The organism is Rothia uropygioeca, assembly GCF_004136585.1.
Taxonomy (GTDB): Bacteria; Actinomycetota; Actinomycetes; order Actinomycetales; family Micrococcaceae; genus Rothia.
Map to the genome: position 1 here is coordinate 692,057 of NZ_NOIR01000002.1, position 115,343 is coordinate 807,399.

Annotated in this window: 102 protein-coding genes, 1 tRNA gene and 2 pseudogenes (2 of these 105 running past the window's edge); 40 read left to right on the forward strand and 65 right to left on the reverse strand. The window is 60.5% G+C overall.

Features of this window, described 5'->3' with window-relative positions:
* A protein-coding gene (locus EWR20_RS07390) for an ATP-dependent helicase (RefSeq protein ID WP_129359967.1) crosses the window boundary here: on the reverse strand, positions 1-604 show its beginning. Its footprint begins 2,717 nt before the window's first position; the window shows 604 of its 3,321 coding nt (coding positions 1-604); the start codon lies at positions 602-604; the stop codon falls past the left edge of the window.
* A 226-nt stretch (positions 605-830) separates the two neighbouring features.
* Between EWR20_RS07390 and EWR20_RS07395 the strand changes: the two genes are divergently transcribed.
* Positions 831-1,553 carry a 3'-5' exonuclease gene (locus EWR20_RS07395; protein ID WP_129359968.1) on the forward strand — a complete coding sequence of 241 codons (723 nt, stop codon included), beginning with the start codon at positions 831-833 and terminating at the stop codon, positions 1,551-1,553.
* On the opposite strand, the gene hemL is transcribed toward EWR20_RS07395, so the two are convergent.
* The 8 genes from hemL to hemE all read right to left on the reverse strand — a co-directional run bounded on the left by hemL (position 1,550) and on the right by hemE (position 10,657).
* Entirely contained in the window at positions 1,550-2,887 is a 1,338-nt protein-coding gene (gene hemL / locus EWR20_RS07400; protein ID WP_238147634.1) for a glutamate-1-semialdehyde 2,1-aminomutase, read from the reverse strand. The genes EWR20_RS07395 and hemL overlap by 4 nt on opposite strands.
* Positions 2,888-2,931: 44 nt before the next feature.
* Positions 2,932-3,888, reverse strand: coding sequence for a porphobilinogen synthase (hemB, locus tag EWR20_RS07405; protein WP_129360177.1), 957 nt, complete (start codon positions 3,886-3,888; stop codon positions 2,932-2,934).
* Between the two features lie 92 nt (positions 3,889-3,980).
* Positions 3,981-4,859: a uroporphyrinogen-III synthase gene (locus tag EWR20_RS07410; RefSeq protein WP_165000985.1), complete on the reverse strand. Its 879-nt coding sequence runs from the start codon at positions 4,857-4,859 to the stop codon at positions 3,981-3,983.
* Between the two features lie 2 nt (positions 4,860-4,861).
* Complete coding sequence (hemC, locus tag EWR20_RS07415; protein WP_129359971.1) at positions 4,862-5,836, reverse strand: hydroxymethylbilane synthase; 975 nt, start codon at positions 5,834-5,836, stop codon at positions 4,862-4,864.
* Entirely contained in the window at positions 5,833-7,152 is a 1,320-nt protein-coding gene (locus EWR20_RS07420; protein WP_129359972.1) for a ferrochelatase, read from the reverse strand. Before EWR20_RS07420 ends, hemC begins: the two co-directional genes overlap by 4 nt.
* On the reverse strand, positions 7,149-7,874 hold the full coding sequence (gene hemQ, locus EWR20_RS07425) for a hydrogen peroxide-dependent heme synthase (protein WP_129359973.1): 726 nt from the start codon (positions 7,872-7,874) through the stop codon (positions 7,149-7,151). The genes EWR20_RS07420 and hemQ overlap by 4 nt, the downstream gene beginning before the upstream one ends.
* Before the next feature lie 123 nt (positions 7,875-7,997).
* Positions 7,998-9,545, reverse strand: coding sequence for a protoporphyrinogen oxidase (gene hemG / locus EWR20_RS07430; RefSeq protein ID WP_129359974.1), 1,548 nt, complete (start codon positions 9,543-9,545; stop codon positions 7,998-8,000).
* Positions 9,546-9,550: 5 nt separating this feature from the next.
* Positions 9,551-10,657 (reverse strand): uroporphyrinogen decarboxylase, encoded by a 1,107-nt coding sequence (gene hemE, locus EWR20_RS07435; RefSeq protein WP_129359975.1) that lies wholly within the window; start codon positions 10,655-10,657, stop codon positions 9,551-9,553.
* Positions 10,658-10,784: 127 nt separating this feature from the next.
* Here hemE and EWR20_RS07440 point away from each other — a divergent pair, with 127 nt between their 5' ends.
* From EWR20_RS07440 to EWR20_RS07460, 5 genes are all read left to right on the forward strand, one after another.
* The gene (locus EWR20_RS07440; protein WP_129359976.1) at positions 10,785-12,098 is read left to right on the forward strand and encodes a glutamyl-tRNA reductase; all 1,314 of its coding nucleotides are present in this window, start codon (positions 10,785-10,787) and stop codon (positions 12,096-12,098) included.
* 232 nt (positions 12,099-12,330) lie between these two features.
* Positions 12,331-12,888, forward strand: a complete 558-nt coding sequence (locus EWR20_RS07445; protein WP_165000986.1) for a TetR/AcrR family transcriptional regulator — start codon at positions 12,331-12,333, stop codon at positions 12,886-12,888.
* A 105-nt stretch (positions 12,889-12,993) separates the two neighbouring features.
* Complete coding sequence (locus EWR20_RS07450; protein ID WP_129359978.1) at positions 12,994-13,227, forward strand: DUF3107 domain-containing protein; 234 nt, start codon at positions 12,994-12,996, stop codon at positions 13,225-13,227.
* Between the two features lie 322 nt (positions 13,228-13,549).
* Positions 13,550-15,196, forward strand: a complete 1,647-nt coding sequence (locus EWR20_RS07455; RefSeq protein ID WP_394342279.1) for a DEAD/DEAH box helicase — start codon at positions 13,550-13,552, stop codon at positions 15,194-15,196.
* An 18-nt stretch (positions 15,197-15,214) separates the two neighbouring features.
* Complete coding sequence (locus EWR20_RS07460; protein ID WP_371811973.1) at positions 15,215-16,060, forward strand: DNA-methyltransferase; 846 nt, start codon at positions 15,215-15,217, stop codon at positions 16,058-16,060.
* Here EWR20_RS07460 and EWR20_RS07465 read toward each other — a convergent pair.
* A complete protein-coding gene (locus tag EWR20_RS07465; protein WP_129359979.1) occupies positions 16,057-16,896 on the reverse strand; it encodes a PHP domain-containing protein in 840 nt (279 codons plus the stop codon). The genes EWR20_RS07460 and EWR20_RS07465 overlap by 4 nt on opposite strands.
* Before the next feature lie 61 nt (positions 16,897-16,957).
* Here EWR20_RS07465 and EWR20_RS07470 point away from each other — a divergent pair, with 61 nt between their 5' ends.
* Entirely contained in the window at positions 16,958-18,511 is a 1,554-nt protein-coding gene (locus EWR20_RS07470; protein WP_129359980.1) for an aminopeptidase P family protein, read from the forward strand.
* Between the two features lie 91 nt (positions 18,512-18,602).
* Here the strand turns inward: EWR20_RS07470 and EWR20_RS07475 are convergent, their stop codons facing one another.
* The gene (locus EWR20_RS07475; protein ID WP_129359981.1) at positions 18,603-19,469 is read right to left on the reverse strand and encodes a general stress protein; all 867 of its coding nucleotides are present in this window, start codon (positions 19,467-19,469) and stop codon (positions 18,603-18,605) included.
* 110 nt (positions 19,470-19,579) lie between these two features.
* Here EWR20_RS07475 and EWR20_RS07480 point away from each other — a divergent pair, with 110 nt between their 5' ends.
* Genes EWR20_RS07480 through EWR20_RS07490 form a run of 3 tightly spaced genes read left to right on the forward strand, consistent with a single transcriptional unit; the run spans position 19,580 to position 22,740 of the window.
* Positions 19,580-20,869, forward strand: a complete 1,290-nt coding sequence (locus tag EWR20_RS07480; RefSeq protein ID WP_129359982.1) for a magnesium transporter MgtE N-terminal domain-containing protein — start codon at positions 19,580-19,582, stop codon at positions 20,867-20,869.
* Between the two features lie 49 nt (positions 20,870-20,918).
* Positions 20,919-21,596: a DUF1003 domain-containing protein gene (locus tag EWR20_RS07485; protein WP_129360180.1), complete on the forward strand. Its 678-nt coding sequence runs from the start codon at positions 20,919-20,921 to the stop codon at positions 21,594-21,596.
* Positions 21,589-22,740 (forward strand): Mrp/NBP35 family ATP-binding protein, encoded by a 1,152-nt coding sequence (locus EWR20_RS07490; RefSeq protein ID WP_129359983.1) that lies wholly within the window; start codon positions 21,589-21,591, stop codon positions 22,738-22,740. The genes EWR20_RS07485 and EWR20_RS07490 overlap by 8 nt, the downstream gene beginning before the upstream one ends.
* A gap of 100 nt (positions 22,741-22,840) precedes the next feature.
* Here EWR20_RS07490 and EWR20_RS07495 read toward each other — a convergent pair whose 3' ends face one another.
* From EWR20_RS07495 to dapE, 5 genes are all read right to left on the reverse strand, one after another.
* A complete protein-coding gene (locus tag EWR20_RS07495; RefSeq protein ID WP_129359984.1) occupies positions 22,841-23,200 on the reverse strand; it encodes a twin-arginine translocase TatA/TatE family subunit in 360 nt (119 codons plus the stop codon).
* A gap of 97 nt (positions 23,201-23,297) precedes the next feature.
* Positions 23,298-23,468 (reverse strand): DUF3117 domain-containing protein, encoded by a 171-nt coding sequence (locus EWR20_RS07500; RefSeq protein WP_129359985.1) that lies wholly within the window; start codon positions 23,466-23,468, stop codon positions 23,298-23,300.
* A gap of 108 nt (positions 23,469-23,576) precedes the next feature.
* Positions 23,577-24,917, reverse strand: a complete 1,341-nt coding sequence (locus EWR20_RS07505; protein ID WP_129359986.1) for a hypothetical protein — start codon at positions 24,915-24,917, stop codon at positions 23,577-23,579.
* On the reverse strand, positions 24,914-25,120 hold the full coding sequence (locus EWR20_RS07510; RefSeq protein WP_129359987.1) for a hypothetical protein: 207 nt from the start codon (positions 25,118-25,120) through the stop codon (positions 24,914-24,916). The genes EWR20_RS07505 and EWR20_RS07510 overlap by 4 nt, the downstream gene beginning before the upstream one ends.
* Positions 25,121-25,175: 55 nt before the next feature.
* Positions 25,176-26,303 carry a succinyl-diaminopimelate desuccinylase gene (dapE, locus tag EWR20_RS07515; protein ID WP_129359988.1) on the reverse strand — a complete coding sequence of 376 codons (1,128 nt, stop codon included), beginning with the start codon at positions 26,301-26,303 and terminating at the stop codon, positions 25,176-25,178.
* A gap of 77 nt (positions 26,304-26,380) precedes the next feature.
* Between dapE and dapD the strand changes: the two genes are divergently transcribed.
* Entirely contained in the window at positions 26,381-27,346 is a 966-nt protein-coding gene (gene dapD / locus EWR20_RS07520) for a 2,3,4,5-tetrahydropyridine-2,6-dicarboxylate N-succinyltransferase (protein ID WP_178946274.1), read from the forward strand.
* Between the two features lie 24 nt (positions 27,347-27,370).
* On the forward strand, positions 27,371-28,387 hold the full coding sequence (gene galE / locus EWR20_RS07525; RefSeq protein WP_129359990.1) for a UDP-glucose 4-epimerase GalE: 1,017 nt from the start codon (positions 27,371-27,373) through the stop codon (positions 28,385-28,387).
* Between the two features lie 328 nt (positions 28,388-28,715).
* Here the strand turns inward: galE and EWR20_RS07530 are convergent, their stop codons facing one another.
* The 10 genes from EWR20_RS07530 to EWR20_RS07575 all read right to left on the reverse strand — a co-directional run bounded on the left by EWR20_RS07530 (position 28,716) and on the right by EWR20_RS07575 (position 42,871).
* A complete protein-coding gene (locus tag EWR20_RS07530; RefSeq protein WP_129359991.1) occupies positions 28,716-29,999 on the reverse strand; it encodes a citrate synthase in 1,284 nt (427 codons plus the stop codon).
* A gap of 258 nt (positions 30,000-30,257) precedes the next feature.
* Complete coding sequence (dapC, locus tag EWR20_RS07535; RefSeq protein ID WP_129359992.1) at positions 30,258-31,391, reverse strand: succinyldiaminopimelate transaminase; 1,134 nt, start codon at positions 31,389-31,391, stop codon at positions 30,258-30,260.
* 11 nt (positions 31,392-31,402) lie between these two features.
* Complete coding sequence (fdxA, locus tag EWR20_RS07540; protein WP_129359993.1) at positions 31,403-31,726, reverse strand: ferredoxin; 324 nt, start codon at positions 31,724-31,726, stop codon at positions 31,403-31,405.
* Between the two features lie 182 nt (positions 31,727-31,908).
* The gene (locus EWR20_RS07545; RefSeq protein WP_129359994.1) at positions 31,909-33,195 is read right to left on the reverse strand and encodes a PIG-L family deacetylase; all 1,287 of its coding nucleotides are present in this window, start codon (positions 33,193-33,195) and stop codon (positions 31,909-31,911) included.
* 30 nt (positions 33,196-33,225) lie between these two features.
* Positions 33,226-35,142: a translational GTPase TypA gene (typA, locus tag EWR20_RS07550; protein WP_129359995.1), complete on the reverse strand. Its 1,917-nt coding sequence runs from the start codon at positions 35,140-35,142 to the stop codon at positions 33,226-33,228.
* 194 nt (positions 35,143-35,336) lie between these two features.
* The gene (locus EWR20_RS07555; protein ID WP_129359996.1) at positions 35,337-37,025 is read right to left on the reverse strand and encodes a dipeptide ABC transporter ATP-binding protein; all 1,689 of its coding nucleotides are present in this window, start codon (positions 37,023-37,025) and stop codon (positions 35,337-35,339) included.
* A 3-nt stretch (positions 37,026-37,028) separates the two neighbouring features.
* The gene (locus tag EWR20_RS07560; protein ID WP_129359997.1) at positions 37,029-38,105 is read right to left on the reverse strand and encodes an ABC transporter permease; all 1,077 of its coding nucleotides are present in this window, start codon (positions 38,103-38,105) and stop codon (positions 37,029-37,031) included.
* On the reverse strand, positions 38,098-39,024 hold the full coding sequence (locus EWR20_RS07565; RefSeq protein WP_129359998.1) for an ABC transporter permease: 927 nt from the start codon (positions 39,022-39,024) through the stop codon (positions 38,098-38,100). The genes EWR20_RS07560 and EWR20_RS07565 overlap by 8 nt, the downstream gene beginning before the upstream one ends.
* A gap of 151 nt (positions 39,025-39,175) precedes the next feature.
* Positions 39,176-40,813: a peptide ABC transporter substrate-binding protein gene (locus EWR20_RS07570; protein ID WP_129359999.1), complete on the reverse strand. Its 1,638-nt coding sequence runs from the start codon at positions 40,811-40,813 to the stop codon at positions 39,176-39,178.
* A gap of 255 nt (positions 40,814-41,068) precedes the next feature.
* Positions 41,069-42,871: a BCCT family transporter gene (locus EWR20_RS07575; RefSeq protein ID WP_129360000.1), complete on the reverse strand. Its 1,803-nt coding sequence runs from the start codon at positions 42,869-42,871 to the stop codon at positions 41,069-41,071.
* Positions 42,872-43,131: 260 nt separating this feature from the next.
* Between EWR20_RS07575 and pgi the strand changes: the two genes are divergently transcribed.
* Positions 43,132-44,814 carry a glucose-6-phosphate isomerase gene (gene pgi, locus EWR20_RS07580; protein WP_129360001.1) on the forward strand — a complete coding sequence of 561 codons (1,683 nt, stop codon included), beginning with the start codon at positions 43,132-43,134 and terminating at the stop codon, positions 44,812-44,814.
* Between the two features lie 212 nt (positions 44,815-45,026).
* Here the strand turns inward: pgi and EWR20_RS07585 are convergent, their stop codons facing one another.
* Both EWR20_RS07585 and EWR20_RS07590 read right to left on the reverse strand, forming a co-directional pair.
* Entirely contained in the window at positions 45,027-45,323 is a 297-nt protein-coding gene (locus EWR20_RS07585; RefSeq protein ID WP_366150739.1) for a DUF1540 domain-containing protein, read from the reverse strand.
* A 273-nt stretch (positions 45,324-45,596) separates the two neighbouring features.
* Entirely contained in the window at positions 45,597-46,034 is a 438-nt protein-coding gene (locus tag EWR20_RS07590) for an NUDIX hydrolase (RefSeq protein WP_129360003.1), read from the reverse strand.
* A 559-nt stretch (positions 46,035-46,593) separates the two neighbouring features.
* Here EWR20_RS07590 and EWR20_RS07595 point away from each other — a divergent pair.
* Entirely contained in the window at positions 46,594-48,816 is a 2,223-nt protein-coding gene (locus EWR20_RS07595; protein WP_129360004.1) for an NADP-dependent isocitrate dehydrogenase, read from the forward strand.
* Positions 48,817-48,990: 174 nt separating this feature from the next.
* Here the strand turns inward: EWR20_RS07595 and EWR20_RS07600 are convergent, their stop codons facing one another.
* The 6 genes from EWR20_RS07600 to EWR20_RS07625 all read right to left on the reverse strand — a co-directional run bounded on the left by EWR20_RS07600 (position 48,991) and on the right by EWR20_RS07625 (position 55,853).
* Positions 48,991-49,953 carry a DUF2382 domain-containing protein gene (locus tag EWR20_RS07600; RefSeq protein WP_129360005.1) on the reverse strand — a complete coding sequence of 321 codons (963 nt, stop codon included), beginning with the start codon at positions 49,951-49,953 and terminating at the stop codon, positions 48,991-48,993.
* 543 nt (positions 49,954-50,496) lie between these two features.
* Complete coding sequence (locus EWR20_RS07605) at positions 50,497-51,996, reverse strand: sugar porter family MFS transporter (protein WP_129360006.1); 1,500 nt, start codon at positions 51,994-51,996, stop codon at positions 50,497-50,499.
* 278 nt (positions 51,997-52,274) lie between these two features.
* On the reverse strand, positions 52,275-53,684 hold the full coding sequence (locus EWR20_RS07610) for an amino acid permease (RefSeq protein WP_129360181.1): 1,410 nt from the start codon (positions 53,682-53,684) through the stop codon (positions 52,275-52,277).
* Positions 53,685-53,959: 275 nt separating this feature from the next.
* Positions 53,960-54,460, reverse strand: a complete 501-nt coding sequence (gene tpx / locus EWR20_RS07615) for a thiol peroxidase (protein ID WP_129360007.1) — start codon at positions 54,458-54,460, stop codon at positions 53,960-53,962.
* Positions 54,461-54,507: 47 nt separating this feature from the next.
* Positions 54,508-54,951, reverse strand: coding sequence for a SufE family protein (locus EWR20_RS07620; RefSeq protein WP_129360008.1), 444 nt, complete (start codon positions 54,949-54,951; stop codon positions 54,508-54,510).
* Positions 54,948-55,853 carry a sulfurtransferase gene (locus EWR20_RS07625; protein ID WP_129360009.1) on the reverse strand — a complete coding sequence of 302 codons (906 nt, stop codon included), beginning with the start codon at positions 55,851-55,853 and terminating at the stop codon, positions 54,948-54,950. The genes EWR20_RS07620 and EWR20_RS07625 overlap by 4 nt, the downstream gene beginning before the upstream one ends.
* A 249-nt stretch (positions 55,854-56,102) precedes the next feature.
* On the opposite strand from EWR20_RS07625, the gene EWR20_RS07630 reads away from it, so the two are divergent.
* From EWR20_RS07630 to EWR20_RS07640, 3 genes are read left to right on the forward strand one after another with little or no spacing between them, the layout of a single operon-like run.
* A complete protein-coding gene (locus EWR20_RS07630; protein ID WP_129360010.1) occupies positions 56,103-57,437 on the forward strand; it encodes an LLM class flavin-dependent oxidoreductase in 1,335 nt (444 codons plus the stop codon).
* A 9-nt stretch (positions 57,438-57,446) separates the two neighbouring features.
* A complete protein-coding gene (locus EWR20_RS07635; RefSeq protein WP_129360011.1) occupies positions 57,447-58,409 on the forward strand; it encodes an LLM class flavin-dependent oxidoreductase in 963 nt (320 codons plus the stop codon).
* Position 58,410: 1 nt separating this feature from the next.
* Entirely contained in the window at positions 58,411-60,345 is a 1,935-nt protein-coding gene (locus EWR20_RS07640) for an FAD/NAD(P)-binding protein (protein WP_165000987.1), read from the forward strand.
* Here the strand turns inward: EWR20_RS07640 and EWR20_RS12930 are convergent.
* From EWR20_RS12930 to EWR20_RS13140, 3 genes and pseudogenes are all read right to left on the reverse strand, one after another.
* The gene (locus EWR20_RS12930; RefSeq protein ID WP_238147636.1) at positions 60,342-60,497 is read right to left on the reverse strand and encodes a hypothetical protein; all 156 of its coding nucleotides are present in this window, start codon (positions 60,495-60,497) and stop codon (positions 60,342-60,344) included. The two genes, EWR20_RS07640 and EWR20_RS12930, sit on opposite strands and share 4 nt — an antisense overlap.
* A pseudogene (locus tag EWR20_RS12935) lies at positions 60,494-61,329 on the reverse strand (low temperature requirement protein A). The gene EWR20_RS12930 and the pseudogene EWR20_RS12935 overlap by 4 nt, the downstream one beginning before the upstream one ends.
* Positions 61,329-61,628 (reverse strand): low temperature requirement protein A, encoded by a 300-nt coding sequence (locus EWR20_RS13140; protein WP_366150740.1) that lies wholly within the window; start codon positions 61,626-61,628, stop codon positions 61,329-61,331. Before EWR20_RS13140 ends, EWR20_RS12935 begins: the two are co-directional and overlap by 1 nt.
* An 81-nt stretch (positions 61,629-61,709) precedes the next feature.
* Here EWR20_RS13140 and EWR20_RS07650 point away from each other — a divergent pair, with 81 nt between their 5' ends.
* A complete protein-coding gene (locus EWR20_RS07650) occupies positions 61,710-63,725 on the forward strand; it encodes a potassium transporter Kup (RefSeq protein ID WP_238147638.1) in 2,016 nt (671 codons plus the stop codon).
* A 154-nt stretch (positions 63,726-63,879) separates the two neighbouring features.
* Here EWR20_RS07650 and EWR20_RS07655 read toward each other — a convergent pair whose 3' ends face one another.
* Entirely contained in the window at positions 63,880-65,235 is a 1,356-nt protein-coding gene (locus tag EWR20_RS07655) for an MFS transporter (protein WP_129360013.1), read from the reverse strand.
* 157 nt (positions 65,236-65,392) lie between these two features.
* Positions 65,393-66,337 (reverse strand): NADP-dependent oxidoreductase, encoded by a 945-nt coding sequence (locus EWR20_RS07660; RefSeq protein ID WP_129360014.1) that lies wholly within the window; start codon positions 66,335-66,337, stop codon positions 65,393-65,395.
* 136 nt (positions 66,338-66,473) lie between these two features.
* On the opposite strand from EWR20_RS07660, the gene EWR20_RS07665 reads away from it, so the two are divergent.
* Positions 66,474-67,169, forward strand: coding sequence for a mismatch-specific DNA-glycosylase (locus EWR20_RS07665; RefSeq protein ID WP_129360015.1), 696 nt, complete (start codon positions 66,474-66,476; stop codon positions 67,167-67,169).
* 137 nt (positions 67,170-67,306) lie between these two features.
* Here the strand turns inward: EWR20_RS07665 and EWR20_RS07670 are convergent, their stop codons facing one another.
* Entirely contained in the window at positions 67,307-68,062 is a 756-nt protein-coding gene (locus EWR20_RS07670; RefSeq protein WP_129360016.1) for an SDR family oxidoreductase, read from the reverse strand.
* Positions 68,063-68,126: 64 nt separating this feature from the next.
* Here EWR20_RS07670 and EWR20_RS07675 point away from each other — a divergent pair, with 64 nt between their 5' ends.
* Both EWR20_RS07675 and EWR20_RS07680 read left to right on the forward strand, forming a co-directional pair.
* On the forward strand, positions 68,127-68,813 hold the full coding sequence (locus EWR20_RS07675) for a TetR/AcrR family transcriptional regulator (protein WP_129360017.1): 687 nt from the start codon (positions 68,127-68,129) through the stop codon (positions 68,811-68,813).
* Positions 68,814-68,912: 99 nt separating this feature from the next.
* Positions 68,913-69,494, forward strand: coding sequence for a YdeI/OmpD-associated family protein (locus tag EWR20_RS07680; protein WP_129360018.1), 582 nt, complete (start codon positions 68,913-68,915; stop codon positions 69,492-69,494).
* 465 nt (positions 69,495-69,959) lie between these two features.
* Here EWR20_RS07680 and EWR20_RS07685 read toward each other — a convergent pair whose 3' ends face one another.
* Positions 69,960-70,553 (reverse strand): TetR/AcrR family transcriptional regulator, encoded by a 594-nt coding sequence (locus tag EWR20_RS07685; protein WP_129360019.1) that lies wholly within the window; start codon positions 70,551-70,553, stop codon positions 69,960-69,962.
* Between the two features lie 489 nt (positions 70,554-71,042).
* On the opposite strand from EWR20_RS07685, the gene EWR20_RS07690 reads away from it, so the two are divergent.
* The 4 genes from EWR20_RS07690 to EWR20_RS12800 all read left to right on the forward strand — a co-directional run bounded on the left by EWR20_RS07690 (position 71,043) and on the right by EWR20_RS12800 (position 74,397).
* Positions 71,043-71,885 (forward strand): SDR family oxidoreductase, encoded by an 843-nt coding sequence (locus tag EWR20_RS07690; RefSeq protein WP_129360020.1) that lies wholly within the window; start codon positions 71,043-71,045, stop codon positions 71,883-71,885.
* A gap of 91 nt (positions 71,886-71,976) precedes the next feature.
* The gene (locus EWR20_RS07695; protein ID WP_129360021.1) at positions 71,977-72,909 is read left to right on the forward strand and encodes an alpha/beta hydrolase fold domain-containing protein; all 933 of its coding nucleotides are present in this window, start codon (positions 71,977-71,979) and stop codon (positions 72,907-72,909) included.
* Positions 72,910-73,015: 106 nt separating this feature from the next.
* Entirely contained in the window at positions 73,016-73,807 is a 792-nt protein-coding gene (locus tag EWR20_RS07700) for a GDSL-type esterase/lipase family protein (protein ID WP_129360022.1), read from the forward strand.
* 425 nt (positions 73,808-74,232) lie between these two features.
* Positions 74,233-74,397 carry a hypothetical protein gene (locus EWR20_RS12800; RefSeq protein ID WP_197964455.1) on the forward strand — a complete coding sequence of 55 codons (165 nt, stop codon included), beginning with the start codon at positions 74,233-74,235 and terminating at the stop codon, positions 74,395-74,397.
* Between the two features lie 11 nt (positions 74,398-74,408).
* Here the strand turns inward: EWR20_RS12800 and EWR20_RS07710 are convergent, their stop codons facing one another.
* A complete protein-coding gene (locus tag EWR20_RS07710) occupies positions 74,409-75,398 on the reverse strand; it encodes a helix-turn-helix transcriptional regulator (RefSeq protein ID WP_165000988.1) in 990 nt (329 codons plus the stop codon).
* A gap of 113 nt (positions 75,399-75,511) precedes the next feature.
* Between EWR20_RS07710 and EWR20_RS07715 the strand changes: the two genes are divergently transcribed.
* Positions 75,512-75,922 carry a VOC family protein gene (locus EWR20_RS07715; protein ID WP_129360024.1) on the forward strand — a complete coding sequence of 137 codons (411 nt, stop codon included), beginning with the start codon at positions 75,512-75,514 and terminating at the stop codon, positions 75,920-75,922.
* Positions 75,923-75,999: 77 nt separating this feature from the next.
* Here EWR20_RS07715 and EWR20_RS07720 read toward each other — a convergent pair whose 3' ends face one another.
* The gene (locus tag EWR20_RS07720; RefSeq protein WP_129360025.1) at positions 76,000-77,079 is read right to left on the reverse strand and encodes a KR domain-containing protein; all 1,080 of its coding nucleotides are present in this window, start codon (positions 77,077-77,079) and stop codon (positions 76,000-76,002) included.
* A 77-nt stretch (positions 77,080-77,156) separates the two neighbouring features.
* Between EWR20_RS07720 and EWR20_RS07725 the strand changes: the two genes are divergently transcribed.
* Positions 77,157-77,738, forward strand: a complete 582-nt coding sequence (locus EWR20_RS07725) for a TetR family transcriptional regulator (RefSeq protein ID WP_129360026.1) — start codon at positions 77,157-77,159, stop codon at positions 77,736-77,738.
* Positions 77,739-77,895: 157 nt separating this feature from the next.
* Here the strand turns inward: EWR20_RS07725 and EWR20_RS12740 are convergent, their stop codons facing one another.
* From EWR20_RS12740 to EWR20_RS07740, 3 genes are read right to left on the reverse strand one after another with little or no spacing between them, the layout of a single operon-like run.
* Positions 77,896-78,048, reverse strand: coding sequence for a hypothetical protein (locus tag EWR20_RS12740; RefSeq protein ID WP_193553881.1), 153 nt, complete (start codon positions 78,046-78,048; stop codon positions 77,896-77,898).
* A 52-nt stretch (positions 78,049-78,100) separates the two neighbouring features.
* A complete protein-coding gene (gene ychF, locus EWR20_RS07735; protein WP_129360027.1) occupies positions 78,101-79,186 on the reverse strand; it encodes a redox-regulated ATPase YchF in 1,086 nt (361 codons plus the stop codon).
* A gap of 19 nt (positions 79,187-79,205) precedes the next feature.
* Complete coding sequence (locus EWR20_RS07740) at positions 79,206-79,664, reverse strand: OsmC family protein (RefSeq protein WP_129360028.1); 459 nt, start codon at positions 79,662-79,664, stop codon at positions 79,206-79,208.
* Positions 79,665-79,763: 99 nt separating this feature from the next.
* Between EWR20_RS07740 and EWR20_RS12805 the strand changes: the two genes are divergently transcribed.
* The 4 genes from EWR20_RS12805 to EWR20_RS07750 all read left to right on the forward strand — a co-directional run bounded on the left by EWR20_RS12805 (position 79,764) and on the right by EWR20_RS07750 (position 81,781).
* Positions 79,764-79,919 (forward strand): hypothetical protein, encoded by a 156-nt coding sequence (locus EWR20_RS12805; protein ID WP_202864789.1) that lies wholly within the window; start codon positions 79,764-79,766, stop codon positions 79,917-79,919.
* A gap of 5 nt (positions 79,920-79,924) precedes the next feature.
* Positions 79,925-80,041, forward strand: coding sequence for a hypothetical protein (locus EWR20_RS12810; protein WP_202864790.1), 117 nt, complete (start codon positions 79,925-79,927; stop codon positions 80,039-80,041).
* Positions 80,042-80,160: 119 nt separating this feature from the next.
* Positions 80,161-80,319: a hypothetical protein gene (locus EWR20_RS12680; RefSeq protein WP_165000989.1), complete on the forward strand. Its 159-nt coding sequence runs from the start codon at positions 80,161-80,163 to the stop codon at positions 80,317-80,319.
* Positions 80,320-80,575: 256 nt separating this feature from the next.
* Complete coding sequence (locus EWR20_RS07750; RefSeq protein WP_129360029.1) at positions 80,576-81,781, forward strand: DNA recombination protein RmuC; 1,206 nt, start codon at positions 80,576-80,578, stop codon at positions 81,779-81,781.
* Here the strand turns inward: EWR20_RS07750 and EWR20_RS07755 are convergent.
* Complete coding sequence (locus tag EWR20_RS07755) at positions 81,778-82,710, reverse strand: hypothetical protein (protein WP_129360030.1); 933 nt, start codon at positions 82,708-82,710, stop codon at positions 81,778-81,780. The genes EWR20_RS07750 and EWR20_RS07755 overlap by 4 nt on opposite strands.
* A gap of 98 nt (positions 82,711-82,808) precedes the next feature.
* Here EWR20_RS07755 and xseA point away from each other — a divergent pair, with 98 nt between their 5' ends.
* Both xseA and EWR20_RS07765 read left to right on the forward strand, forming a co-directional pair.
* A complete protein-coding gene (gene xseA, locus EWR20_RS07760; protein WP_129360031.1) occupies positions 82,809-84,134 on the forward strand; it encodes an exodeoxyribonuclease VII large subunit in 1,326 nt (441 codons plus the stop codon).
* 65 nt (positions 84,135-84,199) lie between these two features.
* Positions 84,200-84,439, forward strand: a complete 240-nt coding sequence (locus EWR20_RS07765) for an exodeoxyribonuclease VII small subunit (protein ID WP_129360032.1) — start codon at positions 84,200-84,202, stop codon at positions 84,437-84,439.
* A gap of 61 nt (positions 84,440-84,500) precedes the next feature.
* Here the strand turns inward: EWR20_RS07765 and EWR20_RS07770 are convergent, their stop codons facing one another.
* The 3 genes from EWR20_RS07770 to EWR20_RS07780 all read right to left on the reverse strand — a co-directional run bounded on the left by EWR20_RS07770 (position 84,501) and on the right by EWR20_RS07780 (position 87,363).
* Positions 84,501-85,721 carry a pyridoxal phosphate-dependent aminotransferase gene (locus EWR20_RS07770; RefSeq protein ID WP_129360033.1) on the reverse strand — a complete coding sequence of 407 codons (1,221 nt, stop codon included), beginning with the start codon at positions 85,719-85,721 and terminating at the stop codon, positions 84,501-84,503.
* A gap of 132 nt (positions 85,722-85,853) precedes the next feature.
* Positions 85,854-86,885, reverse strand: coding sequence for an ABC transporter substrate-binding protein (locus EWR20_RS07775; RefSeq protein WP_129360034.1), 1,032 nt, complete (start codon positions 86,883-86,885; stop codon positions 85,854-85,856).
* 46 nt (positions 86,886-86,931) lie between these two features.
* Complete coding sequence (locus EWR20_RS07780) at positions 86,932-87,363, reverse strand: NUDIX hydrolase (RefSeq protein WP_197964454.1); 432 nt, start codon at positions 87,361-87,363, stop codon at positions 86,932-86,934.
* Positions 87,364-87,459: 96 nt separating this feature from the next.
* Between EWR20_RS07780 and EWR20_RS07785 the strand changes: the two genes are divergently transcribed.
* On the forward strand, positions 87,460-88,485 hold the full coding sequence (locus tag EWR20_RS07785; RefSeq protein ID WP_129360035.1) for a mechanosensitive ion channel family protein: 1,026 nt from the start codon (positions 87,460-87,462) through the stop codon (positions 88,483-88,485).
* Here EWR20_RS07785 and EWR20_RS07790 read toward each other — a convergent pair.
* Entirely contained in the window at positions 88,421-89,323 is a 903-nt protein-coding gene (locus tag EWR20_RS07790) for a LysR family transcriptional regulator substrate-binding protein (protein WP_129360036.1), read from the reverse strand. The two genes, EWR20_RS07785 and EWR20_RS07790, sit on opposite strands and share 65 nt — an antisense overlap.
* A 90-nt stretch (positions 89,324-89,413) precedes the next feature.
* On the opposite strand from EWR20_RS07790, the gene EWR20_RS07795 reads away from it, so the two are divergent.
* Positions 89,414-89,486 (forward strand) — tRNA-Ala (locus EWR20_RS07795).
* 173 nt (positions 89,487-89,659) lie between these two features.
* Here EWR20_RS07795 and EWR20_RS07800 read toward each other — a convergent pair.
* From EWR20_RS07800 to galU, 4 genes are all read right to left on the reverse strand, one after another.
* Positions 89,660-90,136, reverse strand: coding sequence for a DedA family protein (locus EWR20_RS07800; protein ID WP_129360037.1), 477 nt, complete (start codon positions 90,134-90,136; stop codon positions 89,660-89,662).
* Positions 90,137-90,632: 496 nt separating this feature from the next.
* Positions 90,633-92,192: a CYTH and CHAD domain-containing protein gene (locus tag EWR20_RS07805; protein ID WP_165000990.1), complete on the reverse strand. Its 1,560-nt coding sequence runs from the start codon at positions 92,190-92,192 to the stop codon at positions 90,633-90,635.
* Positions 92,193-92,325: 133 nt separating this feature from the next.
* Positions 92,326-93,417 (reverse strand): hypothetical protein, encoded by a 1,092-nt coding sequence (locus tag EWR20_RS12685; protein ID WP_165000991.1) that lies wholly within the window; start codon positions 93,415-93,417, stop codon positions 92,326-92,328.
* A 173-nt stretch (positions 93,418-93,590) separates the two neighbouring features.
* On the reverse strand, positions 93,591-94,505 hold the full coding sequence (gene galU, locus EWR20_RS07810) for a UTP--glucose-1-phosphate uridylyltransferase GalU (protein ID WP_129360039.1): 915 nt from the start codon (positions 94,503-94,505) through the stop codon (positions 93,591-93,593).
* 200 nt (positions 94,506-94,705) lie between these two features.
* Here galU and EWR20_RS07815 point away from each other — a divergent pair, with 200 nt between their 5' ends.
* The 3 genes and pseudogenes from EWR20_RS07815 to EWR20_RS07825 all read left to right on the forward strand — a co-directional run bounded on the left by EWR20_RS07815 (position 94,706) and on the right by EWR20_RS07825 (position 96,464).
* Positions 94,706-95,338 carry a 5-formyltetrahydrofolate cyclo-ligase gene (locus tag EWR20_RS07815; protein ID WP_129360040.1) on the forward strand — a complete coding sequence of 211 codons (633 nt, stop codon included), beginning with the start codon at positions 94,706-94,708 and terminating at the stop codon, positions 95,336-95,338.
* 41 nt (positions 95,339-95,379) lie between these two features.
* Positions 95,380-95,523 (forward strand): annotated as a pseudogene (locus EWR20_RS12950) (FmdB family zinc ribbon protein); the annotation flags it as partial.
* Between the two features lie 257 nt (positions 95,524-95,780).
* A complete protein-coding gene (locus EWR20_RS07825) occupies positions 95,781-96,464 on the forward strand; it encodes an SAF domain-containing protein (RefSeq protein WP_129360042.1) in 684 nt (227 codons plus the stop codon).
* Positions 96,465-96,875: 411 nt separating this feature from the next.
* On the opposite strand, the gene EWR20_RS07835 is transcribed toward EWR20_RS07825, so the two are convergent.
* The 9 genes from EWR20_RS07835 to groES form a co-directional block, all read right to left on the reverse strand.
* Positions 96,876-101,132: a DNA helicase gene (locus EWR20_RS07835; protein ID WP_129360043.1), complete on the reverse strand. Its 4,257-nt coding sequence runs from the start codon at positions 101,130-101,132 to the stop codon at positions 96,876-96,878.
* A gap of 205 nt (positions 101,133-101,337) precedes the next feature.
* The gene (guaA, locus tag EWR20_RS07840; RefSeq protein WP_238147639.1) at positions 101,338-102,936 is read right to left on the reverse strand and encodes a glutamine-hydrolyzing GMP synthase; all 1,599 of its coding nucleotides are present in this window, start codon (positions 102,934-102,936) and stop codon (positions 101,338-101,340) included.
* Between the two features lie 158 nt (positions 102,937-103,094).
* A complete protein-coding gene (locus tag EWR20_RS07845; protein WP_238147640.1) occupies positions 103,095-103,658 on the reverse strand; it encodes a DUF3817 domain-containing protein in 564 nt (187 codons plus the stop codon).
* A complete protein-coding gene (locus tag EWR20_RS07850) occupies positions 103,648-104,658 on the reverse strand; it encodes an SURF1 family protein (RefSeq protein WP_129360046.1) in 1,011 nt (336 codons plus the stop codon). Before EWR20_RS07850 ends, EWR20_RS07845 begins: the two co-directional genes overlap by 11 nt.
* A 90-nt stretch (positions 104,659-104,748) precedes the next feature.
* Positions 104,749-105,882, reverse strand: a complete 1,134-nt coding sequence (locus EWR20_RS07855) for a GuaB3 family IMP dehydrogenase-related protein (protein ID WP_129360047.1) — start codon at positions 105,880-105,882, stop codon at positions 104,749-104,751.
* 38 nt (positions 105,883-105,920) lie between these two features.
* A complete protein-coding gene (gene guaB / locus EWR20_RS07860) occupies positions 105,921-107,438 on the reverse strand; it encodes an IMP dehydrogenase (RefSeq protein WP_238147661.1) in 1,518 nt (505 codons plus the stop codon).
* Between the two features lie 238 nt (positions 107,439-107,676).
* A complete protein-coding gene (locus tag EWR20_RS07865) occupies positions 107,677-109,794 on the reverse strand; it encodes an acyltransferase family protein (protein ID WP_129360048.1) in 2,118 nt (705 codons plus the stop codon).
* Positions 109,795-110,442: 648 nt separating this feature from the next.
* A complete protein-coding gene (gene groL / locus EWR20_RS07870; RefSeq protein ID WP_129360049.1) occupies positions 110,443-112,029 on the reverse strand; it encodes a chaperonin GroEL in 1,587 nt (528 codons plus the stop codon).
* Between the two features lie 53 nt (positions 112,030-112,082).
* The gene (groES, locus tag EWR20_RS07875; RefSeq protein ID WP_129313947.1) at positions 112,083-112,379 is read right to left on the reverse strand and encodes a co-chaperone GroES; all 297 of its coding nucleotides are present in this window, start codon (positions 112,377-112,379) and stop codon (positions 112,083-112,085) included.
* Between the two features lie 233 nt (positions 112,380-112,612).
* On the opposite strand from groES, the gene EWR20_RS07880 reads away from it, so the two are divergent.
* Both EWR20_RS07880 and EWR20_RS07885 read left to right on the forward strand, forming a co-directional pair.
* Positions 112,613-113,887 (forward strand): THUMP-like domain-containing protein, encoded by a 1,275-nt coding sequence (locus EWR20_RS07880; protein ID WP_129360050.1) that lies wholly within the window; start codon positions 112,613-112,615, stop codon positions 113,885-113,887.
* A gap of 120 nt (positions 113,888-114,007) precedes the next feature.
* A complete protein-coding gene (locus EWR20_RS07885) occupies positions 114,008-115,162 on the forward strand; it encodes a glutamate--cysteine ligase (RefSeq protein WP_129360051.1) in 1,155 nt (384 codons plus the stop codon).
* A gap of 11 nt (positions 115,163-115,173) precedes the next feature.
* On the opposite strand, the gene tsaD is transcribed toward EWR20_RS07885, so the two are convergent.
* A protein-coding gene (gene tsaD / locus EWR20_RS07890; protein ID WP_129360052.1) for a tRNA (adenosine(37)-N6)-threonylcarbamoyltransferase complex transferase subunit TsaD crosses the window boundary here: on the reverse strand, positions 115,174-115,343 show its 3' portion. It continues 967 nt past the right edge of the window; only the last 170 of its 1,137 coding nucleotides appear in the window; its start codon lies beyond the right edge, outside the window — the gene reads right to left on this strand; the stop codon is at positions 115,174-115,176.

Consider the following 115,343-nt stretch of genomic DNA (forward strand, 5'->3'; position numbering starts at 1 on the left):
GCCGCCTCAGTTGTTCGTATTCCACGCGAAAGTCCGAGGCGGCAACCCACTCCGGGTGGTTCAGTGCATTCCCCAACTCGCGGACCCGTTCCGGGCTGAGATCGAATTCTGCGCAACGGTCCAGGAACTCGCGGATTTCGCGGCGGAATCCTCGCGTTTCCAGAGCTTCCTTCAGCTCCTCGGGCCACTGTGGCTGTTTTCCTAGGCCGTTCGAGTGGGCCAGCAACATCTCTCCGATCAGAACGTCTTGTTCCGGTCCGGTGAGCAACCGAGGCTCGAAGTCCACCCCTTCCAGCAGTCCTTCCGCGTGCGCCCGCCGCAGGATGTCGAATGCGTAAGAATGCCAAGCCCTTGCCGGTGGCGTGGAAATGGTCGCGGACAACTTTTGGGAGAATCCATCGCGCAACTGATCCGCAAGGGTACGCGTGGGAGCAAGGAGCAGAATCTCCTCCGCCGATGCGCCCTCCGCCTCGCCTCCACCCACATGATCGAATGCACATTCAATCAGGCTGCTGGTCTTGCCGGTTCCTGGCGCGCCCAGGACCAAAGTGGCGCCATGAGACCGGGACGGGAGACGGCTCGCGAGAGGATTCTTGGGGCTCATGTACCAATCTCACCACGAGCCACTGACAAGTTAAGGCGATTCGTCGACGTCGACTACATGTTGCAGAAGGCAACCACCAGTTTCCGACCAATCCACTACCTCGAGCAAACACCTCGGCACGATGTGTCCGGGCTATCCGGTTCCCAGGCAAGCGCCCGGGATCTGCAAACACGTTCGGCTCGGCAGTACGCGCGAGTCACCTATGAATCCGGGTACGGTGGAGTCCATGACGAGCGATGCACGTGTCGAAACGCCTCCCTGGACGCAAGGGCCCCGAGCCACCTTCGATCTGGAAACCACAGGACCCAATCCGCGCACCGCGCGAATTGTTACGGCATCGCTCATCCTCGTGGCCCCGGACGGCGAAGTGCTTCGCCACGGTGAATGGCTTGCCGACCCCGGAGTGCCCATCCCGGAAGAAGCCGCGGCCGTCCACGGGATTTCCACCGAATATGCCCAAGAACACGGAGCCCCGCTCAAACAGGTCGTCTACGAACTGGCCTCGGCGATCGGCGGGCTCTTCTCCGACGGCGTGCCGATATTTGCGTTCAACGCGGTCTACGACTTCACCGTCCTTGCCCGGGAATTGCATCGGCTCGAGTTGCCGGATTTGGTCCCCTACCCTGTTCTGGATCCTCTCGTCTTCAACAAGAAGGTCGACAAGTACCACAAAGGCAAGCGCACCCTGACGAATCTCACTCAGGAGTACGGCGTAGTGCTCGAGAATGCTCATACGTCGGCAGCAGACTGCTTGGCGACCGAGCGTTTGGCAACAGCCATGACCCAGAAGTATCCCCAGCTGGACATGCCAGCCGGGGAACTCCATGATCTTCAAGTCACGTGGGCCAAAGAACAAGCGGCCGATCTTCAGGCGTATTTCGACAAGATCGGCAAAAACTCCAAAGTCAATGGAGACTGGCCGATACAGGCCGAGTCCGAGCGCCCCTAGCGGGGTTCTTCTGCGTTTGCGGCCGCTCGAGCTGCGGCTGGCAGGGCCGATACGATGCGATCCATCGCGACGTCATCGTGGGAAGCGGACAGGAACCATGCCTCGAACGGCGACGGAGCCAGATAGACCCCGGATTCCAGCATCGAATGGAAGAACGGTCCGTAGCGGTACGATTCCGAGGCCTTGATGTCCTCGTAGTTCCGAACGCCCTGAGATCCGGTTCCGAATGCCACGGAGAAGATATTGCCCGCGGTCTGGATCGAATGCTCCACGCCTTCTGCGTTCAAGGCCGAGGTAATTTCCCGCTGGAGCTGCAACGAAACTCGATCAATCGTCGAGTAGACCTGACCCGTAGCATTTCGAAGGGTCGCGATTCCCGCGGCAACCGACAGCGGATTGCCGGAAAGAGTTCCCGCCTGGTAAACGGGACCGGTCGGCGAGAGATACTCCATGATCTCGCGGCGCCCGCCCAATGCAGCAATGGGCATGCCCCCACCGATGACCTTGCCGAACGTGAAAATATCAGGAGCCCAACCGCCTTCGCTTTCCGAAGTCAGCCCCCAGTATCCCGCCGAGGACGCCCGGAAGCCGGTGAGCACCTCATCGAAGATCATCAGGGCACCGTGTTCACGCGTCAGATCCCGCAGACCAGAGTTGAACCCCTCCGCGGGCGTCACCACGCCCATATTGCACGGGGCAGCCTCGGTGATAACGGCCGCAATCTCGCCCTCGTACTTGTCGAATGCGGTGCGGACTGCATCGAGGTCGTTGTAAGGGACCACGATAGTTTCGGCCGTGGTCGCTTCGGTCACCCCTGCAGATCCGGGGAGGGAAAGCGTCGCGACTCCGGATCCGGCTTCGGACAGCAGAGCATCCACGTGACCGTGATAACACCCGGCGAACTTGATGATCTTGTCGCGTCCCGTGTACCCACGCGCCAAACGGATCGAAGTCATGGTCGCCTCGGTACCCGTGGAGACCAAACGAATCTGTTCGATGGCCGAGCCCTTAGTCGCCGAACGATTAATCCGGTCGACTACCGTTTCGGCCAGCTCGGTTTCCCCCACCGTGGACGCGCCGAAGGACAGACCGTGATCAACGGCTGCGTGCACCGCCTCGATGACGGCCTCATGTCGGTGCCCCAGAAGGGCTGGACCCCACGAACCGACCAGGTCGACGTACTCTTTTCCGTCCGCGTCCTTCACGTAGGGCCCCTCGGCATCAACGATGAACGGTGGGGTGCCCCCTACCGAATTGAATGCGCGAACCGGAGAATTGACGCCTCCGGGTATGACTTTCTGCGAACGGTCGAAGAGTTCCTCGGATACGGTCAAGATGTCCTCCTGATGTGTGTGATGATCCAGTTGCCAGTGCTTTTCTACCGTTTTCCCTGCGCCAGCCATTGGGCGACCTCGGTCGCGTAATAGGTGAAAATCAGATCGGCCCCGGCACGCCGCATACCCGTCAGGGCTTCCAGAACGATGCGCTCACGATCTACCCAACCATTGGCCGCCGCAGCTTCGATCATCGCGTATTCCCCCGAGACCTGGTAGACGGCTACGGGAACGGTCGAGAAATCGGCGACCTCTCGAACGACGTCGAGATAGGCCATCGCCGGCTTGACCATGACCATGTCGGCGCCTTCTTCGAGATCAAGCTGAGTTTCCAGGATCGACTCGCGACGATTCGCCGGGTCTTGCTGATAGGTCTTCCGATCCCCTTGGAGCGAGGAGCCCACGGCATCCCGGAAGGGTCCGAAGAATGCAGACGCATATTTGGCCGAGTAGGCCATGATCGAAACATCGTGGAACCCCTTGTCGTCCAAGGCCTCACGGATACCCGCGATCTGCCCGTCCATCATGCCGGACGGGCTCACGACGTGCGCTCCTGCCTGGGCTTGAGCGACCGCCATGCGTTCGTACAGTTCGACGCTGCGATCGTTGTCCACTATGACGTCGCCGGCGCCGTCTTCGGTCAGCGGCCCGCAGTGCCCGTGGTCCGTGAATTCGTCAAGGCACGTATCGGCCATGATCACGACCCGATTGCCGAATTCCCGGCGCACGGCACGGATGCCACGATTGAGGATTCCTTCGGGATCCCACGCGACGGAGCCCTCGGCATCTTTGTCCTCGTCCTTCGGCACTCCGAAGAGGTCGATGCATTTGACGCCGGCTCTCTCGGCCTGGCGGACGGCTTCGATGAGAGATTCGACAGTGTGCTGGTACTGACCCGGCATCGAGCTGATCTCGACCGGCCCGTCGATGCCATCCCGGACGAACAAGACCTGGATGAGATCCTCCGGATGGAGTCTGGCCTCGGCCACAATGTCACGCATCGCGGGATTTGTACGGAGTCGACGCGGCCTGCGGGTCAGGTCAAGTTCCTGACGTGCGTTGTTTTCCCTCACGGTCACCACTTCTTTCGTCGTCAATTCTTAAGTTTTCGAGGACTATTCGTGTCCCTGCCCAAGGCCCGAATCACGGCCTCGGCCAGATCCTCCGCGCCCGGGCTCTCGGACCGGAACGTTTCGAGGTGCAGATCCTGAGCTGCCCGCTCGGTGGTCCTACCGATGCAAATGACCGGGACCTTGACCGGGCCGAGGTCGTCGAGGGTCTGGATCAGGCGGGGCGAGGTTGCCACGATCGCTGAGAGAGCCGAATCTGCCTCGTCCCGAAGTTGCTTCATTGTGGCTTGGCGATCGAGGACGGTTGCTGACATTGCCGAGTCCGGCCTCGGGGCGACAAGGGGGCGATCGGCAGGATACGGCACGCGCTCGTAGACCACGGCTTCACTGACCCGCAGGCCACGTTCACGCAATCCGTTGGCAAGCTCCGCCCTGGCGGGTCTGCCGTGCACGCAGAGTACCTTTTGTCCCTCTTCAGAACCCATAACGTCCGTCCAGGCCGCCAACATTCCCATGGCGCTGTTCTCCTCAGGAGGTTCCACCGGAGCCAACCCGGCGTCCTGAGCGGCACGCCGTGTGGCCTCACCGACGCACCAGATTCTCGCCGATGCCAAGATTGACGAAACCGTCCTCAAACCGTGAGCTTCCAGCAATGCTCGAACGGCCCACACGCCATTGGCACTCGTGAAAGTAACGACGTCGTATGACTCCTGATGCAACGCATCCACCACGTGCTGGGCTTCTTTTCCGCCCACCAACTCTGCTTCGGACAGCGGGCTCAGGACAGGTTCCAGACCACGACGCCGCAACTGAACAATCAGTTCGCTCGACCGCTCAGGCCCCCGGGTCACGAGCACCCGGGGGCGAGGGGACGCGGTCGCCCCCGTCGGAGAGGCTTCCACCGTCAATCGATCGTCAACTCGGTGAATCGATCCGCCCCGCGCTCCAGCAGGAGTTCGGCCACCTTGGTACCCAGATGAATTGCCGCTTCGTCGTCCGCCTCGGCGCTCATGTGCTCACGGAGAGTTTCCGTGCCACTCGGATGAGCAACGACGGCGTCCAGGCGAAGCTTCCCGTCGGTGATCTGAGCATGAGCGCCGACGGGAGCCGCGCATCCGGCCTCGAGCCGGAACAGCAGCGACCGTTCGGCCAGAACCGCAATCCTGGTCTGGGAATCATCGATCTTGGCGAGGCCCGCCATGATCTGCGGAGCGGTCTCATGGGTACGGTATTCGACCGCGAGGCACCCCTGCCCCGCGGCGGGCAGAAATCTCGTGGGGTCCAGGAACTCCGTTACGACCTCGCTGAGACCCAGACGGGCCAATCCGGCGGCCGCGAGCACGACCGCGTCGAGGTCACCATGGGTCCCGCGTCCGACGCCCTTGTCCTTGGAAGCATAATGTTCCAACCCGCGCACGCGGGACAATCGGGTTCCGACGTTGCCTCGAATGTCCGTCACGACGCAGTCTGGCCGAAGCGCTCGAACCTGTGCGGCTCTCCGGGGAGAGCCGGTACCGATGGTTGCCCCTTCCGGCAATTCGTCCAAAGTCATTCCGTCCCGACCAACCAGGACGTCCCTGGAATCTCCACGGGGAGGATAGATCAGAGACAGCTTTCCGTCGAAGAGATCCTTGGTCGGAAGATCCTTGAGCGAATGAACCGCCACGTCCACGGCTCCGCCCAGAAGTTCCTGGCGCAGGGCCGCGGCGAAGACCCCGGTTCCGCCCAACTGTGCGAGGGGACCAGAGATGACGTCGCCGGTCGTCGTGACCGTTTTGAGCTCGGCATTCACGCCGGCATCCACCAGCATGTCCGCGACGTGCTGGGATTGGGTCGTCGCGAGCGCCGAGGCTCGCGTTCCTACGAGCACCTTGGTCATACCGTCTTGGACTCTTTTCCCGCGGCCACCGCATGATCCGCGATCACGGGTTTGATCGCCTGAGCGCGAGCCGGGAGGCAACAATTCGTATCGCACCGATCGAACCATCCTTTGCCGCCGCATGCGCTGCGACGAAGTGCATCGAGCTCCACCGGGTCCTGGGAAGGCGCCGTATCCACGAATCGCTCGGCGATGAGGTCGCGCAAAGACCGCACGTATGCAGGGTGAGTTCCCGGCGTCGGGACCCTCACTGCCTGAATGCCCAAATCGTCGCACGTTTCCATGGCCTCGGTATCGAGGTCCCATTTGACCTCCATATGGTCGGAGACGAACCCCAGGGGAACCATTACGATGCCGTCCACGGAGCCCTCGAGCGCTTCCAGAGCATCGTTGATATCCGGTTCAAGCCACGGAGTCGAAGGGGAACCCGAGCGGGACTGATAGGCCAGCTCCCAGTCGCAATCCGCCAGCAGCTCTGGATTCGCTTCTTCGACCTGGCTGAGAATCGCTCGTGCCGCTTGCAGGTGCTTCTCGACGTAAGCCGAACCGCCTTCGTACTCGACCCCGCGGGGCCCGGCCTCGTTCGCAGCGGTCGTGGGCACGGAGTGGGTGCAGAACATGATGCGGATCCGACCATTTCCCGCCGCCGGTTGCGCCGTGGACCGGATCTTCTCCCTGAGCTCTTCGAGACCGTGGATCAGCCCTTCGACGAAGGCTGAGATGAAGCCGGGGGCGTCGTAATGTTGGCGAAGCTTGTCGATCTGGACTTCACCTTCCAGCTCAAGCTTCTCCAGAGCGATTCCGTAGTCCTCGCGGTATTGCCGGCAACTCGAGTATCCGGGGTAAGCGCTGGTCGCCAGCACCAGAAGTTTGCGGTACCCCTTGTCGTAGGCCTCCTGGACGACGTCGCTGACGTACGGCTCCCAGTTCCTGTTGGCCCAGAGAACCGGTACGTCCGGACCGTTCTCCTCGAGTTCTCGGCGCAATGCTTCGAGAAGGTTGCGGTTTTGTTCATTAATGGGACTGACGCCGCCGTTGGCCCGATAATGCGTTGCGACTTCTTCGAGCCGCTCGTCCGGGATGCCTCGTCCCGCGGTGACGTTGCGCAGGAAGGGAATGACATCGTCTTGGCCTTCGGGACCCCCGAAAGAGGAGAGGATCACTGCGTCGTACTTCTCGGGGGCCTGCGAGCGCGGGCGCCCGATGGTCTCTTCCGAGACGAAGTCGGTCACGCCTTCGAGAGTCTTCGGACCGTTCGTCGCCGTGTTGTTGGGATCGGTCCGGTTCGGAATCGGGTCCGCTTGCGTCATGTTCATCGGAGGACCTCCACAACCTCGTCGGCGCCGATGCGGCGTCCGGTATAGAACGGGGTTTCTTCACGCACATGCAATCGCGCTTCCGTGTTGCGGAAATGACGCATCAGGTCGACGAGGTCGACCAGTTCGGGAGCTTCAAGGGCAAGTACCCACTCGTAGTCATTGAGCGCGAAGGTCGCGATGGTGTTCGCGAGAACCTGCGGATAGTCCCGGCCCTTCATACCGTGGTTCTTGAGCATTTCGGAGCGGTGCTTTTCATCCATGTAGTACCAGTCCCAGGACCGCACGAACGGGTAAACGCAGACCCATGCTTCGGGGTCCTTACCTCGTGCGAATGCGGGGGCATGGTTACGCGTGAATTCGGCATCACGGTGGACTCCCATGGTTGACCACACGATTTCTGTACCCTCGAGCGCGGCCGTACGGCGAAAGTCGCGGACCGCAGCCTGAAGATCTTCCGGATTGTCCGCATGAGTCCAGACGAGAATGTCGGCGTTGTTCCGCATTCCGGAGACGTCATACATCCCGCGGACGGTCACGCCCTTTGCTTCCAATGCTTCGACTGTGCTTTCGAGCTCGGAAGCTGCCTCGGGCGTGTGCGCGTTCTCGGAAGCCTGGCTTCCGCGCGCGAACACGGTGTAGAGCGCGTAGTAGAGGCGATCATCGCCGGAAGCGGCCCGATTTTCCGCTGCCTGCGTGGTTCCCGAATTCTGTTCAGCCATGAGATGACCTGTCCTTTCAGTGCCTGCGCCTCGATCGGAGGCGTTTGGTGCGTCTATTTCGCGTATGGTCTCTGTGAAGTCCGGGGTCTGAGTGAGGTTCGGATTCCATGGACCGGCCACGCTTTACCCAAGATCGAGCTCCGCGATGGTCTTGCGCGTGTCCGGAACCAGCGAAGCCAGGCCCGTTCCGGACAGCCAGGCGCCGACGGAAGCGACCCGGCTGAGTTTCGAGAGGTTTTGCCGGAAGTTCTTGACCTTTTGGGCATGGCCCACGGCAACGTGAGGCATCGCCGTCTTCCACCGGACGACGTCGGCGCCCAGCAGGTACTTCCGGTTAAGGCTCGTGCCCATGATGCGGGACGCATCATGCAGGGCGAGGCTCATGAGTTGCTCGTCCGACAGCGTCAGTTCGGTGATCGATTGTCCTTGGGAGGTCGTGCCCCGTCCGTAGGAGAGTCGAAGGACATGGCGGTGCTCTCCGGCCCGGTCGGCGATCCACTGCCATTTTGCGGTGGCGTGAGTCAGTGCTTTGGCACGCACGGTGCGCACCTGATCGCTGACCAATACCCCGGTGCCACGGGGCGCGGAGTCCAGTGCAGGTGCGTCGAGAACGAGGGTCGCCAATGCGATTTCCGGTCCGCGTCGAGCTTCGGGCAGAAGGTCACTGTCCAGGTGCGGGCCGAGAAGGCGGACCGTCGTCGGGCCGTCCGTTGCAAGAACCAGCACGTCAGCCGTGAGGGCAGCTCTCTTGCCGGCCGCCCCTTCCTGCCGGCGGATCGCGATCCAGTTCTGGGTCACTTCATCTCGGTCGATCGCGATGACGTCGCAACCGGCCAACAACCGAACGCCACGACGGGTGAGATCGTTGACCAACGCTTCCGAAAGCTGGTTCATCCCGCCCTCGAGACCCGCTACCTGTGACCCTGCCGGAGCGTTGGCGCGAAGCACTGCCGCGGAGGCTCCGAGTGAACCGTAGGTCTTGATGCCCTCCCGCAGACCGGGCGCGACGGCGTCCACGTCGAGTTCGTCCGGGTGCGTCGAATGGATGCCCATCGTGACCGGAGCGACCAGGCCGTCCACGACGTGTTGGCCCATTCGTGCTTTGACGAGTCCACCCAGAGTTTTCTGGTGCGATCCTACGGAGGCCGGCAAGTAGCGGTCCATCGCGGCTCGTCGTTGCCCGGCCGAAGTGAGCGCGGGACGCAATTGAGGATCATTCGGGTTGGCGGGAATGCCGAGTATCCCTGAAGAAGGCATCGGTACCGGTCCGCTCGGCAGGTACAGCCACGAGCCCGCGCGAGACGGGACCGTGCGTGAATGCCCCAGCCCGAGATCGTCAATGAGCTCCGCGACCGAGCCGTTACGAGTCGCATAGGATTCCGCGCCCGAGTCGAGGACCATCCCTGCTACCTGGTGCGCGCCGACGGCTCCGCCGAAATGGTCCCGGGTCTCCGTGAGAACGACCCGCAATCCTCTTTCCGCGAGTTCGCGTGCGGCAAGCAGTCCGGATACACCGCCTCCGACGACGAGAGCGGTTCTGGCCTTGCGCTTCCGCGCGCCCGAAGAGGACTTAGCGGACGTGGCGGAGGAATCCTCCGACGACGCGGGCGTTTCGGCGCTCTTGAGGGTCTTGGCCTGGGCCGGAGTGACTTTCTGAGGTTCGGGTGCCATCGACGCTAACTTTCATGTATGAGTTCGACGAGCCGGGTCAGCACGGCGGGGTCCGTGCTCGGCGGGACGCCGTGACCCAGATTCACGATGTGAGCCACGGCGGTCTTACCCTTCGAGAGTACGTCCATGGTGTGCTTCTGCAGAACATCCCACCCCGCGTCGAGCAAAGCAGGGTCGATATTGCCCTGGAGCGGGGTCTCCGGGCCCACCCGGCGCGATGCTTCGTCCAGGTCCAGCCGATAATCCACACCGACGACGTCGGCCCCGGCTTCTTTCATCGCCAGGAGGAGTTCTCCGGTCCCGGTACCGAAGTGGACACGAGGAACTCCATAAGGCTCAACGGCCGCGAGTGCACTCGCAGAATGCTTCATGACGTGTTCTCTGTAGTCGCGTTCCGGCAACGACCCGGCCCACGAGTCGAAGAGCTGGACCGCACTGGCCCCCGCCTCGATCTGAGCAGTCAGGAACTGCCCGGCGACTCGTGAAACCCAAGAGGCCAGAGCGTCCCATGCTTCCGGATCCCGATGCATCATGGTTCGTGGGCCCAAATGGTCCCGGGATGATGAGCCTTCGGCCATGTATGCGGCGACGGTGAACGGAGCCCCTGCGAAACCGATCAGCGGGGTCTCGCCGAGCTGGTTCACGGTGAGCGCTACTGCCTCACGAATCGGGTCGAAAGCCGAATCCGGGACCTCTGGCAAATGGCTGATGCGTTCCATCGTGTTGTAGGGGGCACCCATGACTGGCCCTCGCCCCGGCACGATATCGACATCCAGGCCAGCGACCTTGAGCGGCACAACGATGTCGGAGAAGAAGATCGCAGCGTCCACGTTGTGACGACGGACGGGCTGCATAGTGATTTCCGACGCCAAGGACGGTGTCAAACACGACTCCAACATGGTGGTGCCTTCACGTGCGGCACGGTATTCCGGCAATGAACGACCGGCCTGACGCATGAACCAGACTGGGGGGTGCTCAGGGCGGTCTCCGACCATGGCACGAATCATTGGTGACTGCGCTGTCCCTGCCGATCGCAAGGGATGACTGGACGGAAGAAGGGCAAGTTGCGCTTCGGTCAGCATCGGCCGTTGCGTGAGATTCGGAGTCGTCATAGTAGTTCCATTGTGCCAACTTGGCACGCGGTTTTTGCGGACAGGTTGTCATCACCACGACATGGTCGCGAGCCTCACTCCCGAACCATTTCACAGCCTCGTGGACCGTGGTTATTATGAGTGAGTCGTGGTTTTGTTTTCGCTGGTTTCATCGCACAAGAACGTTGACCTGAATACCGTCGCTCAGTTGTCGACGGGCGTCGGGGCGCTCAAACACACCCTCGTGGACGAGGGGCCTCTCAGTGGTTTGGTCACATTGTCGACCTGCAACCGCCTAGAGCTTTACGGCGAAGCGCCAACTCATCGAGATGGTGTTGGGCCCTCCCTCGAAGCCATCATGGACGAGATTTCCGAAGCGGCAGAGCTCGATCCCTCCTTCGTACGAGGCTCCTTCGAAGTTTTCTATGACGAGGATGCTGCCTCTCACCTCTTCACCGTCGTTTCTGGTCTGGAATCTGCCGTCGTGGGAGAGCGGGAAATCACGGGTCAGGTTCGCCGAGCTCTCGTGAATGCACGCGAAGAAGGATCCGCGTCTGGGGAACTGATCCGTCTCTTCGAGGCCGCTGCCCGAACCGCACGAACCGTGGGAACGCAGACTGCGCTCGGCGAACGAGGCAGGTCAATCGTCTCCGTGGCTTTGGATCTCGCCGAAGAGGTCACGCCCATTCCGTGGCAGCAGGCACGGACTCTTGTCTTCGGAACGGGAGCCTATGCAGGAGCAACAATGGCGGCACTCAGCGCGCGCGGGTGCGAGAACGTCTTCGTATACTCCGCTTCCGGACGCGCCGGAGAATTTACCGCCAAGCGCGGCGGAATCCCGGTGAACGATGAAAACCTGGCGGCGACTATGAGCTCGGCCGACGTCATCATCGGATGCAGCGGTGGCTCGGTCCCCTTCTCTTCGGAAACTTTCCCCGAGGGGAACCGCATCGTCGTCGACCTCGCGCTCACACGGGATTTCGACCCATCGATCGCGGATCTGGACGGCGTGGAACTGATTACTCTCGAGTCTGTTCGACTTGCGGCACCCGAGGAAACGAACGAATCGGTCTCCGCTGCGCGGGAAATCGTCGATCGGTCCACGCGCGAATTCCGCGCCCACCGCAATCAGCAGAACGTTGACGCTGCCATAGTGGCCCTCCGACGCCACACGATGGAGGTACTGGACGCGGAGATGGACAAGGTCCGTCACCAGTACGGATGCGGCGCACAAGCCGATCAGCTGGAATTCGCCATGAGGCGGATGATGCACTCGTTGCTCCACACCCCCATGGTCAAGGCCCGGAAGCTCGCGGCCGAGGGCAGGGAACAAGAATTCATGGATGCGATCGAGGCCCTGTATGACATTTCCGCCGCAGAGCCGGAATCCGAAGACCTTCCCGCGGTCAGTCCATCGCGTGAAGTTCGACACGACTTCCAGGAACAGTCAAAGGCATCCTGACTAGGGTAAATAAGTCCTATAGTAGATCCGTGACCCTTGGCGGATCCGCACAGTAGACTTTCAGTTTTCTGAGCGAAGTATCCCCGGTGGGTCATCGTCGGCGTGGCCCCACCCCAAGTCGACCCTCGACTCGTCATGATCAGCAAAGGACTTCACGATGCCTGGCTCACCAGACCCTTGTCCGCGCGCCGGGGCAGCGACTCGCATGCCGGGGCCTAAGAGGCGGCGGCAGTTGCTTTCCACCGCGCGCAAACACTTCGCCGAACACGGATTCCACAACACCACGATGGAAGACATTGCGGAGTCGGCCCAGGTGTCCAAGCCCGTGCTCTACCAGCACTTCACCGGGAAGAACGAGCTCTACTGCGCGGTTCTCGACTCGAGTATCGAGCTTTTCGAGAATCAGGTCATCACTCCCCTGCTCAGAGACATGGACAATGAGACTCGGACCCGAAAAATGATCTCGAACTTCATCGACGTGGTCATCGACGATCACGACGCGTACCGCATTATTTTCGACTCGGACATGCGGGGCGACCCTTCGGTCGCTACGAAGATCGACGGACTGGTCTCTCGGGTTTCCCAGAGGCTGAGTCGAACCCTGCAGGTCAACAGCGCACTCGATGCCGAGGACTGCGACTTTCTCGCCCAGACTCTGGTGGGGCTGGCAACATCCGCTGCACGAGTGGTTTCTTCGACGAACGACGCCGAGAAGCAGGTACGACAACGGTTCCTGCTCTTCAAGCTCGCGTGGCGCGGCATCGAAAGCGTCGACAAAAGCTGGGCCTGACTCCCGCGCTCAGCGAAATCGAGGGCGAACCGCACGACCGCTCCGACCTCGTTGAGTAGGCTGGGGCACAAAGCAGTTCCCGCCGCCATCCGAGGAGGAATACGCATGGAAATCAAGATCGGCATCAAGGACGTGGCCCGAGAAGTCGTCGTGGAGTCCGAAGAGACCCCCGAAACGATTCAGGAGCAAGTCGCCGAGGCGCTCGAGAAAGAAACTCTCCTGAAGCTCTCCGACAGCAAGGGCAACATTACCCTCGTCCCGGGCGCCTCGATCGGCTACGTCGAGATCGGTGCCGAAACTCGCCGGCACATCGGTTTCGGTCCGTTCAGCGAGGGCTGATCCGAACACCGTCAATACACCGCTCAAGAGGAGGACCCGCCCGAAGTGGCGTACGTCCTCCTCTTGACGCGTATTGCGAGATAGAATAAACCAACACCTGGATGCCCGGTCGTTGCCTGTTGAGTTGACTTCCGCCACGTTGCGCCACCTCGCCCCGAGGCAGTGCGCATCACCTGATGATTGTTGCGATCGGCTTCCTACCGATCCTTTCGACCGCAAACAAATTCCGAGACCCGCGCTCCCGGCGCGAGGCCAGGTCACAGCGCGACGACACACATCGTCCGCCCCGCGGTCACACCATCGACCGAGCGGAGCTCATCCCGTGAACGAAGAAAACAACAACGAGACCACCGTGCTCGAAGAAACACCTGAAACCGTGCAGGAGAAGCTCGTGGCCGAGACTCCTGCCGTGGACGAGGTCGCCCCGGAAGAAGACAAGACTTTTGCCGATTTCGGGGTCCGCGACGACATCTGCGAAGCCCTCGCCGAAAAAGGGATAACTCATCCCTTCCCGATTCAATCCCTGACATTGCCCGTCGCCCTGTCCGGCCAGGACATCATCGGCCAGGCGAAAACGGGAACCGGAAAAACCCTGGGATTCGGTTTGCCCGTACTTCAGCGCGTCGTCGGGCGCGGTGACGACGCATGGGGTCGACTCAAGTCCCCGGGCGCACCCCAGGCCTTGATCGTGGTTCCTACCCGTGAACTGGCCGTCCAGGTCGGAAACGACATCTCGGTCGCCGCCCAAAAGCGCAATGCGCGTGTAGCGACGATCTACGGCGGACGGGCTTACGAGCCTCAAATCGCCGAGCTGGAAAAGGGCGCCGAGGTAGTGGTGGGTACGCCGGGTCGCCTCATCGATCTGCACCGTCAGAAATACCTCAATCTCTCCCAGGTTGGAGCGGTCGTTCTGGACGAGGCCGACGAGATGCTGGATCTCGGCTTCCTGCCCGACGTCGAGCGTCTCCTGTCCTCCGTACCCGAGGTTCGCCAGACCATGTTGTTCTCTGCAACCATGCCGGGTCCGGTGATAGCGATGGCCCGACGCTACATGTCCCACCCGATGCACATTCGTGCCTCGACCCCGGACGACGAAGGCGCAACCAAGAAGGACATTCGACAGGTCATCTACCGCGCTCACCCGATGGACAAGGACGAGCTGATCGCCCGTGCTCTGCAGGCCAAGGGGCGCGGACGGACCATTATCTTCACCAAGACCAAACGAGCGGCCGCGCGCCTTGCGGACGAGCTCGTCAAGCGCGGATTCGCTGCCGGCGCCATCCACGGTGACCTCGGCCAGGGAGCTCGTGAGCAAGCGCTCCGGGCCTTCCGGAATGAAAAAGTCGACGTCCTCGTGGCTACCGACGTCGCCGCTCGCGGTATCGACGTCGAGGACGTCACCCACGTGGTCAATTTTCAGTGTCCGGAAGACGAAAAGATCTATCTGCACCGCATCGGCCGTACGGGGCGAGCGGGCAACAAGGGAACCGCCATAACCCTCGTCGATTGGGACGACGTCCCCCGGTGGTCTTTGATCAACAAAGCGCTGGACCTCGGAGTGCCCGAACCGGTTGAAACCTATTCTTCTTCCAAGCACCTCTACAACGATCTGAACATTCCGGCTGGTACAAAGGGCAAGTTGCCCGTGAGTCAGCGCAAGCATGCCGGATTGGGTGCAGAAGCGGTTGAAGACATCGACGGCGGCCACTCGCGCAAGCCTCGCACTGGCGGACGCGACGACAAGGGCGGGAACCGCTCGGGAAACGGTGGCCGCAGGAACAGCCCTCGCGGTGGGCGGTCCTCCGGATCCCGGAATGATCGGAAGCAGCCGGACGAGAAGTCGTCGCGCAATCGTTCGGAGAACCATACGACCGAAACGGACTCCAAGCAGTCGGAGGCTCCTCGGCGCCGTCGCCGTCGTCGTCGCAGTGGCGGGGACTCGGGCAATCAGGCACGTTCGGGTCAGTAGATCCTGCCACTCGTGGGAATCGAGCTGACGGGCCCGGACCTCATCATCCGGGGCGACAATCAGGACGTGCTTGCGCAATTGCCGAGCAGCGAATTTTCGATGATCTACGTGGACCCGCCCTTCAATACGGGGCGGGCCCAAGTTCGCCGTAGCCTCAGGAACCAGCGGGTCGAGCCCGACCAGGCTGACCGTAAGGGATTCAAGGGACAGAGCTACACGAGTGTCCTCGAATCCCTCTCGAGATACGACGACGCGTTCGAGGACTACTGGTCATTCCTGCTTCCGAGACTCGAAAAAGCCCGGGAGCTGCTCGCCGAATCGGGCACCCTGTATCTGCACTTGGATTATCGGGAAGTTCATTACGCCAAAGTCATGTGCGACATGATCTTCGGCCGCGAGTGTTTTCTGAACGAGATCATCTGGGCGTACGACTACGGGGCGCGCGCGAAAAAGCGTTGGCCGGCCAAGCACGACAACATCCTGGTGTACGTGAAGAACCCGAAAAAATACCATTTCGACTCGGAAGAAGTCGATCGGGAGCCCTATATGGCGCCGGGACTGGTCACACCAGAGAAAGTGGCGCGCGGCAAATTGCCGACCGATGTCTGGTGGCACACCATCGTCTCGCCCACGGGCAAGGAGAAGACCGGATACCCCACGCAGAAGCCTATGGGTTTGTTGCGCCGTATGGTTGCGGCCTCGTCCCGTCCCGGCGAGTGGTGCCTCGATTTTTTCGCCGGTTCGGGAACCCTCGGCGCCGTTGCCCAATCGCTCGACCGCCGCTTCGTGTGCGTCGATTCGAATGATCAAGCGATCGAGGTGATGCGCCAGCGGCTGCCGCAGGCGAAGCTTCTCGAAGCCTAGAGACACACGCCGCGCGACTGCGCCTGGATTTCCTCCAAGGACTGCCTCGTCGTGGTGTTCTCTCCGAGCCGATTCGGTTTCCCCGCACCGTGATAGTCGCTGGATCCCGTCACGATGAGGTCATGGTTCCGGGCGAAGTCGAGTAGCCATTTGCGATCGTCCTCGGAATTGTCACGGTGATACACCTCAAGACCGGCCAATCCCGCCGCAACCATCTCTTCGAAGACTTCCGGTCCCACGACTCGGCCCCGGGAGCTCGCCAGGGGGTGGGCGAACACCGGAACTCCACCGGCTTCTCTGACGAGGGCAACGGCAAGAGCAGGGTTCGGCGCATAGTGGGGCACATAGTATTTCGTCCGGGTGGTCAGAATAGTGCCAAAGGCCTCGCTCCGATCCTTGCACACGCCCTTCGCGACGAGGGCATCGGCGATGTGGGGACGGCCCACCGTCGCGTCTTTGCCGACCTGGTCCTCCACATCCTGCCAGTTGATAGGAAAGTCCTCACTCAACCGCTCGACCATCTTCTGTGCCCGGGTGAGGCGTGCCGCGCGTGATTTCTCAATTTCCGATCTGAGTCCTGGGGCCTGGGGGTCGTGGAGGTAGCTCAGCAGATGCACGGAGACTCCGTCGTCCGAGGCACACGAGACTTCCATTCCCGGGACGAATTCGATACCGCATCGTGACGCCGCCTGCGCGGCCGGTTCCCACCCGACGGTCGAATCGTGGTCGGTCAGCGCGACCGCTGTGAGCCCGGCTCGAGCCGCCTGCTCCACGACTTGGGCGGGGGTTTCTGTCCCGTCGGAAATATTCGAATGGGTATGAAGATCGATGCACACACATCCAATCTACTCGGTGCCCGTGGACGCAGGGGCGGTACTTGGGCGATATCGTGGAGTTATGACTTCGAATAATTCCCCAGAAACACAGGATTCCTCTGAACAGCAGCCGCTCGAAGAACGCGTCGGAAATCGGTCCCAGCCGCCGCGCTCTCATGCTTTCAAGGAATTCATGGGCACGAACTGGGCACCTTCCGCCAAAGCGCTCCCCCAGCGTGCCTCGGTTGCCGACTTCGCCGCGCAGCGACGTGCGGCGTTGTCGGCAAAATTCCCCGGCGAGCGCCTCGTAATTCCGGCAGGACCGCTCAAGACCCGCTCGAACGACACGGACTATCGTTTCCGCCCTCATTCCGGTTTTGCCCACATGACGGGTCTCGGCGTCGATCACGAACCGGACGCCGTTCTGGTCATGGAGCCCCTGGACGAGCCGGAAGCCGACGGTTCGGCCCATGAGGCGACTCTCTATTTCCGCCCTCTGGCAGGACGCGATTCGGAGCAGTTCTATTCCGATCCGCGTTACGGCGAATTCTGGGTCGGCCCCCGTCCGACCTTGGAAGAAATCGAGTCGGAGTACGGCATCCAGTGCCACGATCTCTCCGACGTCGAGGTCGCAATCACCAAGAACGCAGGGCCCCAGGCTCTTGGCGGGGTCCGGGTGCGGTTGTTGCGCGAGGTCGATCTGAACGTGGATGCGCTGGTCGACACCTCTCGGTACAACACCAGCGTGGACCTCGAGGAGTCGGATTCGCTCGACAGCCAGCTGACCGAGGCTCTCTCCGAACTGCGCCTCGTCAAAGACGAGGAAGAAATAGCCAACCTTCGGAGATCCATAGCTTCGACCAAGGTCGGTTTCGAGAACATCATCCGGGCCCTCCCCCAGGCGCGCGATCATCACCGCGGCGAACGCATCGTCGAAGGCGCATTCTTCGCGGCCGCGCGCGCCGAGGGCAACGACGTCGGTTACGAGACCATCGCCGCCTGCGGGAACAACGCAACCGTGCTGCACTGGATTCGGAATAACGGAACTGTCGAGGACGGAAAGCTGATCCTCGTCGACGCCGGAGTCGAGGACGATACCTTGTACACGGCGGACATCACCCGCACGATGCCGGTCAACGGCACATTCTCTCCCATTCAGAAGAAGGTCTACGACGCCGTCCTGGAAGCTTCCGAAGCCGCGTTCCGCGCCGCGGTACCAGGCAACAAATTCCGTGACGTGCACGCGGCGGCCATGAAATCCCTGGCCGAGTCCCTCGACTCGTGGGGGCTGCTTCCGTGCACCGTCGAAGAAGCTATTTCCGACGAAGGCGGCCAGCACCGTCGCTGGATGCCCCACGGGACGAGCCACCACCTCGGCCTGGACGTCCACGACTGTGCACAGGCCAAGCGCGATCTCTATCTCGATGGAACCATCGAGCCGGGGATGGTCTTCACGATCGAACCGGGCCTGTACTTCAAGGAAGACGACCTCGCGATTCCGGAAGAATATCGCGGCATCGGTATCCGGTTGGAGGACGACGTGCTCATTACCGCCGACGGACCGGAGAACATGAGCGCCGACTTCCCGAGGACCACGGAAGCCATCGAAGCCTGGATCGCGGAACTCTCCCGGTAGAACCGACCCCAGTGAACACGACGCCCCCGGACCACGAGGTCCGGGGGCGTCTTCGTTCTTGAGTTCTTTCTCCGAGGCCTGCGGCCGGCGTCTATCCGCGAGGAGGGTCAGGCCGCTCTTCTGGGGAAACCGGCCCTTCCCGACCTTCCGTCGTTTCGGGGTCGTCGGCGGAACGGGGTGGCTGGTTCTCGGCACGAATACCGAAACGGGGCCGCCCGTCGGGCAAGTCCTTGAAATCCCGTGCCTGGGAACGGTCCGTGGATTCGCCGGGCGCCTGTCCCCCTGGTTGAGGTTCTGCGGCCGCAGGCCCCTGCGGAGCTTGCGGAGCATTTCCGCGTTCTTGGGGGTCCGGCTGGCCCCACGGCCCCTGACCGCCGGGCTGACTGGGTCGGTTACCAGGCTGCTGCGATGAGCCGTGTTCGTCCTGCGGGAAGTAGGGCTGTTCACGAGGTGTGGGCCGAAGCGTGGGACGGTTCGATGAGCCTCCGAGGAGGCGCCGCGCCTCGCCTGCTTCTTGTGGCGAGCACACCAGGTCGTAGCTGCCCGCGACGAGTTGTCCGACCGCAGTGAAGCTGCGGTGCCCACCACGACGGGAGAAACCGACAATCGCCAGGATCATCCAGAAAGCCACGCCAAGTGGTATCGATGTGAGGAATGCCGACAAAGGAGACTCGTGGCTGAAGACCATGAGAAGAAAACCGAGCACGACTCCGTAGAACAGGCCTTGCAAGGCGCCGGAAGCCGCGACACGAGCATAGGAAAGGGTCCCGACGACGTGCTCGACCTGTCGCAGGTCCGAGCCGACGATTGCGAGATTCTGCACGGGAAAACCACGATCGGCCAGGAGGTCAACCGCCCCCTGCGCATCCTGGTACTTGGAGAACTTCCCCACGGTGACGGACCCCGCGAGCTGTTCGGTCCGCATCGCGGCGAGTCTGGACTTTCCGGAATTTGCCATACTAGCCATTTTCCCTGACCACGGGCTTGACCGCCAACCATAAGGGTGTGTATCGCCACAGGTGAACCGAGAGGATGTTTCCAGCGGGTACATGTGAGTAATCTGATTGAGTGAGCAACGTACCGAGCAGAATCTTCATCGCCAGGCTATTGGGCCTTGATGTTTTCGATCCCGTAGGCGACCGACTGGGCCGGCTGCGGGACGTCGTCGTGCTCAACCGAGACGCCCAGCGCAAACACCTGCAACCGCTCGTGGTGGGTATTGTGGTCGAAGTCCTCGGGAAGAAGCCTGTCTTCGTCCCGATGACCCGAGTCAACAGCATGGACGCGACCCAAGTCATCGTGACCGGCCTGGTCAATCTTCGCCGATTCGAACAGCGTGGCGCCGAAGCTTTGGTCATCGGTGAGTTGTTTGACCGCAAGGTCCATTTCAAGGACAACACCGGCGAGGCCACGATCGAAGACTGCGCGATGGAGCAGACCAAGAACGGTGATTGGAAAATCACAGAGCTCTTCGTTCGTCGGACGGCAAGTACGGGTCGGCTCATGCGTCGCAAGAACGAGACCCTTGTGGTCGACTGGGAAGACGTTGTTTACGGCACCGCCATGGACCCCCAGGGGGCCTCGCACTTCTTGGCGACTCACGAGGACACCCAACCCGCCGACCTCGCGGATGCTCTCCACGACCTGAACGACAAACGCATGCTCGAAGTCGCCGAGGAGCTTCAGGACGAGCGCTTGGCCGACGTGCTGCAGGAATTGCCAGAAGAGGACCAAGTCCAGATCCTGTCCAACCTGGACATCAAACGCGCCGCAGACATTCTTGAAGAGATGGAACCGGACGACGCGGCCGACCTCCTCAACATGTTCACGGATGCCCAGCGCGAAACCTTGTTGCAGAAGATGAAGCCGGACGATGCAGAGGACGTGCGCCGCCTTCTCGAATACGAGGAAGGAACCGCAGGCTCACTCATGACCCCGGTGCCGATTATTTTGCCCCCGGAGGCAACAGTAGCCGAAGCCTTGGCGCACATTCGTCAGGAGGAGATCAGCCCGGCCGTCGCCGCGGCCGTTTTCGTGTGCCGTCCTCCGCTCGAGGCACCGACCGGCCGCTACATCGGCATGGTTCATATGCAGCAGCTGCTGCGTTTTGCCCCGCCCGAACCCGTCGGCAACATCATCGACCGGAGTATCGAGCCGATCCCGGACGTCGCTTCCCTGGAAGACTTGTCCCGGGTGCTGGCCACTTACGACTTGACCATTATCCCCGTCACCAACGAGCACGACAGGCTCGTCGGGGCTGTGACCATCGACGACGTACTCGATGCGCTCCTCCCAGAAGACTGGCGCACCAACGACGACGGAACTCCCGTCCGAAAGGTGGGACGCAAATTTGAGTGAAACGACCAAAAGCCGTAGAAGCCGTGATACCCACCGCGCTGGCCTCGACATGCCGCTGGCCAGCAAGCCCAAGTGGTACCAGCGCTATCGACCCAACCCCGAGTCATTCGGCGTCATGACGGAATCCTTCGCACGGTGGATGGGCACGCCCCAATTCCTCGTGTGGATGACGATCTTCGTGACCGTGTGGCTCTTGTGGAACACCTTGCTCCCGGAGAGTTGGCAGTTCGACCCCCGCGCGCTGAACTTCACCCTGTTGACACTCATGCTCTCGTTGCAGGCTTCCTACGCCGCACCGCTGCTGTTGCTGGCTCAGAACCGGCAGGACGACCGCGACCGCGTCGTCGCCGAAGAGGACCGTCAGCGAGCACAGCAGAATCTCGCGGACACGGAGTATCTGACCCGGGAGATCGCCGCCCTGCGCATCGCTCTGCGAGAGGTCGCTACCCGCGACTTCGTCCGCTCGGAGATCCGAGACCTCCTGGAGGAAATCGTCCAGGACGCGCGGGACCAGGGCAAAGTCGAGGCCGAGGATGCCGGCGAACAACAGCGGAAGAAGTCGGACTTGTCATGGCCGGCTAAAGAGGCCGAGCCCAAGACCTCGATCCTGGATATCGCGAAAGCAACCGACGGAGCTTCCGGCTCGAGCACCGCACCGCCTCAGCGGAGAACACCCCGTGGGGCGTCTCCAAGGAAACCCGATGAATTGAGGAAACCCGATGAATGAGGCCCTGCGTGCAGCACTCTCGGGAGTCATCGACCCCGAGCTGCGCCGCCCGATCACCGAACTGGGAATGGTCACCGATGCGGAGTTGGACGGGGCCACCGCGCATATCGGCATTAAACTGACGATCGAGGGGTGCCCTCTCAAAAACACGATCCAGACCGACGTTCGCGAGGCCGTCTCTCAGGTGGACGGCGTCGAGGACGTCGAGATCGACCTCGGCTACATGGACGCGGAGGCTCGAAACCGGCTCAGGGACCAATTGGGTCATACCAAGACCAACCCCTTTGCGGATCCGGCAAACCTGACCCAGGTCTACGCAATAGCCTCGGGCAAAGGCGGCGTCGGCAAGTCCACCGTCACGGCGAACCTCGCGGCGTCGTTGGCCTCGAGCGGTCTCTCGGTAGGGATCGTCGACGCCGACGTGCACGGGTTCTCGATCCCCGGGCTGCTCGGGATCACTCAGCCGCCGACCAAGCTCGAGGACATGATCCTTCCCCCAGTGGTAGAAGTCCCCGAGTCGGAAAGAACCGGGCTGGGCAAGGACCGGATTCCGGGATCGATCAGAGTCATTTCGATCGGTATGTTCGTCGAAGACAATCGACCCATCGCATGGCGCGGTCCGATGCTGCACCGGGCCCTCGAACAGTTCCTGACGGACGTCCACTTCGGAGACCTGGATGTTCTGCTTCTCGACCTGCCGCCGGGTACGGGCGATATCGCTATTTCCATGTCCCAACTCGTCCCCAACGCGGGACTCGTGGTCGTCTCCACTCCCCAGGTTGCCGCCGTAGACGTCGCCGAACGCGCCGGAACCATGTCACTTCAGACGGGCCAGAAAGTCGTGGGCGTCGTCGAGAACATGGCCGGGATGATCATGCCGGATGGCACCCGCATGGACATATTCGGTTCCGGGGGCGGTGAGAAGCTCTCTGAGCGCCTCACGGAATCTCTCGGTGCTGACGTCCCCTTACTCGGATCTGTTCCCTTGGATCTGGCCCTTCGCGAAGGAGGAGACGACGGGGTGCCTGTGGTCTGGTCGAACCCGGTATCGCCGTCGGCAGTCGCTCTGAGGGACGTCGCAGAAGGGATTCGGGGACTCAAACGAGGTCTCTCGGGCCGGAGCCTTCCGCTGGATCTGCACTAGCCCTGGCGGATCGAGGTGAAACCGATCCGGAAGAGCGCATATGACAAGGCCGGACGATGCTAATCGTCCGGCCTTGGTGATTCTTATAAAGTTCTCGGGGTCAGGTTGCTTCCGTGTCGTACGGCGCGAGCTGACCGGGTGACAAACGGCTGGTATTGGTCGCCGGCGGAGTCGATGCCTGGGTCTGCTCCTGTTTCAGCTCCTCGTCGTCTTCCAAAAGGGCCTCGCGTACGATCCGCCGAGGATCATATTGCCGAGGATCATAAGCCCGCCAGTTGATGTCCGACAGCTCTGGGCCGAGCGTGTCCTTCATGTCATCCTTTGCCTCCATTGCTGTACGACGCAATGACTTGATGAGGTCCTTGAGCTGCCGCGCGTACTCAGGCATGCGCTCAGGACCTATCACCACAAAGACGATAACGGCCAAGACGAGGAACTCGGCACCGTTGATTCCAAACACACCAGAACATTACCAGCCCTAACCGGGTACGAGCCGTCCTTTGTGATGGAGGCCTATGTGGCATGCGCGTCGTCGCCGTGCCTGGTGTTCCCCGGCGTCACGAATGCGTGATGGGATCCAGGCATTCCTTCAGAGACTGAGCCTCGTCCTTGGTGATTTCGAGGACCAAACGGCCTCCGCCCTCAAGGGGAATCCGCATGATGAGGGACCGGCCCTCTTTCGCGACCTCCATGGGTCCTTCACCGGTTCTCGGCTTCATCGCGGCCATTGTTGCTCCTTGTCGGATTGACGCTCATCGCCGAGGAACAGAGATCCCCCGGTTGCCCAATGATAGCTCCATCACCTTAACAACCAGGTTGCGGTCCCGATGTGACCTCTACGGTGGATAGTCACCGCCACTAGGCAGTTCTTTCCAATGCCATAGCCACCCAATCCAAATAAGTTGCCCCAGGGCTGCCCCGACGAGCAGTGTTGTGCGGTAAGCGCGCGAATCCGAGACAGCCACCAGAGGCGCTGCAAGAGGAAACACTGGAAGCAGCAACCGGAAAGTGGAGGACTGCGGAAACAGAAAGACCAGCAAATACGCGACATAGGCGTAACACCAGTACCGGATGTTACGCGGCAACGTCGTCAAAACGGCCCGGCTATGCATTACCCACAAGAAGCCGACGACCAGCATGAGAAGTACAAGGGGACCCGGTTCTCCCAGGTAATTCAGCGCTTGGTCGATCCAGGGTTGGAACGGAAGGAGATGCTCTCCGCGCCAGGCGGTTTCCGTCGCCGTGTACGCGTCGTATCGGCCGGTAGCGATCCACGCAATGGCGGGCCACGCCAGAGCGCAGACGCAGGCAAAGAGCCCCACCGCGAGATACCGGGCCGAGGCTCCGAACGCCACGACAAATCGTCGGCGACCGGTTGCTTCGATCTGTCCTCGGTAGGCGATGACGAATCGCGTCAGCCACCAGCATCCCATCGCAAGGGCGATCGGGACCCCCACAGGTCGGGACAAGCAGGTCGGGATCAGCACTATCGAACAGATGACCAGATTTCCGCGGACCAGAGCGAGGAGAAATCCCGCGAGAAACATGAAGTTCATGGACTCGGCGTAAGGCACTTGAAGGATCGGCGCGACCGGGCTCAGGAGGACCAAGGCCGTCGTCCAGAGCGCGAAACCGTCGATACCGTGACCCGGCTGCTTCAGGCCCAACCCGTGAAGGATGCGACGTGGGGAAACATATTGCTCCCCACCTACGTCTTCAGTACGGGTCGCGACGGCCCGTGCAGATGTGAATAGTCCGTAGAGAAGAATCGAAGCGACCGCTCCGCACGCTATCGAGACCAGGCCTCCCGCCGCTGGCCAGGAAAGGCCGGTCACCTTCATCAGAACCGACGTCGTCATGGGGAACAGTGGATAAAAGGCCCAGGGGTTCTGGTCGACGGTGCCCGACATATCCACTGGAAGGACACTCGGATATCCGATCTCGGCGATATGCCGATACCAATCGCTGTCCCAGATACCGATGAACTGCAGATAACTCAGGGGTCCCGCTCCCCAGGGACTGGCTTGCTGTTGCCGCCCGACAAGAGTGAACGCCGCCCATCCCCAAATGCGCGTAGCAGTGTAAACGCCCAACACCCAAGTCCAAATGGGCAGTCCCAGGACCCATAGCCTGAAGCTGGCCACCGCGTGGGTCATGAGGTGTTTCGCGGGACTCACGTGTGGTTACTATGTGTGACCGGGCGTTCGGTGCCGGAAGCACCTTGGCCGTCTTCCAGAGGCCCTCGTTCGGGTCCGGGGCAGTCGATACCATCGCGAGATGCATACTCGGCACCGGAAAGCCGGTCGGCTCCCAGAACGGCGCACGAGATGAGGACGGCCGCCAAGATGACGAAGGTCAGTCCCACCAGGATAAAGTTCATACACTCATTCTGGACTATGAGAATGAAAATCGCCTGAGACGATGTCCCACCACCTCTAGGAGGTCAGCCACCGTTCGAGCGCGTTCAGGCAGTCGTGGACTTCGGAGGCGAAAACGTGCTCGTTGTCGGAATGGGCCAGTAAGGCGTCGCCCGGTCCGAAATTCACCGCCGGAATTCCTATTGCGGAGAATCGTGCGACGTCGGTCCAGCCATATTTCGGGTGGGGGTCGGCTCCGACCGAGCGGACCAGTTCTTGAGCGAGTGGCGCATCCAAACCCGGTCTGGCCGCGGGCGAGGCGTCCACGATGTCGAGTTCGTATCCTTCGAAGAGCTCTCGCATCCGGACCATCGCCTCGTCCAACGTCTTGTCCGGGGCGAAACGGTAATTGATGTGAACGTTGCATGAGTCGGGAATAACGTTGCCTGCCACCCCTCCTTCGATCTGGACCGCGTTGAGGCCTTCCCGAAAATCCAGGCCTTCAACGGTCACGCTGCCCGGCTCGTACTCTTCGAGAATCCGGAGAACACGCCCCAGCTTGTGAATAGCGTTCTCGCCCATCCAAGCTCGCCCGGAATGGGCGGCAATACCGGAGGTGTGGATCCAGAAACGCATCGTGCCGTTGCAACCGCCCTCGATCCGGCCGTCCGTCGGTTCGAGCAGAACAGCAAAATCGGCGTCGGTCACCAGTTCTGGGGCGACTTTCAGCAGTTTCCCCAGCCCCGACGCGTCGCTGGATACCTCTTCATGATCGTAGAAGACGTACGTGATGTCACGGCCCGGCTGAGTCAGGGTCGCCGCCAGTTGGAGCTGAACCGCCACACCCCCCTTCATATCGGTCGCGCCACGCCCGTACAGGACCCTGCGGCCCTCGGACTGGTCCCATTCCGAAGGAACGGTGCCCCTCGCTCCCGGGGTCGAGGGAAGGGGAACCGTATCCAAGTGACCGGCAAGAACAACTCTTTCATCCCGTCCGAGCTCCGTGCGGGCGACCACGGTGTCACCATGGCGTTGGACGGTCAAGTGTCCGAGTTCTCCCAGTGCTCGTTCGACCGCGTCGGCAATCGGCTCCTCGGCATCGGAGACCGAATATATGTCCAACAAGTCTGCCGTCAGCTGTGCGACGTCTTGGGTCAGGTTCAGGGACGGGACGTTTCGAGGCTTCGTTGAGCTGTGGGGAGTCATGCGTTCACCTTAGTATCGTCTTACGATTCGGTACGACCCGGGCTCACACTACGGAACATCGTCCAGGTTTTCGTAGACTGGGAAACATGACTTCAAGTACGAGCGCCGAATACGCAGCAGGCTTGGGCCTGGCCACCGTCGTGGCCGCCGGCCCCAACAAGGGACAGGTCCTGGACGTCTGGTATCCAGCCCCAGCCCTTTCAGAGACCGCGGAGACCTCCGTGCGCGACGCCCTGGAGGCCTCACAGGGCCCTGACGTCGCCCGCAACGTAGAACTGAAGGTTATTGAGACCTCCGTTCGGCTTCAGGAGGAGCCCGTCGACGCGGCAGATGTGTATCTGCGGCTCCATGCCCTCTCGCACCGCCTCGTCGTGCCGAATTCGATCAATTTGGACGGCGTCTTCGGGAAACTCGCCAACGTGGCGTGGACCAATTTCGGCCCCGTTCTCGCTTCCGAGCTCGAACAGGTGCGTTTGGCGCTGCGTACACGAGGACACGTGACTGTTTACTCGGTCGACAAATTTCCGCGCATGGTCGATTACGTGGTGCCCACCGGTGTCCGTATCGGCGATGCCGATCGCGTGCGCCTGGGCGCTCATCTCGCGGACGGCACAACCGTCATGCACGAGGGCTTCGTCAATTACAATTCCGGAACGCTGGGCCACGCCATGGTCGAGGGCCGCATCAGCCAGGGCGTCGTGGTCGGTGACCACACCGACATCGGCGGCGGCGCGTCGATCATGGGTACGTTGTCCGGAGGTGGCAAGGAACGCGTCCGCCTCGGCGAACGCGTGCTTCTCGGCGCCAACGCCGGTGTGGGGATATCGTTGGGCGACGACTGCGTCGTCGAGGCCGGGTTGTACCTGACCACTGGAACCCGCGTGACTGTAGTCACGAGCCAGGAATCGAAGGTCGTCAAAGCCGCGGACCTATCCGGGACCGCGAATTTGCTGTACCGCCGCAACTCCCAGAGCGGCGCCGTGGAAGCAATCCCCCGCGCGACTGGATCCGTTGAACTCAATTCAGTCCTGCACGCCAACTAGTTCACCCACCGTTAGGAAATAGACATGAAGATCATGGTGACCGGCGGTGCCGGCTATATCGGCAGCCATACGGTTCTGGCTCTTCTCGAAGCCGGGCATGAGGTTGTCGTTATGGACAATCTCGCGAACTCGTCCAAGGCCTCGCTGGAACGGGTCAGCGATCTCGCCGGTGGCAAGCGTGCCGAATTCCACGAAGTGGATTTGTTGGACGCTCCGGCGATGAACGAGCTTTTCGAATCGACCAGGCCGGAGGCGGTGATCCATTTCGCAGGGCTGAAGGCAGTCGGCGAATCGGCGGAAAAACCGCTGTGGTACTACAACACCAACGTGGCCGGAACGATCAATCTCCTGCAGGCGATGGATCAGTCGGGGTGTCGTTCAATCGTATTCTCGTCATCGGCGACCGTCTACGGCGCTCCCGAGGAGATGCCTCTCACCGAGAAGCTGCCCATGGACGCTCAATCCTGTTACGGCCGAACTAAAGAGCACATTGAAGACATGCTGATCGACGTGGCCCAGTCGGACGAGTCCTGGAATGTTGCTCTTCTGCGGTACTTCAACCCCGTAGGTGCCCATGAATCCGGACAGATCGGCGAAGACCCCACGGGGGTTCCGAACAACCTGCTGCCTTTCATAGCGCAGGTCGCGGTCGGGCGCCGCGACAAGCTCAAGGTTTTCGGCGACGACTACCCCACACCGGACGGTACCGGTGTGCGGGATTACATCCACGTCGTCGATCTCGCGGAAGGTCATCTCAAGGCCCTCGACTACGTTTCGCAACGAGGCGGACTCCATACGTGGAACCTCGGGACGGGCAACGGTTATTCGGTCCTCGAGGTGCGCGAGGCTTTCGAAAACGCATCGGGCAAGGAAATCCCGTACGAGATCGTGGATCGCCGGCCGGGGGACGTCGCCGTCTCTTACGCGGATCCCTCTTCTGCCCTGGCCGATCTCGGCTGGTCCGCGAGCCGAGACATCGCGACCATGTGCGCGGATCACTGGCGGTGGCAGAAGAACAATCCCAACGGATACGAGGGATAGACAGCGGACCGGGATCGCGCGTGCATTTCGGGTTGCATAGCGGCCCGTAATCCACCCCATAGCCCGATTCGCTGTCAGTAACTCGCAGTGGACACCCATGTTCCCACACCATGAGGTAGGCGAGGTCCGGTGTGGACATTATTCCGGCGGACGTCGTCCGTGCTTGCCGCTGATCAGCGACCCCGGGCGGGTTGAAGGCGCCCTGAATTCTGTGGCGAGGGCCAAGGGATATGCGAACCGCCTCAGATAAAAATCGGGCCGTTGCGTGCATCCCTGTTCGTAGGTGAACCCGAGATGCACGCGACGGCCCGAATCTGAGTTGGTCTGGCTACTCGACCCCGGGGTAACGACGCTCGGTCTCACCGGTGTAGACCTGGCGAGGGCGGCCGATCTTGGTGGACGGATCCAGCATCATCTCACGCCACTGGGCGATCCACCCGGGCAGACGACCGATGGCGAAGAGCACCGTGAACATCTGCTCCGGGAAGCCCATCGCCTTGTAGATCAGGCCCGTGTAGAAGTCCACGTTCGGATAGAGCTTGCGCTCGACGAAGTAGTCGTCGGCCAGTGCCTTGTCCTCGAGACGCATCGCGATCTCGAGGAGCTCGTCGTCGCCGCCGATCTTCTTCAGGATCTTGTCCGCGGTGGCCTTCACGATGCGGGCGCGCGGATCGTAGTTCTTGTACACCCGGTGGCCGAAGCCCATCAGGCGTACGCCCTCTTCCTTGTTCTTGACTTTTTCCATGAAATCCTCGGGGCTGATGCCCTCGGACTGAATGCTGCGAAGCATGTTCAGGACGGCCTCGTTTGCGCCACCGTGCTTAGGTCCGTACAGAGCATTGATGCCAGCGGAGACGGAAGCGAACATATTGGCATCGGACGAGCCGACCAGGCGGACTGTCGAGGTCGAGCAGTTCTGCTCGTGATCCGCGTGAAGGATCAGCAAGAGGTTGAGTGCCTCTGCAATGTCCGGATCCACCTCGTAGTCTTCTGCGGGAACGCCGAAGCACAGCCGCAGGAAGTTCTCAGCGTAATTGAGGTCATTCTGCGGGTAGAGCATCGGCTCGCCCTTGGACTTCTTGAATGCATACGCCGCCAGGGTCGGCACTTTGGACAGCAAACGGATCGTGGAGACCTCGACCTCGTGCTCGTCGTGCGGATCCAACGAGTCGCTGTAAAAGGTCGACAGTGCGGACACCGCCGAAGCCAGAACCGGCATCGGGTGCGCGGTCCGAGGGAAACCTGAGAAGAAGATCTTCAGATCCTCGTGGACCATGGTGTGGGTCCGGATCATACGATCGAATTCATCCAACTGCGTTTGCGTTGGCAACTCACCGTAGATCAACAGGTAGGCGACCTCGACGAAGCTCGCTTTCTTGGCAAGATCTTCGATCGGGTAACCACGGTATCGCAGGATTCCGGCATCGCCGTCGATATAGGTGACAGCGGACTTGACGTTGGCGGTGTTCATGAAGCCGGGGTCGTAGGTGACGTACCCCCCGGTTTCGGAACGAAGTTTGGCGATGTCGAATGCGCCCGTCCCGTCAGTCGGCTTGACGGCCGGGCAGTCGACGCTCGTACCGTCGAAGGTGAAGGTCGCGTTATCGGTCATATTTCCTCCCGTTTGCGTGTGTCCTCCGCCGTGACATGCCAAGCCTCGGGGGTCGCCCTGGTGCCGGCACAAAAGCGCCGCCCTGCCATAACAGTCAGGGCCGCGGCGTGGGCGGGGACACAGATTATCTCTGCATAGCCTACCCTTTGCAGACATACCGTCACGAATCATCCTCGCGATGTGCACGGACATTTCACCGCGCTTGACGCGGCGAAATAAGACACTTCGATATCCGCCGCCGGCCAGGGTCTCCTCGAGTCAGGCCTTCGATAGCCGCCGGACGGCCGCTTCGATACGTTCGTCGCATGCGGTCAGAGAGATCCGTATGTGTCCGTCTCCCTCGTCACCGTAGAAGACCCCGGGGCCGACCACGATGCCAAGATCGGCAAAACGACCCACCGTGGTCCAGGTGTCCTCCCCCATGGTTCCCCATAGATACAGTCCGGCCCGTGATCCCTCGATCGACAAGCCGTATTGCTCGACGGCGGGCTTCAGGGCCTCACGCCGGGACCGATAAAGAGCTTTCTGGTGCGCGACATGATTCTCGTCGCCCAGGGCAATCGTCATGGCATCTTGGATAGGACGCGGCACGATCATGCCCGCGTGTTTTCTCGAGTTGATGAGGTTCGCGATCAGACCCGTATCCCCCGCAACGAATGCCGCCCGATATCCGGCGAGGTTGGATTGCTTGGACAGGGAGTAGACGGAAAGAAGGTTGGTCATCTCGCCACCGGAGACTCGGGGATCAAGAACGGACGGCACACGCTGGCCACCTCGTTCTTCGTCCCAGTCGCCCCATCCCAATTCCGCATAACATTCATCGGACGCCACGACGGCGCCGAGTTCACGTGCCTCGCGCACCATCTGGGCCAAAGATGTCGCATCCCTCACCGTGCCTGTGGGGTTACCGGGTGAATTCACCCACACGAGCTTCACGCGGGAACGAGTCTCTGCATCCAGATCTTCCAGATTGTCTGCAGCGACGGCACGCGCCCCAGCAAACCTCGCCCCGATATCATAGGTGGGATAGGCAACGACGGGGCGCACAACGACGTCGTCCTCACCCAGGCCAAGGAGGAATGGCAACCAAGCCACCAGCTCCTTGGAGCCTACGGTCGGCATCACGGATGTCTCGTCCAGACCTTCTACCCCACGACGGCGCGCATACCATTGGACAATGGCCTGCCGAACTTCCGCGGTTCCCTGCGTGGTCGGATACCCCGGAGCATCTGCCCCGTCGGCTAAAGCCTGCCGGATGACGTCAGGGGTCGGGTCGACCGGCGTACCAATCGACAGGTCCACCGTGCCATCCGGATGACCGGCGGCGCGTTCGCGATAAGGAGCCAGGGAGTTCCAGGGGTAATCCGGCAGGCTCAAACCGAAGGAAGACATGCGGGCCGGTCCTATTCTTGGTTCTGGGGCGGCAGCCCGGCAATCAAGGGGTGATCGTGGTCGATGACGCCGGTCCGAGCGGCCCCACCGGGCGAACCCAAGTCATCGAAGAAATCGGCATTCGCCGTGGTATAGGCATCCCATTCTTCGGGAACGTCGTCCTCGTAGTAGATCGCTTCGACGGGGCACACCGGTTCGCATGCGCCGCAGTCCACGCACTCATCCGGGTGGATGTAAAGGGACCGCTCACCTTCGTAAATGCAGTCGACGGGGCATTCTTCAACGCACGCGCGGTCCTTGACGTCGACGCAGGGCTGGGCAATTACGTATGTCATTCAAACCTCTCATCGGTACCGGGTCCCCGGTCGTCGCGGTTCGGTTCGTTGCTCCGCGGCAAGTCTGTTGAACCATCAGTCTAGTCGTGCATGTGGCGCGGACTCACGTGGGTACTTCACACTGTATGAGTTATCACGTCACAAGGCGGTTGCGGTTAAGCCGCGTGAAGTCTTGCGTGACGTTACGAATTTCGGGTCTTCAGGATCGCGCGGTTGGAGATCCATTGGCCGATCATCGTCATCACCAGGGTCCCGAGTACCCAGGCAATCCCGACCTGGCCGATCGGAACTTTGGGATTCGGAATCACCAGGAGCGAGTCCGACCGGGCGTAGATGAAGAGCCCGATTTCCAGAAAAGCAGTGGTTCCGGGAAGAACCGTGGCCCAGGCCTTACGGGTGTAATGCGAGACCCACAGCGTTGCGCTCAGCACCAGCAGGAGAGCCAAGAAAAGACCCCAGGGGAGGTACCACCCCGAAAAATAGCTGATCGAAGCGTGGAACATGGTTCCGATGAAACCGATGACCAAGCCCAACCCCACTCCGGCGATGGCGGAGTTGATCGGGCCGGCTGCCACGTTCTTTCGCTCTTCACGCGATTGATCGACGGATTCCGCAAGAAGTCTGAACGATTCTGCTCCGCTGATCTTCTGTTCAATGTTATTCGAGTAGTGGAAGGTCCTCCCCTCCCCCACGACGACCTGCGTCGCGTGGGCGGCCATGGCACGCTTTTTGGCCGCGGCATCCCCTTGGACGACGGCTTGCTGTCTCTCGTCCTGCGGATCCGCTTCGCCTTCCACACCCCAGACCAGAGCCGGTTGAGCCTTGCGGGACAGCAAGGACAGGGCCTTGAGGGTCGCCTCATGGGTTCTTTGGTGGTCGGGATGTCCGTAGCCGCCGTCGACGTCGTAACTGACCACGACGTCGGGACGGGACTTCTCGATGACCCTCGCGATGGCCGCGGCAGATTCCTTGAGCGGCGCGTGCGTCAGGCAGTCGGCAGCCGCGTTCTCGGCTGCCGCAGCGCGACCGTGCCTGCCCCACGACATCCCAGAGTCGCGGAAGAAACCTGGGCTCTTGGACCGTTCAGCGAACCAGTGGCGTCGAACGCCCAGCTCGCGGCACGCGGCCTCGAGCTCGATTTCCCGGAGCGCACCCAGCTTCTCTCCTCGATCCTCGGAGGGACGATTCCGCACGTCCAACGCTGCATGCTCTTCACCGATGACCTCTCCCATTTCACCCCGGGACATGGTCAGAAGATCGACCTTGGCCCCGGCTCGCGCATAGTAGCTCATCGTCGCCCCGGTCGAGGTGGACTCGTCGTCCGGATGCGCGTGGATGAACAATATGGTCGCTTGCCGAGGATCCAGATCCTCCGGTAGCAGGGACGGCACCGCGTCCGGCGACGTGTACTCGGCCTGTTCGGGGTAAAACGGTTCAGGATGGGAACCGTGTGTTTCGGGGTTGGTCATCGGTGAAGACGTGCTGTCTGATTCCTCGGATTAATTGGCGCGGTTGCGGGCACGGAAGGCACGGACACGCTCATTGGCGTCGAGGATGACCTTCCGGATGCGAATAGCCTCGGGCGTGATCTCCACGCACTCGTCCTCACGAGCGAATTCGAGGCACTCTTCCAACGTCAACTTGCGCGGAGGCGTAAGGTTCTCGAAGTTGTCCGCGCTGGCCGAACGCATGTTGGTCAGCTTCTTCTCCTTCGTGATGTTGACCTCCATGTCGTCGGCGCGAGAATTCTCGCCCACGATCATGCCCTCGTAAACTTCCGAAGTCGGCTCCACGAAGAACGTTCCGCGCTCCTGCAGATTCATCATCGCGTAGGGAGTCACGACGCCCGCACGGTCAGCCACCAGCGAACCGTTGGTCCGGTATTCGATGTCTCCGGCCCACGGCTCGAAACCGTCTGCGTAGGAGTTCGAAATGCCAGCACCACGGGTCTCTGTCAGGAACTGCGTCCGGAAGCCGATGAGGCCACGAGCAGGAACGCGGAACTCCATGCGTACCCAACCGGTGCCGTTATTGGTCATCGTTTCCATGCGGCCCTTTCGGCTCGCCATGAGCTGCGTGACGGCACCCATGAATTCATCCGGGACGTCGATCGTCATGTACTCGATTGGTTCGTGGACCTTGCCGTCCACGACCTTGGTGACGACCTGCGGTTTGCCCGCGGTCAGCTCGAAGCCTTCGCGACGCATCTGCTCGACCAGGATCGCGAGCGCGAGCTCGCCACGCCCCTGAACTTCCCAGGCATCGGGACGCTGAGTAGGCAGAACGCGGATCGATACGTTGCCGATCAATTCCTTGTCCAGACGGTCCTTGACCTGACGAGCCGTGACCTTGGCGCCTTTGACGCGACCGGCCATCGGGGAGGTGTTGATACCGATCGTCATCGAGATCGCCGGATCGTCCACCGTGATCAGAGGCAACGGATTCGGATTCTCGGCGTCCGTCAGGGTCTCGCCGATCGTGATGTCTTCGATGCCTGCGACGGCGACGATTTCGCCGGGACCGGCCTCATCGGCCGAGACACGGTCGAGGGCTTTGGTCTTGAGCAGTTCGGAGATACGAACGTTCTTGAGCTGTCCGTCCTGGCGGGCCCAAGCGACGGTCTGGCCTTTCTTGAGGGTTCCGTTGAAGACGCGGAGCAGAGCCAGACGTCCGAGGAAGGGTGAGGAGTCCAGGTTGGTCACGTGCGCCTGGAGAACACCGGCCGGGTCGTACGTCGGGGCCGGAACGTGATCCAGGATGGTCTTGAATAGAGGTTCGAGATCTTCGTTGTCGGGGATCTCGCCGTCAGCGGGCTGCTCGGTCGAGGCGCGCCCGACCTTGCCGGAAGCGTAGACGACCGGCACGTCGAGGACGGCGTCGAGGTCGAGGTCCGGAACTTCCTCGGACAGGTCTGAAGCAAGACCAAGGAGAAGGTCCATGGTCTCGGAAACGACTTCTTCGATTCGCGCGTCCGGGCGGTCTACCTTGTTCACGACGAGGATGACCGGCAGCTTGGCGGCCAGCGCCTTGCGCAGTACGAAGCGAGTCTGCGGGAGCGGACCTTCGGAAGCGTCAACGAGCAGGACGACGCCATCGACCATGGAGAGGCCGCGTTCTACCTCGCCTCCGAAGTCGGCGTGGCCGGGAGTATCGATCACGTTGATGGTGACGGTTTCCCCGTTCGCTGCGGGACCCGAATACTCGACGGTGGTGTTCTTCGCGAGGATCGTGATGCCCTTTTCACGTTCCAGGTCACCGGAGTCCATCACACGATCTTCGACGTCCGCATGGTCAGAGAATGCGTGGGTCTGTTTGAGCATGGCGTCGACGATGGTGGTCTTGCCGTGGTCAACGTGGGCCACGATCGCGACATTGCGGATGTCGGTTCGCGTAGCGGTGCTGGAAGTTTCAGTCATACGATAAGGCTCGCTTTGCTGGAGAGTGGCTGGTGTGACGTCATGGTGGGCCACAGCGTCGGCGTAATTTTCAGGCGCGTTCATGCGCGACCGCATGGGGCCAGTACCCATCATAGCCAGGTCGTCAAACGCCGATGCCCGGGGCTCCCACCATCGTGGCGGAAACCCCGGGCATCACCGGTCGCGAATTTTGCTCAGGCGGCCTCGGGCGGGATCATCAGGCCCGCTCCGGGAATGGCCGCGAGCAGCTTGTTCGTGTAGTCGGTCTGGGGATCTTCGAACACGGAATCCGTGGACCCGGCCTCGACCATCTTCCCTTTTTCCATGACGCACACGTTGTCCGCGATTTGGCGAACCACCGCGAGATCGTGGGTGATGAAGAGATACGTCAAGCCGAGCTCGGACTGCAATTCGGCGAGTAGGTTCAGGATCTGCGCCTGTACCAGGACGTCCAGGGCGGAGACCGCCTCATCGCAGACGACGAGTTCAGGGTTCAACGCCAGTGCACGAGCGATGGCCACACGCTGGCGCTGGCCGCCGGACAGCTCATTCGGGTATCGAGCCATCATCGAATGCGGGAGTTGAACTTGGTCCAGGAGCTCGTTGACCTTCTTCTCGCGCTCGGACTTGGTGCCCACCTTGTGAACACGCATGGGTTCTTCGATCGTCCGGAAAATGTTGTACATCGGGTCCAGGGAACCGTACGGATCCTGGAAGATCGGCTGCACTCGACGCCTGAACTTGAACATTTCGCGACCCTTGAGGCCTGCGACGTCCCGGCCGTCGAAGGAAATGTTCCCCTTCGTGATGGTCTCGAGGCCCAAGAGCATGCGGGCCACGGTCGACTTGCCAGAACCCGATTCCCCGACAACCGCAGTCGTCGTACCTCGTGGGATCGAGAAGGTGACGTCATCCACGGCCGTGAACCGCTCCGATTTGCCCCAAGCGCCCCGCAATTTGAAGACCTTGGTGAGATTCTGGACCCGCACGAAGTCTTGCTGCAGAGTCGCCTGAATCTCGGTCTTCGGGCGTTCGGCCAGAAGATCCTCGGCTTCCCGCCCGGTTTCCTTGGCCACCTGGATACGTCGAGAGGCCAAAGACGGAGCGGACTCGACGAGCTTCTTGGTGTAGGGATGCTGAGGGTTGCGGAGCAGATCCAATGCCGGTCCGGCCTCGACCACGCGACCCTTGTACATCACAACGACTTTGCGGGCCCGTTCGGCGGCCAAACCGAGATCGTGTGTGATCAGCAGGACGGCCGTTCCGAGGTCCTGGGTCATGGTCTCCAGGTGATCCAGAATGGTGCGTTGCACGGTCACGTCGAGGGCCGAGGTCGGCTCATCGGCGATCAACAGGCGCGGCTGGCACGACAGGCCGATCGCGATGAGCGCGCGCTGGCGCATACCGCCGGAGAATTCGTGAGGGTACTGGCGAGAACGTTTTTCGGCGTCCGGAAGACCTGCCTGCTCCAGAACGCGGCTGACATCCTTGTCTGCGCTGGGCAGACCATTCGCTTTGAGCGTTTCCTTGACTTGGAACCCGATCTTCCACACGGGGTTCAGGTTCGACATGGGGTCCTGAGGCACCATGCCGATCTGGTTGCCGCGAAGCTTAACCTTCTCCGCCTCGCTGATGTGGGTGATGTCTTTGCCGTCGAAGATGATATTGCCGCTGGAGACTCGGCCATTGCTCGGAAGCAAACCGATTGCCGCGAGTCCTGAGGTCGACTTGCCGGATCCCGACTCTCCCACGATGGCCACGGTCTCCCCCGGCATCACGGTGAAGTTCGAGTCCTTGACAGCCTCTATCTCACCCGTGCTGGTTTTGAACGTGATTCCCAGGTTCTTGATTTCGAGCAGCGGTTTCACTGTTTCTTCAGTCATGGGTCACTTCTTCCGGGACTTGGGATCGAGCGCATCACGGAGGGCATCGCCCAGCATGATGAAGCTCAGAACCGTGAGGGACAAGGCCAAACCTGGCCAGAACACGGGCATGGGGTTGGAGCGGAACGCGTCCTTGCCATCGGAGATGTCGTTGCCCCAGCTCATGATCTCGGGCGGCAGACCGATACCGAGATAGGACAGCGTCGACTCGGCGACGATGAACGTGCCCAATGAGATGGTCGCGATCACGATGACCGGGGCCATGGCATTGGGGATGATGTGTTTCATGAGGATTCCGAATGACGAGACTCCCAGCGAACGAGCGCTGGTCACGTAATCCGCATTGCGGACTTCGACCACGGCACCACGCATGATTCGCGCGACCTGCGGCCACCCCAGCAGCACGAGAATCAGGACCAGCGTCCACACGCCGCGATTCTCGCGGAATGCCGGAAGCTGCATGATGACCAATGCGCCGAGAATCAACGGCAGAGCGAAGAAGATATCGCCCAAACGGGCGAGGACCGCGTCAACCCATCCGCCGAAGTACCCGGCGATGGCACCGACGATTCCACCGATCACGACGACGCCGAGGGTCGCGAAGAGACCGACGGTCAGTGACGCCCGGGTGCCGGCGATGACGCGCGAGTAGACGTCGCACCCTTGAGCTGTGAAGCCCATGATGTGACCCGACCCGGCCTTGCCGTTGGAATTCTCGAGGAGGCACTGACCGCTGGCAGGGTTCTCGGTCCAAAACAGTTGCGGGAAGAAGGCGATCACAACTGCCAGAACGATCAGGATTACCGAGAAGATGAAGGTCGGTTTGGTGCGGAGTTGTCGCCACGCGTCTTTCCACAGACTCAGCGGAGCTTCGTCCGTAACGGAGGAATCCGTGGCCACCACGGGGGTCTCATCGATATCGGCGATGAAGTGCTCGATCGCGACGGCCGATCCCCCGAGATCTTTCTGATTGCCCGCGACCGCATGTTCCGCGGCTTCGGGCTGAATCCGTTCACGCATGTTTTCTTTGGCTTCTGCGTTCTCGGATGGGTTGATTTCTGAACTTTCAAATTTATGCATAGCGGATCCTCGGGTCGAGCCAGGCGTAGAGCAAATCAACCAACAGGTTGGCCACGCAGAAGATCAGGACCATGATCGAAACGATGGACACCACCGTAGGGGCATCTCCGAGCGTGAGTGCTTTGTAGAGCTGGGAACCGATTCCGGGCACATTGAAGATCCCCTCGGTAACCACGGCACCGCCCATCAGCGCTCCGAGGTCCGCGCCGAGGAACGTGGCGACCGGAATCATGGAGTTACGAAGAACATGGACCCTTATCACTCGTCCACGGCTCAGTCCCTTGGCGGTTGCGGTGCGCACGTAGTCTGCGTTGACGTTCTCCGCCACCGACGTCCTGGTCAGGCGCAGGACATAGGCGAATGAGACCAGGCCCAGGACCACGGCCGGCAGGATGAGTTCTCCCCAGCCTGCTGCGCCCGAGACGGTCGGCTTGGCGAGTCCCAAACGGACGCCCACGAAGAACTGCATCATGAAGGCCAGGACGAAAATCGGGATGGCGATGACGATCAGCGAGATGACCAGAACAGTCGAGTCGAAGAGCTTGCCCTTTTTGAGTCCCGCGTACAGACCGAAGATCACGCCGAAGACTCCCTCGAAGATCAGCGCTTCGATGGCCAATCGTGCGGTGACGGGGAATGCGGATTCGAGGATCGAGCCAATCTCGCGGCCCGAGAAGTTCACGCCCAGGTCTCCGGTGAAGAGCCCTCCGAGATAATGGAGGTACTGGACCAGGAACGGGTCGTTGAGTCGGTATTTCTCGGTCAATGCCGCGGCGACGCCAGGGGTGCAGCCCTTCTCGCCGCAGAGAGCAGCAAGCGGGTCACCTGGGAGCATGAAGACCAAGAAATAGACCAGCAGCGTCGCGCCCAGGAATACGGGAACGAGCTGGAGGAGACGTTTGAAGAGGTACCACAACACGGCTTAGATCATCCCCAAGCCTGATAGGTCGACTCCGCGTCGATGGTTCGTTTGGCTAGAATTCATAAGTATCTACCTCAGAGGCAAGCGGAGATGGAGGGCCGCACAGCGGCCCTCCATCTTCTGAGTTATATGGCCGATTCCGGCACGGTCAGGAGGATTTCTCCACGTTGTAGTACATCGGGGTACCGTTCCAGGACGCCTTGACGCCGGAAACGCTCTCCGACCAACCGACGTTGGCCTGTGAGTACCACAGCGGGATGGCGGGAAGGTCCTCGAGCAACATCGAGTCGGCTTCCCGGAAGGCCTTGTTGGCCGCATCCTTGTCGGTGGCGGCGAGACCCTCATTCAACTTCTTCTCGAACTCAGGGTTGTCGTATTTCGAGTCGTTCGAGTTGGCGCCCTTGGTGTACGTCGGCTCCATGAAGTTGTAGAGCGAAGGGTAATCCCCGAGCCAGCCCGAACGTACGGCTCCGGTCAGCTTGCCTGAGGTCGCGTCAGTGCGGACTTCCTTGAAGGTCGAGTAGGACTTGCCTTCTGCATCGATGCCCAGGTTGTTCTTGATCTGGTTCGCTACCGCGTCGACCCACTTCTTGTGTCCGCCGGCATCAGCGTTATAGGCGATGGTGAATTTCTCGGACGTGTCGTAGGGCTGCATCTTCTCTGCTTTGTCCCAGAGCTCTTTGGCCTTGTCCTTGTCGAACTTGGTGTTGTCCGAGTTCTCGATTTTGTCCTTGTAGCCTTCCAGCACCGGTGCGGTCATGTCCGTCGCCGGCTTCCGAGTGTTGTTCAGGATCACCTTGGTGATCTCATCGCGATCGATTGCCATGGACAGCGCCTGGCGACGCAGCTTACCGGCTTCGCCGCTCCAGTTCTTGAGGTAGTACGGGATGGCGATCGTCTGGTTTCCGGCGTACGGCTTGTCCAGGCTGCGGTCACCCAGGTCGTCCTTGTAGTTGCCCAGAGCAGAGGTCGGAATCTGTTGCAGAACGTCCAAGTTATTGGCGAGCAGGTCCTGATAGGCAGTATCCGGGTTCTGGTACAGCTTGAAAGTGATACCACCGTTCTTGGGCTTCTCCGGACCGTCATAGTCGTCGTTCTTGACCAGATCGATCTGGGTGTTGTGCTGCCATGCCCCTTCCTTGGCCATCTTGTAGGGACCGTAGCCGACCGGATTCTCACCGAAGGCCTTCATGTCCTTGAAAGCCGATTCGGGCATGGGGACGTAGGCGGCGTACCCGAGGCGGAGATCGAAGTCCGACTGCGGCGAGTTCAACTTGACGGTGAACGTGTTGTCGTCCTTGACCTGCAGGCCGGACATCTTGTCTTCTGTGGATCCTTCTCCGGATACAGCGTCGTATCCTTCGATCGGGCTGAAGAAGGTCGAAGCTGCCTGTGCGTTCTTGGCGGCTGCGCCGTAATTCCAGGAGTCCACGAAGCTCTGGGCCGTGACCGGCTCACCGTTGGTGAACTTCTTGTCCTTCTTGATCTTGATAGTCCAGTTCTGGTTGTCGTCCGAATCGATGGACTCGGCCAGATCGTTTTGCGGTTTCCCGTCCTCGTCGTACGAGATGAGGCCATTGAAAATGTTCTCTACGACGACACCGCCGCCATTTTCAGACGTGTTGGTCGGTACCAACGGGTTCTGCGGTTCGACGCTGTCGGCTGTGATGACGGCGGACGAGTCGGCGTCTCCGCTTCCGGCGGAGGATCCCCCGCCGCAACCGGTAAGAGCCAATGCGGAGATCACCGCAACGCTCGCGAACGTTGAAATGCGTGAGAATCGCATTTCGCCTCCTAGGAGTGATTGATCGATGTGATAAGCGCGCGCGATGCCCCGTGGGTAACGTTTCAAGGCCCCGCGTACGAGCGGAAACTTGTGATGCATGACACGCTTGGAAGAAGTCTAAACCACATTTGTTGCTTGTATGTAACCGCCGTGTTGCCTTCGACGCTCCGGACGCGCAAAAGGCCCGCTCCACCAAGGGAGCGGGCCTTTTGGATTATTTTTTGTACTCCGTTTTCAACGGCGTGTCAGCCGCCATCAGTCCTTCATGGAGCGCCACGGCAATTTGCCGCTCCGCTTCTTGGCGCCCGAGGTCGACGCCGAAGACGCACCAGAAGCAACCGCAGCTTCCGCGGCTTCCACGGCCTCAGCTTCCATGCGGTCGTTCCAGTGCTCCTCGAGCTGGCTGAAGTTGGCCGAAACCTGGCTATTGACGCTCTCGGAGATTTCGTCTGCGATCTCGTTCCGGACTTGGCGCCGCTGAGCCCGAATGAACAACTGGTGTTCGGCCTGCAGTGATTTGAACAGCGAGATGCACATGAACACGATGACCACCGAGAACGGCAACGCCGTCAGAATCGAAATCGTCTGGATGGCGTTCAACGAGTTCTCTCCGCCCGCCCAGAGCAGGGCCGTCGCGGTGCCGCCGGCGACCAGGACCCAGAAAACTCGAACCCAAGTCTTCGGGTTCGGGGAGCCGGAAGAAGAAATCATGCCCAGCACCAACGCGCCCGAATCGGCCGAGGTCACGAAGAAAACGATAATCAGAATCACTGAACCGATGATCAGCGCGCCGGAGGCCGGCAAGTCCTGAAGCATCGTGAACAGGATGCCTTCGCTGTCCAGGTTCGCAAGTCCGCCGTCACCGAAGAGCTCGGTATGCAGCGCAGTACCGCCCATCACGGAGAACCAGAAGAACGACATCGCCGCGGGGACCAGAAGAACGGCGAGAACGAATTCACGAACGGTGCGTCCCCTGGAAACACGAGCAATGAACATTCCGACGAAGGCCGACCACGAGATCCACCAGCCCCAGTAGAAGGTTGTCCAGGTGCCTGCAAACTCCTGACCTTCAGCACCGTCGAGCGCGAAGGTCGAGAACGTCAACTCGATGACGTGCTGCAGGTAATGGCCAATGGCCTGAACGAACTCACGGAGCAGGAAGATCGTGGGTCCCATGATCAGCACGAAGAGTACGATCACCGCCGCCAGAATCAGGTTGCCGTTCGAAAGCCATTTCATGCCCTTCTCGAGGCCGGTGACCACCGAGAACAAAGTGACGGCCGAGAGAAGGATGATGATCATGGTGTAGCCCATGTTGCTGGTGGCGTCGATATTCAGGAAGCCAAGACCTGACGCAATCTGCATCACGCCGAGGCCCATCGACGTCGCGACGCCGAACAGCACCCCGACCAGGGCCACGATGTCGATGACATCTCCCCAAATGCCACTGATTCGGTCCCCGAGGAGAGGTTTGAGCGAGTACCGGATGGACAACGGCAATTTCTTCCGATGGGCCGAATAGGCGATCGCCATACCGACGATCACGTAGATGGCCCACGGGTGCAGGCCCCAGTGCAGGAAGCTGCGGGACATACTCTGCTGAGCCAACTGCTCCGGCGAACCCCCCACCTCTGGCGGAGGCGTTATGAAGTGAGAGATAGGCTCCGATGCGCCGTAGAACACCAGCCCAATGCCCATACCTGCCGCGAACAGGAAGGCCAGCCATGTCATGAACGAATAGTCGGGTGTGGAATCGTCCGGTCCCAGCTTGATGTCGCCGAGCCGGCTGAAGCCCAGATACAGCGCAAAGACGACGAAGACGGCCACAATTGCCGTGTAATACCAGCCGAAATATCCGATGACGTCCGTTTGCAGCGCAGTAAATAGTTCATTGGCCTGATGCGGAAATATCATAGTGATGCTAATAAAAAGCGCCATGATGATTGCCGCAGGTATAAAGACTCTTTTGTCGATTGCCCCGCGCTTCATCTTCTCGTGCAAGCGATCTGGGACGCCGCCGACCCGAAGGTCCGGCTTCCTGGTCAAGAAGTTAGCCATGCAATCCTCGTTCTGTACCTCATTTAGTGATGCGTGTCGTGCGCAGACAGCGGTCCGCCAACTGCTCGTATCTACAAAGTCACACACATGCCTTCGCAGTCGCGGCCCGAAAAGCAAGCACACTTACTTATAGCCTAATCAATCTTTTGAACCGTTGACCAACTGGACCGATTCGAGACGCCAACCGTGTGCAATGATCCCTTCGGTTCGGCACCGGAACGCTATGGAATATCCCGGCCCGGCATAGGAGAATGGAAACCATGAGTGCATCACAGATTCCCGACATCACGTCCACCGAAGCCTGGAAAGAACTGACCCGGCATCATGCGGTCCTCGAGCCCGATCTCAGAGAATGGTTCGACCAAGACCCCCAGCGCGCGGAGGAGTTCACCCTCACCGCCGGCGATCTCGTCGCGGATCTCTCCAAGAACCTCTTGACGAGCGAAACCCGCCGGTTGCTTCTCAAACTTGCGGAACAGGCGGGTGTCGAGGAGCGTCGTGACGCGATGTTTGCCGGCGAACACATCAACGTGACGGAGGACCGCGCTGTCCTGCACACGGCGTTGCGTCGCCCCAATGGAGCCGCGCCGATGCTCGAGGTCGATGGACAAGACATCGACCAGGACGTGCATGAAGTCCTCGCCAAGGTCTACGATTTCGCCGATCGCGTGCGGTCCGGTGAGTGGACCGGGATCACCGGTCGCCCCATCGAGACGGTGGTCAATATCGGCATCGGCGGCTCGGACCTGGGCCCTGTCATGGCCTATGAAGCACTCAGGACGTATGCACAGGACGGTCTGACCGCTCGATTCATCTCCAATATCGATCCCACTGATGCAGCCGAAACGGTAGCGGATTTGGATCCCGAGACAACGTTGTTCATCGTCGCCTCCAAAACATTCGGCACCCTGGAAACCCTCACCAACGCCCGTGTGTGCCGCACCTGGCTGCTCGAGGCCCTGCGAGAATCAGGTGCACTCTCGGACGCCGAAGACACCGAGGCCGTGGCCCGCCACTTCGTGGCCGTGTCCACTGCCCTAGACAAGGTAGAAGCTTTTGGGATCGACCCAAAGAACGCGTTCGGTTTCTGGAATTGGGTCGGCGGCCGCTACTCCGTGGATTCCGCGATCGGAACCTCTCTGGCCGTGGTGCTCGGCCCGGACGTGTTCGAGGAGTTCTTATCCGGTTTCCACGCGATGGACGAGCATTTCCGTTCGGCACCGGCGGAGAAGAACCTTCCATTGCTCATGGGATTGCTCAACGTTTGGTATGTGAATTTCTTCGGTGCCGCCTCGCACGCGGTTCTCCCCTATGACCAGCATCTTCACCGCTTCCCAGCTTATCTGCAGCAGTTGACCATGGAATCGAACGGAAAATCCGTTCGCTGGGACGGATCCCCCGTGACCACCCAGACCGGCGAGATTTTCTGGGGCGAGCCCGGCACCAATGGCCAGCACGCCTTCTACCAGTTGATCCACCAGGGCACCCGCGTGATCCCTGCCGATTTCATCGCGTTCGCGAATCCGAGTCACCCGACCAAGGACGGCAAGACCGACGTCCATGAGCTTTTTCTCGCCAATTTCTTCGCCCAGACCAAGGCCCTGGCTTTCGGGAAGACAGAGGAAGAAGTTCGAGCCGAGGGCACCGACGAGTCCGTCGTTCCCGCTCGGGTATTCTCGGGCAACCGGCCCACGACCTCCGTGATGGCACCAGCGCTGACGCCTTCTGTTCTAGGTCAATTGATTGCCCTCTACGAGCACATCACTTTTGTCGAAGGGACCGTCTGGGGAATCGACTCATTCGATCAGTGGGGCGTCGAGCTGGGAAAGCAACTTGCCCAAGATCTTGCCCCCGCCGTCGGAGGAGATGCCGACGCAGTCGCCAAAGAGGATTCCTCAACGCGTTCGTTGATTTCGTACTACCTCAACCACAGAGACAAGTAGAGCCCGAGCGACTCCTCACGCGATCTGCCCCGCCTCGCATTCATGATGCGAGGCGGGGCAGATGTGCAGGGTCGGCGTATTCCCTTTTTCGGCCGGTCTGCACACGAGAGGATCGAGTCAGTTCATCCGGGCTGGAATACCGCTACGAATTCGCCCGTCGGATTGCAGATTTCTCATCACGCGTCACGGGTGACGGACGCTCCTCCGCCCGATCAGGCCGGTCGGTAGGTCAAGCAGTCCGCTCCGGAAGTCGCAGAACCGACTTTGACTGACTCCGCCCCACACATGAGGTCTTTGTTGAAGATGCATTCGATCCGCTGGCAAGCTCCGACATGCGCTTGAGCGCGGGGCAAGCCACCATCGGCGTCCAAGGAGATGAAAGTTCCGCAACTGGCATCCTGCGGTTCGCCCGTGATGGTCACAGCAAAGGCAGTGCAACCATCGTGATTGAACGAGCAATTTGAAACAGTGCATTCGGTGACATCTGTCATGACGGACATGGCGATCATCCCTTTCGATGAATGAGGTATTTCACACCCAATTATCCGGAGTTAACTGTTTCACGTCCAGTAAGACAAAGCTCACCAGAATTCGGTCAATAGAGTCATGATTTTTTACCGAAATGAATAGGATATGACGATGTTTCCTATTCTGCAAAAGTGGCCGAACAGGCCCGTCACGGGGGACATTCTGAGGGGAACGGCTTATTTATCCGGGTCAGTACGGCCTACCTGAATCTGTCCCTTCCCGCACTTGATCGAATAAAGTCACGAATTCCTGGGCTAACGTCCCAGCTCGCTTCGTTCCGTGGAAGCCAGTAGCGGAAATACACAATCTCGTGTGAGGGGTGCAATGTCGGGCTCGGCCAGAGAGTCGGCAGGCACGCTCCACCGCAATTCTTCGATTTCCGCGAGCGGAAAGATCGGCGTCCGAACCACATACTCAGGCGAACGGACCCAATCGAAAACATGTGCCACGAGTTCGTGGCCGGCTTCATTGGCTGCTTGTGTTTCCCAGCGGCCGAGGACTTCGAGCTCATGTGGAGCAATATCGACGCCGAGCTCCTCCCGGACTTCACGTACCGCGGCCGCACGCGGCTCTTCACCGGTCTCTGGTTTTCCTCCGGGGAACATGAAGGAACTGGTGCCGCGTTTGCGAACGGTCAGAACCCTTCCCTGGATATCCCTCATGACGACTGCGGAAACGGTTATTCGTGGCATGAGCCAAGTTTAGGTTCGTCCCCGCGGCGAGACGAAACCGTGCCACCGCCGTAATCCATTGCCCGATAGCGAGCCCTTACTGTTCGGACGAATAATCCCTCAAGAGGACCGGTGATCGTGTTCGTCGTCTTTGGTCCCGCAGACAAGCGTCACGACCTCAACCTTCGGCAGCTATTTGAGTACTTGTTGCGTAGGGTCGTTGTTGTCCAGTCCGTCCGATATTATTTCGCGAACTCCTCGAATTTTTCCGGGTCATGACCGAACCTTGTGCGCAGGCCCGTGGAAGGGGAACGGTCTTTCCCTCACTGCTCGATGGCGGCGTCCTTGCGTGTGATCCCGCGCGGCCGCCTCCAGGCCACCAGGATCCGTGTGCCGTCCGGGTTACAGACTCTCGTACACGCGGTTGATGTGGTGAATCGTCATATTCCGGAGGCTATCCGCTTGTGTTCCGGGAAGGAAGAAGGACGTTAGGTCATCTCGGAGGTGAGCACCGGCACGTCCGGTATATTGGCCAGTGGAAATAACCCGCGAAATCAAGCAGGGAGTACGCCGAAAACCCATGTCGAAAATCATTTACACCCATACCGACGAAGCGCCGTTGCTGGCGACCTATTCTTTCAAGCCGATCGTCGAGGCATACGCGAACAGCGCCGGGGTCGCGGTGGAAACCCGCGATATCTCGCTGGCCGGGCGCATCATTGCCCAGTTCAACGATGTGCTTCCCGATGACCAGCGGGTCAATGATGCCCTGGCCGAACTCGGCGACCTCGCCAAGACGCCCGAGGCCAACATCATCAAGTTGCCGAATATCTCGGCATCGGTTCCGCAGCTCAAGGCGGCCATCAAGGAGCTCCAGGCAGATGGTTACGACCTCCCGGACTACCCGGACGAGGTCAAATCCGAGGCCGACGCCGATGCTCGCCGGCGCTACGACCGAGTCAAGGGTTCGGCGGTGAACCCCGTCCTCCGTGAGGGCAACTCGGACCGTCGCGCACCTCTGTCCGTGAAGAACTACGCGCGGAAGAACCCGCACACCATGGGGGCTTGGTCGAAGGATTCGAAGACCAACGTTGCAACAATGGGCGATAAGGACTTCAAGTCCAATGAGAAGTCCGTGATCCTGCCTTCGGATGACACCCTGACCATCCGTTTCACTGCTGATGACGGTTCGGAGAAGATCCTCAAGGACGGATTGAAAGTCCTCAAGGACGAGATTGTCGATTCCACCGTGATGAGCGCGGCCGCTTTGGACGAGTTCCTTGCCGCCCAGGTCGCTCGCGCGCGTGAAGAGAACGTGCTCTTCTCCGTACACCTCAAAGCGACGATGATGAAGGTTTCCGACCCCATCCTGTTCGGCCACGCCGTGAAGGCCTATTTCCCCGACGTTTTCGAGACCTATGGTGACAAGCTCACCGAAGCCGGACTTTCTCCGAACAACGGCCTGGCTTCGATCCTCAACGGTTTGGATCTCCTTGACGAGGACACCGCGAAGGGCGTCAAGGAAGGCATCGAGCGCGGCCTGGAAGAAGGACCGTCGCTGGCCATGGTCGATTCTCGTAAGGGAATCACCAACCTGCACGTACCGTCGGATGTGATCGTCGACGCCTCGATGCCGGCCATGATTCGCACGTCCGGCCACATGTGGGGTGCCGATGACGACGAACACGACACGCTCGCTGTCCTTCCCGATTCCTCGTACGCCGGCGTCTACCAGGCCGTCATCGAGGATTGCCGCGAGAACGGCGCCTTCGACCCCACGACCATGGGATCCGTCCCGAACGTGGGGCTCATGGCGCAGAAGGCCGAGGAATACGGTTCTCACGATAAGACCTTCGAGATTGAGGGGAAGGGCGTCGTCGAAGTCCTGAACTCTGCGGGCGAAGTCCTGTTGTCCCACAACGTGGAAGGCGGAGACATCTGGCGCGCTTGCCAGACCAAGGATGTCGCGGTTCGCGATTGGGTCAAGCTCGCAGTTCGTCGCTCCCGCGAGTCCGGGACTCCGGCCGTGTTCTGGCTGGATTCAGAACGCGCTCACGACACCAACCTGATCAAGAAGGTCAACGAGTACCTCGAAGCGGAAGACACGGACGGGCTGGATATCCGCATCCTCTCCCCCATCGATGCGACCAAGTTCTCTATCGATCGGATCCGTCAGGGCCTGGATACGATTTCCGTTACCGGAAACGTACTCCGCGATTATCTGACGGACCTGTTCCCCATCCTGGAACTGGGAACCTCCGCCAAGATGCTCTCGATCGTTCCGCTGATCAACGGCGGTGGACTATTCGAAACCGGCGCGGGTGGCTCGGCTCCCAAGCACGTTCAGCAGCTGGTTTCGGAGAACCATTTGCGCTGGGATTCCCTCGGTGAGTTCCTCGCTTTGGCCGCGTCCTTCGAGCACCTCGCCAGCACGACCGATAACGATAGGGCCCGTATTCTTGCGGAGACGCTCGATGCCGCTACGGGCACCTTCCTCGAAGAGAACAAGTCCCCGTCCCGCAAGGTGGGTGAACTCGACAACCGAGGCAGCCACTTTTACCTGGCGACATACTGGGCGGAGGAATTGTCCCGTCAGAGTCGCGACAAGGACCTCGCGGAATTGTTCGCGGGAATCGCCGAACAGCTCAAGTCCAACGAGGACAAGATCGCCCAGGAGCTTTTGGATGTCCAGGGCTCTTCGGTGGATCTGGGCGGTTACTACTGGCCACAGGACGCAAAGGCGGACGCCGTAATGCGACCTTCAGAAACCCTCAATGGGATTCTGGCGCAGTTGACCAAGTAACGGTCCGCTGATCTAAGAGGCTCCCCGGAACGCGAAAGCGTTCCGGGGAGCCTCTTTGTTTTCCGTCTGCGCCCGGAAGCTGCACGAGGTACCGTGCGGAACCGGTTGATGCAAAGATGCCCCGAACATCGCCTTCGCAACGCTCGGGGCATCTGTCATGCCAATCATCCGATATCAGTCACGACGATTGCCTTCTTCATCAACTTCGATTTCTTCCTTGCGGACCTGCCCGGATACGGTCTCGGTGTCCTCACGGGCCTGCTTATTGAGAGAGACTCGCTCGGTCGCAACGGTCTCGGTGTCGACGACAGGACGTTCTTCGTATGCGGTCACCGTGACCTCCTCGTCCTTACCGAACTCGTTGCCATCGGCCGCTTGGCGGGCCTCTGCGGAGTCCGGATCGATCTTGGTGCGCTCGACCTGAACCTCTTCGTGTCGAACCGGGACCTCAACGGTTTCGGTGTCCGTCTTGACGTGCTTGCGGAGTCGCACCTGACCCGTCTCACGGCGCTCGGTCTGGTCTGTTGCCTCGAGCCGCTCCTCGTGAGCCACTACGTCGTTGTCGGCAGCACCGTGACGGCCGGTTGCGGCCTGGTCCGCGGTTCCGCCTCGCGTCTGGGCCTCAGCCTGTCCATTGCTGTGGCGACCGGTCCCGGCCTGGGTATCCTCACGCCCATTCACCGTACCTGCTGCCGCAGTTCCGGCCGCAGCCGTTCCAGCGGCAGCAGTACCGGCCGCCGCATTGCCATGCTCCTGGCCTGTCCGATTACCTGCCTGCCCACGCTGGGCATCGGCGTTGCCACCGTTGTCTCGTCCCGAGTTGCTGCCGTCCAGCGAGTAGTACTCGTAGATACGCTGCTCTTCCTCGGGGGTCAACGAACCGTCGTCATCGATGTTCGGGGCATCCTTGACGAAATCCTTGTCATAAGGAACCGTCAGGCCGTCATCGGAAGCGCGGGCTTGGTTCAAGGGCACAAAGGTTTCCTTGGAACCGAAGAGGCCGGTATTGACCGTAGCGAACGTCGGCTCGTTGGTCTGGTCGTCGAGATAAATCTCCCCGACCTTGCCGATCTTGTCGCCGTTGTTTCCGTAAACTGTGCTGTTGCGCAGGGACTCAATGTTCTGGTTATTAGTCATGGTCACTACCTTCTGATCGCTGGTCGGTTGAATTACCAATCCAATTCGAAACCAAGTGATTCCGAGCTATATAAACAACCTAACCACATAGCAACTCACGGTCAACGTTTTTTCCTTCCACCACGGGCGAAATTTCATATAAGGATAAGTTTCTTTCAATGGCAACAATCGTTCATTCCCCGGCAATATGCCCGAAATGGAGGGAAATGGCGTGCCACACAAACCCACTGTTGTCCATATTTTCCCACATGGTTGTCGAGGATTTTAGGGATACTCCAAGCCTTTGGCCAGCCCCTGAACATGCCCCGGAGAGTGCCAAAATGGGACGAATGCGCAGAAGGTGCCTTATTCAGTCGCTCCAATCGATGTCATTGCAATGGTCTGCGATCCCGCTCGTCGGCAAACATTCAGGGGGACCCTTCAAGAATCCGGACGAGATGCGCAACGCCCGAGGCCACTCCCACAAGCTATGACCTCGCGGGTGCGCCCTCGGGCGTGGGTACTCATTGCGGCGGACGCGCGCCTTTTTAGTCGTTCGTGCGCTCAGGCTCGTTCCTGGGCCAGCCGCTTGCGTTTCAAGGGGAGGAATTCCTCGCCACGCAGGCTGGACTCGATGTCTTCAAGACTTCGGTCCTTGGTCTCGGGGACCCGGAAGTAGATCACGATCCACGCAATCACGTTGAGGGCCGCATAGACCATCATCGCGCCGCCCGGCGACAAGAAATTGACCAGTGTCAAGGCCGTGGAGGTGACCAAGAGGTTCGAGCCCCACAGTGCCATCGCGTGCAGGCTCGTGGCCGAAGTGCGCACCTTGAGTGGATAGAGTTCGGAGCCCATGAGCCAACCCACGACCTGGATACCACCTGCTTGGAAAAGCATGAACAGCATGAGGAAGGTCAGCATGAGCGGCAGGTTGGGGTCGTTGCCGCCAACGGAGAGAGTGATACCGAAAAGCAAGATCCACAGCGCCGCAAACGGCAGTGTCCACAACATGAGGGTCCGCCTGCCCATGCGATCCACGATGAACCGACCCACCGCGGTCATCACGACGTAGACCACGCCGACCATGACGTTGATGCTGAGACCGATATCCGACGGCAGACCAACGTGCGTCAACAAAGTCGGCGTGTAATAGATCATCATCTCCAGGCCAGTAATCTGCGTGAAAATCGCGACGGCGACACCCGCAATAATCGCTGGTCGCATCCATTTCTCGGTGAACATTGCGGACCATTCGCTCTTCGCGGCCTGCCGCTGCGCTTTACGACGAGTGCGTTCGATGTCACGGATCTCCGATTTCGCGGTTTTTTCACTGGGTCGAACCCACTCGAGCACTTGGGTCGCCGTATCGACCTCTCCCTGACTGACCAACCACCGCGGGCTTTCAGGCAGCGGAATCATGCCGATCACCAGCACGATGGCCGGAATAGCGGCGACAACGATTTTCCAGTGCCATTCCACATCGCGCAGGAAGTAGTTGACGAGTGCCGCCGTCAGAATCCCTACACCGATCGCGATATTGAAGAAAGTCACGTAGCTGCCGCGCTTGTTCTTCGGGGCAAGCTCCGAGATATAGGTCGGAATGGTCTGGGTTGAACCGCCCACCGCCAGGCCGAGGAAGAAACGGCTCGCCATCATGATGTAAGGATTCGGCGAAAGGGCGCAGAACACGACCCCGAGGACGAAGACCGATGCGACCGTAATGATTGTGATGCGCCGCCCGAAGCGACGAGCGAAGAAGCTGGCCCCCAGGGCGCCCAGGACGGCGCCGGCGAGAATGAACGAGGTGATGAACTCGGCCGTTATCCCGTGTTCGCTCACCCCGTAGTCCTGAGCGATCTGCGCGAGGGTTCCGGAGATGACGCCGGTGTCGTAGCCGTAGAGCAAACCCCCGAGCGCTACCAAAAGGGAAGCAGAGAGGACGCGGAGTCGCGCCGTGCGGCGGGGCTCCTCGCTCAACGCGGCTGCTCGAAGCGAACCCGTGTCCGGGCTGTGCGGCCCCGAACCTTCCGGCATATTCGAAGAAGAACTTTCGGTGGTCATCAAGCACTCCTGACGGTCAGAGAAATATGATTCACTTCCAGGCCGCCGAGGCCATCCGTCAAAAACTTCGACCGGGACGGATGCCACCGGTCGGTCCAGGAGCGGTGCAAAAAAGCGGTGCACCGTGGATAAAAATATCCGCAGGCCCACCGCTTTGTGTCTCCGTGCAGGTTATCAACAGGGCTTTCCCACGGGCAAGGTTATCTACCTCATCCGGATCTGCTCAGCCGGTGCATGGAGGACTTCGCCGGGGAAGCGACGCGAAGTCGTCACATGCCTCAGACATTGTGGTTTCGCGGAGCCAACGACTGAACGTCAGCTTCCTCCAAGGTCACCGATTTCGAGCGAGTGATGAGTTTGTGCCCAAGCCACACCAGCAAGAAGACCGGCAACCCGATGTAGGAACTCAACACATGGAAAAGCTGGCCCTTGAAAACGGCCTCGTAGTTCTGGCCAAGGATGACCACAATGCACAGCACGAAAGCGATAATCGGCCCCAAAGGAAAAAGGGGCGCCTTGTACGGGAGGTCCTTGAGATCAAACCCCTGCGCCACGTAGGCCCTGCGGAATCTGAAATGGCATACCGCTATCCCGACCCACACGATGAATCCTGAAAGACCGGAGATATTGACCAACCACGTGTAGGCGGCACCTTGCCCCACCACGGCCGTGATGAATCCGGCCAGGCCGACACACGCCGTCGCGATCAAGGCGGGCATGGGTATCCCGCGCTTATTCACTCTGGCAAAAATTTTCGGTGCCTTGCCTTCGAGCGCGAGGGAAAGAAGCATACGGGTCGAAGCGTAGAGACCTGAATTGCCCGCTGAAAGGATGGCCGTGAGGATCACGGCGTTCATGAGGGAAGCGGCAAATGCGACCCCGGCTCTTTCGAAAACCAGGGTGAAGGGGGAGAAAGCGATATCCGATTCGTCGCTTCTCAGCAGGTTCGGGTCGGTGTACGGAATCAGAAAACCGATCACCGCAATAGCTCCAATGTAGAAGAGCATGATGCGCCAGAACACGGAACGCAACGCTTTGGGGACGTCCCGGCGCGGATTCTCGGCTTCGCCCGCGGCCACACCGATCATTTCGGTTCCCTGGAACGAGAAGCCGGCGATCATGAAGACCGAAATGATCGAGATGAACCCACCGCTGAAGGGTGCGTCCCCTTCGGTCCAATTCGAGAAGCCCGGGGAGTTCCCGCCGATGATGCCCACGATCATCAGGATCCCGGCAATCAGGAAAACGATGACGGCCGCAACCTTGACGGCTGCCAGCCAGAACTCGCCTTCGCCATAAGCGCGTGCCGACAGCGCGTTGAGCGCCGTCAGCAAGACCAGAAACACTGCAGCCCAAATCCAGCCCGGCACGTCGGGCAGCCAGAACGACATGATGAGCCCGGCCGCCACCAGTTCGGCGGCAACCGTGATGGCCCAGTTGAACCAATAGTTCCATCCCATCGCGAAGCCGAAGGACGGGCTCACAAATCGCGTAGCGTACGTCTGGAACGATCCGGCCACCGGCAGATGGGCGGCCATTTCCCCCAGAGATTGCATGAGCAAGAGGACCATCAGACCGATGACGGCGTAGGCCGCGAGTGCGCCTCCTGGGCCAGCGTCCGCGATGGTTCCGCCGGAGGCGAGAAAAAGTCCAGTGCCGATGGCGCCGCCAATGGCGATCATCTGCATATGCCGGTTCCGAAGCCCACGCTTGAGGCCTTCGGGCGTGAAATTCTCCGACTCGGTGCTACTGCTGGACACAATTCTCCCCAGGGGTTGAACGCCAAATTTAGTTCAGGCTACCACCCGGATCCCCGAGGAATGGCGCTCACAAAAGGGAACCTACCAACATGCCATAATTCAGGTTCGGTTCTTTCACATGAAGTGGTTCGGACGCGAAAACACCCCGTCACGGGGCCCGGGCTCCGTGACGGGGTGAAGTCTGTTCCTGCCGAATTCTCGGTTTAGCCCCGGGCGGCCGTAATCGCCGAATCGTAGTCGGGTTCCTGACCGATTTCCGGGACGAGCTGGGTGTAAACCACTTCGCCTTGAGGGCTGATCACGACGACGGACCGCGCCAGGAGCCCTTCCATCGGACCGTCGGTGATCCGGACCCCGTAGTCATCGCCGAAGGTAGAGCGGAACCCCGAGGCGGTCACGACATTGTCGATACCCTCGGCACCGCAAAAGCGACCCAGTGCAAAGGGAAGATCGTTCGAGACGCACACGACCGCAACATCGTTGAGGCCGGCTGCTTCTTCGTTGAACTTTCGGACACTCGCCGCGCAAACTCCGGTATCCACCGAAGGAAAGATATTCAAGACGATGGTTTTTCCCTGGAAGTCGTTCTCGGTGACTTCCCCCAAGTCGGTTCCTGCCAGGGTGAACGCGGGAGGGGTCGATCCTTTGTCGGGCAAGTCGCCCGAGGTCTGGGTCGGATTTCCCTTGAAGGTGATTTCAGCCATGTGTATTCCTCTGTCTCGTGTATTCGCTCAGCTGGACGATGAACTGCCTACTCGGTTTTCTCGGCGACCTGACGCTGAATGCGCGCCAGCATGCCGCTCATCCCATTCAACCTCAAAGGACTGACTGCCTGGGTGAGGGAGAGCCGCAACGGCAAGTCCGAGGGGACGCCGGCGACGATGTCGGCAGATTTTCCGTCGAGTCCTTCGTGGAGAATCCCCGCGAAACCTCGAGTCGTGGGAGCTTCCGGTGGCGCGGAGAAGTACAGACGAACGGTGCTGTCCTCCTCGACCTCGGTCACGAGGAAGATCGGCGACTGGCACTCCGGCACGGGCTCGAGCAACTCGGGGTGGTCCTTGAACCGAGCGGGAAGCTCAGGCAGGCCGTTGCTGAATTCGAGGAGGAGCTGCAGACGGTCCTGAGGCGGAAGTTCGGCAAATTCTTCCACGATCTCCTGCAGTGATTCGGGAAGTTCGGTTGCGGTCTGGGTCATGATGCTGAAGGTGCCTCTCCGGGCTCTTCGCCCTGAACGATGGGTACACGGACGGCGTTGCCCCACTCGGTCCATGAGCCGTCGTAATTGCGCACATTGTTGAATCCGAGCAGGTGTTCCAGAACGAACCACGTGTGGCTAGAACGTTCGCCGATGCGGCAGTACGCGATGATGTCCTGTTCCGGCTCGAGGCCAAGCTCGTCCTGGTAAATGCCACGCAACTCGTCTGCGGACTTGAATGTACCGTCCTCATTGGCCGCACGGGCCCACGGGACGGAATGTGCCGTTGGGATATGGCCTCCGCGAAGAGCCCCTTCCTCAGGGTAATTGGGCATGTGCGTCCGGCGCCCTGTGTACTCGTCGGCGCTTCGCACGTCGATCAGTGGAAGGCTGCCGATGCTCTCGCGGACCTGCGGAAGGTATGCACGGATGCGCTCATCCTCGCGTTCGACGACGGGGTACTCCCCCTGCGCCGGCGAGGGCACGTCAGTTGTCACATCGCGGTCTTCCTCGATCCACTTGGCACGGCCACCGTCCATGAGTCGAACGTCCTGATGTCCGAACAGTGTGAAGACCCACAGCGCGTACGCGGCCCACCAATTGGATTTGTCGCCATAGACAACGATGGTCGTATCCCGGCTGATGCCCTTCTTGGACATGAGCTCAGCGAATGCTTTTCCGTCCACATAGTCTCGGGTCACGGGATCGTTGAGTTCCGTGTGCCAGTCGACCTTGACCGCACCAGGAATGTGGCCGGTCTCGTAGAGGAGGACGTCTTCGTCGCTTTCCACGATCACGACGCCCGGATCCTTGGCGTGGTCTGCGACCCACTGCGTGCTGACGAGTCGTTCCGGATGCGCATATTCGGCGAACTTCGCGCTGTTGTCATTCGGTGCTGACACTTTTCCTCCGTTGGATAGCGGGAACTCTTCTTGGGAGAACGCCCTGGGGCATCTCTGTTATTCCCGAATTTACAGCTTTGGCACATGCAATGCTTTCGGACATATTTCGGACTGTGACAGTGGCGTTCCACTTGCGCAGGAAGACTCCTACGCTGAAATTTCAGCCAAGTGCTCTGACCAGATGGCAGGCCCCAAGAGGCTCCCCAGTCCAAACGATCAGCACGAGTCATTTTTCGAGTGAGGAGCAGGATGAGCCAACGTCAGGTACACCTTGCGGCGCATTTCCCCGGGGTCAATAACACCACGGTTTGGTCGGACCCTAAATCCGGTTCCAATATCGATTTCTCCAGCTTCAAACATTTCAGCCGAACGGCAGAACGCGGGCTTTTCGATTTCGTGTTCTTGGCCGAGGGCCTGCGACTTCGTGAGCACAAAGGGAAAGTTTTCGATCTGGACACTGTCGGTCGTCCTGAAACGGTCACCGTATTGTCCGCGTTGGCCGCTGTCACGGAACACATCGGTTTTGCAGGCACGTTGAGTGCGACTTTCAACGAGCCTTATGATTTGGCCCGAAAATTGGCGACTCTCGATCACGTTTCCGGCGGACGGGCCGCGTGGAATGTGGTCACCACCAATGACGCCTTCACCGGCGAGAATTTCCGGCGAGGCGGCTATCTCGACTACGCGGATCGTTACCGCAGGGCTGTCGATTTCATTTCGGCCGCACGGCAGATGTGGGAGTCCGACTCCGGGCCGTTCGAATTCTCCTCGGAATTCTTTGACATTGCGGGGCGTTTCCCCGTGCACAAGACTCCGCAAACCCACCCGGTACTCTTCCAGGCCGGTGATTCGCCTACAGGCCGTGATTTCGCGTGCGCCAATGCGGACGCGATTTTCACGCGGCATTCCGGCCTCGAAGGCGGACAGGAATTCTACGCCGACATTTCCGACCGTCTTGCACGATTCGGACGTTCCAAGGATGACCTGTCGATCTACCCTGGGGTCACCTACATCATCGGTGATACACATGAGGACGCCGTCGAACGTTCCCGCCAGGTCGCTTTCCAGCAGGTCTCCGGTCCTGGAGCCATCGCTTTCCTCGAAAGGCAGTGGGGAAAGGACCTGAGCGCCTACGACCCCGACGGACCGCTTCCGGACATCGAACCGGATTTCGAATCGGAATCGTTGACCCAGGGACGCGTGCGACGGGTCAAGGATCCGCGTCCCGTCGTCGAGGAATGGCGTCGTTTGGCGAGGGACAAGAATTTGTCGATTCGCGAGCTGGTCGTAGAAGTTTCCGGGCAGCACTCCTTCGTAGGAACGCCTGCAGAAATCGCCGGTCAAATGGACCTCTACGTCCAGGAGCGTGCCGCGGACGGTTTCATCCTGATTCCCCACCTCACCCCTGGCGGACTCGACGAATTCGTCGACCGGGTGGTTCCTGAGCTCCGCTCGCGAGGCGTCTACCGGGATGGTTACCCGGGCCGAACCCTCCGGAAGAACATGGGCCTGCCAGACTACCGGCCAGAAAAAGAATGGGCAGCATCCCGCGAGCGCGCGGACGAATCCCGGGAAGAAAACTAGGAGGACAGCATGAACTTACCTCTTGCCGTGGCGGTTTCTCCGCAGGCCACCGCCGATCTTCACGCTTTGGCCCGTCTGGTCGCCCGGGCGGATTCGACGGCCGGTACTGTACCGCCTGTCCGCTGGCTCGTGGTCCGCGACGATTTTGTTTCGGGTCTGGACGCGCTGACGCTTTCCGCGTGGTTGGCCCCTCAGTCCACGCGCCTGCAGCTCGTGCCTGAAGTGCCGGTGACCCATAACGAGCCGTTCCATATCAGCACCGCGACGGCCACTCTCGACTTCGCGGCAGAGGGCCGTGCCGGATATTCCCCTACTGTGCAGACGGAGAACGCTCCCGCCGCCGCAGCCGGAAGGCGCGCCGCCGCTGATTCCGAACAGACCTGGCGAGAGGTGCGGGATGTGGACGACGTCGTGACCCGGCTTTGGACCTCGTGGGAGCCCGACGCCGTGATTCGGGACGAATCAACGGGTCGGTTCATCGATCGCGAAAAGGTCCACTATGTTGACTTCACCGGTACTGATTCGGTCGGTCAGCAGTTCACCGTCAAGGGGCCCTCGATCACTCCGCGTCCGCCGCGCGGCGAATTGCCTGCACTCGTGAGGGTCTCGGACGAACCATCCGCACGAACCGCGGCCGACATCGCGGATATCGCTGTACTCGACGCCGATGCGTGCCCCACGGCCGAGGCTGGGCGTCGGTTGTTGGATCTGTTGATTGAAGGCTCGGCCGACCCCACTATTCTGATGAGCGTCGCTGTGACCGAGCAGGGGCGGACTGCTCGCGGCGGGACCTCTGAAGCGGAGCTGTCGGCTCTAGTGGACGAAGCCAACGAATTCCTGGGGCACGCCGGCGGCGTGGAGGAATCCGCTGGGTCACCGCGCGAGCTCACGGGTATCGAAGGAGTACTTCTCGATTCCCCGACCGCCCATGCCGCCATAGCTGCGCTCGCCGGTGGCGAACGGGATTCTTGACGTGCCGACTTCCATAGTCTTTGTGGGTGGCGGCCCTAAAACGACCGGGGTTCTCCTCGCTCTCGCGGCTTCGATGCGACCGGAAGCCCCGGCCCTGGACGATCCGGTGGATGTCCATGTGATCGAACCATTCGAAGCCGGTGGCGGGCGCATCTGGCGGCATGAGCAGTCTCCGACGTTGTGGATGAACTCCGTGGCCCGGGACGTGACCATCTTCGCTGACCAGGACGCCTCGTTGACGGCCCCGCCGCTCACTGGTCCCGACCTTGCAACGTGGGTCGAGGGTGCGGGTCGGAACGTCCTCGAAGAGCGTGGGCTGGGTGACTACGTCGAAGGCTTCACACCGGAGAGCTTCGCGCCGCGTCAGGTTCAGGCCGCATACTTAGCCTGGGCCTTCGACAGGGCCGTCGAGTCTATGCCGGACGCCGTTCACGTGCATGTGCACCGGTCATTGGCGGTCAAGGTTCTCTCTTCCGGCGATCGCCGCAGCGTCTTTCTGGAGTCGAGCAGCAATGGATCTGCCCGAATAGACGCCGATGTGGTGGTGCTGGCACAAGGTTTCGTGGAAATCGAGGACGATGCGGAAACCCGCATGCTGAAGACTCAGGCCGAAGAACTCGGGTTGTCGTACATAGCGCCCGGATACACGGCCGATGTAGATCTCTCCGGTCTGGAGCCGGGGCAGGACGTGTTGGTTCGGGGCTTCGGCCTGGCATTCATCGACGCCATGATGATGGTGACCGAAGACCGTGGAGGAGTATTCCAGTCAAGTGGTGCCAGGACTCGGTATCGGCCTTCGGGCCGGGAACCGGTCCTGTGGGTCGGTTCTCGGCGAGGGGTTCCCTACCATTCCAAGCTGGGTTATCTCCCCAAGGGTATGCGCGTGGGCCCGACTCGGTATGTGACCAAGGAAAACTTCGCACGTCTTGCCGATGATGCGAAGGTCGAGGGACCGGGAAGGCTCACCGTCCTGGACGACGTGATGCCGTTGCTGGACATGGAGTTGTTCGTCGCGCATTATTCCGAACTTGCGTATCGGCACCCGCAGCGTGCCGAATTCGCACCCGACGACATCCGAGACAGGGGGGATGAGTGGAGCAGCATTTTCCTCGCGGGAAACCGCTCTCATGCCTCCGACCTCAGGAACGAGCTGGATCGATGGGCGCAGAGCCTGGTGCCGGATCCCAGAGACCATTACGATCTCGCGCGTATAGACCGACCCTTCGCCGCGCGTGATTTCGATGGTAGGGAGGACGTCGAACAAGCCGTGTCCGACTATGTGCGGGGCGACCTCGACCGCGCCGCCGATCCTTCCTACTCGCAGGACTCGGCTCGTTTTCACGCCTTGGTCGGGGCCTACTATGTGGTCCGAGAGCTCGTCGCCCACGGAGAATTCTCGGCCGAAGATCGTATTCAGAATTTCGACGCCGGACTCCACGGCCTCTTCTCCTTTATCGCCTCGGGCCCTCCGCCCGAACGTCTGGAGAATCTGCTCGCATTGCATCGTGAGGGATTGGTTCGGTTCTTGGGTCCGGAGGTACGGGTTTGCGTACACGACGGCGCGTTCGAAGCGGCCTCCCCCGCGTACCGGGAAGTGGTGCGCACCCGCTCGATGTTTGACGCTCGACTCGCGAGAGTCAGCGCGAAGCGGGCCAAGGACACTTTGCTGCGCGACTTGATTCGACAGGGTGATCTGAAGGTTGAGAGTCAGGGTGGGATGGCCGCCAAGTTCCTGATCGATGAGAACAATCGCGCCCTTGATTCTCGCGGGGTTCCCCAGGACGACCTCTTGATGGTCGGTCCGTCGGTTGCGGGCTCGGTCGAAGAAGCGTTCTCAAGGCCAGGAACCGATGCCCACGTTTTTCGGGACAATGAGAGGCTCGCCCAGCGTCTGCGGGAATTCATCCCGACGCCCTCGACGGCCCGAATCCTTTAGACGGTCGGTGCCTCCGTCGGATCGGCCAGTGGCGCGCGAATAACCAGCACGTCGACGACCGCCGCGATGACCAAGGCAGTCACAGCAACGGGTAAGGGAAGCACCGGGTCGAGGAGCACCAGGAGCGCGCCCAATGGATCCGCGGTATTCACGACGCCGTCCGCGTGCTTTCGGAAAGCGATCCACCAGATCGCCATGAGGAATACGGCGACCGGCAGAGCAACCGAATAGATGCAGTGAGAGACGGTAGGTGGGAGCGATGGGACAAGTTGTCGATTTCGATTTCGATTCCCGCGGAAAAGGCCCCAGCGGCCGCGAAAACGAAATAGTGGACATACCCATAACGAAGTGATGCTCCGAGGCTGGAGATCGAGCGGTGGTGCGGAGGCCAGAAATAGATCCACCACAGGCCGGCCGTGACCACGAGCGCGAGAATGGCTATGGCCACCAGCTCACCCAATTTCTCGGACTCATGCAAGGCTTCGATAATCGCATTCGCGGAAGCGGCCAGGGATTCTCCGAGCACGATCAAGGTGAAGAGGCCGTACCGTTCGGTGACGTGGTGCGGATGCCACGGCGTGCTTCCGATTCGTTCGGCCACGACCGGAACCGAAACCTCGACGAGCATCAGAAGCACGAAGCCGACGACTTGGGTCGTCGACGCGGGAACCATCAGCCAGGCGACCCAGAGAACCTGGGCGAAGAGGACCCCGAAGGCGAAATCAATGCTGCTCGGCCTGCCTGGCCGCCTGACCTGGCAGCGCGCAACCATTGAAAGACCATTGCGACTCGCATGAGCACATATCCAATGACCACAACCGTGTAGTTGCTTTCGGTGAAGGCGGGATCGAGTCCAGCTGCGAGAACCAGGACCCCGGCCATCTGCACGATGGTGACGAGTCGGTAGAGCCAGTCGTCGGTGTCGAATGATGTTGCAAACCATGTGAAATTCATCCATGCCCACCAGATACCGAAGAACGCCATCAGATAGTGTGCCAGGGCTCCGCCGATGTCCCCTCCGACATCAACTGGTGAAGATTCTGCGCCGCTGTGCTGACAGCGACCACGAAGACCAAATCGAAGAAAAGCTCGAGCGTGCTGGCGGCCCGGAATTTCTCTGTTGGATTCCGTGGGCCCATCGGGACGAGCCGAAACCGGGCTGGCGAAGGTGCTGTATGCATGAGACGGCCTGTCTGCGCCGGGGTGCAGCGGGGACTGCGGAACTCTCGTAGCCTACAATCAACGGTTTTAGTTCGCTGTCCTAATAATGGTCCGGGGCTCATACATGACCATGCTTCACTTCACACTATCTGCTCCGCGAATTGTATTGCCGGCCCCCATCCGTGGTGGCACAATCATCCTTCGTGAACAAGACAGCTGGTTCTAATTCGGATTATTTATCCTCGTCAAACGGTAATTCCGCAGCGGAGAACTCACCGGGGCAGGAAGAGGATCCGAAGGGCGAAACCATGGCATTGGCCCTCGGAGCACCCCGTCCCAAGTCCAAGGCACCGGTCGCGTTGATCGTCGCCGCAGTCGGCGTCGTCTTCGGGGATATCGGAACCAGCCCCCTGTACTCAATGCAAACGGTGTTCAGCATTCACCACCGGGCCATCGGCCCGACCCAGCAGGACGTACTGGGCGTGATTTCCATGGTCATCTGGTGTCTGCTGCTGATCGTGACGGTGGCCTACATCGGATTCATCATGAAGGCCCACAACCAAGGCGAAGGCGGGATCCTGTCCCTCGCTTCGCTCATCTGGCACAAGCTCGGAAAATCGTCCCACCGGGCCGGGGTCGCCATCGTCCTCGCCGTCATCGGCGCCTCCCTGTTCTACGGAGATTCGCTGATCACCCCTGCGATTTCGGTGATGAGCGCGATCGAAGGCGTCGAGGTCGCAGACCCGGGATTCGCCGAATACATCGTTCCGATTTCGGTGGTGATTCTTTCCACCCTGTTCGCGATCCAACGTTGGGGAACCGGCTCAATCGGCAAAGCCTTCGGACCGATCATGGTCACGTGGTTCCTGGTGCTGCTGGTCCTGGGGGTCCCGCATATTTTTCAGAACCCGTCGATCTTCCGTGCTCTCTCGCCCACTTATGCGATCGCATTCGCCCTCGACCGGCCCTTTGTTGCGTTCATCGCCATGGGCGCTGTGGTCCTGGCGGTCACAGGCGTCGAAGCGTTGTACGCGGACATGGGGCATTTCGGCCGCAAGCCCATCATGCTCGCCTGGCTGTCTCTCGTGCTTCCCGCTCTGGCTATCAACTACCTCGGCCAGGGCGCGATGATCCTGGACCATCCCGAGACCATAGAGAATCCTTTCTTCCATCTGGCACCTCATTGGGCGAGGATCCCACTCGTGGTTCTCGCGGCCTGCGCGACGGTGATCGCCTCCCAGGCAGTCATTTCCGGTGCCTTTTCGGTATCGCGTCAAGCCACACGGTTGTCCTTGCTGCCCCGGCTCCGAGTCGTGCAGACCTCGAAGGACCAAGGCGGGCAGATCTACATGCCCACAGTCAATCTCCTGTTGTTCCTGGGCGTATTGACTTTGGTCCTCGTGTTCCGTTCCTCCAGCAATTTGGCCGCGGCCTACGGCTTGTCCGTGACGGGCACGCTCCTGCTGGAGCTGTCGCTCTTCCTGCTGTTGGCTCATGCGGTGTGGAAATGGTCCTTCATCCGAGTCGCGACGTTGGCATTCTTCGTCGGCGGACTGGAGCTTCTCCTGTTCGGGGCGAATGTGGTCAAGGTTCTCTCCGGGGGCTGGTTGCCGCTACTCATCGCCGCGTGCTTCATCATCGTCATGCTGTCGTGGCGCCGAGGTTCGCGCATCATGTGGGGCCGACGGGCCGAGATGGAGGGTCCGATCGAAGATTTCGTGAATTGCATCCACGGATCGGATGTCCAACGGGTGCCCGGGGTCGCCGTATACCCGCACGGCAACCCCTCCACGACTCCCCTGGCACTGGGCTCAAACCTCGAGTTCAACCATGTGTTGCACAGGAATTCCGTGATCATCACCATGAAGAATGTGGGGGTCCCGCACGTCCGGAGCGACAAGCGCATTCACGTTACCCAGCTGGGCGATCCGCAGGACGGAATCATCCACGTGCTCTGCCGCGTCGGTTTCAACGACTCTCAGGACGTACCGCAAGCGCTGAGGCTCACGAAGGTCGAATACCCTGAGCTCGAATTCGATCCCTCGGAAGCCGTATACATACTCTCGGTTTTCCGAATAGAACCGGGCGAGGAAATGTGCATGCCCCGATGGCAGAAGGTCCTGTTCCGCTTCTTGGAGAAATTCTCGGCAAACCGCACTCAGGCGCTGCATTTGCCGCTGCACCGCACCACGGTCATGGGCGCTCAGGCCGAGCTCTGAAGCACTTCGCAACAGGGAGGCACCCGAGGGTGCCGACGTCGTCGCCGGCGCCTTTGCACCAAAGTCGACGAAGGAGGTTCCACCGGACAGGCGATCATGTTTCCGAATTCCGACCGTGCGGGTCCCGACCGGACATCCCTCCTGGTCCGGCCGATCAGCGCGCTCGCTCCTTGAGGTAACGCTTGGCCTTGGGCATTTCGATGAGGATCATCGCCGCGCCGAGGACCCAGAGGGGGATCTGCACGGACATAGCGACTTTGAAACCATGCAGTGAATACGTGCTGGGAGTGCCTGCGCCTTGCAGATCCAAGACGAATCCGATCAACAAGACCGTTATCAGGGCCGCACTGAAGCCACCCATGTTGACCAGTCCTGTTGCGACGCCGCGTTGACGCTTGGGCGCGTGCGTGCGAACGATGTCGAATGCGGTCATGGACAACGGTATTCCGCCGCCCATGATCGCGCCGTAAATCAGGGTGACGGAATAAGGTGCGGCTCCTGGCCACAGTAAGAGCACCATCCATGCGGCGAACATGATGACGACGCCGGACAGAGACAGCATGACGCGGTGTTGAGAGTATTTCGCGAGGATCGGGCCGAAGACCAGGGCACCGATCATGGAGGCCACAATGGCAACGTTAAGAACAAGGTGTGCGGCGGCGTTCGAGTAGCCCAGTCCACCCGTCAGGAACGGGGTACCCCACAGAAGCAGGAAGCTATCGGGGGCAAACATCGTGGAGAAGTGCACCCAGAAGGCCAACCTGACACCGGGTCTTTTCAGGAGCGATGTGATAGCTGGGAAGACGCCGGTGGAGCCGGGCCCGACCACGGGCAGCACCTCGGTCAGGATGATGGGGCCGGTATCAGCAAGAACCGGGGAGGACATGGTTTGTATGCCCTTTTTCTTGCCCGTCACCCGCTCGATGATGGTTCCCGAACCGGGGCCGTCCCGCATCACGAAGATTACGAAAACCAGGATCACGGCGCCGATCGCAGTGAGGCTCGCGAACCCGGTCATCCATCCGAAGACCCCGACCACGGCGGCCAATGGCGCAACCGCGACGAGCTGGCCGATTTGGCCGGCGAGTCCCGTCAGCTGGTTGACCAGGGGTGCCTGGTCACGCGTAAACCATTCTGCCGCAAGCCGAACCACCGATGTGAATATTCCAGCATCGCCGGCACCGAGAAGAATTCGGGCGAAGACCGCCACCGGGATCACGTCGGTCGAAGCCAGAATGAGCTGAGCCACAGACATGCACAGTAGTCCGACGCCAATGACCCATGAGGTTCCGAATCGGTCGAGGCAGACGCCTACCGGGATCTGGCATAGGGCATAGACAACGAGCTGAAGGACGAGAAAAGAAGAAAGGACCGTCGCCTCAGCGCCGAAATGCTCCTGAGCGGTTGGGCCCAGGGCCGAGAAGGAGCTGCGGTTCACCAGAGCGAACATGTACGCGGCCAGTCCAACAGCCCAAATAAGCCACTTGATGTGCAGTCTCCGGGTCATCATGACCTGACTTTATCTCCGTGCGATGGTGCGCCGTCCAGACATTGCACTACCATGACGCCGATTCCCTCCGCCTCGGAGGTGAGCGCGAATGCCTCAATAATTCGTCGAGGGCGAGCGAGAGGCTGCCGCGTCCGAAGCCTCCCACCACGAAAAAATATCAGGCAGTCAGATCCAGGACGATCCGGCCGCGCACTCCCCCGGATTCGAGTTTCCTGTGCGCTTCTGCGGCCTGTCCCGCCGGCAGCGTCTCGGCAACCCTCAACGTGAGCGTCCCGTTCTCAGCTTGGTCGCGAAGTTCGGAGAGCATCTGTCGGTCTTCTGCCACGTCCCAGACCATCACCGGATGGACCTGGAGACCTCGGGTGCCGTCACCCTTGTATCCGCGGAATGTGGCGACCGAGCCACCATCCTTGACCGCCGGAAGGACTTGTTCGGACTGAATCGAGGCATCCGCCAACCCGTCCACACCCTCCGGAACGATTTCGCGGATCCTGTCCGCGACGTCGTCGCCACGTGGCACAAGATGATCCGCACCGAAGGAACGCACGAGTTCCTCGTCCTTCTCGGCGGTGTCGGCAACTACGGTAAGACCATCGGCCTTGGCAAGCTGAATAATGTACCCCCCGAGAGTACCTGCGCCACCCGTCACAGCCAGAGTCTGACCGGGTCGGAGGTCAAGCAGGTTAAGAGCCCGTCGAGCTGTCAGGGCGTTCATGGGCAATGTGGATGCTGCGGCGTCGGAAGCATTCGAGGGTGCTCGGACGACGGAACCAAGCGGCAACACAATATCCTCGCGGTAAGCGCCGTGAGATCCGGAAGGCTGCACCACTGCGACCACGCGGTCCCCGATCTCCAAGTCAGTATCCGCTCCGGGCCCGAGCTCGGCAACGACACCGGCGACGTCCATTCCCGGAACATCCCCCGGATCTTCGGCCCTGTCCTTCTCCGAACGCTGCCCGGCGCGAACGCCGGTGTCGGTCGGGCTCACGGCCACCGCCGTCACCGCGACCCTCACCTGTTCGGGTCCGAGCTCCTCTGCGGGAACGTCGATTTCATGGAGGGCCTCGGGTCCTCCGTACTGGGTTACTCCGTAAGCACGCATACAACCTGTCTAGCACTGTGCTCGAGCACCCACAACGGTTATGCAATAACGATTAACGTGGCCCTTCACGGCATGACCAGGCCGGGCCTCGAAGCCACATCGTCCGTTATGTGGTTTCCGCGTAGAGTGAGGGCCCATGACCTCAGCCTTGCCGGAGAATTGGGAACCGTGGCGTAGCCGGTCGCATCTGGGCGACCGGCGCCCCACCCGCAAGGAGACCGCACACGCCGTCAGCTCGGGGAATGGACGCGAAGACGTGCTCCCTTATCCTCGGGACGAGCAGAACACGGGGCTCGTTCGGATACTCATCATTGGGATCAACCCGAGTCCGTGGACGGCCGCCGTCAATGCCCCGTTCGCGCGACCGGGAAACCGATTCTGGACTTCACTCGAAGCCGCCGGAATACTGGATCGTCGCATCGACGCCTCCCGAGGTCTTTCCCCCGCGGATGAGAGGATACTCGCCGAACGAGGCCTCGGAATCACCAACCTCGTCTCCCGCCCTTCCGCACGCGCAGACGAGCTTTCACGCTCCGAATTGCGTGACGGCGGATCCCAGCTGGTCGAGCGCATACGCGTCATCAGGCCACAGGCTGTGGCCGTGGTAGGAATTACGGCATTCCGCGATGCGTTCGCAGCTCCGCGAACGATTATGGGGCTTCAGCGTACAGGCGCCTTGGCCGACTGGCCGGACGACGTCCAGTTGTGGGTGCTACCCAATCCTTCCGGGCTGAACGCGCACGAGAACATCGAATCCCTTGCCCAGAAATGGCGCGAGGTGTGGGAAGCCACGGTTCCACCGGCTGTGCCGCCGGCGACCGACACCGTCTAACCGCTCGGCCACTAACCTTTCGCAGGGTTGGCCTCACTGCTGCTCCTCGCCTCGCCTAGGAATACCATGCGGTCGAGTGCGAACACCGTGGTACGCAGTCTCCACCCCATGCGTCGTCCTGGGTCATCCAGCACAGGTCAGCGGGTTGTATAACCTCCGCTGGCGAAGATGGTCTGGCCCGTAATCCACCAACCCTCCGACGTCAAGAAACGGACGATGGGTGCAATGTCTTCGATCTGGGTCAGGTGGTTTCCCATGGCTTGGGATTTGTGGAACTCGACGCGCTCCGGGGTCTCCTGCCCGTAAAAGAACGGCGTATTCATGGGGCCGGGCGCGACCGCCGTCACCGAAATTCCGCGGTCGGCAAACTCCTTGGCGGCCGCCCGGGTGAAGTGCTCGACGGGCGATTTGCCGCCGGCATACGTGGAGTAACCATCCGTCAATGCAGCGAGGAGTGCGGTCACAATCGTGATGATCTTTCCGCCATCAGCGAGTCTCTTGCCGGCCTCCTGGATGAAGAAATATGCCGCTTTGGCGTTGGTGTCGAACATCGAATCGTATTCGACCTCGGTCGTCTCAGCGATGGGCTTGCGGAGGACCTTTCCCACCGTGTTCACCGCTACGTCGATCGTGCCGATCGCGGCCTCTGCTTCCGAGACGAGACGCGTGATGTTCGCCGGAACAGTCAGGTCGCCCTGAATGATTTCGGCTTTGACCCCTGCGGACCGGACCGCCGCCAGGGTCTGTTCGGCCTTGGTGCGACTGGAATCGGAGTTGTAGTGGATCGCAACGTTTGCGCCGGCGTCAGCAGCCTGCCGTGCGATTAGTCCGCCGAGATTCTTGGCGCCTCCGGCGATGAGGACGTTCTTGCACATCAGGGTGTGATCAGTCATTTCAATACCCCCATATCAGCGATATGCAACTCGATATCAGCGATACATTCTGTACGATAACAGCATGACAGAGCGTTCCGGAACCGGCACCAGAGAAAGGCTCATCTCGGCGGCTGCAGACCTCATTACTGCATCCCCGGGCGAAGAAGTCTCCCTGCGCGCCGTATGCGATGCTGCCGGGGTCAAAATGCCGACCCTTTATCACTTTTTCGGCTCCAAACAGGGGCTCATTGACGCGGTCATAGAGCACGGCTTCGATCTCTACCTGGGCGGGAAGGCATCTATGGAACCCTCCGGTGACCCGATTCAGGACATTCGGTCGGGGTGGGATGCTCACGTCGAATTCGGACTCGCCAACCCTGGTTTCTATACTTTGATGTACGGAACCGTGAGCCCAGGGCATTCGCCGGCACCTCAGTCACGCGCGAGCGATATCCTGCGTGGGCTCACCACCCGAGCGGCCGAACAGAATCGCCTCGTCGTCTCCCCCGAGCAAGCCGCCGCACACGTTCTCGTGGCCAACACCGGCGTGACTCTCCGACAAATAGTCCTCGCGAAAGCCGATCCGGAGCTCTCCGAGGCAGTACGCGAAGGAGTTATCGCCGCAATCACCGGAGCTGATCCCCGGAAAGACGACCCGCTCGCCGCGGCCATCGAGATCGCGGCGGCCAGCCCAGAAACCCTGGGGAAGGCGGAAACCCAGTTGTTGATCGAGTGGCTGACCGCCCTCGGTCGAGGCCGCCCCCGCTGACTACGGTCCGCCCGGATAGAGCCGGACCAGGTCGGACTCGACCGCTGAGTCCGACCGCGGAGCCCATGCCGATCTGAAAGAGGAAGATAAGCCGAGCCCATGACCTCATCCTCCACCGACTCGCCCCTTGTCGTCGCCGGAACCAACGCCTGGCGGGAATGGCTGGAAGTCAACGACGACCATTCCGACGGCGTCTGGCTCATGCTCGCGAAGAAAGGCACGACGTCACCGACCTCCCTGATGTACCAGGAAGCGCTCGAAGAAGCTCTGTGCAGCGGATGGATCGACGGGCAGCGCAAAGCATTCGACGAATATGTCTTTCTGCAACGCTTCACGCCACGACGGACCGGATCAGTGTGGTCACAGCGGAACGTCGCCGTCGTGGCCCGTCTCGTCTCAGAAGGTCGCTTGCGGCCACGCGGAATCGACGAGATAGAACGTGCCAAAGCCGATGGGCGTTGGGAACGCGCCTATCCTGGTTCGGCCGCGGTCGAGGTCCCGGCGGAGCTGACCGAGGCGCTCGCCGCGGAGCCTGCGGCCCAAATTGCTTTCGCCGCGCTCAGCCGCTCCGAGCGCTACAGCGCTCTCCACCCCATTTTGACCGCTCCGAATGAGGCATTGCGTGCCAAGAGGGTGAACCGACTCCTGATGCGATTGAAGACCGGTCGAGCGGACGATTGATCCCCTGCAAAGGTGGAAACTAGTCAAGGGGAGTTATCGGGGGAAGGTCTCGGGCCAATGCCATCGGTTCGGAGTGCGCCCGGACCGCAGGATAGTCTAACTGTTCAAACCGGGCCGCCCGGAAGCCACATTCCCCTTCCCGCAGCTTAAGACGGGCACGGGGCCGGTTCGTTCAGTTTGGGAACGACTTCTTCGGGTTGGGGCGTGCAGAAGCCCCTTGCTGAAACCAACGAGTCGACCAGAGGCGAGATCCGAGATGAGATGACGCCCTCGGCGCTCATCTCGGCGGACCGGGCTCGAAGTCAAACTCAGGGTGCCCACCTGCCCAAGAATTGGCTAGTTCGATCCCCACGTGGGCAAAGCCCTCTTCGTTGCGTGTCGCACTAACTTCGAGGACGTCTGGAACCGTCCTGAACCGCCAGCCCGCGAGCGCAGCCCCGCCAGCCTAGGCGTTATCGCTGGCTCTTACCGCTCCCGAACGACACCCAAACCAATGAACACGACATCGATAAGTTCATTGACGACCGCCTGGTCAACTTCCTGGCGCGTAAGTACTCGAATCAGCACAGCACCAAGTAGCGCCTCCACGGCAGCGTGAACTGGCGCCTCTTCCCGCACCTGCCCGACTTTGATCGCGTCTTGGAAGCGAGAGACAAGGGCTGCACGCGTTTTTCGCGTGACCTGGTCCTCGTATTGTGCCGCGACCGCGGCGTTCTCGGCAGTCGCGGAAGTGGTGGCCCGAAGCAGTGCAGCGTTGTCCGGGTTGGCTGTTGCGTGAGCGAAATCGCTCATCCAGGCGGTGATATCCCTCCGGATGTCGTCTGAATGAGCAACCGGTATGGTCGGTGAGAGATTGCCGTGGAGGATGCCTTCTGCGACGAGCGCACTCTTTGTGGGGTACCAACGATAGATTGTCTGTTTACCGACCCCCGCCATCGCTGAAACCCGGTCGATAGAAAATTTGTCGTATCCGCGCGCAACAAGCTCGTCACGCGTTGCTTCAAGGATGGCCAGTCTAGACTTCTCGCTACGAGCACGGCCCGGTCGTCCATTTGCCATGACACCATCTTCCACGTATTTGCAAAAGATTCAGAACTACAACTTGCGCGAAAGCCCAGCAGGAAAGCTGGGCTGGCATCGGCTGGTCCGGTCCTTCAAGCCTTTACTGGCGATGATCCTGAGGACCGTCATGGTAGACCTTCGTCCCGTCGTACGACGTTCATGGACAGACGCCTCCTCTTCCCATGGCAAAGATCTCTACGATGGTATGGCCAGCAGCATCAGTCGCTCGCCAGGTAACTCGCGATCCGGAGCCGCTCTCGTTTGCCTTCCCCACATTGGGTCGGGAATCTCGTCCGCCGCGTGCTTCTCCTGGTGGCCACACTCGGTGAGCACTCACACGTTCTTTACCGAGCACAGCATCGCGCTTCGTTGAGAGAAAGGGCTGAAGGTTCCACCACCGCGCGAGGGCTATACCTTCTGGCCAGCTCAAGCGTAGAGTCGTGCACCATAACGGAGACAAATTGTCTCGATTTCAAAAGGACTCGGATGCCTGAGAAACAAGTTGTGGTCATCATTGGTGTGGGCGCGATGGGTGAAGCCATCGCCCGTCGACAAGGCGCAGGTAGTCAGATCGTACTGGCTGATTTCGACGAGGATCTTGCCACCGGCAAAACCGAAGCTCTGCGCGCTGACGGGTTCGATGCGATAGGAGCCGCGGTCGATGTATCGGCCCGCGAGTCTGTGCGGGCCTTGGCGGACAAGGCTCGAGCACTGGGGCCAATTACCCAGGTGGTTCATACTGCGGGCCTTTCACCAGTTCAGGCGCCGGTTGATGCGATCCTGCGTGTTGATCTATTGGGGGTCGCAATCGTTCTCGAAGAGTTCTCCACTGTTATCAGTGCTGGAGGCGCCGGAGTCATCATTTCCAGCATGGCCGGTCATATGAAGTCGCCGATGTCGCCCGAAGTTGAATTTGCGTTGGCGACTGCCCCGGCAGATGAACTTTTGGCACTTCCGTTCCTTTCTGCCGACTCAGTCGGGGACACGGGCGCCGCTTATGGTTTGGCCAAGAGGGCGAATCAACTCCGCGTTCAGGCAGCCAGCCGCTCGTGGGGTGCCCAGGGCGCACGGATCAACTCCATCAGTCCGGGAATTATCTCCACTGCCATGGGGCAGTTAGAGCTCTCAGGAGAAAATGGACAGGCAATGCTGGCCATGATCGGCGTTTCCGGGACCGGCCGAATCGGCACGCCTTCAGATATTGCCGATGCCGCTGCATTTCTTCTCAGCCGAAATGCATCCTTCGTCACCGGCACTGACCTGCTTGTCGATGGTGGAGTGGTCGGGGCCGTACGCACAGATCCAAATTTCACCAGCTCACTTACCTGATACCTGTATCAGCGGCGAGTTTCACGTCGTATATTCCCACCCCGTGGGCCAGCAGTCATGAATTTCTACGGTCCAGGAAAGGCAACCACCCATGACCGATCCCTCATATCCGGTGCCCTCTACCATCAGCCCACAGGCTCAGCGGTGGCTCGGATTTCGCAATCCGGCCACGCAGTTTCCCGAACGCGGCGACACCGAAGGGTGGATAAATCTTGTAGAACAGAGCAACGAATATATCGCCCGGCAGTTCCTCGGTCACGAACTCCCCGTCTCAATCGACACTCTGACAGTTGACGAGGTAACCGTTTATGTTGCCAGGCCAGGCGGCGTTGGTGAGAAGCCGGACGAGTTAATCTATCTCAACTTCCACGGAGGCGGTCTGTTCATGGGTGGCGGAGACGCATGCCGCGCGATGACTGCGGTGGCCGCGCTCTCCTCCAACCAGGTCACATGGGGCGTTGATTATCGAATGCCACCCATAGACCCCTACCCGGCGGCCCTCGACGACGCGACAACCGTTTATCAGCGTCTCTTGGAATCGCATGATCCGAGAAGAATCATCGTCGGCGGAGGTTCTGCCGGGGGAAATCTCGCCGCTGCCCTTGCGCTACGGGCCAAGAACGAAAGTCTACCGCTGCCTGCTGCGCTCATTCTCAATACCCCGGAAATCGACTTGACCGAGTCTGGTGATACTTTCACCGTTCTCGATGGAGTCGACAACGTCCTCAGCAGCCTTGCAACGGTGAACGATCTCTACGCCGATGGCGCGGACCTCACTGATCCGTATCTGTCGCCGATCTTCGGCGACCTCACGGGGTTTCCTCCGACGTTTCTCCAAAGCGGTACGCGAGATCTCTTCCTCTCGAACACGGTACGCATGCATCGCAAACTTCTCGCGGTAGGGGTTGAAGCCGAGCTCCATGTATTCGAAGCGATGCCGCACGGAGGGTTCGGGGGCCAAAGCCCCGAGGATGAGGACCACGCTGCCGCGCAACGAGCCTTCATCGCCAAACACACACGCTGAGTATGCCGGCATTTATTGAAGTGTTGAGAGCATCCGTCGTTCCAGTGACACAACGACTTCTAGCGTGTCACTAACTTGTCCGCCGTTCGACAGAAAGCAGCTTGCGATGTCCGAAAAACGCACCTTTGTATCACTGGGAAGCTCATTTGCAGCGGGTCCAACCATCGAGCCAGTCGCCGACCCTGATGCGATGCGGTCGAAACGCAATTACGCGCATATCGCCGCTGAAGTTATGGGTGTCAATTTGATCGATCTCACGGTATCTGGAGCAACCACCTCTACCATCCTTGAGGAATCACACCGCACAGGCACTGGCGCCACGTTTGCCCCTCAAATCCAGGGAGTCCCAGCGAATGCGGACATCGTGACCGTTACCGCGGGAGGCAACGACCTCCACTTCCTCGGATCCATGCTCTACACTGCCTGGTCCATGAAAGCCCCCAACAGCCCCCTCACGCAGATGATGGGCCAGGAGTTCGCAACCGGGATTCCCTCACCCACCGAACATTCCATCGAAGCAGTGGTGAGCGGACTGACACGTATCGTTTCGGCAGTCCGGGACCGAGCGCGAAGCCCCCGGATTCTGCTGGTCGACTATCTGACCATCATCCCCGCGGATGCCAGAGCACGAGCCTCGCTGCCTTTCACTCCTAAACAGACGGAGTCTTTCGCGGACATACAGGCAGCCCTGGCTGCTGCTTTCCGTTTGGCGGCTGAGAGGTCTGGTGCAGAGCTGCTGGCGGCGTCGGAATTGAGTCGGGATCATGGTCTTGGCACCAAAGAGCCTTGGATATTCGGGTTCAAGTCCGAAGTAGAATCTACTTCCGGGTCGTACCACCCGAATGAGGATGGGATGCTTGCTGTCGCCCACGAGATAGTCCGTCATCTCACTGCTTGACACCGTTATCAAGCAGGAAATCGGAACAGATGACGAGTGAAGGTTCGAGACCCGACCTACCAACCAATGGCTGCGGGGGACTTGCATTGGATCGAGCCATGTGGCTGTTCTGAGAGTTTGGGTATGAGAAGACCTCGATCGGTGGCCTCACCCGAGAGCCAGGCATCTCGGCTCCGAGCCTGTAGACCTCTTTCGGCGACAAGCGTGCACTCTTCGACGAGGTTGTCGCCCGGTACCAGGCGGACCCGAGGCCGGTGACCCACGCCGGGACCGGAAAGAACAGTCCCCGCGATCTTCTGCAAGCGATGCTCGACCGCGCGGTAGTCGAGTATTCAAATAATGGGCACCCCCACGGATGCTTCGTGAACAGTGAGCCCCTGCTCGTAGGCGAACGTGCTCATAACCGCGCGCCAACGACACAAATAATGCAAGAGACTTCCGACAATGAACAGGACGAAGGCTCGTTGGCGGCCCTGGCCGCTTTCACACAGGTCCTACTTGCCGGGTTGGTCGTCTACACACGTGACGGAGCGTACGAGAATCAGCTGCAGCGCGTTGCCGAGAACGCCGGTCAAGCCATTCCGTCTTGACCGAATCAAGATCAATCTAAGATGTCATCGGCCGTGTGCAGCATCCTCGTCGCCGTGGCCCTCACCCGGTCTCGGAGTTCATTGGGACGATCGATCACCACCTCACAGTCGAGTGCCGCGATGACGGACGGTAGCCAGTCGAGGTTCTCGGCATGGATCTCGGCTCGATACCAAGACGGTGCGTCTTCGCATCCTTGGTCCTCCGTACGGTCCAGCCCCTCGAGTCGGGCGACGCTGAGCGGCAGATGTGCCCGGATGCGATCCGCTGTCTGGCGAATGCGCAGCACGACGTGCCACCGGTAGTCCGCATTGGCAAAGGACTCGAGGAGGTGACCTTCTGTCTCGAGCGGCCGCGGCAATGCGAAGGTTCCACCAATTGAGCGGACCGACCGGATACGGTCTACCCGGAATGTACGTTCATCCTGCCTGTCCGTGTCGAATGCGAGGAGATACCAGCGATCTGAGTGCGCGACCAGGGCATAAGGGTGAATCGTGCGCCACGACAGGCCCCCTTTGGCGCTGAGATAGCGCAGGTCGAGGACGTCTCGATGGTTCACGGCCTCCGCCAGAGTCAGCATCACGGCTGGGTCGGGTGCCGCTCCCCCATACTGGGACGAACCCGTCATCACTCCGAGCAGCATGTCGATCCGCTTCGCATCAGCGGTCGGCATCGCTCGTTTGATCTTGGATAGGGCAGTCTGCGCGGCAATCCCGGGTTCACGTGATGCTGCCTGCGCATTGGCAAGTCCGAGGAAGACCGCGACCACTTCTTCTCTGCTGAACATAAGCGGGAGGACGCGTTGGCCGGGTGCGAGCCGATATCCGCCGTACCGCCCTCGTAGAGTTTCGACCGGCACTCCCAGATCGTACAGACGCGCCGCATCTCTGCGAATCGTCCGTTCGTCGACGTCGAGGCGTTCTGCCAGCTCGGAAACAGTGCGCAGTTGCGCGGATTGCAGTAGTTCGAGCATGTGCAAGGCTCGCGCGGTGGGACCGACCATGACACCCATCATTCCTCAAATACCGGACAGGTATCGCCCGGTATAGGTATTAGCGTCAAGTCCGTGGCCGGGTTCGTAGGTCACTTTCCGATTCACCTCAGGAGGAAACAGCAATGCAATTGGCAGCCACCCGCATCATCACCGACAACGTCGACGCGCTCGTAGCGTTCTACGAAACAACCACTGGAATCACCGCCAACCGGCTTCACCCGATGTTTGCTGAGCTCCGCACTCCGACCGGCACGCTGGCCATCGCCAGCACTGCCACGGTTCCGCTACTCGGGGACAATGCCGCCGAGGCTCGCGCGAACCGCAGCATCACCTTGGACTTCCTTGTCGACGATGTCGATGCGACCTACGCGAGACTTCAGGATCTCGTCGAAGTATTCGTCAATCAACCCACGGACATGCCCTGGGGAAATCGTTCCCTGCTCGTCAGGGATCCCGACGGGAACCTGATCAACTTCTTCACACCGATCGGCAAGGCATCCCGCTCCCGATTCGCGACCGACGCTCAGGAGTAGAACCTTGAAATGTAGTGAGGGCACGCAGGAGCCCGCTCAGCGCGCTTCCCAGTCACCGAACACCACGTCCTCGACGATTACTCATCAATAAACACTCCGCCAGCCTCCGCTGCTATCGCGGGACCGAAGGCTGCTGCAGGTGTGAACGCTCCATGAGGCTTATCTCCAGAAGCCATCCTGGCAACGATCGCCGCCAGGATGGCGACGGTGTAGTCCATGGCATCGTCGGCGCGTAGCCAACCTTGCCGTCGCGCGCCCTCCGGCCAGGTGATGACAGCGTGCCCCCAAGTGTGCGGTCGCGGGGCCGGAGCATCCTTTGTCTTGGATGCGGCCATCAACCGGATCATGAGCCTCCGTACCGCCGGGAGCTTGACCAGGCGGCCAACCAACGGCAGGAATGACCGCAGCACAGGTGAGGTCGGGGCGAGAGCGGAGGTGAAATCAACGTTCGGCGCTGCACTGACGTTGCGGGCGGCGAGCAATTCCCCCGAGGGCACCGCAGCAGAGGCCACGGTGGTCCCATCCGGCAGCGCGTGCCGCTGCAGGTTTGACCCGAGCCGGACAGGGGCGAGCCTGCCTTCGCGGTAGCTCAGTCCACCGGTACTGAGTACTTCCACGGAGGTGTGCGCGAACGCCTCACCGAGCACGCCGCGCTCGGAGGCAAACGAAGCCAGCGCGTCAACCCGCACGGCTTCCGGAGTGGGCCGCCCCTGACAGAGGCGGGCAACGACAGCCTCTGTTCCGACGACACCGAACCCGGCACCCGTGATCAGCGTACTTGCGGCATCGTTCGCCTCGTCGCCCATCTCGAGGAGGGCACGCAAGGCGGTCAGATCGTTGGCCAGGTCGATATAAGCGCCGCCTGGCATGCACGCACGCGCGATGACGGTCGCGGTCTCCGTATACGAACCGAGCAGATTAACTACCATTTGCGGGCGGTCGTGCCGCACAGCCTCAACGATCGCGTCGGTGCCCTCAAGGACCCGCATCCTCGCATTGCCCCCTACCCCGGCCCGCACCCGTTGCAATCGGGCCTCACTCCGCCCCACAAGGACTACGCTGCGCCCACCGTCTTGCACCAAACGCGCCGCCAGAGCGCGACCAACTCGCCCTGTCGCGCCGAGGATCCAGATCTCTTCGCTGATCTTCCCACTCATGGGGGACTCCTTTTGCGATTGCACTGTGTGTTATCACAATGATGGCACAGAGTGCAGTCGTCGGCTAGCCTAGAGATATGCCTCGTTGGAAACCCGATGCCGGTGATAGGTTGCGCCGCGCGGCGCTGGATCTGTTCTCCGAGCGCGGCTATGAAGCCGTCACCATCAGCGACATCGCCGAACGTGCAGACCTCACGCGCAGATCGTTCTTCCGCTACTTCCCGGACAAACGTGAAGTGCTCTTCGCTGGCTCCGACCAAATCGTCAACGCGCTCGAGCGTCGACTGGAGCTCGTGTCTCCGAACTCCGCGAAAGCCGAGGCCTTGCACGTGCTCAACGAGGTAGGCACGCACCTTCTCGGCGACATCGACGCCCAGCGGCGGAGACAGGCGATCATCGCCTCCAGTGCAGAACTTCAGGAACGCGACCGCACCAAGACGGCAAGCATCGGCGCGGCCATCGCGCGATCACTCATACGACATGGGGACGATGAAGCCGACGCCGCACTGATCGGCGCCCTGTGCGCCGAAGCTTTCCGCTCCGCTTTCAACCGTGCTCTGACAGACCACACGCACGCGAGCTTCACGGATCACCTCACAAGAGCGCTCGGCACCATCAGGTGGTTCTCTACCGACACCACGTTGACAGACATGCGGTAGGCATGGTGAACCACGCGTGCCGATTCTCCCAACGATGACCTGACGACGCCGGACGAGCTTGACGCACGATAACCAGTGGGTAGCCACAAGGCGAAGTCCACGAGAGATGGTCTCTGACAGCGCGCCCCTGCGCGTTAAATCGAGCAGGTCCAGACGCCTAGTTCATGCATGACATCGCCGTGGGGAGATTCGCCCCTATTCGCCGCGTCTCAGCAACACCGCGCGAGGTGATCTCGGCGGGGCCGCACTGCTCGGCAACGATGTCGTTACTCTGCTGGTTGCGGAACTGGAACAGGGTCACGGAAGTCATGAACCAATGGTGCAGCTTGCGCTCCGACGATCCGCAGGGATGCGTTCGGACGTTAGACGTTGAAACGGAACTCCACCACGTCGCCATCCTGCATCACGTAGTCCTTGCCCTCCATCCGGACCTTGCCGGCGGATTTGGCTTCGGCCATCGAGCCCAAAGAATCCAGGTCCTCGAAGGAAACGATTTCCGCTTTGATGAAGCCGCGCTCGAAGTCCGTGTGGATCACGCCGGCGGCCTGGGGGGCGGTGTCGCCCTTGCTGATCGTCCAGGCACGGGATTCCTTTGGACCGGCGGTTAGGTACGTTTGTAGGCCGAGCGTGTGGAAACCGGTCCGGGCGAGCTTGTCCAGGCCGGACTCGTCCTGCCCGGACATCTCCAACATCTCGCGGGCCTCGTCCTCGTCCAGTTCGACGATATCCGCCTCGAGCTTAGCGTCCAGGAACACGGCTTCGGCGGGCGCAACCATATCGCGTAGCTCCTGCTGGCGTTCCTCGGACTGGAGGACACCATCGTCGCAGTTGAAGACGTAGATGAACGGCTTTGCGGTCAACAGATTCAGCTCACGCAAGTAAGCCGTCTCCAGCTTGGCGCCGGGAGCCCCGCGGAAAATCGTCTCCCCCGCTTCCAGAATCTTCCGGGCCTCCTTGTACGCCTCGAGCTGGGCGGCGTCGCCCTTCTTGATCTTGACCTGCTTCTCAAGGCGCGGAATCGCGTTTTCGAGAGTCTGCAGATCGGCCAGGATGAGCTCAGTATTGATCGTCTCCATATCGGAGGCGGGGTCGATCTTGCCATCCACGTGCACGACATCCGGGTCGTCGAAAGCACGTACAACCTGCGCGATCGCGTGGGCCTCGCGGATATTCGCGAGGAACTGATTGCCCAGGCCCTCGCCCTCCGAAGCACCCTTCACGATTCCAGCGATATCCACGAAGGAGACCGTCGCGGGCAGAATCCGTTCGGACCCGAAGATCTCGGCGAGACGATCCAGCCGGGGATCCGGAAGATTCACCACGCCAACATTCGGCTCGATCGTCGCGAACGGGTAGTTCGCGGCGACGACGGTGCTGCGGGTCAGTGCATTGAAGAGGGTCGACTTGCCCACATTGGGCAGCCCCACGATTCCGATAGTTAAAGCCACATTGACTTACCTTACCGGCCTAGTCCTCAACCCGCATACTGACATCCGTCTCATGCTCAACCGTTCGGGAAACGGTGCAGTCCTTGGTGCGTGCCAGCTCCACCAGACGCGGCACCATGGAGGCCGCTTTCTCCCCGACCTCGCCTTCCGGGAACTTCACGGTGAAGGCCAGCTCGACGTCGCGCAACCGGCTTCCGCCTTCATCGTCCTTGTACTTGATTCCGCTCGAGACAACGCGGAATTCCTCGGGCTCCGCCCTGCGGGAGGTGACCACGTCGACGTCCACCGCTGAGCACCCGGCGATCGCGGCCAGAAGAAGCTCGACCGGGCTCACGAGCCCCTCGCCTTGTCCGAATTCGACCGAGTCGCCGGAGGAGTTGGTCGCACGATAACGGGTCTTGCCGAGCCTCTGCACCTCGACGGAACGGTAACCGGGGTCGTCCTCACGGGGAGTTTGTGCTTTCGTATTCTCGCTCATGACCTCATCCTGCCCCATCCGAAAGCCCTCACAAACGTTATGGTCAAATCGTGACATGACGTATGCGTACCGGCTCCCGGGAACGGGGAGCCTTGAAACATGGAAGACAAGGTCATCGAGGCCCAGGGTCTCATTAAGAGTTTCAGGGACGGGTCGGGGCGAGGGTTCAATGCCGTCGACGGGATCGACGTCGAAATCGGAGCTGGTGAGATCATCGGCATGTTGGGCCCAACGGGGCCGGAAAGTCCACTCTGATCGATATGATCCTGGGTCTGACCAGACCGTCCTCGGGATCCGTCGGAATCTTCGGGGAGACTCCGCACGCCGCGATCTCCCGGGGTCGGATCGGCGCGGGCCGCATACTCGTCGACGGGTAGATCGGCGAGTATGCGGCCACGCTGCACCGCGACAAGTCACGGCGATACTGCCCGACGACCTCGATGCCTCGTCCCTGCCCGAAGTCCGGTCGGTCTCGACCGACGGGGACCGAACCACCATGACCACGAGCCTCTCGGATGAACTCGCCCGCTATCTGCTGACAAGCACCGTAGATCGGGACTTCTCGGTCTCCTCAGGCTCCCTAAAATATGCATTTCCCGCGCTGACTTCGGATCGGACGGTCGAGATTCCGCCCCGTTCCGGGCTCGCCAATTGACCGGCGGCTACCCGACGGATATCGCAACTTTCACCCTGATCGACCTTCGACGAACTCTCGCGGATCGTTCCGGCGTCACCTTCTTCTCCGTAATCCGGAAGACGAGTGCGAGCAACCGGTTCGAGGCACTGGCCAACAGTTGGGTCTGAAGCCACGCGTGCCGGCAGGATACCAAGGGGCTGAGGTGGCCAGTCCGTGCAGGTTCGCACACCTGTCATTTCCTTAAGTTGTCAGTCGGCACTGGCAGAGTAGAAGTATGACCGCACTTCCCCTTGTACTCTCAGCGCTATTGGCTCTCATGATCGGAGGGGTGCTCGGGTTCGTCCTGGGCGCCCGTTCACGGACTTCGGGAGTAGATCTTGCCGAAGAGAACTCCCGGTTGAGAAATGATCTGTCCGCCGCAGTGGAGGGCAAGGAACTGTTGGCTCAACGTGTGGAGAGTCTCGAGGAACGCGCACGTACGGACCAGGACGTATTGCGTGCCCTCGCCCCGGTCAAGAACCAGTTGGCGACGGTCGAGCAGCAGGTGCGTCAGATGGAGCGCGAGCGCGCCGACCAATTCGGCTCCGTCAGGGAAGCGTTGGAGGTCTCACGTCGAGGCCAGGATGAACTGCGGGAATCCACACATCATTTGTCGAGTGCGCTGCGTTCCACTACGGCCAGAGGGACGTGGGGAGAGACGCAGCTTCGTCGTGTTGTCGAGGCGGCAGGAATGGAACGCCACGTGTCCTATTCCGAGCAGGTCGTTTCCGAGGTCCAGGACGAGACGGGGAAGATTCGACGCCTCCGCCCGGACATGGTGGTGACCCTTCCGGGAGGCAAAGAGTTGGTCCTGGATTCCAAGGCTCCGTTAGATGCATATCTCGAGTCCCAGGAAGCCATCGAGGAAGCGGAAAAGGCGGCGTGGGAAGGCAAACATGCAAAAGCAGTGCGTTCGCACGTGGACGCTTTGGCGTCCAAACGGTATTGGGATGCTCGTGAGACGTCGCCGGAAATCGTGCTGTGTTTTCTGCCCATGGAATCTGCTTTGTCGGCCGCCTTACGTGCCGACTCAGGCTTGTTGGACTATTCCTCGTCCCGCGGTGTAGCGCTGGTATCCCCGGTCTCCTTGTTGGCTTCCCTCAAAGCGGTAGCGCTCTCGTGGCGGCAAGAAGCCGTCTCGCAGAATGCCCGTGATCTGCTGGCCTTGTCACGCCAACTGTACGAGAGGCTCTCCAGCGTTGGAGGGCATCTGCAGAGCATGGGGCGAGCCCTGAGCCGTAGCGTCGAGTCCTATAATGCGATGCTTGGCTCGATGGAATCACGGGTCTTCGTGACGGCCAGGAAAATCAACGAAATGGATCCCACGGCTCCGTCGGATGAGCGGCTCGAGGCCAGTCCCGTGGACGTCTCGCCGAAGCCCCTGACCGCACCCGAGTTCCAAGATCTTCGTCCCGGGGCCAACGACCCATCCGGCGACTAGAACGTATGCGACGTATTGCCTTGTCGCGCGGAGGTCAGGACGTGACCGATGACAAGTACGAGAGCAATGCCCAGCCCCACACCCATGCTGGTCAGCGCCCAGGTCTGCACGTTGGCCGTGATCGCCTCCCCGAAATGCTGAGCGATGAGCCCCTCGGTGCCCTGAACAGCGCCCATCTGGGTGTTGAACCGGGCCGACAGAACCGTCATCGCCAACCACGTGGCCAGGCCGGTGCCGGCCGAGGCCAGGGCCAGAAAAAGCGCTTTGGAACGGGGCGCCAGAAGAGCCGCGAGAAGTGCTACGACCAGGGCCGCCGCACCCAGGGCAGGGGAAACGGCGGACAGAGACTGCGCACGGTGCAGGAACTTTGCCATGGGCGCATCGCCCCCATCCTGGGGAGCGTTTTCCAATTCGACGCGGTGTGAACCTTCGTCAAGACCCAAGTCCAGGTGGACAGTGCTCTGCACCCGATCGTTGAAGGCCTGGTACAGCGGCCCTGCGTCCACCATCAGCGTCGATGACGAGGGATCGTCGAAGTTGGCGGAATGGGTAGAGGAGGCCATCTCCTTCCACGTTTCCCGAAAGTCCTTCGAGTCGACGACGCCAGCAACGGTGGACCGCACCAGATTCGATGCGCGGTCCTTGGCCCAACTCTGGATTCCTGCAAAAGTCCCGGTGTCGGACCCGTCCCCCAAATATTGGTTCACTTTCTCGGAACTCATGATGTCTTGTGCAACGTCGTCCGCAAGCTGCGAACGGAACTGCTCATCCTGAACCACGCTGTTGGCGCTCGACACGAAGTGGGCTTCATCGCTCACCGTAAATTGGAACCAAATCAGAACCAGGGTCAGGGCAGCCAGGCACACGGAAAGTACGGCCGCTATGGACGCGGACACCCAACGGAGCGTTTGTGACGGGGAGCTGGACATAAGGCAACCGTAATCGCTCGGCACAATTCACGCTGTATCTTCGTCCACAATGCGGCCGGGATCCTTATTCTGTCGGTCAGGCCTGGTAGTCATTAACCATGAGCAACTCGCCATCCTCAGATCAGCCAGATCTCACCGAAGCAGGGTTGGGCGCAGCCGACCAGACACAGAGGCCGCCCCTGCCGAACCTCGCGCGAGACACAACCCCGGAGAACCCGTGGCCATTGCACTTGCTCTCTGCCAAGATGAACCAATATATCTCCCGGTGCGACCCCATTTGGGTCGAGGGGCAGATCATCGAGCTCAAGAAGCGCGCCCGTGTCACCTACTTGACCCTGCGGGACCTCGAAGAAGAAATCTCCGTACCCGTGAGCTTGTTCCCCAAGGAGACCGCCCGGATTGAGGGCGACTTGGAACACGGAATGCGAGTCGTTGTCCGCCTCAAACCGGATTTTTGGAAGAAAACCGGTCGGCTTTCCATGCTGGGCAGCGGGATACGGCAGGTCGGCCTCGGAGACATGCTCGAGCGCATCGAACGCCTCCGCCGGAAACTCCAAGCAGAGGGCCTGTTCAATGCGGCGCTGAAGAAACCCTTGCCGGTGCTGCCACAGAAGATTGGGCTGATCACAGGCCGTGATTCGGATGCCGAGAAAGACGTCATCCGCAACGCTCGGTTGCGATGGCCCGGAGCCCAATTCGAAGTCAGAGAGGTCGCTGTTCAGGGGGTCAACTCGCTTTCCCAGGTCACGGCGGCACTCGGCGAACTTGACGAAGACGCATCCGTGGACGTGATCGTCATCGCCCGAGGCGGAGGCGCGCTGGAAGATCTGCTGCCTTTCAGCGAAGAAGCGATGATCCGCGCCGTAGCCCAGGCGAGCACACCGGTGGTCTCGGCGATTGGCCACGAGGCCGATCAGCCACTTCTCGATTACGTTGCTGACTGGCGAGCCTCGACCCCCACGGATGCAGGCAAAACCGTCGTACCGGATGTCGAGGAAGAACGATTGCGCATCGGCCAGGCGCGAGCCACGACCGAACGCGTGGTCAGGCTTTTCATCGATCGTGAGTCCAACGGTTTAGCCCAGTACAGATCCCGGCCGGTCCTGGCACACCCCGAAACCATGCTCATGGCTCGAGAAGAAGAGACCGATGCGGCAAGAGCGCGTGTATTGCGCGCCGTCACCGTATCGTTGGATCGCCACCAAGAATCCGTCGCTCATCTGCGGTCTCGGGTCAGGTCCCTTTCCCCTCAGAAAACGCTGGACCGGGGATACGCGGTGGTTCAGAGTCGGGACGGGTCCGTCGTACAAGATGCCCGAACCTTGGAGCCCGGAATCCCTGTCGAGGTTCGTGTGGCTGCAGGAGGATTTGAAGCCACCGTGGACAAGATCCGCGACGACGATCCCAGGGACCAACCCGGCTGAAACACGACATAACAACCCGACCATTGAAGAATGAGAACAGACCGAAACCCTCGCAAAGGAGCCCCATGCCACAAGAAGACTTCACCCCCGTTGAAGAGCTCAGCTACGAACAGGCTCGGGAAGAATTGATGGGAATCGTATCCAAACTCGAGTCCGGCGCCTCAAGCCTCGAAGAATCCCTCTCCCTGTGGGAGCGCGGGGAAGCACTCGCACAACGGTGCGAAGAATGGTTGGACGGTGCGAAGAAGAGGTTGGACGCGGCGAAAGAGCGCCGCGCCCAATCGGATCAGGAACCTTCCCAATAGCGCTTCCCGGCATGGAAGCCACAGTGCGAATGTTCGATGTCTTCCAGGGCCAAGACTCACGTCAGTTCTGGTGATACCCGCTCAGGAATTCACCGATACGGTCCAAGGCCGTGTCCAGTGTCTGGACGTCCGGCAGGGTGACCAGACGGAAGTGATCCGGTGCTTTCCAGTTGAACGCGGTGCCGTGGCTGACCAGAATTTTCTGTTCCTTCAAAAGGTCTAGGGCGAAGCGCTCGTCGTCCACGATCCCGAATTTCTCTGCGTCAAGCTTCGGGAACAAATAGAGTGCGCCCTTCGCCTGCTGGCATGTTACGCCGTCGATGCTGTTGAGCTTCCTATGAGCGATGTCCCGCTGTTCACGCAGCCTGCCCCCGGGCAGGATCAAATCGTTGATCGATTGATAACCACCCAGGGCTGTCTGAATCGCATGTTGGGCAGGGACGTTCGCGCACATACGCATGTTGGCGAGGAGTTTAATGCCCTCAACGTAGTCGCTGGCTTTCCACATCGGTCCCGTGATCGCCAACCATCCGGCACGGTATCCTGCCACGCGATAAGCCTTGGACAGACCGGAGAACGTCAAGCACAGGGCGTCCTCGCCGGCCAGAGTAGCGGTGTTGATCATTTCCGCATCGTCGTAGGTGATCTTTTCGTATATCTCGTCGGAGAACAGGATGAGGTCGTGTTCCTTGGCGAGGTCCACGATCTGCTGAAGGGTCTCCTTGGAATACACCGCCCCGGTCGGGTTATTGGGGTTGATGATCACGATGCCCTTGGTGTGAGGAGTGATCTTCGACGCGATATCTTCGATATCCGGATTCCAGCCGTCTTCTTCTGAGCACTGGTAATGGACGGGTGTACCACCGGAGAGGGCCACAGAAGCCGTCCACAAAGGATAATCCGGCGTGGGGACGAGGATTTCGTCACCCCGGTTGCACAAGGCTTGGAGAGACAACGTGATCATTTCCGAGACGCCATTGCCGATGTACACGTCGTCAGTGTCGAGGTTACGGATCCCGCGCGTCTGGTAGTACTGGACGACAGCAGTTCTCGCCGAGTAGATCCCCCGTGAGTCCGAATACCCCTGAGCCTCGGGCAAGTGACGGATCATATCCATCATGACCGCGTCCGGCGCTTCGAAACCGAATGGTGCGGGGTTGCCAATGTTCAGGCGAAGGATGCGATGTCCTTGCGCCTCCATTTTCTGGGCTTCCTCGAGTACCGGGCCTCGGATGTCGTAAAGGACGTTATTCAGCTTCGTTGACTGCCGGAATTGTGCCATGTGATTTAGCGTACCCTCCATCTGAGCGTGAACAGATTTATGTCACGATCGCCTTCGCGAAGGTTTCAGATTAGCTCACTGGCCGCCATCCGCCGCCATAACCACAACGTGTTTTCACCGCATTACAGGTCCTCAGGAGTCATTTTCCTTGAGCCAGAATCGTGCCGCATCCTGAGCTGAAATCGGACGGTCACCCGTTGTGAGTCTGTTGAGGAATTCCAAGTCCCCGGTCCCTAACTTGCCGGAAAGGTCGTTGATGGCGTTCTTCGCCGGGGACGGCAACTCCTTCGATCGAACCACAGGAACGACTTGTTGGGCGATAAAATTGGCCTTCGGATCTTCCAGAACCACATAGCCGTTGTCCTTGACGGCTGCGGAGGCAGTGAACAGATCGGCTACACCGACGCTTCCGTCGGCCAGCTGATCCGAAAGCTTCTCCTGGTCGTCTTCCTCTTGGTAACTTCCGGGCTCGCACCCGTAGAGGCTTTGGAGCCCCTTGCTGCCGTAAGCCTTGTCCTTGAAACCGCTGGGCACCCCGAACTTCAGTTCCTTGCAGTGGGCCGCGAGATCATCGATCGTGGAAAGTTTGTATTTGGCCGCAGTGATCTGGTTGACCACCAGAGCATCCTTGTTCTCAGCAGTGGCGGTGTTGAGCGTTGTCACCCCTTCGGGCAGAACCTTGGGCAGCGTCGAGGAAATATCGCTACTGGACATTCCGTGAATATTGAAGGCCGGTCTCGGGGTGGGCGTCGTCGACGGTGTCATGCTTGCGCGAGGGTCGCTCGCGTCGCTCTCGCTGGCCGTCGGAGTGGCGGTAGCCTGCGGGTTCTCGGCGCCCCCGTCGGTCAGATCGAGCAGCAGATTTCCCGAGTAATCGGGGGTGATGTCGACGGAATTCTCGTCTCCCCTGGCCATCTGGTTCACGTAGTCGGTGCGGCTGTCCGGAGAGTCGACTACGTCGGTCTTGTACCCGGCGTGAGACAGAACCCCCGCATAGAGGTAGGCAACCACTTCGGATTCGTGTGATATCCCTTTCCCGATGCGAATGGTCCGGAAGTCTGATGCCGACGGGTCGGGGTCGGCCTCACCTGCACCTGAGCAACCACTCAGCACGACGGCGACGGACGTCAACAACGCAATGACCGGCAGCATCCAACGCTTCACAGTAATCTCCTCGTGGCATTAGGGGTGGGGCAGGCTCTCACTGCCCTCAATAGGCCAGTCCGTACTGTTTGGCCGCAACTTCGACCAAGGATACTTTTCGGATCTTGGGAAGATCCTCGAGCGGAACCCATGCGACATCGTCCGTCGATCCACCGATGTCGGTCACCTCCGCTTTCCCGCCCGTGATGATCGCACGGTACAGGATACGCAAACTGTGGAAGGGCCGCTCACGACCGTCGTCGTAATACTTGCTGTCTACTCCGAGGATCCCATCGAGCTGGATGTCGTACCCGCTTTCCTCGTATGCCTCACGGATAACAGCTTCTTCGGCCGTCTCGCCGATTTCCAGACCGCCGCCGGGAAGTGTCCATCCGGCTCTTTCAGGGTGCCGCTCCCCCGTCCAGTGGGTCAGAAGCATTTTGCCTTGTTCAATGATGACCGCATAAGCGGCAGGTCGGGTGTCCATCTCAAGAGCCATGGGTTCAATCTTAGTTGCACATGCGTTTATGCACGTCCAGCGTGTACTGAGTTGATATTTGGCACTGTCTCAACGTGCTCTCCTAAAATTGAACTTATGAAACTCACAGCCGAGAATTCCGGCAACCTCCTCACGGACGTCTCAAGTCTGGACTTCTGGCTCGATCATCCGCTGCGAATCGTCCTGATCTTTTTGATCGCCCTGTTGATCAACTTGGTCGCGAGGACCGTGATCCACAAGGTCACGGACAGTATTGCGCGGGGCACGAAAGCCAGGGTCGTGGCCAAGAAGAACAGCAATGGACCTCAGGAATGGGTCGAAGACGCCGTCACGGCCCGTCAGAGACAATCCCAACGGGCCAAAACCGTGGGATCCGTTTTGCGTTCCGTCGCGACCATCGGCATTTGGACGATCGCGGTGCTGATGATCATTTCGGAACTCGGGTTCAACATCGCTCCGGTGATCGCCAGCGCCGGAATCGCCGGTGTTGCCTTGTCCTTCGGCGCCCAATCGCTCGTCAAGGACTACTTGGCCGGCGTCTCGATCGTGGCCGAAGACCAGCTCGGTATCGGGGATGTCGTCGATCTGGGCGAGGCCAGCGGAACCGTCGAGTCAGTAGGGCTGCGCGTGACGCAGGTGCGCGACGTCGAGGGAACCCTGTGGCACGTCCGCAACGGCGAGATCCTCCGCGTGGGCAACCAGTCCCAAGGTTGGGCTCGAACCATCGTGGATGTCCCCGTCCCCTACAACTGCGACATCGATCGTGTCACCAGCTTCCTGCTCGATGCCGCAGAGCGAGTCAAGACCGAGACCGAAGTCGGCCACTCGATTCGCGGCAAACCCGAGGTTTGGGGTGTTGAGGAGATGACCGGCGAGTACCTGACCATGCGAATCGCGATTCGCACGGCTCCTCTTCAGCAGTGGGACGTCGCCCGCGTCCTCCGCGTCTATGTCAAACAGGCTTTGGACCACAATGGTCTGCACATTCCTCTGCTGAACCAGTCAGTGATTCACGGAACGCAAACCATGCCAATCGTCTCCGCGCGGTCAAACGGCACTACTTCTTCTTCCCCCTCGACTTCGAGCGAGGATTCTTCGCCGAGCGAGCCTTCGAAGAATTAGCTCCTCCGGACGATGACGCCCGGCCCGGTTTCCTTCGAACCGGTGCCGGGCGTTTTGTGGTTCGGCCGGTTACTTGTTGATCAGCCTTCGCACCCGAAGCACCACGAGAGCTCGACGCTTTACGACCTCTCGTGATCCCCACGAATTCCTGAAGGACACTTTCGTCTTCGTCGCTGCGCGATCCATCGACGTCCTTGGTCCACACGAGCGCAACCGATCGTCTCGGCATGTCTTCGACTATCCGGTACGTCAGGTCCTTGCGGTGGTGGTGCCGCGCGACGGACATCGGCACGATCAATAGGCCCAAGCCCGCAGCAACCAGTTCGACCGCATCCCCCGTGTCGCGCATACTCGGCAATTTCCGTGGATTAGCATTCCGGTTTTCGTTGCTAACCGCCGCCCACTCCGGAATGTTCTCGGGTTCTTGAAGCATGAATTCCTCGGCGAGCTCCTCGAGTGGAACTTCGTCGAAAATGGTCAGGACGTGATCGGCCGGCAGTAGCACAACGGGCTTCTCTTCGTAGAGATGAACCGCGTGAAAACGGGTTTTATCCAGGCATTCCGGTTCTGCCTCGGTACGCACCAGAACCATGTGGGCGTCTGCCGAAGTGAGCGAACGCAGGCCGGTTCCCTCCTCCAGGGCGAGTCTTTCGAGGGGCGTCGACCGGCCGAACCTCTCATCCCACCGGGCGAACCATTTACCCGGCATGACCCCGGGTACAAACCCCACCGTCAACCCCTCGCTGGGCGGACCGATAGGCTCCTGACGGCCCGTTGGCGCAGGCGTGCGAGGGGCGTCGTCGTGATGGGGGGAATTCTCGGAGGGCGAGTCGCTCATGGTGCTAACTTATCAGCGGCGCTCCTCCCTCCGGATACCGTTTCCGAGTTGTGCACGAGCGCGCTCGGGAGTACGGTAGAGGGGTTGCTCGGGGCTATAGCTCAGTTGGTAGAGCGTTTCGTTCGCAATGAAAAGGTCAGGGGTTCGATTCCCCTTAGCTCCACGTCGACGTTCCAGCAGAAACCCCGTTCCGTGAATTCAGGGAACGGGGTTTTGCCGTTTCCGGAAGCTTGGTCCTCGCAGGATGCCGCGCATCGGGCCGTTCGGCGGACGGAAGACTGCCTCACTGTGCCCGTGCGGTCCGGAGGTGGCTCGCATCCTGGAAAAGGCTGGGGCTTATAGCTCCGTCGTCTGGCTCGACCGGACGCGTCGCGGCCAGTACTTGATCGCGACGATCGCCACGATCACGATGAGGATCGCGACGGCCGCGAGCCACGGCCGCTGAAGCCAGGCCCACACCACAGCCATGCCCACCGTGCCGTAGATAGTTCCCCAAATGAGGGTTCCGACGAGCATCGCGGGTACCCACCGAGGCAGAGGCATGCGTGTGAAACCCGTGACGCCAATGACGGCGGTCTGGAACCCGACCGTCAGGAAACAGGCAGGCACGGCGAGGACTCCCCAGCGATTAACAAATGCTTCGGCGTGCCTGTACAGAGGTGTTTCGAAGGCTGCCCTCAGCTTGCCTGCCCTTCGGCCCCCGGCCGCAGCAGCCCTGCCGATCCCGTATACGAGTGACGTGCGGACGACGCCGACACCCCAGAAGAAAAGGATCGCAATCCCGAGGTCCAGGCTTTCGATCCATCCATGCATATCGTCTAGCTTACCGAAGATTCCCCGGCTCATCAGGTTCGATGGACCACACTGGGACCCAAGCCCCAAGAGTTGCAAGGCTCGCGGCGGGATCGCATGCCTGAACCTCAAGGCCATCGGCTGTGACCTTTGTCATTTTTGCAGCGTCTGCCAAGAGAGAATCCACTGCTGAACAAGGCCATATGGCACTTAGGGACAGCACGTCGTCAAGAAAATGCAGGCAATCCTAAATTAGGGGTAGCGGACCCTCAGGACATTAGGTAATGTTTTTATTACCAAATAGCCGGGAGGCAAACCTGGGACGGTCGCTTTCGAGCGAACTTACAGCGGTCGGCGCCTCCAGTGAGTGAAGACCTTCTTCCTGTGTGTGATGCAAAGAGTGGGCCTCGGGGAATCCCCGGGGCCCACTCGTCATTAATTCTGGCTCCCAGAGGCCTGAAGCTATATGCGGCGGCAGCATGCTGCGCACCAACCGTTTACACTCCGGACCGATGACTTAATGGATGTGCCGCACCTTCACGACCCCCTTCTCCAGGGATTCCTTCAATCGGGTGTCGACCTCTCCCGCGAGGAGCCCCACGGCGTATCGATCCAAACCCCTGCGCTGGAAAACCCGTGCCGCCCGTTCCAGCCACTCTCTCGTGACGTTCAGATCCAGAATCTCGCCGAGTTGGGATTGGATTTTCTTCGACCGCTTTCTCTCCGAGGTGACATCTTTGACCCGTTTTTTCGGTACCTCTGACTCGGCCCACAGGGACTCGATCGCGTACCGCAACGATTTCGCAGCCTTTCGTACATCGTGGAGATTCTCCAGGACCTCGCCGATCGTCGGGTCGTCCAGGTCTTGGACCCGTCCACTTCGTTTGTACAATCGGTCGCTCAGGGTATCCAGCATCGTTTTGGCGATTTTTTTCGATCCCCAGCCGGAGGCGACGTCGTCGAGCCGGGGCTGCCGAGCGAACTCCCTCAGATCTTTCATCAGAGCGAGGTGTTCCGCAGATGACAGCCGGCTCCTGGCTACGCGAACAGCCGCCTCTTCGTCCTCATCGAGCAATGCGCTCAGCTGCTCTTGAGCCACTTTGGTCAGACGGTTCCACCCATCTTGTGCACCCAGGATTTCACGCACGACTTCGAGGTCACGCGCATCGCTCAGCGCCACGCCGGTCGTCTTGATCCTGCCATTCAGACACTTTTCGGCATCTCTGTCGATGATCCCGCGTAGCCCTCTCAGTACGCCCCGGATGCCACGAAATCTGATTCGAAGTTGATGTACCGAATCACTGACACCGACTCGAACACCGAGGTCAAGCGCAGGGACATCGTCGAGGAACTCATGGATGACGGCAGAAATCAGGGATTGCGAGCCAGTGAGATGGGGTCCGCCAGCTTCGTCCCCGCGGTTCCGAGGGACCTCGATGCCGGCATCGGCGTCGAACTTCGGATCCTGCCCGAGCGCGCGGGAAATCTTGGCCACTGCACTCGACGACGTTGCGCCGACCTGTTCCAGAACCTTCTCGACCTCTTCGAAGACTTCGGCTTGCGCCTTCAGGGAGAGATCCTCTGCCAGAAGCTCGACTTCCCATTCCCGCCAGGCCCTCTCGATTCCTGTGGCGTAGTCGGTCGAGCGCACGGAATCATCGCACAGCTCCGCGATCTCCTGGCCATCCCGGTCCCGAAGAATCGTGCGTTCGCGACGGGTTGTCAACCGTGCGATCGGGCTCAGGTTCTCACCGACGGTGATTCCTGATAAAACGTCCTTGACCGCAGCCGGCATCGTGTTTTCGTCTTTGAGAAGCCCGAAATGAACTTCTTGGCGCCCTTCCCCCAGTACGAACTTGATGTGCCAGCCTTCATCATGGCCACCACGACGCCGGCGCAGGATGACCTTTTCACGGGCCAGATCGCGCGAATCCGTATCGAAGTATGTTGCGTCGAGCTCTTGGATCTGAGGCTCCACCTCGGCAATGAGCCGTTGGAGGCCACTCAGGTCAGGCGTGAGGTCACCATCGGCCGGAGCTTCGTATTTGCGTTCAATTTCTTGGTGCGTTGTACTCATGATCCTCAATGCTCTTGGTTCGTTAGCGCCCGTCTCGGACGCAGGAGTGGCTCGCGAATACCGGAAGCATTTCAGGGATATCACACAGCCCGCCGGGTTCCCGACGGGCTGCGTGATATCAGGTGGTCCGCGGTCAGGCTCGCCTACGAGAAAGTACGTCGTCCAAGTTGAGAACGGAGTCACCCTTCTTGGCCGCTTCCGCCAAGGTGGAAGACGTTGATTTCGGCTCCGTCGGGACTTCCACAGGGCTGGGAGCTTCGCGGCGTGCCGCAGGAGCATCGACGTACGTCGGCTTGGGCAATTCGACCGGCGACCACTGACTGGTCGCCGGGGTGAAAGCCACCGGCTTGCCGGCGGCTACACGGCGGGCTTGTTCACGCAGAGACTCAATGTCCAATCCGGGCTCTTCAACATTCGGAACCTCCTGGGCACCGGGCATGCCTGATCCGGCGGACGGCGCATCATAGGTCACGGTTTCGACCGATCCCACGTCTGCAACGGGGTCCTGCGGTTTTGCCGAAGAACTTTCGTTGTCGTACACACCCTGAGGCTGCTTGACGACGAGGCCCTCTCCCTCGGCAGGGTCGTCGGCCGTGGTCAGGTAGTCACCTTCGACGACCCATTCGTCGGAGCGGTCATCTTCCTCAGACGGTGCCAGGTCCCGAGACGCGTTCTGAGAGATCGCCCGACCGGGCCCCATGAGACCTCGGTCTGAAAGCGCCAAGTATCGCAGGCTGCCGAAGGCACCAAGCCCCACGATCAGAAGGAAGACCGGCAAAGGCCAGGCGATAGCAGTGAACGGGGCAAGAATTCCGGTGATCAGCCCGAATACGAGGGCAATCAGGCCGATAACAGCCGCGACAGTTCGTCCTGTACGGATGCGGGGCTTTACAGCCTCCGTAGCTGATCCGTGCGAGGTGGACCTCGGTGGACGGGGAACGCGTACTCCCTCGTGCCGTTTCTCTTCCTCGTAGACCACGGAGGTTTCCGTGGATGCCCCGGAGGAGACGTGTGGGGACTGGTTACTGTTCATGTCATTCCTTTGACGCAGTAGCACGTGGTCCCGGGGGAAGGCGGGTTCTGTGTTTTCCATGATATCGGTAGCCATGACTTGGGCGACCACCGAAGGCCGACGACGTCGATCGATGCTGCGCACCGACCACGCGACGAGGATGAAAGCGACGATCAGCAGAATGCTGGAAGCCGAAACCCATGAGAAAGACACGCCTGTAGTTTATCGTTCTTGTGGCGTACACCAACTCTCTGTCTCCTGGCGTGTCACCTGATAAATCCCTGCGTTTCACAGACGCAATCCGAAACACCTTCGGAATACGACGAATGCGGGGCCCCTCACGAGGACCCCGCATTCACGGACACGTTGGCTTTGCGATTAGTGCATCATTCGGAAGGCAGCGTTTGTACGAATTCCTTGAGCCACGACCGAAGACCGGGGCCCAGATCTTCGCGCTCGGCCGCCAAAATCACATTTGCCTTCAGATAAGAGAGCTTGTCTCCGGTGTCGAAGCGACGGCCGTTAAAGACAACCCCGTACACGCCTTCCCCTTCTCCGGTGCCTTGGCCGAGCGTCTCGAGCGCATCGGTCAGTTGGATTTCGTCACCACGTCCGGGAGGGGTTTCCTCAAGAACGTCGAAGACATGCGGGTGCAGAACATAACGACCGATGATCGCCAGGTTGGAAGGCGCATCTTCCGGTTTGGGCTTCTCGACCATACCGGTGACCTTAACGTAATCCTGCCCCTCGACGGGCTCCACCGCTGCACAGCCATACGCGCTGATCTGATCCTGCGGGACCTCCATGAGGGCCACAACGCTGCCGCCGGTTTCCTCTTGGGCCTGGATCATGCGCACGAGCAGATCTTCTTGCTCGTCGATCAAATCGTCGCCCAGCAACACGGCAAAAGGCGAGTTCCCAACGTGCGTCTTCGCGCGGAGGACCGCGTGGCCAAGTCCCTTCGGGTCACCCTGACGAAGGTAGTGCAACTCCCCCAGTGCGGTGGCCTGTTGAACCGATTTGAGGAGATCGTCTTTGCCGGAGGCCGCGAGTGACGCCTCCAAATCGGGGATGCGGTCAAAGTGATCTTCCAAGGCTCGTTTGGAACGGCCGGTGATCATGAGGATGTCATCGAGACCCGCGGACACGGCCTCTTGAACCACGTATTGGATGGCTGGACGGTCGACGACCGGCAGCATCTCCTTGGGGCTGGCTTTGGTGGCCGGCAGGAACCGAGTACCTAGTCCTGCGGCCGGAATCACAGCCTTGGTGACTGGTTTCTGTGAATGATTTGCGGACATACCTTCAGAATAGCTGAGGATCTGGGAAAAACCTTGGGTTTATCAAGGTTGCTTCGTAGCCTTGCCTTTGTTTGTCATGCGCCGTGTAATACCGCGACGGATCTCCTCGTTCGGATTCGCTTTCCCCGTAAACCGAATATTGGGAGATGGACTACGGTAGGAAGCCCTAGGCCGTTGCACCCGAAGCCGGAGGATCGCCGATGAACACCAGCAAGCTCGTCCGGGCAAAGTCAGACCTTCGGACGAAACTGCTCGCGGCACGCGTCTACCGGTGTGAACAGGACAGCGAGGGTGTGCAGCGCCGGCTCCTGGCGGATTCCTGGCGAAATGCACTTTTGGATTTCGTGATCGAGACTGTCCCGATCAACGGCACGGTATGTGCCTTCCTGCCGACCGCGACCGAGCCCCCGATCCGACCCGCCCTCAGATCAATATACGAATCCGGGAGGACGATTCTGGCGCCCATCTCGCGACCGGGCAGGGTCCTTGACTGGACACGCTGGACCCCGGATACCCCGGTCGAGATCAGCCGATTCGGAATCCAGGAACCGGTTGGCCCTCGCCTCGGCGCAGAAGCCTTTGTTCAAGCCGAACTTCGGCTCGTACCGGCTCTGGCGATCGATGCTCGAGGTGTGCGGCTCGGCTACGGCGGCGGGTTTTACGATACTGCTCTCGAAGCCGCGGCACACGGACCTCACATCGCCGCCGACATCGGCATTTGTTTTGCCGACGAATTTCTGGAGGCCGGGCGCGTGCCTTCGGAATCGCACGATGCGCGGTTGCCCCAGGTCTGCACCGATGAAGGATTCACGAGAATTCGTCAGTCGCCGTAAAATAGGTTCGCCGCATCCCACCGATTCAGAGGAGACTCTTCATGCCCGTTTACGCGTATGTGTGCAAGAACTGTCAGCATGCATTCGATACCCGTCAGGCTTTCACGGACAACGCGTTGAAAGAGTGCCCCGAGTGCCATGTGAGCGCACTGCGAAAGAAGTTCAACACTGTTGGGGTGAGCTTTAAGGGAAGCGGCTTCTACAGCACCGATTCCAAGTCTTCGTCCAATTCTTCTGGCTCCGGAGACTCGGCCGGAGACTCGTCCTCCGGCTCTTCCTCGACGTCGACTTCAGCGTCCACGACGACGACATCCTCCGGTAGCGATTCCTAGGTTTCCCACATGTGATTTTCTGACTCAGACGCCGGACAGGTTGTACCCAAAAGACGGTTTCTGGGCCAGAGCCGAATGGAGGAGGCCGGGGACTTTGCGACCGTAGGCCTATGCGTATTTTCCGGCATCAGGCCACGCGCCGCGGGTTCCACAAGACCGTTCCGATCAGTGTCCGCCTCCGCTCCCGGGTCAGCCGCCGAGCACGCTTTCTGGGGGTCGTCCTGCTGGTCGGGTCCGCCGTGGCCAGCGTGTTCCTGAAACCTTCGATACAGGGCTCGAGTGCTGAAATTGTGGTGGCGAAGCGAGCTCTGCCCGCGGGACACAGGATTTCGGAGGCCGACCTCGAATCCATCGAGGTCTTGGGGGCGTGGGCCGATTCCGTGCCAGAGGCCAGTGCGCGAATCGATTCTCTGACCGGTTCCAGGCTCGCTGTGCCGGTTGATCTCGGCCAACAGGTTACGGCCTCGATGACGGTCTCCGCCCACCTCATTCAAAGATTGCCTGACGGAATGGTTGCCATGGGTCTGCGAGTCCGAGACCCGGATTCTTTGAAGTTCATAGGACAGTCGGCGCCGGTTCACCTGTTCGTGGCCGGAAACCATGGCGAACAGGTCAAGGCAGAGGGGCTGCTGATATTGGCTCCGGAAAATCCACAGAATTCACCTCTCCTCCAGAATTCGGGCTCGAATTCAGGAGGAAACTTGGCATTCTTTGCCGTTGATCCGTCCACCGCGGAGCAGTTGGCCGGATTGAATAGTGAGGCTGTCGTCGTAGCCAGAAGCCCCGAAGGATGATCCGGGATAGTCGCCGTAATACCGATATTGCCGGTGCCACCCGAGTCTTCGATGCCGCAGCTGGGTTGCGGAATTCTCATCGGAAGAGAACGAGGCGAAGAGTTCAATCCCAATGAGGGGGCCGCTGTTCGCGCAGCCACCGGCTTCGAGCGTCTTCGGGCTGGGCCGTCCCCGATGCTTTGGACGAGCCGGAACCGCTTGTACTCTGGCCATGAAGCGTCGGTGCAGATCCGGCAATACCTGCCAACCGTTCCGGTTCCCCTTGGCTCGCGGAGGTGCCGCCGGTCGCGCGTCGCGGTCCACGGTGGCGGAATTTTCTCGCGCCCCCAGTATCTTTGTCGGTCTCACGGGGACCTGCGCCCGAAGATTCGTTGTCGGGCGCAGGCGTACCGCTGTCAGAAGGACCGGAGGTCATCGCTGCTCCGGTACCTCGGGGGTCTCAAGCCCCAAGTAACCCAGTATGCGATCGGCAACCGACTGGGGGTCGGCGAATACATCGACCGTCCACAAGGACACGTGGTTCCAACCGGTGCGCTCGAGCCTTTCGGGTCTCAACCGCGATCTCTCACGAACCGACAGGGACGCGTACTGAGTCGTCCCGTCAGTCGACAAGGCAACAGGAAGTTGCATGGCCGCCCCGCCGTTTCCGTCTGCTGTTCCGGCTGTTCGTGCCCGGGGGCTCAGAACCGCCCCCGCGGACATCGACTCGGCTCGTGCAGTGGCCAAACCATCGATCTCCTGTCCAGGCGTCACTGAAACCTCTGCCCCGGCCACCCTCAAGCGACGAGCAAGGTCGGCCAAGAGCCAATCCGCCTTGTATTCCTCTTCATTGGAATCGTGGACTGACAGAAACTCGCTGATCGCGTGTTCGGGCGCCAAGATGGAAGCCTGCTCCGGCTCGGAAACGGAGTGCGCGGCCTCATAGGACTCCAGGAAGCCCACCAAATCCGTCATCCCGTTCCGGAGTTCGCTCTCGCGGAGCTGATCAAGACTCAACGAGCTCACCACTCGAGTGTGGAACCTCGCTGTAGACATCGCCTTCACGAAGCGCTGGCGCCCGTGTTCGTCGGAGAGCTGCCCGAAGTGCGATGCTCGGGACCCTGCCTCCGGAGCAACACCCAAACTGAAAATCACCCGATCGCGAGTCAATCCCTGAGCACGTGCCAGATCGAGGACGCGGAATGGCTCCAATCCGGGCTCGAAGAAATCTCGGAGCTCCGGATGAGAGTCCAAGTCCTTGCGAATCCCTTCGGCAATGCGCGCAGCGTGCCGGGGGCTGGCGGTCAGGACGGCAAGAGACTGCCGCGGATCACGTGAAGCATGCTCAAAAACCATGTCCACGACGGCGCGCACCTCGGCTTTCGGGGACTCGATGACGGGAGCCCCTACGCGGTCGTCGGGTTTCTGTTTGCGCAAATAGTCGACCCTCATCGAACGTGCGCCGCTGACTGCTTCTTCCCCGAAGGGCATGGCAGACAAAGCGCCGTCGTAGAAGTGTTCGTTCAGATAAGAAACCAGAGCCTGGTCACGGCATTCATGGATACGTCCCAATGTTTTGCCCGGCAGGACCTGACTCAGCACATGCATCGCGGAATCGACGCGCTCATTCGACGGTGTCTGATCGTCACCGGTGGTCGGGGAAACGATGAACGGTTGCGGATATCCCGAATTCTCGTCCCCGAACGCAATGACCTGCCGCGTCCTCGCCAGGGCCGCCAAGCACGCTCCCAAGGGCGTGGATTCGGCATCCAAGACGATGACCGCGTCCACGGTTGCCGACGGAGGCAGGGTACGGCCTACGCCAAACGGGCTGGATAGCCACAATGGTCGCAGCCCGGCCAAGATATCCGGAGCCCTGCGCAGATAGCCTGAAAGGGGAATAGGAGCCCCTTTGAGTATCTGACGCAATTCCTTGGCCTGCACAGGCTTTAGGTGGACCCGCTGGTTCCAACCGCGCGCCGCAGCATACCGAACGCGAGCGGGTCCCGAGGCGACGTGGGCCACGTCGGCCCGACGGAAAGCCGACTCCCACTCGGAAAGCGTTTTTCCACTGACCAAGTTCACTTCGGGCCGCTCGAGCATTATTTCGAACGCAGACTGCCACCATGCGAGGTCCAGCTCGGCCGCGACCTGGTCGGTGGCAACGTGCCGCTCTTCGAGGTCTTTGAGCAAGTCCTCGAGGCCCTTTCCGCGAAGAATATGGGTCAGTTGTTCACGTTCGGGAAGCGTATCCAACAGGATGCGGTCGTTGGCCATAGCTTCGAACGTCTCGAGCAGGTCAGGAATCGGCAGATTGAAGTAGTCCTTCCGGACAGGGCTCTCCTCCATCACGATCGAAAGATCGCTCAGGTCGTCTGCTACTTCGGCATACAGCTTCCCGATTCTCTCGAGGTTCCCCGGCATTCCGACGGTTCGGCCTTCGACCGCCCAGCTCTGCCATTGCTCCCGCTGCGCCTGAACCTCGATGAGGGCCTGGTGCAAATCCGAGATGTGCACCTGAGGAATGATGTACTCCTTGGCGGCCCGGCGCAGACGCGAGCGCTGAATCGCGGACATGTCGATTCCGCGTTCCCGACGCCAGGTCGAGGTGCCCGTCGCCGCGATCAAGTCCGTAACAGGACGGTCGAATATATCTCCATTGAAACGGGATAGAGAGTTCCGAATCCCTTCGAGCAAATCGAGTTGCTTTTTCCAACCCGCCAGTGTTCTTTCGGGCTTAAGACCTATCCCGTCGAAACCTTCGTTGATTTCGCGACGCAGCTCACGCGCGGTCTGCAAAAGGCTCTGGACCAGGGCCCGGGCTTGTTTGGTCTCTTCCGTATTGACCAGCCGAGCACCGTACCAGGGCGCGGTGCGCGTCGAAGGGTTGAACGCGCGGAGTTCCGCAGCCCGCTCCAACTGGGACACGGTCTCGGAGCGATCAACGGTAGCGTCCATGACGGCACGCTTGAAACGCACCCGCGTCGACGGCCCTGGATCCCGAGACGTCAGTTCCGCGAGCGTCTGCATCGCTTGGAGGGGTGTCACTCCCCAGCGTTCGTCCCTCCAATGGAGCGAAGTCACGTGCTCGGCAAGCTGGCGCCTCATGTTCCTGAGTTCATCGTGCAATCCCGCAAGCCGCGGCTCGACCGCCTGTTCGTATCGGACGATGGTTTCGATCAGGTCCCGGGCCAGCCCCTCAGGATCGGTCTCTTCGCCGAGTTCAAGGGTCAGGTCGGACAGCTCGAGGTCAGCCACACGACGCCGCACATTGTGCAACGTTTCTCGACGCTCGGCCAGAATCATGACCGATTTGCCCTCGGAGAGGAGACCGGCCGCGACGTTGAGCGCCGCACGCAGATGATGGGTTCCGGACGGCGCCGTGACCGTCATCGACTCGCCGGCACGAGCACGCTGAACAATCTCGGAAACCGTATCGTCGGCATCGTAAACCAGGGTCTCGTCAGCCGGGTCCACCTCATTCGCTGGTAGAGGATTCGAGGTGAATTCACGGGGTTCCCGTGGCGCGTTGATCTGGGCGCGGTTGAGGTCGGAGATGTCTCGCAATAGTCCCGACGTCGCTGTTTCGGGCAGTTCGCCCACGGTGTCCGCAAGATCCGCGAAGGTCGAGATCACGGTACGCGCTTCGATATGCATTCCCGGAACGTTCATGCACACCGCGCGCATAGCTTCCAGAACCGCCTCCGGCGTAAGCCGGGACCCGGATGTGGCCTTTCGATGCACCCCGTTGGCGAAGAGGTCGATTCCGAAGTCACGCCGCAGTTGGCGGGCCATCGCCGGGTTCAGCCGCGCAGGACCGTTGATCCGCAGCTCGAAGTCGTCTCCGTCGGGATGAGGATTGATCACGATCGGGGCCAGGAGCACGGGGGCGATGTGACGCCGTTCCCCGCGGGCCCCGTCGGGGATTCCGGAGGGGTTCAGCTTGGCGAACCACGATGCCGTGCCGGCGGCGAGGAACCCAGCTTCGAGACCGTGGTCGGCATCAAGCTCAAAGATCTTGCCTCGTATTGCTCGTGCAGAGCGGACCCCGTTGGTGAACGTCGCACGATCACGCAGAATAGTCGACAGGCGGGTCTTGCGTCCGGCGAGCAACTGAGCATATCCGGATGGGTTGGACCCCGAAAGATCGATGTGCACGTTGTCGACCGGGTTGAAGTCCAGCAGGGCGTCCGGTCCCGTGTACACGTCCACTTGCCGCAGCCATCGGTCGAGAAGCAGCTCGTTATTGTCCGCCGAATCCGCTTCGTCAGGCCCCTGGTCGTCGGTTGACGGCGCCTCTGACGGGTAGTTCTCTTGATCGTCATCGGGCATTGCTTCAGGGCCCCTGCTCCGGCTCACCTGAGATGCAGCGGGTTCCGGTGACGACTGACCCGGCTCAGTGCTGTGCCCCGCATCATCGCCGGAACCGTCAACCGCACGTGCCTCGGACCAATCAGCCAGCGACGTTACGGACTCCGGACGAGTGGCGTCGGACCCGTCGGTTCGGACACGAGCGATCCGGAGGTCGTGGGTTCCGGGCGTTGAGGCATTATCCTGCGTAGAAGACTGGTGACCTTCAGAGGCCTCTGCGGCGTTCTGAGGGCTCGCCCAAGGAACGGACGAGGGATTCGAGGTCGCTCCCTCGGACGTGTCCTGTTCGTTCTGATCGGCGGAGTGTGGCTTCGTCACGTTGCCTCTGCTTCCGGTGTGGTCGGCGTATTCTTCGCACATCTTAGGGGTCGCGGCTTCACCGCGCACCATCTCTATAGTAGAAGCACACCGAACGGGATTCCGTATAGACGTCCAAATTCCTTCGCCGCGGGGAAGACAATGGTCCGTCTCGATCAGTTCGAGACGGACCATTGTCTTTCGGGCGGACCCTGAATCTACGGGTTTACTCCCATTCGATGGTTCCCGGAGGCTTGGAGGTCACGTCGAGCACGACTCGATTGACTTCCTCGACCTCGTTGGTGATCCGATTCGAGATGCGCGCCAGCAAGTCGTACGGGAGCCGCGACCAATCTGCCGTCATGGCGTCCTCGGAGGAGACCGGGCGAAGAACAATGGGATGCCCATATGTTCTCCCATCCCCTTGCACGCCCACCGAGCGAACCTGGGACAACAGGACGACCGGCATCTGCCAGACTTCGCTGTCCAAACCTGCCTTGGTCAGCTCGGCGCGAGCAATGGCATCCGCGGCCCGGAGCACGTCCAGGTTTTCGCGGGTCACTTCGCCAATCACTCGAATGCCTAAGCCTGGTCCGGGGAAAGGATGCCGAGCGACGATCTTTTCGGGGACTCCGAGCTGACGACCGATCGCACGAACTTCGTCCTTAAACAGGGTACGAAGGGGCTCGACGAGGTCAAAAGCGAGGTCCTCGGGCAAGCCGCCGACGTTGTGGTGGGATTTGATGTTCGCGGCGCCTTCACCGCCGCCGGACTCGACCACGTCGGGGTACAGCGTGCCCTGCACGAGGAATTTGATGTCCTCTCCAGTGCCTCCGACTTCGGCAACCAGTTTCCGTTGGGCGTCTTCGAAAGATCGAATGAACTCTCGGCCGATGGCTTTGCGCTTGGCCTCGGGGTCCGCGACCCCCTCGAGAGCCGACAGGAACCGGTCCGATTCGTCGATGGTGACGACCTTGATGCCCATCGTTTCGGCGTAGTCTTGTTCGACCTGCTCGCGTTCACCGGCCCGCAGCAGACCGTGGTCAATGAAGAAGCAGGTCAGCTGGTCCCCGACGGCCTTGTGCACCAACGCCGCCGCGACCGAGCTGTCGACGCCGCCGGACAGCGCACAGATAACCTGCGCGTCTCCGACCTGGGCGCGAATCTTCTCAACTTGCTCCTCGATCACGTTGCCTGTGGTCCACGTCGGCTTCAGACCCGCCACGTTGAACAAGAAGTTCTCCAGAACCTCCTGGCCGAAATCGGAATGCTTGACTTCAGGATGCCATTGCACGCCACCCAGTTTTCGCCCTTCGTGGACGAAGGCCGCGACCGGAGCCCCTTCGGTGCTCGCGAGCACCTCAAAACCCGCGGGTGCCTCCGTCACGGAGTCGCCGTGGCTCATCCACACGTTCTGTGCGACCGGAGTGCCCGCGAGGAACGAGACTCCCCCTCCTGTGAGGGTTGCGTCGGTCGCCCCATACTCGCGGAGGCCGGTTTTTGCCACGGTCCCGCCAAGGGTCTGCGCCATCACCTGGAATCCGTAGCAGATGCCGAAAATCGGGACGCCGGATTCGTACAGTTCGCGGTCCCCCGCTGGTGCACCGTCTGCATAGACGCTGGAGGGCCCGCCGGACAGCACGATGGCCGCGGGCTTTTTGGCCAGCATCTGCTCGGCCGACATCGTGTGCGGCACGATCTCCGAGTAAATATTGGCGTCACGGACGCGGCGTGCGATGAGTTGGGCGTATTGCGCCCCGTAGTCGACGACCAGAACGGGACGATCTTCCAACTCGGTCGTCGCCGAGGTTTCGGATTGGGTCACTGCCATACCTTCGGTTTTGTTGGGTGCGATGCGGAGTTTCCCCAAGATGTGTGGGGTCTCGTTATTGCCAGTTTAGGGCAACCGGCCGGGCCTCCCGGAAACTACGGGGCATTCCAGGAGAACTTCGCCGCCCGGACGCGGCCTCCGGCGTGATGGAGCTAATACCGTTTGGTGGATTTGGGGTTCGCGGCGACCTGCGAGACCGTCTCGCGGTGGATGCGACGCTCGACGATGAATGACAAGAAGGGAACGACACCGCCCAATGCCATCACGATCAGTTGCGGCAACGGCCACCTCATGAGGAGCCAGAGACGGAAACAGGCCAACAGATAGATCACGTAGAACCATCCGTGGATGATGAGGATTCCGGTCGATATGTTGAGGCCGCCCGTGAGATTCCCGGTGTTGCGGTTGAGCCATCCCAAGGCCACACTGTCCCCGGTCGAGGCGTTGGTTGCCCCGGCCATCAGGTCGTAGCCGAACACATATCGAGTGATCATCTCGACAACCAGGAGAAGAAGGAAGGTACCCGAGATCCACGCACAGTACTTGTATATCCCGAGCGCGCCCCTGATCTGAGCCTGGGTTCCGCCGAATTTGCGACGAGTCGCGCGAACGTTTCCCGCTTTCTGAGGCGTCGCGTCAGGAGGCAAAGGAACTGACTTGCCATCCGTACGCTCCACGGGACGGGGCTGATTGTTGGGGGTTGGCTTATCGGCCACCTTGGTCACCTCGTTGGTTGTCGTACGTGGACCCGGAGGAGTTCTCGGCAACGACATCCGTGCCGTCTTTCTCCCCGGTTTCAGGTTCATCGAAGTAGTAGTACTCACGGGCTTCGGAATCGTAGTAGAAATAACGACCCGTGGATTCCTCGTAGAACATATTGCCCTCCCCTGCTGGGAGGATTTCGTAGTACTTCTCGGGATGGATCATGCGTTCGTGCGAGTCAGCAAGCATGCGCCACCACAGGTATATGGCAAAGACTGCGAAGACGACCCATTCGATCGCGTAGAAGATATTGAGCCAGTTGACGGAGTGATCGACGACCTGCTCACTATGAATCGTGGCGAGATTCCCGTGTGGATCTGCCAACTGAGCGTCGGGCTTGACGTGCCCGTCCGAGTCAACTTGAGCCGGCTGCCCGACGGGAGTTTCTGCCACGGCGGTAATTGTTCCCGCATAAAGAGGCGTGTCCCACAGATTGGCCAATTGGGCCGTCGCCGCCGAGCCCAGAGCGCCTGCAGTCTTCGTGTCCTGCGAGGTCACCGGGGCCTCGTTGGCTACAAGCCGTCCGACCACGCTCATTTCCCCGGTGGGCTCTGTCCCAATCTTTCCGGGATCGCTGTCGGTCGTGAATCCACGGGCCACGGGCACGGAGTATTTCTCGCCCGTTTCCTGCGGCTCGGCGTCGATGGCGAATTGGCTGACCACCCAATAACCTTTCGTGCCATCGTTGACCCGACCTTCGACCAATCGGCTCGTGTTCTCGACGTAGTGCCCCTTGGCCTGAACCATCGAGTCGGCTTGGCTCTCCAGGACAGGTTCTGAGGGGTTCGCCACGTCTTGAAGCGGTTGCACGGCTTCTTTAGCCGGATTCGCATGGATCTGGCCGGAGTCGGCCGTACCAAGCTGCCACTTGCTCAAGAACATGAACCCGGTGGCCAAGGCCAGAGCGAGCAACAGCGCACCCAGCCATCTCGGGGTAAAAGCTAATTTGAGCACGGCTTCCAGCCTATCGGTCGGACCTGGGACTTCCCCAAGTCAGCAGGGAATCGACCCGTCACGGAGCAAAGGGGCCAATTCATTCGTCGGTCAGTACTGTGGTCGGCCCGTCAGCACAACTTCTGAGCGTTGGAATTCCTTCAGAGTCGAATAGCCCGTCGTGGCCATCGCCCGTCGGACCGCTCCCATGAGGTTCGACGTCCCGTCGACATGATGCGACGGCCCGTACAAGACTTCTTGGAGAGACCCGACCTGGTTCATGGGAGTACGTGTTCCGCGGGGGAATTCGTGATGGTGAGCTTCCGGACCCCAGTGGTATCCCTGACCAGGTGCTTCTGTTGCACGGGCCAACGGCGCCCCGATCATCACGGCGTCCGCGCCCATGGCCATGGCCTTGATCATATCGCCCGACTGCCCCAGGCCACCGTCCGCGATCACGTGAACATAGCGGCCGCCGGACTCATCAAGGTAGTCACTGCGTGCCGCCGCGACGTCGGAAATCGCCGAGGCCATGGCCGCATGGATCCCCAGTGCGCGACGAGTCGTGGTCGTTGCGCCTCCTCCGAATCCGACCAGAACCCCGGCCGCACCGGTGCGCATCAAATGCAATGCAGGAGTGTAACCGGCGGCTCCACCCACGATCACGGGAACATCGAGTTCGTAAATGAACTTCTTGAGATCCAAGGGCTCTTGGTTCTGCGAAACGTGTTCGGCCGAGACTGTCGTGCCACGGATGATGAACAGATCGGTCCCCGCATTGACAACGGTTTTGTAGAACTCTTGGGTTCTTTGGGGAGTCAGCGAGCCGGCCACGACGACGCCGGCCTCGCGAATCTGCGCCAGCCGTTCGGTGATCAGCCCCTCTTTGACGGGCTCCGCGTAGATCTCCTGCATGCGGCTGGTCACATGCGACATGTCGTCACGGGCCAGCAGCGATATTTCGTCGAGGTAGGGCTGCGGGTCGTCGTACCGAGTCCATAGCCCTTCGAGATTCAGCACCCCAAGACCGCCGAGTTTTCCCAACGCAATGGCCGTTTCCGGGGACATTACCGAATCCATAGGCGCACCCAGGATGGGTGTATCGAATTTGAAGGCATCAATCTGCCACTCGGTGCTGACATCGCGCGGATCCCTAGTACGGCGGGCCGGAACCAATGCCACTTCGTCGAGCGAGTAGGTTCGACGCGCACGTTTGGAGCGGCCGATTTCAATGTCGTTGGTCAAGATCTTCCTTCCGCACGCCGTCACCCGGCGTGACCGAGCTAGCGACGGTAGTTGGGGGCCTCGACGGTCATCATGATGTCGTGAGGGTGCGATTCCTTGAGACCGGCCGGGGTGATGCGAACGAATTTGCCCTTGTTCTTGAGCTCCTCGATCGTCATCGAACCGACGTAGAACATCGTCTGGCGAAGCCCGCCTTCCAGCTGGTGCAGAACCGCAGAGAGAGGGCTACGATATGCGACCTGCCCTTCAATGCCCTCCGGGATCAGCTTGTCCTCACTCTTGACGTCAGCCTGGAAATAACGGTCCTTGGAGAAGGAGGCGTTCTTGCCCCGAGTTTGCATTGCACCCAATGAACCCATGCCGCGGTACGCTTTGAACTGTTTCCCGTCGATGAAGATCAGATCTCCCGGCGACTCGTCGCAACCGGCCAGCATGGACCCGAGCATCACGGAGTCGGCACCGGCAACCATAGCCTTGCCGATTTCGCCGGAGTGCTGGAGTCCGCCGTCTGCAATCAGTGGAACGCCCGCCGGAATGGTCGCTTTGGCGGATTCATTGATCGCGGTGATCTGCGGGACCCCGACTCCCGCGATGATACGGGTCGTGCAGATGGACCCCGGGCCGACGCCGACTTTCACGGCATCCGCACCGGCATCGACGATCGCCTGAGCGCCTTCACGGGTAGCGGCCTGTCCACCGATGATGTCCACGTGCTCGGCCGCAGGGTCCTTCTTGAGGCGGGCGATCATGTCCAGTACACCCTGCGAATGACCGTTGGCGGTATCGATGAAGAGAGCGTCCACGCCCGCGTCGATCAGCGCCATCGCGCGTTCGTAGCCATCGCCGAAGAAGCCGACTGCTGCCCCCACGCGGAGCCGGTCTTCTTCGTCCTTGGTCGCATTGGGGTACTGCTCAGTCTTGGTGAAGTCCTTGACGGTGATGAGTCCGGTGAGTCGTCCGTCGTCGTCCACGAGGGGCAACTTTTCGATCTTGTGGGCAGCCAAGAGGCCGAACGCCTCTTCCTTGGCCATACCCTCGTGCCCGACTACCAGGGGCATTTTGGTCATGATCTCTTCGACCGTGCGGTCTTCGAATTCGTCCTCGGACAAGTACCGGGTGTCCCGGTTGGTGATGATCCCGAGGAGTTTCCCTCCGTTGTCGACGACGGGCAGTCCGGAGACTTTGAAGTGTCCGCACAAATCGTCCAGTTCACGGAGACTCGCTTTCGGGGAAATGGTCACCGGGTTCGTGATCATGCCCGATTCGCTTCGCTTGACGCGGTCAACGTGTTCGGCTTGGTCCTGAATCGACAGGTTTCGGTGGATGACTCCCATGCCGCCGAGGCGGGCCATAGCGATGGCCATCCTCGAATCGGTGACGGTATCCATAGCAGCCGATATAACCGGAGACTTGAGGTTGATTCTCCTGGACAAGCGCGTCGTCGTATCCGCCTCGGAAGGGTTGACGTCGGTATTTCCCGGAAGGAGAAGGACATCGTCGTACGTCAGACCCGTCAGGCCGAAGGGATCGTCAGACAGTGCGGTGGGCTGGGTCAAGGGAATAGGACCTTTCACGTCTTGTGTCTCGGCGAGCGCCTCTCGGCACCCCGAGCTATTGCCTTTCATCATATGACGATACCCCGGCAGGTCGCTCCCCCGGCCCGGCGGTTGGTGACTGAAACCATGCCTTGTTCGTTATGAGCCGGAAGATGACTCCTCCGGTTGGCATGCCTGTCCGATTCTCGACCTCGCGCTGGAGGCTTCGTTCCGAGGCGAGATCTGAGATTCCAGTTGGCTATCGCGACGCCAAGGCATCACCGGAAATGTTCGCGGCGTCGTCGAAACGCTGGTCGAAGAACTTCTGCATACTCCTCACGTATGTAGCCGTCAGGTGGTTGTCGTCGATGTAGGTATAGACGTTGCCCACCGCTGGCGGGCAACCGCCATCAGGGCAAACCAAATCGTCCATGTCAACCGACCCGTATCCGGGAATATCCTGCCGCCATGGCGCTGTCGGATCCGGGGTGTGGGCGGTCACGTGCGGGAAGGTGCAGTCTTCGAAGCTCTTGCCCTGCTCACACTCGGTATGGGATTCGCCGAAGCGGGCGTTGTCCCTGATACCGATCACGCCGACGCCTTCGCTCGTCCACTTGCGTACTTGATCTTCGGTCCCCGCCCGGATTCCTTCGGCCGCACCGTCGTAGGACGAGAAGGTGGACTGAATGACCAGATTGTCGGGGTGCCAATCACCGATGGCGGTCTCGGCCTTCGGAAGCCATTCCTGGCACTCCCCGGAGAACCAGTTGTCGTCCTCGCTGGTAAAGAAGCAACCGGGATGACGAACGAAGGTGAGATCCCAGTTGTCGTCCTGAGCTTTCTGCTTCAGAGCCGTCATCCACTGTTCGGTGTGGCTATTGCCCACGGCCACCACATGCTTGCTCGGATGATCGTTCTTGACCACTCGGTAGCACTGCTCACCCGTCAAGCCATGCAGATCCTTGTCGAAGCCTTTGTCCTTCGAGCATTCCTCTCCGAGCCCGTTGACCTCCGCGAAATCATCGCTTCGCGTCAACGCGGTGGGGAGCAAACCTGCCTTCGCATCGCCCTTGTAGGTGTAATCCGGGTCGAGAATCTCCGCACCCGGATTGTTCTTGTCTGCAGAGGCTTCGATCTTGTGGGTCACGTATGCAATGCGTGCCTGCCAGGCGAGCACAGAACCCGCTCCGACGACGACGCAAGCGAGGATCACGACGCCGGCCCGCCATCTCTTGGTCTCGGACCACTTCCACCGACGAATCGGGGTATCGATCAGCTTCGTCAGCAAGTACGCGAGAATAATCGACAGCACGAGCAGCCCCACACCGGAGAAGAAACCGGCTTTCTCACGACCTGTCAAAGTCAGGTAGAACACCAGCAACGGCCAGTGGACCAGATACAGACCGTAGGAATTTGAGCCCAGCCATACCAACGGTTTCCACTTCAACAGGCGGTCGGCTCCCCATCGAGTGGTCGATTGCCCGCAAATGATGATGAAGCTTGCCGCCAGTGTCGGCCACAGGGCGATGAATCCAGGGAACTGGCCCTGGACGTCCAGCAATGCCCCGCACAGAAGAATCGCGAGCAACCCGACCCAGTTCAGCACCGCACCCACACCGGTTCTGACGCGGATCCATGGCAGCACGATGGCAACCAGGGACCCCATAGCGAACTCCCAGAGCCGCGCGAACGTGTTGAAGTACGCCGCCGTCTGGTTCGAGTAGGTGTAGTACACCGAGAACCCGAAGGAGATGATGAAGACAACCGCGAAGATGATCGCCAGTATCACCCGTGCCCGAGCTTGGAATTTCCGGACCACCAAGCTGCCGAGCGCAAAGAGCAAAGGCCACATCACAAAGATCTGGCCTTGGATCGACAACGACCAGAAGTGCCGGAACGGCGAGGCCGCGCCGGAATCCGCAGCATAGTAGTCAACCGCATTCGCGATCGAGAACCAGTTCTCGTAATAGAAAATGACCGAGAACGCCTCGTGCATGATCGAGAGCCATCGATCCGGCGAGATGAAAAGACGGGTTGCGATCAGGGAGCCGGCCACGATGATGGCGACCAAGGGCATGATGCGTTTGAAGACGTGAACCCAGTACTTGGTCAGCTCCGACCAGCCGACCTTGACGCCGCGCTCGATCTTTCCGGTAAAGGAAAGGGTCATTAGGAACGCGGAGATCATGAGGAAGACATCGACGCCGCCAGAGACCCGACCGAACCAAATGTGGTAGATCGCCACCAGCAGCACCGCAAAAGCTCGGAGACCCTGGATTTCAGGTCTAAAAGCTCGTTTCTTGCGCGGGCCAGCCTCCGGCGCTTGCGCTTCCTTCACCGGTGAGTCAGGCCCACCTGTCCCGTGCGTATCAGTCATTCAAGATCCTGTGTCAGCCTCGGATGAGGCGATATCTCGTTCAATTCGTGTGATGCGAAGCGCTCCGGAGATCGCTCCCAGGGAGTCCATTACCCTCGGTCGGACATTCGGTGTTCATAATAGGCGCCTGTGGAGGAAACTTAGCGAATCAGCGATGGCCAACTCACCAGCAAACCTTTCAGCGTGTTGGTGGGCAATGCTCAGCGAGCGCATCGGCCCAAGACGGAACTCCTGGATTCCCGGTGTAGTTTATTTTTGAATATTCGCGTGCCGCCACAATGTTGACGAATGCTACATCGACATATGACGTTTAACACGCGTCTGACGAACGACTGTTCACCGCATGTTCCTTTTCTTGATTCGGACTCTTGTCGGCATAGTTCTGGACGGCGCTGACGGACGTTGCCGTCAGCTGATTGTCGTCGACGCAAGTGTAATCGTTGCCGACCGCGGGCGAGCAAATGCCGGGGTGACGAGATCGTTCACGGCCATCATCCCAAGCCCTGGGGCTTTCCGGCTTCGGTCCTGCGGATGAGACCGCGGCGGTCCCGTCGCATCTCATACTCCCCTAGGTCGACGCATCGATACATCAAAAAACGTCCCCGCCACTAAAACGTGGCGGGGACGAATGAATCGCACGAACGAGTGCTAGTCCTCGTCCTCCTCGGGTTTGTCGACAACCAACGTCTCAGTGGTCAGGACCAGTGAGGCGATGGATGCCGCATTCTCGAGCGCTGATCGGGTGACCTTGACCGGATCGATGACTCCGGCCTTGATGAGATCCTCGTATTCGCCGGTCGCGGCGTTGTAGCCTTGGCCAGGCTCGAGGTCACGGATGCGGGAGGCCACAACGTAGCCATCCGCTCCTGCGTTGTCCGCAATCCAGCGCAACGGCTGCACCAAGGAACGACGGACGATATCGACCGCAGTCCGAGCATCCTCGGACTGCAACCCCAGGTCGGCGTCGAGTGCCTTGGACGCGTGAACCAAAGCGGAACCGCCACCTGCGACGATGCCTTCTTCGAGCGCAGCACGAGTCGAGGACACGGCGTCCTCGATGCGGTGCTTGCGTTCCTTGGCCTCGACCTCAGTGGCTGCTCCGACCTTGATGACCGAGACGCCGCCGGCAAGCTTGGCCAGACGCTCCTTGAGCTTCTCGCGATCCCACTCGGAGTCGACGCGCTCGATCTCGGAACGCAGCTGAGCGACCCGCTCGGCAACATCCTCGGCAGATCCGCTGCCGTCGACGATCGTCGTGTTGTCCTTGGTGACGGTCACGCGGCGGGCGTTACCCAGCTGTTCGAGGGACACGGAGTCCAGAGAGATGCCGAGTTCGCTGGTGATGACCTCGCCACCGGTCAGGACAGCCAGGTCCTGCATGATCGCCTTGCGACGGTCACCGAAGCCCGGGGCCTTGAGCGCAACAACATTCAGGTTGCCGCGCAACTTGTTGACCACCAGCGTGGACAATGCTTCACCGTCGACGTCCTCGGCGATGATCGTCAGCGGCTTCTTGGCCTGAACGACCTTTTCCAGCAAGGGCATGAGGTCGGCGATCGCCGAGATCTTCCCTTGGTAGATCAGAATGGCCGAGTCCTCGAGAACCGCTTCCTGCCGCTCCGCGTCGGTGACGAAGGAGGGCGAGAGATAGCCCTTGTCGAACTGCATGCCTTCAGTGACGGACAGCTCGATTTCGGTCGAGGAGCCGTCTTCGATGGTGATGACGCCGTCCTTGCCGACCTTCTCAAAGGCTTCGGCGAGGAGCTCGCCGATCTGCGGAGACTGAGCCGAGATGGCCGCTACTTGAGCGACTTCTTGGCCTTCGATCTCGCGGGCGTTCTCGCGGAGACGCTCGGAGACCGCTTTGACCGCCGCTTCGATACCGGTCCGGATCTCGCTCGGTGCAGCCCCGGCTGCAACGTTTCTCAGACCCTCATTCACAAAGGCCTGGGCCAAAACGGTAGCCGTCGTGGTGCCGTCACCGGCAACATCATTGGTTTTGGTGGCGACTTCCTTGGCCAGCTGTGCGCCAAGGTTCTCATACGGGTCATCGAGCTCGATCTCGCGAGCAATGGTCACGCCGTCGTTGGTGATTGTGGGAGCGCCCCACTGCTTGTCCAGAACGACGTTGCGACCACGCGGGCCGAGAGTCACCTTGACCGTGTTGGCGAGCTTGTCCACACCGGCCATGAGGGCCTTGCGGGCTGCATCGTTGAATTCCAACTGCTTTGCCATGAACTACATGACTCCTTACACAGGTCTAGAAAAAGTGCGGGATTGTCGAGTTGTTACTTCTCGACAACGGCCAGCACGTCACGTGCCGAAAGCACGAGGAATTCCTCGCCCGAGTACTTGACCTCGGTTCCGCCGTACTTGGAGTAGATGACGACGTCGCCTTCCTGAACGTCGACGGGAACACGGTTGCCCTTGTCGTCAACGCGGCCGGGGCCAACGGCCACGACCTTGCCCTCCTGGGGCTTTTCCTTGGCGGTATCCGGGATGACCAGGCCGGATGCGGTGGTCTGCTCAGCCTCGACGGGCTGAACGACAATACGGTCCTCGAGAGGCTTGATGGAGACGGACATGAGTGACCTTCTTCCTTGGATGGATCAATTCTTGGCGTGAGCCGTGAGGGGCGTGCCAACCGTCGTCGCGGTGCCGATTGAGCGCCAGGCCCATTTAGCGCCCTGAGTCCCAGAGTGCTAAAGACGACTCTATTCGGAGGGTTAGCAGAGGGTCAAGGCGAGTGCCAGGTTTCGCCCACAGCGGGAAGAAAGTGTCACGTCGGCCGTCCACAAGCCCCCGGTAGGGTGGTCCCGTGACGCATTTATTCACTTCCGAGGAGCTCAAGGCCCTCGATGCGCTGGAGTACAGGGAAGAGAACGCATTGGCGCTCTCCACGGCTCTGCGCAAACAAGGTTTTCCCCCCGATAGGGCCTCCGCACTCCTGACCCAAGCCAAACTCCGAGCGCAGGCGCGACTGAAATTCGGCCAGGAAGCCGAACGAATGCTGTTCACCAGGCCCGGACTCGAACAAGCTACTCGCACCAGCGTCGCCCAGTGGCACGCACGCCGGTTCCAACGAGCGGGCATCGATTCGGTCGCCGATCTGGGATGCGGAATCGGGTCCGACTCCGCGGCATTCCTGCGCGCCGGTCTGTCCGTTCTATCCTATGAAATCGATCCTGACACCGCGTCTGTGGCCCGCCACAACCTGTCGATACATGCCAAGTCCGAGGTGCGCACCGAAGACGTCACGAGTATCGACGCCACGGCCTTGCACACGGTCGATGGGGAACCGATCCGTGCGCTATGGCTCGATCCTGCCCGACGCGAGACGGAACAAGGTCGCGTCAGCCGACTCTTCGACCCTGAGGCCTTTGCCCCGCCGTTCTCCCAGATCGAACGCTGGGCGTCGACCGGCATCGCGATGGGGGTCAAGATGGGTCCGGGAATGGAGCACGCCGACATACCGGGCCATGCCGAGGCGGAGTGGGTCAGTTGCGGCGGAGACGTTGTCGAGCTGATCCTTTGGTTCAACGGGTTGGCTCGCCCTGGTGTCAGGCGGTCGGCCACGGTTCTGGACTCCGACCCTTTGGAGCCGCACGTGATCGCGCATTTCTCCTCCGGGTCGGAATTCGGCCACGACGTCGACGGGTCATTGTCCGAACCTCGTACAGGCCCTCCTGCGGCGTACCTCTATGAGCCTGACGGAGCCGTGATCCGCGCGGGACTCATCGATCAGCTGGCCTCCACCGTCGAGGGTCATTTTTTGGACCCGCGGATCGCTTATTTCACGTCCGAGCAGGGGCTCAATATTCCCGGAGCAACGTGTTGGGCCGTCGAGGAGGATCTGCCGATGGGGGCCAAGACGTTGAAGAAGTGGGTCCGAGATCACGGGGTCACAGGGCTGACGATCAAGAAGCGAGGGGTCGACGTTGTACCCGAAACTCTGCGGGGCCAATTGCTGACTGGTCCCAAGCGCGGCAAGAAGACGTCCACGGGCCGGCACGCAACTCTGATCCTGACTCGCTGGGAGTCCCAGGAAACTGAGCAACGCGCCGCGTTCGTCGTCCGCCGAATGAGCCGCTGACCGTCTCCACGCTCCAGGACACGACTTCCTTGTGAACTCGCGTGTCGCCGACGACCGAATGCTCGGTTTCCGCATCTGACGCCCGGCTAAGATGAACTGACCCAAACCGGGAGGACGCACATGATCCCCTTTTCAAGCTCCGAACAGTCGAGCCTCGGCGTCGAGTGGGAAATCGCTCTCGCCGACCGTGAATCAGGCGACCTCGTCTCGGCCGCCGCAGAGATCCTCGCGGCCCTCGAATCTTCGCACCCTCAATACATAGAGCCTGATGGTTTCTCTCCTCAGATCACTCGGGAGTTCCTGGCCAATACCGTCGAGGCCGTCACCGGTGTATGTGAAAACGTATCGGAAACCATTGATCAGCTCTCGGAGCTCGCAGACGTCATGCGGCAGGAGGCCGACCCGTTGGGCGTGGATTTGTTCTCCGCGGGCACCCATCCTTATGCGAAGTGGACCGAACAGCCAGTCTCGGAGAAGGACCGGTACCAAAAAGTTTTGAACCGTACCCAATACTGGGGACGCCAAATGCTGGTTTACGGAGTACATGTTCATGTCGGTGTCGATTCCCGAAGCAAAGCGCTGCCCGCGGTGAATCAACTCGTCAACTACTATCCGCATCTTTTGGCGCTGTCGGCGAGCTCCCCTTATTGGGCGGGCGTGGACACCGGATACGCCTCACAGCGGGCCATGGTTTTCCAACAGATTCCTACATGCGGTCTCCCGTACCAGTTCGAGGAGTGGACCGAGTACGAGCAGTACATCGATGGTCTCATCGCAACCGGAATGATCGCCGAGGAATCCGAAAATCGTTGGGACATCCGTCCCGTTGCCCGGTACGGCACCGTCGAGATGCGCATCTGCGACGGCCTTGCAACCCTCGAAGAAATCGGCGCCATCACCGCGCTGACCCAATGCATAGTCGAAGAGGTTTCCCGAATAGTCGACGACGGAGGCCGGATCGGCACAATGCCTCGATGGTTTGCCGAGGAGAACAAGTGGAGGGCCTCGCGCTACGGGTTGGATGCCGAGGTCATCACGGACGGAGACGGTACGGTTGCGCCCGTCCGTGAGCACACCGCCGCGTTGGTCGAGAGGTTAGAACCGATTGCCCGAGAACTCGGCTGCGCCAAAGAATTGGCGGGCGTGCATCGAATACTCGAGCGCGGTCCCGGTTATCTGCGTCAACGTCGGGTCTATGAAGAGCACGGGCAACAGTTGCGGGCCGTCGTGCGCGACACGGTCGACCTCACCCGTTACGGTTATCCCGAAACCTGATCGATGAAATTCTAGGACGGTTCCTGAACCCCGGGAACAGAGACGGTCGTGACCTGCATTGAGGGATCGGCCGTAAAGTCCAGACCACTGGGAACGACGCCGCCCATAACCAATCGAGCGCCGAGGGCCGCGACCATTGCCCCGTTGTCGGTACACAGTGAAAGTTGTGGAACCACGAGTC

Excerpts from the sequence above, each read along its gene's own strand:
- EWR20_RS07395 (WP_129359968.1), top strand. The coding sequence starts at position 831 with ATGACGAGCGATGCACGTGTCGAAACGCCTCCCTGGACGCAAGGGCCC.
- hemB (WP_129360177.1), bottom strand. The coding sequence starts at position 3,888 with ATGCGTGACATTGTGGCCGAGGCCAGACTCCATCCGGAGGATCTCATC.
- hemC (WP_129359971.1), bottom strand. The coding sequence starts at position 5,836 with ATGACCAAGGTGCTCGTAGGAACGCGAGCCTCGGCGCTCGCGACGACC.
- EWR20_RS07420 (WP_129359972.1), bottom strand. The coding sequence starts at position 7,152 with ATGAACATGACGCAAGCGGACCCGATTCCGAACCGGACCGATCCCAAC.
- hemQ (WP_129359973.1), bottom strand. The coding sequence starts at position 7,874 with ATGGCTGAACAGAATTCGGGAACCACGCAGGCAGCGGAAAATCGGGCC.
- hemG (WP_129359974.1), bottom strand. The coding sequence starts at position 9,545 with ATGGCACCCGAACCTCAGAAAGTCACTCCGGCCCAGGCCAAGACCCTC.
- hemE (WP_129359975.1), bottom strand. The coding sequence starts at position 10,657 with ATGACGACTCCGAATCTCACGCAACGGCCGATGCTGACCGAAGCGCAA.
- EWR20_RS07450 (WP_129359978.1), top strand. The coding sequence starts at position 12,994 with ATGGAAATCAAGATCGGCATCAAGGACGTGGCCCGAGAAGTCGTCGTG.
- EWR20_RS07470 (WP_129359980.1), top strand. The coding sequence starts at position 16,958 with ATGACTTCGAATAATTCCCCAGAAACACAGGATTCCTCTGAACAGCAG.
- EWR20_RS07475 (WP_129359981.1), bottom strand. The coding sequence starts at position 19,469 with ATGGCAAATTCCGGAAAGTCCAGACTCGCCGCGATGCGGACCGAACAG.
- EWR20_RS07485 (WP_129360180.1), top strand. The coding sequence starts at position 20,919 with ATGCCGCTGGCCAGCAAGCCCAAGTGGTACCAGCGCTATCGACCCAAC.
- EWR20_RS07490 (WP_129359983.1), top strand. The coding sequence starts at position 21,589 with ATGAATGAGGCCCTGCGTGCAGCACTCTCGGGAGTCATCGACCCCGAG.
- EWR20_RS07500 (WP_129359985.1), bottom strand. The coding sequence starts at position 23,468 with ATGGCCGCGATGAAGCCGAGAACCGGTGAAGGACCCATGGAGGTCGCG.
- EWR20_RS07510 (WP_129359987.1), bottom strand. The coding sequence starts at position 25,120 with ATGAACTTTATCCTGGTGGGACTGACCTTCGTCATCTTGGCGGCCGTC.
- dapE (WP_129359988.1), bottom strand. The coding sequence starts at position 26,303 with ATGACTCCCCACAGCTCAACGAAGCCTCGAAACGTCCCGTCCCTGAAC.
- galE (WP_129359990.1), top strand. The coding sequence starts at position 27,371 with ATGAAGATCATGGTGACCGGCGGTGCCGGCTATATCGGCAGCCATACG.
- EWR20_RS07530 (WP_129359991.1), bottom strand. The coding sequence starts at position 29,999 with ATGACCGATAACGCGACCTTCACCTTCGACGGTACGAGCGTCGACTGC.
- dapC (WP_129359992.1), bottom strand. The coding sequence starts at position 31,391 with ATGTCTTCCTTCGGTTTGAGCCTGCCGGATTACCCCTGGAACTCCCTG.
- fdxA (WP_129359993.1), bottom strand. The coding sequence starts at position 31,726 with ATGACATACGTAATTGCCCAGCCCTGCGTCGACGTCAAGGACCGCGCG.
- EWR20_RS07545 (WP_129359994.1), bottom strand. The coding sequence starts at position 33,195 with ATGACCAACCCCGAAACACACGGTTCCCATCCTGAACCGTTTTACCCC.
- typA (WP_129359995.1), bottom strand. The coding sequence starts at position 35,142 with ATGACTGAAACTTCCAGCACCGCTACGCGAACCGACATCCGCAATGTC.
- EWR20_RS07555 (WP_129359996.1), bottom strand. The coding sequence starts at position 37,025 with ATGACTGAAGAAACAGTGAAACCGCTGCTCGAAATCAAGAACCTGGGA.
- EWR20_RS07560 (WP_129359997.1), bottom strand. The coding sequence starts at position 38,105 with ATGCATAAATTTGAAAGTTCAGAAATCAACCCATCCGAGAACGCAGAA.
- EWR20_RS07570 (WP_129359999.1), bottom strand. The coding sequence starts at position 40,813 with ATGCGATTCTCACGCATTTCAACGTTCGCGAGCGTTGCGGTGATCTCC.
- EWR20_RS07575 (WP_129360000.1), bottom strand. The coding sequence starts at position 42,871 with ATGGCTAACTTCTTGACCAGGAAGCCGGACCTTCGGGTCGGCGGCGTC.
- pgi (WP_129360001.1), top strand. The coding sequence starts at position 43,132 with ATGAGTGCATCACAGATTCCCGACATCACGTCCACCGAAGCCTGGAAA.
- EWR20_RS07585 (WP_366150739.1), bottom strand. The coding sequence starts at position 45,323 with ATGATCGCCATGTCCGTCATGACAGATGTCACCGAATGCACTGTTTCA.
- EWR20_RS07590 (WP_129360003.1), bottom strand. The coding sequence starts at position 46,034 with ATGCCACGAATAACCGTTTCCGCAGTCGTCATGAGGGATATCCAGGGA.
- EWR20_RS07595 (WP_129360004.1), top strand. The coding sequence starts at position 46,594 with ATGTCGAAAATCATTTACACCCATACCGACGAAGCGCCGTTGCTGGCG.
- EWR20_RS07600 (WP_129360005.1), bottom strand. The coding sequence starts at position 49,953 with ATGACTAATAACCAGAACATTGAGTCCCTGCGCAACAGCACAGTTTAC.
- EWR20_RS07605 (WP_129360006.1), bottom strand. The coding sequence starts at position 51,996 with ATGACCACCGAAAGTTCTTCTTCGAATATGCCGGAAGGTTCGGGGCCG.
- EWR20_RS07610 (WP_129360181.1), bottom strand. The coding sequence starts at position 53,684 with ATGCAGATGATCGCCATTGGCGGCGCCATCGGCACTGGACTTTTTCTC.
- tpx (WP_129360007.1), bottom strand. The coding sequence starts at position 54,460 with ATGGCTGAAATCACCTTCAAGGGAAATCCGACCCAGACCTCGGGCGAC.
- EWR20_RS07620 (WP_129360008.1), bottom strand. The coding sequence starts at position 54,951 with ATGACCCAGACCGCAACCGAACTTCCCGAATCACTGCAGGAGATCGTG.
- EWR20_RS07630 (WP_129360010.1), top strand. The coding sequence starts at position 56,103 with ATGAGCCAACGTCAGGTACACCTTGCGGCGCATTTCCCCGGGGTCAAT.
- EWR20_RS07635 (WP_129360011.1), top strand. The coding sequence starts at position 57,447 with ATGAACTTACCTCTTGCCGTGGCGGTTTCTCCGCAGGCCACCGCCGAT.
- EWR20_RS13140 (WP_366150740.1), bottom strand. The coding sequence starts at position 61,628 with ATGAGCCCCGGACCATTATTAGGACAGCGAACTAAAACCGTTGATTGT.
- EWR20_RS07655 (WP_129360013.1), bottom strand. The coding sequence starts at position 65,235 with ATGATGACCCGGAGACTGCACATCAAGTGGCTTATTTGGGCTGTTGGA.
- EWR20_RS07660 (WP_129360014.1), bottom strand. The coding sequence starts at position 66,337 with ATGCGTGCTTACGGAGTAACCCAGTACGGAGGACCCGAGGCCCTCCAT.
- EWR20_RS07665 (WP_129360015.1), top strand. The coding sequence starts at position 66,474 with ATGACCTCAGCCTTGCCGGAGAATTGGGAACCGTGGCGTAGCCGGTCG.
- EWR20_RS07670 (WP_129360016.1), bottom strand. The coding sequence starts at position 68,062 with ATGACTGATCACACCCTGATGTGCAAGAACGTCCTCATCGCCGGAGGC.
- EWR20_RS07675 (WP_129360017.1), top strand. The coding sequence starts at position 68,127 with ATGACAGAGCGTTCCGGAACCGGCACCAGAGAAAGGCTCATCTCGGCG.
- EWR20_RS07680 (WP_129360018.1), top strand. The coding sequence starts at position 68,913 with ATGACCTCATCCTCCACCGACTCGCCCCTTGTCGTCGCCGGAACCAAC.
- EWR20_RS07685 (WP_129360019.1), bottom strand. The coding sequence starts at position 70,553 with ATGGCAAATGGACGACCGGGCCGTGCTCGTAGCGAGAAGTCTAGACTG.
- EWR20_RS07690 (WP_129360020.1), top strand. The coding sequence starts at position 71,043 with ATGCCTGAGAAACAAGTTGTGGTCATCATTGGTGTGGGCGCGATGGGT.
- EWR20_RS07695 (WP_129360021.1), top strand. The coding sequence starts at position 71,977 with ATGACCGATCCCTCATATCCGGTGCCCTCTACCATCAGCCCACAGGCT.
- EWR20_RS07700 (WP_129360022.1), top strand. The coding sequence starts at position 73,016 with ATGTCCGAAAAACGCACCTTTGTATCACTGGGAAGCTCATTTGCAGCG.
- EWR20_RS12800 (WP_197964455.1), top strand. The coding sequence starts at position 74,233 with ATGCAAGAGACTTCCGACAATGAACAGGACGAAGGCTCGTTGGCGGCC.
- EWR20_RS07710 (WP_165000988.1), bottom strand. The coding sequence starts at position 75,398 with ATGGTCGGTCCCACCGCGCGAGCCTTGCACATGCTCGAACTACTGCAA.
- EWR20_RS07715 (WP_129360024.1), top strand. The coding sequence starts at position 75,512 with ATGCAATTGGCAGCCACCCGCATCATCACCGACAACGTCGACGCGCTC.
- EWR20_RS07720 (WP_129360025.1), bottom strand. The coding sequence starts at position 77,079 with ATGAGTGGGAAGATCAGCGAAGAGATCTGGATCCTCGGCGCGACAGGG.
- EWR20_RS07725 (WP_129360026.1), top strand. The coding sequence starts at position 77,157 with ATGCCTCGTTGGAAACCCGATGCCGGTGATAGGTTGCGCCGCGCGGCG.
- EWR20_RS12740 (WP_193553881.1), bottom strand. The coding sequence starts at position 78,048 with ATGACTTCCGTGACCCTGTTCCAGTTCCGCAACCAGCAGAGTAACGAC.
- EWR20_RS07740 (WP_129360028.1), bottom strand. The coding sequence starts at position 79,664 with ATGAGCGAGAATACGAAAGCACAAACTCCCCGTGAGGACGACCCCGGT.
- EWR20_RS12805 (WP_202864789.1), top strand. The coding sequence starts at position 79,764 with ATGGAAGACAAGGTCATCGAGGCCCAGGGTCTCATTAAGAGTTTCAGG.
- EWR20_RS12810 (WP_202864790.1), top strand. The coding sequence starts at position 79,925 with ATGATCCTGGGTCTGACCAGACCGTCCTCGGGATCCGTCGGAATCTTC.
- EWR20_RS12680 (WP_165000989.1), top strand. The coding sequence starts at position 80,161 with ATGACCACGAGCCTCTCGGATGAACTCGCCCGCTATCTGCTGACAAGC.
- EWR20_RS07750 (WP_129360029.1), top strand. The coding sequence starts at position 80,576 with ATGACCGCACTTCCCCTTGTACTCTCAGCGCTATTGGCTCTCATGATC.
- EWR20_RS07755 (WP_129360030.1), bottom strand. The coding sequence starts at position 82,710 with ATGTCCAGCTCCCCGTCACAAACGCTCCGTTGGGTGTCCGCGTCCATA.
- xseA (WP_129360031.1), top strand. The coding sequence starts at position 82,809 with ATGAGCAACTCGCCATCCTCAGATCAGCCAGATCTCACCGAAGCAGGG.
- EWR20_RS07765 (WP_129360032.1), top strand. The coding sequence starts at position 84,200 with ATGCCACAAGAAGACTTCACCCCCGTTGAAGAGCTCAGCTACGAACAG.
- EWR20_RS07770 (WP_129360033.1), bottom strand. The coding sequence starts at position 85,721 with ATGGCACAATTCCGGCAGTCAACGAAGCTGAATAACGTCCTTTACGAC.
- EWR20_RS07780 (WP_197964454.1), bottom strand. The coding sequence starts at position 87,363 with ATGGCTCTTGAGATGGACACCCGACCTGCCGCTTATGCGGTCATCATT.
- EWR20_RS07785 (WP_129360035.1), top strand. The coding sequence starts at position 87,460 with ATGAAACTCACAGCCGAGAATTCCGGCAACCTCCTCACGGACGTCTCA.
- EWR20_RS07790 (WP_129360036.1), bottom strand. The coding sequence starts at position 89,323 with ATGAGCGACTCGCCCTCCGAGAATTCCCCCCATCACGACGACGCCCCT.
- EWR20_RS07800 (WP_129360037.1), bottom strand. The coding sequence starts at position 90,136 with ATGCATGGATGGATCGAAAGCCTGGACCTCGGGATTGCGATCCTTTTC.
- EWR20_RS07805 (WP_165000990.1), bottom strand. The coding sequence starts at position 92,192 with ATGAGTACAACGCACCAAGAAATTGAACGCAAATACGAAGCTCCGGCC.
- galU (WP_129360039.1), bottom strand. The coding sequence starts at position 94,505 with ATGTCCGCAAATCATTCACAGAAACCAGTCACCAAGGCTGTGATTCCG.
- EWR20_RS07815 (WP_129360040.1), top strand. The coding sequence starts at position 94,706 with ATGAACACCAGCAAGCTCGTCCGGGCAAAGTCAGACCTTCGGACGAAA.
- EWR20_RS07825 (WP_129360042.1), top strand. The coding sequence starts at position 95,781 with ATGCGTATTTTCCGGCATCAGGCCACGCGCCGCGGGTTCCACAAGACC.
- EWR20_RS07865 (WP_129360048.1), bottom strand. The coding sequence starts at position 109,794 with ATGACTGATACGCACGGGACAGGTGGGCCTGACTCACCGGTGAAGGAA.
- groL (WP_129360049.1), bottom strand. The coding sequence starts at position 112,029 with ATGGCAAAGCAGTTGGAATTCAACGATGCAGCCCGCAAGGCCCTCATG.
- groES (WP_129313947.1), bottom strand. The coding sequence starts at position 112,379 with ATGTCCGTCTCCATCAAGCCTCTCGAGGACCGTATTGTCGTTCAGCCC.
- EWR20_RS07885 (WP_129360051.1), top strand. The coding sequence starts at position 114,008 with ATGATCCCCTTTTCAAGCTCCGAACAGTCGAGCCTCGGCGTCGAGTGG.